The organism is Stygiolobus sp. CP859M (assembly GCF_037389975.1).
GTDB lineage: Archaea > Thermoproteota > Thermoprotei_A > Sulfolobales > Sulfolobaceae > Stygiolobus.
The window spans coordinates 57,672-144,211 of record NZ_JBBHKS010000019.1; the positions used below are offsets into that span (position 1 = coordinate 57,672).

The 86,540-nt window shown below is 39.9% G+C and carries 73 protein-coding genes, 11 pseudogenes and 4 CRISPR repeat arrays (1 of these 88 only partly in view); of the genes and pseudogenes, 48 read left to right on the forward strand and 36 right to left on the reverse strand.

All coding sequences use genetic code 11. The features are described from left to right. Nucleotides 1-1,944: direct repeats of the CRISPR family, unit length 24 nt; unit sequence GTCGAAATAAGGAAGAACTGAAAG; it begins 489 nt to the left of the window's first position. A 153-nt stretch (nt 1,945-2,097) separates the two neighbouring features. The 5 genes and pseudogenes from cas2 (WIW72_RS08950) (at nt 2,098) to WIW72_RS08970 (ending at nt 5,118) form a co-directional block, all read left to right on the forward strand. Continuing rightward, nucleotides 2,098-2,379 (forward strand): CRISPR-associated endonuclease Cas2, encoded by a 282-nt coding sequence (gene cas2 / locus WIW72_RS08950; RefSeq protein WP_337720616.1) that lies wholly within the window; start codon nt 2,098-2,100, stop codon nt 2,377-2,379. 40 nt (nt 2,380-2,419) lie between these two features. Next, on the forward strand, nt 2,420-3,019 hold the full coding sequence (locus WIW72_RS08955) for a hypothetical protein (protein WP_337721382.1): 600 nt from the start codon (nt 2,420-2,422) through the stop codon (nt 3,017-3,019). Nucleotides 3,020-3,125: 106 nt separating this feature from the next. Then, nucleotides 3,126-3,325, forward strand: a pseudogene (locus WIW72_RS08960) (MerR family transcriptional regulator); the annotation flags it as partial. Between the two features lie 3 nt (nt 3,326-3,328). Continuing rightward, entirely contained in the window at nt 3,329-3,550 is a 222-nt protein-coding gene (locus WIW72_RS08965; RefSeq protein WP_337720618.1) for an AbrB/MazE/SpoVT family DNA-binding domain-containing protein, read from the forward strand. 2 nt (nt 3,551-3,552) lie between these two features. Further along, nucleotides 3,553-5,118, forward strand: coding sequence for an Eco57I restriction-modification methylase domain-containing protein (locus tag WIW72_RS08970; protein WP_337721383.1), 1,566 nt, complete (start codon nt 3,553-3,555; stop codon nt 5,116-5,118). Here WIW72_RS08970 and WIW72_RS08975 read toward each other — a convergent pair. After that, on the reverse strand, nt 5,080-5,817 hold the full coding sequence (locus WIW72_RS08975) for a hypothetical protein (protein WP_337721384.1): 738 nt from the start codon (nt 5,815-5,817) through the stop codon (nt 5,080-5,082). The genes WIW72_RS08970 and WIW72_RS08975 overlap by 39 nt on opposite strands. Before the next feature lie 889 nt (nt 5,818-6,706). Between WIW72_RS08975 and WIW72_RS08980 the strand changes: the two are divergent. Beyond that, nucleotides 6,707-7,748 (forward strand): annotated as a pseudogene (locus tag WIW72_RS08980) (ISH3 family transposase). A gap of 17 nt (nt 7,749-7,765) precedes the next feature. Then, nucleotides 7,766-7,933, forward strand: a pseudogene (locus WIW72_RS08985) (IS701 family transposase); the annotation flags it as partial. Nucleotides 7,934-8,193: 260 nt separating this feature from the next. Here WIW72_RS08985 and WIW72_RS08990 read toward each other — a convergent pair. The 3 genes and pseudogenes from WIW72_RS08990 to WIW72_RS08995 all read right to left on the reverse strand — a co-directional run bounded on the left by WIW72_RS08990 (nt 8,194) and on the right by WIW72_RS08995 (nt 11,127). Further along, on the reverse strand, nt 8,194-9,213 hold the full coding sequence (locus WIW72_RS08990; RefSeq protein WP_337721385.1) for an ankyrin repeat domain-containing protein: 1,020 nt from the start codon (nt 9,211-9,213) through the stop codon (nt 8,194-8,196). 565 nt (nt 9,214-9,778) lie between these two features. Then, a pseudogene (locus WIW72_RS13265) lies at nt 9,779-10,033 on the reverse strand (hypothetical protein). Nucleotides 10,034-10,323: 290 nt separating this feature from the next. Continuing rightward, complete coding sequence (locus WIW72_RS08995; RefSeq protein ID WP_337721386.1) at nt 10,324-11,127, reverse strand: hypothetical protein; 804 nt, start codon at nt 11,125-11,127, stop codon at nt 10,324-10,326. Between the two features lie 116 nt (nt 11,128-11,243). Continuing rightward, nucleotides 11,244-13,732: a CRISPR direct-repeat array (repeat unit 24 nt; unit sequence CTTTCAGTTCTTTCTTATTTCGAC). A gap of 790 nt (nt 13,733-14,522) precedes the next feature. Between WIW72_RS08995 and cas1 (WIW72_RS09000) the strand changes: the two genes are divergently transcribed. From cas1 (WIW72_RS09000) to WIW72_RS09055, 12 genes and pseudogenes are all read left to right on the forward strand, one after another. Further along, on the forward strand, nt 14,523-15,419 hold the full coding sequence (gene cas1, locus WIW72_RS09000; RefSeq protein ID WP_337721387.1) for a CRISPR-associated endonuclease Cas1: 897 nt from the start codon (nt 14,523-14,525) through the stop codon (nt 15,417-15,419). A gap of 2,482 nt (nt 15,420-17,901) precedes the next feature. Next, nucleotides 17,902-18,500: pseudogene (locus tag WIW72_RS09005) on the forward strand (IS200/IS605 family accessory protein TnpB-related protein); the annotation flags it as partial. Between the two features lie 629 nt (nt 18,501-19,129). Continuing rightward, nucleotides 19,130-19,740: pseudogene (locus tag WIW72_RS09010) on the forward strand (zinc ribbon domain-containing protein); the annotation flags it as partial. A gap of 260 nt (nt 19,741-20,000) precedes the next feature. Continuing rightward, nucleotides 20,001-20,417, forward strand: coding sequence for a hypothetical protein (locus WIW72_RS09015; protein ID WP_337721388.1), 417 nt, complete (start codon nt 20,001-20,003; stop codon nt 20,415-20,417). Then, on the forward strand, nt 20,418-21,146 hold the full coding sequence (gene csx7, locus WIW72_RS09020) for a type III CRISPR-associated RAMP protein Csx7 (RefSeq protein WP_337721389.1): 729 nt from the start codon (nt 20,418-20,420) through the stop codon (nt 21,144-21,146). It abuts the gene before it with no gap. After that, nucleotides 21,140-21,976 carry a type III CRISPR-associated RAMP protein Csx7 gene (gene csx7 / locus WIW72_RS09025; protein WP_337721390.1) on the forward strand — a complete coding sequence of 279 codons (837 nt, stop codon included), beginning with the start codon at nt 21,140-21,142 and terminating at the stop codon, nt 21,974-21,976. The genes csx7 (WIW72_RS09020) and csx7 (WIW72_RS09025) overlap by 7 nt, the downstream gene beginning before the upstream one ends. Continuing rightward, on the forward strand, nt 21,948-22,742 hold the full coding sequence (locus tag WIW72_RS09030; RefSeq protein ID WP_337721391.1) for an RAMP superfamily CRISPR-associated protein: 795 nt from the start codon (nt 21,948-21,950) through the stop codon (nt 22,740-22,742). Before csx7 (WIW72_RS09025) ends, WIW72_RS09030 begins: the two co-directional genes overlap by 29 nt. Before the next feature lie 2 nt (nt 22,743-22,744). Continuing rightward, on the forward strand, nt 22,745-22,921 hold the full coding sequence (locus WIW72_RS09035) for a hypothetical protein (protein WP_337721392.1): 177 nt from the start codon (nt 22,745-22,747) through the stop codon (nt 22,919-22,921). Beyond that, nucleotides 22,905-25,541 carry an HD domain-containing protein gene (locus WIW72_RS09040; protein WP_337721393.1) on the forward strand — a complete coding sequence of 879 codons (2,637 nt, stop codon included), beginning with the start codon at nt 22,905-22,907 and terminating at the stop codon, nt 25,539-25,541. Before WIW72_RS09035 ends, WIW72_RS09040 begins: the two co-directional genes overlap by 17 nt. After that, nucleotides 25,541-26,152, forward strand: a complete 612-nt coding sequence (locus WIW72_RS09045) for an RAMP superfamily CRISPR-associated protein (protein WP_337721394.1) — start codon at nt 25,541-25,543, stop codon at nt 26,150-26,152. Before WIW72_RS09040 ends, WIW72_RS09045 begins: the two co-directional genes overlap by 1 nt. A 1-nt stretch (nt 26,153) precedes the next feature. After that, the gene (locus tag WIW72_RS09050; RefSeq protein WP_337721395.1) at nt 26,154-27,095 is read left to right on the forward strand and encodes a hypothetical protein; all 942 of its coding nucleotides are present in this window, start codon (nt 26,154-26,156) and stop codon (nt 27,093-27,095) included. Beyond that, a complete protein-coding gene (locus WIW72_RS09055; protein WP_337721396.1) occupies nt 27,092-27,775 on the forward strand; it encodes an RAMP superfamily CRISPR-associated protein in 684 nt (227 codons plus the stop codon). The genes WIW72_RS09050 and WIW72_RS09055 overlap by 4 nt, the downstream gene beginning before the upstream one ends. A gap of 299 nt (nt 27,776-28,074) precedes the next feature. Here WIW72_RS09055 and WIW72_RS09060 read toward each other — a convergent pair. Next, nucleotides 28,075-29,179: pseudogene (locus WIW72_RS09060) on the reverse strand (transposase). A 995-nt stretch (nt 29,180-30,174) separates the two neighbouring features. On the opposite strand from WIW72_RS09060, the gene WIW72_RS09065 reads away from it, so the two are divergent. After that, complete coding sequence (locus tag WIW72_RS09065) at nt 30,175-30,363, forward strand: hypothetical protein (protein WP_337702603.1); 189 nt, start codon at nt 30,175-30,177, stop codon at nt 30,361-30,363. Between the two features lie 34 nt (nt 30,364-30,397). After that, the gene (locus tag WIW72_RS09070) at nt 30,398-34,165 is read left to right on the forward strand and encodes an ankyrin repeat domain-containing protein (protein WP_337721397.1); all 3,768 of its coding nucleotides are present in this window, start codon (nt 30,398-30,400) and stop codon (nt 34,163-34,165) included. 134 nt (nt 34,166-34,299) lie between these two features. On the opposite strand, the gene WIW72_RS09075 is transcribed toward WIW72_RS09070, so the two are convergent. Beyond that, nucleotides 34,300-36,141 carry a hypothetical protein gene (locus WIW72_RS09075; RefSeq protein ID WP_337721398.1) on the reverse strand — a complete coding sequence of 614 codons (1,842 nt, stop codon included), beginning with the start codon at nt 36,139-36,141 and terminating at the stop codon, nt 34,300-34,302. Continuing rightward, nucleotides 36,138-36,638, reverse strand: coding sequence for a hypothetical protein (locus tag WIW72_RS09080; protein WP_337702597.1), 501 nt, complete (start codon nt 36,636-36,638; stop codon nt 36,138-36,140). The genes WIW72_RS09075 and WIW72_RS09080 overlap by 4 nt, the downstream gene beginning before the upstream one ends. Nucleotides 36,639-36,776: 138 nt before the next feature. Between WIW72_RS09080 and WIW72_RS09085 the strand changes: the two genes are divergently transcribed. The 5 genes from WIW72_RS09085 to WIW72_RS09105 all read left to right on the forward strand — a co-directional run bounded on the left by WIW72_RS09085 (nt 36,777) and on the right by WIW72_RS09105 (nt 41,320). After that, nucleotides 36,777-37,382, forward strand: coding sequence for a hypothetical protein (locus WIW72_RS09085; protein WP_337702595.1), 606 nt, complete (start codon nt 36,777-36,779; stop codon nt 37,380-37,382). Nucleotides 37,383-37,391: 9 nt separating this feature from the next. Beyond that, a complete protein-coding gene (locus WIW72_RS09090; protein ID WP_337702594.1) occupies nt 37,392-38,498 on the forward strand; it encodes an ATP-binding protein in 1,107 nt (368 codons plus the stop codon). 5 nt (nt 38,499-38,503) lie between these two features. Then, nucleotides 38,504-39,106: a hypothetical protein gene (locus WIW72_RS09095; protein ID WP_337721399.1), complete on the forward strand. Its 603-nt coding sequence runs from the start codon at nt 38,504-38,506 to the stop codon at nt 39,104-39,106. A gap of 120 nt (nt 39,107-39,226) precedes the next feature. Next, entirely contained in the window at nt 39,227-40,579 is a 1,353-nt protein-coding gene (locus WIW72_RS09100) for a hypothetical protein (protein WP_337721400.1), read from the forward strand. A gap of 9 nt (nt 40,580-40,588) precedes the next feature. Then, nucleotides 40,589-41,320: a protein kinase domain-containing protein gene (locus WIW72_RS09105; RefSeq protein WP_337721401.1), complete on the forward strand. Its 732-nt coding sequence runs from the start codon at nt 40,589-40,591 to the stop codon at nt 41,318-41,320. 389 nt (nt 41,321-41,709) lie between these two features. On the opposite strand, the gene WIW72_RS09110 is transcribed toward WIW72_RS09105, so the two are convergent. The 6 genes from WIW72_RS09110 to WIW72_RS09135 all read right to left on the reverse strand — a co-directional run bounded on the left by WIW72_RS09110 (nt 41,710) and on the right by WIW72_RS09135 (nt 46,198). Continuing rightward, nucleotides 41,710-42,849 (reverse strand): vWA domain-containing protein, encoded by a 1,140-nt coding sequence (locus WIW72_RS09110; protein ID WP_337721402.1) that lies wholly within the window; start codon nt 42,847-42,849, stop codon nt 41,710-41,712. 827 nt (nt 42,850-43,676) lie between these two features. After that, nucleotides 43,677-43,811 carry a hypothetical protein gene (locus tag WIW72_RS09115; RefSeq protein ID WP_337702582.1) on the reverse strand — a complete coding sequence of 45 codons (135 nt, stop codon included), beginning with the start codon at nt 43,809-43,811 and terminating at the stop codon, nt 43,677-43,679. A gap of 361 nt (nt 43,812-44,172) precedes the next feature. After that, entirely contained in the window at nt 44,173-44,406 is a 234-nt protein-coding gene (locus tag WIW72_RS09120) for a hypothetical protein (RefSeq protein ID WP_337702581.1), read from the reverse strand. A gap of 140 nt (nt 44,407-44,546) precedes the next feature. Beyond that, nucleotides 44,547-45,365, reverse strand: a complete 819-nt coding sequence (locus WIW72_RS09125; protein ID WP_337721403.1) for a DUF973 family protein — start codon at nt 45,363-45,365, stop codon at nt 44,547-44,549. Between the two features lie 255 nt (nt 45,366-45,620). Continuing rightward, on the reverse strand, nt 45,621-45,974 hold the full coding sequence (locus WIW72_RS09130) for a type II toxin-antitoxin system VapC family toxin (RefSeq protein ID WP_337721404.1): 354 nt from the start codon (nt 45,972-45,974) through the stop codon (nt 45,621-45,623). Beyond that, nucleotides 45,971-46,198: an antitoxin VapB family protein gene (locus tag WIW72_RS09135; RefSeq protein ID WP_337721405.1), complete on the reverse strand. Its 228-nt coding sequence runs from the start codon at nt 46,196-46,198 to the stop codon at nt 45,971-45,973. Before WIW72_RS09135 ends, WIW72_RS09130 begins: the two co-directional genes overlap by 4 nt. A 511-nt stretch (nt 46,199-46,709) precedes the next feature. Here WIW72_RS09135 and WIW72_RS09140 point away from each other — a divergent pair. Further along, nucleotides 46,710-46,895, forward strand: coding sequence for a hypothetical protein (locus WIW72_RS09140; protein WP_337721406.1), 186 nt, complete (start codon nt 46,710-46,712; stop codon nt 46,893-46,895). A gap of 139 nt (nt 46,896-47,034) precedes the next feature. After that, a complete protein-coding gene (locus tag WIW72_RS09145) occupies nt 47,035-47,196 on the forward strand; it encodes a hypothetical protein (protein WP_337721407.1) in 162 nt (53 codons plus the stop codon). Nucleotides 47,197-47,390: 194 nt separating this feature from the next. On the opposite strand, the pseudogene WIW72_RS09150 reads toward WIW72_RS09145, so the two are convergent. The 7 genes and pseudogenes from WIW72_RS09150 to cas4a all read right to left on the reverse strand — a co-directional run bounded on the left by WIW72_RS09150 (nt 47,391) and on the right by cas4a (nt 57,709). After that, a pseudogene (locus tag WIW72_RS09150) lies at nt 47,391-47,574 on the reverse strand (hypothetical protein). 1,045 nt (nt 47,575-48,619) lie between these two features. Continuing rightward, nucleotides 48,620-53,292: a CRISPR direct-repeat array (repeat unit 24 nt; unit sequence GTTAATCCTCAATGGAATTGAAAG). Nucleotides 53,293-54,204: 912 nt separating this feature from the next. Beyond that, on the reverse strand, nt 54,205-54,735 hold the full coding sequence (gene cas4, locus WIW72_RS09155) for a CRISPR-associated protein Cas4 (protein WP_337721408.1): 531 nt from the start codon (nt 54,733-54,735) through the stop codon (nt 54,205-54,207). Next, complete coding sequence (gene cas2, locus WIW72_RS09160; RefSeq protein WP_337721409.1) at nt 54,698-54,973, reverse strand: CRISPR-associated endonuclease Cas2; 276 nt, start codon at nt 54,971-54,973, stop codon at nt 54,698-54,700. The genes cas4 and cas2 (WIW72_RS09160) overlap by 38 nt, the downstream gene beginning before the upstream one ends. Nucleotides 54,974-55,249: 276 nt before the next feature. Further along, nucleotides 55,250-55,438 (reverse strand): hypothetical protein, encoded by a 189-nt coding sequence (locus tag WIW72_RS09165; protein WP_337721410.1) that lies wholly within the window; start codon nt 55,436-55,438, stop codon nt 55,250-55,252. Nucleotides 55,439-55,442: 4 nt separating this feature from the next. Next, on the reverse strand, nt 55,443-56,360 hold the full coding sequence (gene cas1 / locus WIW72_RS09170) for a CRISPR-associated endonuclease Cas1 (RefSeq protein WP_337721411.1): 918 nt from the start codon (nt 56,358-56,360) through the stop codon (nt 55,443-55,445). Between the two features lie 3 nt (nt 56,361-56,363). Next, the gene (locus WIW72_RS09175; protein WP_337721412.1) at nt 56,364-56,873 is read right to left on the reverse strand and encodes a hypothetical protein; all 510 of its coding nucleotides are present in this window, start codon (nt 56,871-56,873) and stop codon (nt 56,364-56,366) included. Then, nucleotides 56,870-57,709, reverse strand: a complete 840-nt coding sequence (gene cas4a / locus WIW72_RS09180; protein WP_337721413.1) for a type I-A CRISPR-associated protein Cas4/Csa1 — start codon at nt 57,707-57,709, stop codon at nt 56,870-56,872. Before cas4a ends, WIW72_RS09175 begins: the two co-directional genes overlap by 4 nt. Before the next feature lie 408 nt (nt 57,710-58,117). Here cas4a and csa3 (WIW72_RS09185) point away from each other — a divergent pair, with 408 nt between their 5' ends. From csa3 (WIW72_RS09185) to WIW72_RS09230, 10 genes are all read left to right on the forward strand, one after another. Beyond that, nucleotides 58,118-58,780, forward strand: a complete 663-nt coding sequence (gene csa3 / locus WIW72_RS09185) for a CRISPR-associated CARF protein Csa3 (RefSeq protein ID WP_337721414.1) — start codon at nt 58,118-58,120, stop codon at nt 58,778-58,780. 1,043 nt (nt 58,781-59,823) lie between these two features. Beyond that, a CRISPR array of direct repeats spans nt 59,824-60,837; the repeat unit is 24 nt; unit sequence GTTAATCCTCCATGGAATTGAAAG. Between the two features lie 289 nt (nt 60,838-61,126). Beyond that, nucleotides 61,127-61,744, forward strand: a complete 618-nt coding sequence (gene csa3 / locus WIW72_RS09190) for a CRISPR-associated CARF protein Csa3 (RefSeq protein ID WP_337721415.1) — start codon at nt 61,127-61,129, stop codon at nt 61,742-61,744. A 54-nt stretch (nt 61,745-61,798) separates the two neighbouring features. Continuing rightward, nucleotides 61,799-62,236 carry a type I-A CRISPR-associated protein Csa5 gene (gene csa5 / locus WIW72_RS09195; protein ID WP_337721416.1) on the forward strand — a complete coding sequence of 146 codons (438 nt, stop codon included), beginning with the start codon at nt 61,799-61,801 and terminating at the stop codon, nt 62,234-62,236. Next, the gene (cas7a, locus tag WIW72_RS09200; RefSeq protein WP_337721417.1) at nt 62,233-63,183 is read left to right on the forward strand and encodes a type I-A CRISPR-associated protein Cas7/Csa2; all 951 of its coding nucleotides are present in this window, start codon (nt 62,233-62,235) and stop codon (nt 63,181-63,183) included. The genes csa5 and cas7a overlap by 4 nt, the downstream gene beginning before the upstream one ends. Before the next feature lie 11 nt (nt 63,184-63,194). Next, a complete protein-coding gene (cas5a, locus tag WIW72_RS09205; RefSeq protein ID WP_337721418.1) occupies nt 63,195-63,911 on the forward strand; it encodes a type I-A CRISPR-associated protein Cas5a in 717 nt (238 codons plus the stop codon). Beyond that, complete coding sequence (gene cas3, locus WIW72_RS09210; RefSeq protein ID WP_337721419.1) at nt 63,877-65,382, forward strand: CRISPR-associated helicase Cas3'; 1,506 nt, start codon at nt 63,877-63,879, stop codon at nt 65,380-65,382. The genes cas5a and cas3 overlap by 35 nt, the downstream gene beginning before the upstream one ends. Then, nucleotides 65,379-66,050, forward strand: a complete 672-nt coding sequence (locus tag WIW72_RS09215) for a CRISPR-associated endonuclease Cas3'' (protein WP_337702539.1) — start codon at nt 65,379-65,381, stop codon at nt 66,048-66,050. Before cas3 ends, WIW72_RS09215 begins: the two co-directional genes overlap by 4 nt. A gap of 3 nt (nt 66,051-66,053) precedes the next feature. Then, nucleotides 66,054-67,049, forward strand: a complete 996-nt coding sequence (csaX, locus tag WIW72_RS09220; protein ID WP_337721420.1) for a type I-A CRISPR-associated protein CsaX — start codon at nt 66,054-66,056, stop codon at nt 67,047-67,049. Continuing rightward, nucleotides 67,046-67,912, forward strand: coding sequence for a CRISPR system precrRNA processing endoribonuclease RAMP protein Cas6 (gene cas6 / locus WIW72_RS09225; RefSeq protein WP_337702535.1), 867 nt, complete (start codon nt 67,046-67,048; stop codon nt 67,910-67,912). Before csaX ends, cas6 begins: the two co-directional genes overlap by 4 nt. A gap of 477 nt (nt 67,913-68,389) precedes the next feature. Beyond that, nucleotides 68,390-68,908 (forward strand): hypothetical protein, encoded by a 519-nt coding sequence (locus tag WIW72_RS09230; protein WP_337702533.1) that lies wholly within the window; start codon nt 68,390-68,392, stop codon nt 68,906-68,908. Between the two features lie 1,246 nt (nt 68,909-70,154). Here the strand turns inward: WIW72_RS09230 and csx1 are convergent. From csx1 to WIW72_RS09255, 5 genes are all read right to left on the reverse strand, one after another. Beyond that, the gene (gene csx1 / locus WIW72_RS09235) at nt 70,155-71,402 is read right to left on the reverse strand and encodes a CRISPR-associated CARF protein Csx1 (RefSeq protein ID WP_337721421.1); all 1,248 of its coding nucleotides are present in this window, start codon (nt 71,400-71,402) and stop codon (nt 70,155-70,157) included. A 405-nt stretch (nt 71,403-71,807) separates the two neighbouring features. Next, nucleotides 71,808-72,206 carry a type II toxin-antitoxin system VapC family toxin gene (locus WIW72_RS09240; protein WP_337721422.1) on the reverse strand — a complete coding sequence of 133 codons (399 nt, stop codon included), beginning with the start codon at nt 72,204-72,206 and terminating at the stop codon, nt 71,808-71,810. 60 nt (nt 72,207-72,266) lie between these two features. Then, nucleotides 72,267-72,497 (reverse strand): CopG family transcriptional regulator, encoded by a 231-nt coding sequence (locus WIW72_RS09245; RefSeq protein WP_337702527.1) that lies wholly within the window; start codon nt 72,495-72,497, stop codon nt 72,267-72,269. Nucleotides 72,498-72,751: 254 nt separating this feature from the next. After that, nucleotides 72,752-72,892, reverse strand: coding sequence for a hypothetical protein (locus WIW72_RS09250; protein ID WP_337702525.1), 141 nt, complete (start codon nt 72,890-72,892; stop codon nt 72,752-72,754). Nucleotides 72,893-72,897: 5 nt separating this feature from the next. Continuing rightward, nucleotides 72,898-73,167 (reverse strand): hypothetical protein, encoded by a 270-nt coding sequence (locus WIW72_RS09255; protein ID WP_337702523.1) that lies wholly within the window; start codon nt 73,165-73,167, stop codon nt 72,898-72,900. 71 nt (nt 73,168-73,238) lie between these two features. Between WIW72_RS09255 and WIW72_RS09260 the strand changes: the two genes are divergently transcribed. Then, the gene (locus WIW72_RS09260; RefSeq protein ID WP_337702521.1) at nt 73,239-73,415 is read left to right on the forward strand and encodes a hypothetical protein; all 177 of its coding nucleotides are present in this window, start codon (nt 73,239-73,241) and stop codon (nt 73,413-73,415) included. 380 nt (nt 73,416-73,795) lie between these two features. Here the strand turns inward: WIW72_RS09260 and WIW72_RS09265 are convergent, their stop codons facing one another. The 5 genes and pseudogenes from WIW72_RS09265 to WIW72_RS09285 all read right to left on the reverse strand — a co-directional run bounded on the left by WIW72_RS09265 (nt 73,796) and on the right by WIW72_RS09285 (nt 77,149). Then, nucleotides 73,796-74,410: a conjugative plasmid protein (pARN3) gene (locus tag WIW72_RS09265; protein ID WP_337702519.1), complete on the reverse strand. Its 615-nt coding sequence runs from the start codon at nt 74,408-74,410 to the stop codon at nt 73,796-73,798. Nucleotides 74,411-74,668: 258 nt separating this feature from the next. Continuing rightward, entirely contained in the window at nt 74,669-75,376 is a 708-nt protein-coding gene (locus WIW72_RS09270; protein ID WP_337702517.1) for an AAA family ATPase, read from the reverse strand. A 106-nt stretch (nt 75,377-75,482) separates the two neighbouring features. Next, complete coding sequence (locus WIW72_RS09275) at nt 75,483-75,731, reverse strand: hypothetical protein (protein WP_337702515.1); 249 nt, start codon at nt 75,729-75,731, stop codon at nt 75,483-75,485. Between the two features lie 128 nt (nt 75,732-75,859). Then, a pseudogene (locus WIW72_RS09280) lies at nt 75,860-76,051 on the reverse strand (ATP-binding protein); the annotation flags it as partial. 291 nt (nt 76,052-76,342) lie between these two features. Next, entirely contained in the window at nt 76,343-77,149 is an 807-nt protein-coding gene (locus WIW72_RS09285; protein WP_337702513.1) for a hypothetical protein, read from the reverse strand. 140 nt (nt 77,150-77,289) lie between these two features. Between WIW72_RS09285 and WIW72_RS09290 the strand changes: the two genes are divergently transcribed. Continuing rightward, nucleotides 77,290-77,445, forward strand: a complete 156-nt coding sequence (locus WIW72_RS09290) for a hypothetical protein (RefSeq protein ID WP_337702511.1) — start codon at nt 77,290-77,292, stop codon at nt 77,443-77,445. 621 nt (nt 77,446-78,066) lie between these two features. Next, the gene (locus WIW72_RS09295; RefSeq protein ID WP_337702509.1) at nt 78,067-79,257 is read left to right on the forward strand and encodes a hypothetical protein; all 1,191 of its coding nucleotides are present in this window, start codon (nt 78,067-78,069) and stop codon (nt 79,255-79,257) included. A gap of 185 nt (nt 79,258-79,442) precedes the next feature. Here WIW72_RS09295 and WIW72_RS09300 read toward each other — a convergent pair whose 3' ends face one another. Then, on the reverse strand, nt 79,443-81,299 hold the full coding sequence (locus WIW72_RS09300) for an AAA family ATPase (RefSeq protein WP_337702507.1): 1,857 nt from the start codon (nt 81,297-81,299) through the stop codon (nt 79,443-79,445). A gap of 260 nt (nt 81,300-81,559) precedes the next feature. On the opposite strand from WIW72_RS09300, the gene WIW72_RS09305 reads away from it, so the two are divergent. Further along, nucleotides 81,560-81,748 (forward strand): VapB-type antitoxin, encoded by a 189-nt coding sequence (locus tag WIW72_RS09305; RefSeq protein WP_337702505.1) that lies wholly within the window; start codon nt 81,560-81,562, stop codon nt 81,746-81,748. Next, complete coding sequence (locus tag WIW72_RS09310; RefSeq protein ID WP_337702503.1) at nt 81,745-82,119, forward strand: type II toxin-antitoxin system VapC family toxin; 375 nt, start codon at nt 81,745-81,747, stop codon at nt 82,117-82,119. Before WIW72_RS09305 ends, WIW72_RS09310 begins: the two co-directional genes overlap by 4 nt. On the opposite strand, the gene WIW72_RS09315 is transcribed toward WIW72_RS09310, so the two are convergent. From WIW72_RS09315 to WIW72_RS09325, 3 genes are all read right to left on the reverse strand, one after another. Beyond that, the gene (locus WIW72_RS09315; RefSeq protein ID WP_337702501.1) at nt 82,042-82,383 is read right to left on the reverse strand and encodes a nucleotidyltransferase domain-containing protein; all 342 of its coding nucleotides are present in this window, start codon (nt 82,381-82,383) and stop codon (nt 82,042-82,044) included. The genes WIW72_RS09310 and WIW72_RS09315 overlap by 78 nt on opposite strands. Continuing rightward, nucleotides 82,364-82,735, reverse strand: coding sequence for a HEPN domain-containing protein (locus tag WIW72_RS09320; RefSeq protein ID WP_337702499.1), 372 nt, complete (start codon nt 82,733-82,735; stop codon nt 82,364-82,366). The genes WIW72_RS09315 and WIW72_RS09320 overlap by 20 nt, the downstream gene beginning before the upstream one ends. Before the next feature lie 298 nt (nt 82,736-83,033). After that, nucleotides 83,034-83,165: a hypothetical protein gene (locus WIW72_RS09325; protein ID WP_337702498.1), complete on the reverse strand. Its 132-nt coding sequence runs from the start codon at nt 83,163-83,165 to the stop codon at nt 83,034-83,036. A gap of 166 nt (nt 83,166-83,331) precedes the next feature. Between WIW72_RS09325 and WIW72_RS09330 the strand changes: the two genes are divergently transcribed. The 3 genes from WIW72_RS09330 to WIW72_RS09340 are packed head-to-tail and all read left to right on the forward strand — an operon-like array spanning nt 83,332 to nt 84,130. Next, nucleotides 83,332-83,733, forward strand: a complete 402-nt coding sequence (locus WIW72_RS09330) for a nucleotidyltransferase family protein (protein WP_337702496.1) — start codon at nt 83,332-83,334, stop codon at nt 83,731-83,733. Continuing rightward, nucleotides 83,721-83,948 carry a hypothetical protein gene (locus WIW72_RS09335; RefSeq protein ID WP_337702494.1) on the forward strand — a complete coding sequence of 76 codons (228 nt, stop codon included), beginning with the start codon at nt 83,721-83,723 and terminating at the stop codon, nt 83,946-83,948. The genes WIW72_RS09330 and WIW72_RS09335 overlap by 13 nt, the downstream gene beginning before the upstream one ends. Further along, nucleotides 83,888-84,130 (forward strand): HepT-like ribonuclease domain-containing protein, encoded by a 243-nt coding sequence (locus tag WIW72_RS09340; protein ID WP_337702492.1) that lies wholly within the window; start codon nt 83,888-83,890, stop codon nt 84,128-84,130. The genes WIW72_RS09335 and WIW72_RS09340 overlap by 61 nt, the downstream gene beginning before the upstream one ends. Here the strand turns inward: WIW72_RS09340 and WIW72_RS09345 are convergent. Next, nucleotides 84,127-84,825, reverse strand: a complete 699-nt coding sequence (locus WIW72_RS09345; protein WP_337702490.1) for a protein-L-isoaspartate O-methyltransferase family protein — start codon at nt 84,823-84,825, stop codon at nt 84,127-84,129. The two genes, WIW72_RS09340 and WIW72_RS09345, sit on opposite strands and share 4 nt — an antisense overlap. A gap of 469 nt (nt 84,826-85,294) precedes the next feature. Between WIW72_RS09345 and WIW72_RS09350 the strand changes: the two are divergent. After that, nucleotides 85,295-85,465, forward strand: a pseudogene (locus WIW72_RS09350) (type II toxin-antitoxin system RelE family toxin); the annotation flags it as partial. Here the strand turns inward: WIW72_RS09350 and WIW72_RS09355 are convergent. Continuing rightward, nucleotides 85,422-85,565 carry a hypothetical protein gene (locus WIW72_RS09355; RefSeq protein WP_337702488.1) on the reverse strand — a complete coding sequence of 48 codons (144 nt, stop codon included), beginning with the start codon at nt 85,563-85,565 and terminating at the stop codon, nt 85,422-85,424. The pseudogene WIW72_RS09350 and the gene WIW72_RS09355 sit on opposite strands and share 44 nt — an antisense overlap. 305 nt (nt 85,566-85,870) lie before the next feature. Between WIW72_RS09355 and WIW72_RS09360 the strand changes: the two are divergent. Then, nucleotides 85,871-86,147: pseudogene (locus WIW72_RS09360) on the forward strand (type II toxin-antitoxin system RelE family toxin). The last annotated feature ends 393 nt before the right edge of the window (nt 86,148-86,540 follow it).

Consider the following 86,540-nt stretch of genomic DNA (forward strand, 5'->3'; position numbering starts at 1 on the left):
TGAAAGCTTTCGGCTCAAAGCGAAAGTCAGAGGGGTTTTAAGTCGAAATAAGGAAGAACTGAAAGTATTTCAATGTATCTGGAGATTATACAGTGTATGGTCGAAATAAGGAAGAACTGAAAGAATTGTGGGCAAACTTGAGGGTTTGTCCCGTTAAGTCGAAATAAGGAAGAACTGAAAGAGAAGTCGAACGGTTCTCTTTCTGCATACACAATTGTCGAAATAAGGAAGAACTGAAAGAAGTTTGTATTATACTTAATATCTGTGACGAATAGTCGAAATAAGGAAGAACTGAAAGACAGGATTTCAGTGAAGAATGATGAAGTCGTTAAAACGTCGAAATAAGGAAGAACTGAAAGAATATTTCTTGTAATGAATTCCAGAACCACTCTAGTCGAAATAAGGAAGAACTGAAAGACACCACTTTTTCAAAGCACCTTGATGTTTGATCGCGTGTCGAAATAAGGAAGAACTGAAAGATGTGTTACTCCCGCTCCCTGTTTGCGTAGATGAGTCGAAATAAGGAAGAACTGAAAGAGGGGATTGGTTTACTTTCACTTTTTTCACCCAGTCGAAATAAGGAAGAACTGAAAGATGACCTGAAAGACGCTTTACAACAACGTAAGATCAGTCGAAATAAGGAAGAACTGAAAGATCAGATAGATTTCATTCCTGGTTGACGGTTGATGTCGAAATAAGGAAGAACTGAAAGTCATAGGCTCATTGATAGCATCGTATCTCGATTTTGTCGAAATAAGGAAGAACTGAAAGCCCCCTCTTTTTCTTGTGATATATTACGATTATGAGTCGAAATAAGGAAGAACTGAAAGTTGACGTTAATATCTCTTCTTCAACGGCAACTAAAGTCGAAATAAGGAAGAACTGAAAGGAGGTTTTGATTCATGTGTAAGCGGTATATCAAAAGTCGAAATAAGGAAGAACTGAAAGGTGAACGGAGCATTACCTACATCTGGGAGATAACGTCGAAATAAGGAAGAACTGAAAGTTAAACGGAGGGAGTTCCCTAACCGCAGAATCGATGTCGAAATAAGGAAGAACTGAAAGTTCGTGAATCGAGTACTAGTATTGGTTTGTCTAATAGTCGAAATAAGGAAGAACTGAAAGTCACAATTACCGAAAACTTCTGCTTTTAGACAACGTGTCGAAATAAGGAAGAACTGAAAGAATAAACGGCGGTACAAGTGGTGCTACTATCTCATGTCGAAATAAGGAAGAACTGAAAGTCTTGTTTGTTTGTGGTTTGAGGGGTAGTCATATTTGTCGAAATAAGGAAGAACTGAAAGTTTTGTCTATCGTGCAATAGTATCTCCTGAATTTGTCGAAATAAGGAAGAACTGAAAGTGTTTTAATACTAATGTTCCAGTCTGGGTAACTGGTCGAAATAAGGAAGAACTGAAAGATAAAAAGAGAGGAGTGAGGAATAAAATAAAGAGGTCGAAATAAGGAAGAACTGAAAGACATTTGAAAATTTTTACTCAACTATGAAAAAATGTCGAAATAAGGAAGAACTGAAAGCGGTTACTTGACCAAACCCTGAGGAGTTTGTGTATGTCGAAATAAGGAAGAACTGAAAGTTACCTCAAATTTGATGAAGGTTTAGGCAAAGTAGTCGAAATAAGGAAGAACTGAAAGTCTGCAAAAACATGTCTAACCTTGTCTCTCTCTGAAGTCGAAATAAGGAAGAACTGAAAGATTACACGAAGTATGAGCCAATGGGGTTTGATCTCGTCGAAATAAGGAAGAACTGAAAGCAACTATAACTACAACGTCGGTTATTACGATTCATGTCGAAATAAGGAAGAACTGAAAGTCAAAGCCCCTACGAATAGCAGTAATCCCAGTCGAAATAAGGAAGAACTGAAAGGACGATGGAAGATTTTCCCATTCAGTGACTATTGCGTCGAAATAAGAAAGAACTGAAAGATGCTGTTTACCACCAGTTTGCCGAGTACTGAAAGGGGGTATAGGGTCAGCTAATGCTGCCAGGCTCTAGTGTCAAAATAAGAAAGATCTTGAACTCCGGAAGTCCTCCGGGTTAACCTCAAGGTTAATATTCGTGAAAGCTTAAAGTAAGATATGTACGTGGTGGTCGCTTTTGACATCTCGTCAGAAAAAGTCAGGGGTAAAATCAGGAGATACCTCAGGGGTCTGGGTCTTTCCATGGTCAACAGATCAGTCTACGCAGGTGTTGGCGGATATAAAACAGCGCAACTTGTCTCCTCCATGGCTGAAAAAATCCTTGAAGAACACGATAACTTGTATATTATCGTTGTACGAGACGACGAATATCAAGCTTCCATCGACTGTTCCAAGTCGGGTTGCAGGAAAGTCTCAGACAGAAAATTCGAAGTATTGTAAACTCACCGCTACCCAGCTCTCATGGTCAGCCCTTTGCCCGATGAGGAGGTACCAAATCCTTACCCAGTGCGGACAAGTGGAGTATACTACACCACTCTACGTCGAGAAAATGAAAGGGGACCACGACAAGGTGACGAATTTAGTGGTCAAGTCTCTAAACGAGGTCTTGTGTGATAGGATAATAACTTACGCTAGGGAAAAGGAGTTCCAGTTGACTTACTACGGGAACAAAGTAGTCTACCTAATAAGGGGTAGACCAGACTATTTCGCCCTACTAAGTACGAAGAAGGGCCCCGTAGCACTCGTAGCGGAAGTCACACTCCTTGACACGGTGAGGCACTTAAAAGGGGAGATGAGCTTTTACATGGCCTCTGCTGTCTACTATACGAGTGCCCCGGTTATCGGGCTGGTAATATACAACAAGGGCATTAGGTGGCTGAGCGGGACAAGTGTTACGGAGTTAAAATGTGAGGGGAAGGTAGCTAGGGACAAGTTCGACTTAGAAAGGACGTTCAATTGGGTGATGAGCGAACCGGAGGAACCGGAGGAGAGGGCAGAACAAGTGTTCAAGAAAATAAAGTGGGCCTGCAGTAACTGTGACATGATGAACACATGCCCAGTCTACTCAGTCAACATGTAATACATATTCCCGTCCCTTACCATGTGGTCATGTGTCACGGGGAGGGGTGAACCCTGTCTCACGTTAACAGAGATCTTTTTGTATTCATTTATTATCAACTAATTTCGTGGAGAGACTACTGAGGCCTAAGGAAGATGCCAACTGCTCAGCATTTCATACTCAACTCTCCTACGGTGGATTAGAGAAGGGAGGATAAGGGTGGTAACGACTGAAGGAGGGAAGTATAAGATACCTTACAGCGAGATTAAGAAGTACTTAGAACTATTTACGCATGTTAGTCGAATTTTTCTTAGCAAACTGGGGAGTTAAGTGGTATTACCATCTACGCTCGCGTTAGGTTTATATGATATTACCAGTAAGTTTACTAGTAGAGTTACTAGTATGGCTAGGGTGTTAGGTAAGAGCAAGTTGTGGGGTAAGGGCTACACTACGGTACCAGTTTCGGTCAGGAGGCTCTTAGATATAAGCGAGGGTAGTGAAATAGAATGGATACTTAATGATAACAATGAGATAGTGGTTAAAAAGGTGTGATTATGTATATAGACGAAAGGCAATATAAAGTACAAGACCTTGTAGATAGGAAAAGAACATCTTCATATTATACTAATTATGATGGAATTTCTGTCATAAGATCTTTTGCAAAGGAAATTCCTAATAGAGAAGGAATAGTATTAATGGATCCCTTTATGGGTTCTGGTGTTCTACTTTCCTCAGTTAATGATCTGATTAAACCAAGTAAGGTTATTGGTATTGAAATAAATAAAGAACCTTGTGAGTTAGGGCGTAAAGTACTTTCCTCAATTTATGATAACGTAGAAGTTATGTGTGGTGATGCGTTCAAGATAGCATGGAAGTATAAGGCTGATATAATAATTTCTAATCCTCCTTTCGTTAGATGGCATTTGATAAGTAATAGGAATGAGATACTGGGATCCATGATTTCTCATGGCTACGGAAAATTTATTTCAAGAAAGGATCCGGGACTTCACATACTTTCAATATTCCTTATCGATTACATACTTAAAGAGGGCGGTTACGCTTTGCTCGTCATCCCAGCTTCCACATTTTATACTAGTCAGGGGAGGGGATTAAAGGAATTTCTGAAGTATAGGTACGATATCCTCACTCTGGTAGAAAACGTTAAGGAGCCTTCGTTTAGTACTGGCAGCGGTTTCAAGGAGCTTATAATTTTCCTTAGAAAGAGAAAATTGTTTGAGCTTCACGAAACACAGACCACTATTTACCAATATGATGGTAATTTGAGGAGTTTGTACACCGTTAACGTCAAAAAAGTTCCTAAATTTCTAGATAGAAACTGGCTAAGCTTATTTGACTACGATAATGCAAGAAAGGTGGTTAAGATAATAGAAAGGGCATTAGAGAAGGGTCTATTACGTTATCTAAGCAAAGGTGAAATATTAAGAGGGGTTGAGATGTACGGACCAGAGTTCTTTTTCATTCCCAATAAGTATTGGAGTGTGTTAAGGGAAGAAGAAGACTCCGTACTAATTAAGAACCAAGCACAAATTCTAAGTATTCCTAAGAGGTATTTAGTTAAATGTCTTAGAAAGCCAGAGTATTACAATAAGGAAATAGTAGTATCAAACCCTAAATTCTACGCACTCGCAATTAATGAGGAACCGGAAGGCGATTTGAAGAAATACATTGAGTGGGGAGAGAAGCAAAACCTACCAGCTCTAAAATTCGGGGATAAATGGTATCAACATATTTGGAAGCAATTGCAAACTAAGACCCCATATGGCCACATCTTTATTCATGATAAGCTAGATTTAACTAAGCATAAGATTTTAGCCAATTATAGTGAAAAGCCTTTGTGTGCATCAAAAAATTTCTACATATTAAAAGAAAACAATCCGTTAATTGCAGCGTGGTTTAACTCAAGTATTATGAGATATATACTAAAAATTTTCAGCAAGAGAATATCAGATAACTGGACGAGGTTATTAGAGGAGGATTATCTAGAAATCCCAGTACCTTCAAAATCAATGAGTGTTGATTTAAGTGATATTCAGCATGCTGAAGAAAGTATAAGAGAGTATTTAGGTTTGAGTGATATGGAGACAACAATTGTTCATTAATTTTCTAGCATCATTCATGAATTCTAAAGGCTTAAATTTAAACTGCAGTTGGTTGCCTGGATGAGTGGGGTCTATTTTAGGTTTTTTAATACGGCTTCCGTTACCACCTTTTCTTTGTATAGTGATATATTTACCTATTTTAATAATGCCTTCATCAGAAAATGAAATTGGTTGTTTAATAAAAAATGATATCACGTCCTGAATATTAAACATGCAGAGAATATCATCTCTTTTATCCCAAATTGCAAGGATTCTCAAATCCTCCTCATCTCTTATAAAAATTTCCTTTAATATTATGCTTAGATTGTCCTTGATAAATTTACTTATCTTATCCCTATCTTCAGGAAGAATGAATACCGCTCTAGGATCTTTAGCCTTCCTTAGAATACTGTCTAAAAGAATTTTGTATATATCTTCAGGCATATTTAACACTGTCTTCCAGACATCCAGCCCTCTTCTGTCAAGTTGGTGAAAACTAGCATCTGTAACAGTCTTTACTGAGATACTTATGGTAAACTCACCTTTTATCATTAGGTCACATTTTGTTCTGTTAACGGGCTTTATAACAACAAATGAATTAGGTATTTTAATACTTAATTTCTGAGCACAAGACACCAGTACATCCTTACTATTACTAAAACACTCAATTAATTCCCTTTCAGCTTCAATCCCTTGTTTAGCCTCTTTAGAGCCGCCCAAGAACTTTTCTAATATATTGATCTTCCAAATCGTTAAAAAGTTGAACTAATTCTTTGAATAAACTTTCAAGTTAAATAAGAAAAATTCTAACTTCTCTTAATGAGATATAGTATACATAACTACTACTAAAAATTGAAAAATTTTTAGCAAACAATCTTTACACTTTCTCCCTTCTCTTTCAATTTTACGTATTTTTTATGAAGACTAACTTACACTTTTTTGAGACTTATAGAATTTTCATTTTCATTTTTAGAAAATTTTATGAAAAGAAAGAAGGCTTTACGCGCTTCTTTTTACTGGACCTACACTTTCACTCTTCTGTTTTTCATTCTCAGAAATCTTAGTAGTAGTTATACACACTAGTTGAATTTTTCTTAGCAACTGGGGAGTTTATACAATTATTCTCACGTCGTAGATTTAACGTTAGAATTCAACCTCATTCTTTGCTTAATTTTTCAAAATTGGATGAGAAGAAAAGCTTAATAGTTGAAAAGATAAGTAATGAATCAGGGATGAGGGGGTCAGGTCAGACCGGCTGTGTCCTTTCATAGTTCAACTCGTGTCGTGTTCATCATCCCCTCATCCCCCCTTCTACTTCTGTTTAAACATATTTAAAAATTTTTTGTTTTTATCTTCACACTTTTATTATCACAATATGAATATTATAACAGTTCTTTTATTTTATTATTTTCTTTTTCTTTACAAAGAAAGGGAGTTAAGGAGGCGGAAAGCCTCACCTCTCTCGGTAGACCCAAAATCATATTAGAAAAAATATTTCTGATAGGATAATATCTAATCCATAAAAAATAAAGAAATTTATACGAGTGTAAAGAATTGAAGATAGGGTTTAAGGTGAGGGAGGTGTAGTATTACCGCGTGACATAGGAAGATGGTATCACCAATTCTCCCTCACCAAACATTCAACAAATAGGATATAAATTACATTCCATGTTGATCTTCCAAGGGGAAAAGGTAGATGAGGTAGCAAAAACTCTTATCTCTGCTTGTCTGTGGAACGATTTAATAGAGGACAAGTCCAGAGCGTATAACGTATCCCCACAGACCGTGAGGAACTACGTAGAAAAACAAGGGATAGAAGTAATTGAAAAACTATTGGAAAATGTTAGGAAAATATCCTTAGAAGTACTGAAGGGGGTAAAGGAGTAGACCTTTCAATTGACTGGACAACAAAGACGTGGTATGGGAGACCAGTGAAAGGACTCGGAAGTTCAGAGAAGGGAAACTCGTGGAACTACGCAACTGCAACAACCAAGTATAAGGGGAGAATACTTTTACTTGCCTTTATTCAACAAGTGAACGGTATGACTAAGGAAGAGATAGTGAAGGCTCTAGTGGAGCAAGTTGTTGTAATGGGATTCAAGATAAGGTTGATAACTCTTGACGCCGGTTTCTACACTGTGGATGTGCTCAACTTTATTTCACAGTTTAATTACATAATTGCTGTCCCAGTTGGTTACGTTAAGGTTTATGAGGAGTTTGACGGGGATTACATGACTAATAGTAAGAGGCATAGGAGGAATGAGCAAGTTAAGTTCAGGCTCCTCGTGTACAGCAAGGAAAAAGCGAGGAGGAAGAAGAAGAGGCTTGTTTATTTTGATAGGGCTACTAACCTCGAGATACCAAAGAGGGAAGTGTTGGATTTGTACAATAAGGTGAGAGGTCCTATAGAGACCTCTTATGGGAACATTAAGGCTTTTCTTCCATTTACTAGTTCTACTAAGTTTGTTTTCCGCACGTTGATCTTCGTGCTGGCAATCATACTCTACTACTTATTCAAGGGGGAGATGGGGAGAGAGGAGTTTAGATTATTATTAATTCTTTTATTTCCAGATTTATTCAATCCGGAGAATTTTACAATTAATCTAGTAGAGACACTTATTTACACTATAGATTTATTTTTAAGGAGGTGATTTTGGGTCTACCGTGGAGGAGAGAGAGGCTCCAAGGTTACCTCACGATCTTCACCATCATGACCAACGTTGTCAGGGAGCTGGTGGGGGCTCTTAACCTGAGGAGTGTGGAGGCGTTCCTCAGGTTCGTAGAACGCCATTTAGGCGGACCACCTGGGCTGATGAAAATCTTTAAGTTACGTTAAAGTCCCATAACTGCTGCTTTTATAGTTACAAGCAATGAATCTTTTTCCCTCCTTGCTTCATAAATTATAGCGGAACCGCCTACACCTATAGTTTCCAAGATCTCGTAGTTGGGGACTTACATTACGCCTTGGTTTCTTATTATTGATTGTTGTTCTACCATAGGTAATGTTTCATTTTCGTCTGATTTTCTTTCAATACCACCATTATCTACCCGTGTTGCTTCGTTCCCTTGTATCCTAGGTCCTCTAGGTACTTCAGACTAGCTATTTCTCATGGCACTCTCAAGTAAACTACGAATTGCTCTATCTTCAGCATAGTCTAAGGGAATATGCCCCTCATTGTCGGCAATCCGCGGATCAGTACCACGCTCAAGTAAAACCCTAACAACGTCAACATGACCATTTTCTGCTGCTAAATGCAATGGCGTTTGACCGTCATCATCTTTAGCGTTTGGGTTTGCCCCGTGCTCTAGCAGTAGTTTGACAATCTCAACATGACCATTTTCTGCTGCTAAATGCAATGGTGTACTACCGGCATTCCAGCCGTCATTAATTTTAGCGTCTGGGTCAGCTCCACGCTCTAGCAGTAGTTTGACAATCTCAACATGACCATTAGATGCTGCTAAATGCAATGGTGTACTACCGGGATTCCAGCCGTCATCATCTTTAGCGTTTGGGTTTGCCCCGTGCTCTAGCAGTAGTTTGACAATCTCAACATGACCATTTTCTGCTGCTAAATGCAATGGTGTACTACCGGCTTTCCAGAGGTCATTAGTTTTAGCGTCTGGGTCAGCTCCACGCTCTAGCAGTAGTTTGACAATCTCAACATGACCATTTTCTGCTGCTAAATGCAATGGTGTACTACCGAAATCATCTTTAGCGTCTGGGTCAGCTCCACGCTCTAGCAGTAGTTTGACAATCTCAACATGACCATTTTCTGCTGCCAAATGTAGTGGCGTAAAGTCGTCATCATCTTTAGCGTCTGGGTCAGCTCCACGCTCTAGCAGTAGTTTGACAATCTCAACATGACCATTTAATGCCGCGCTGTGCAATGGTGTCCAGCCGTATTTATTTTCAGCGTTTGGGTTTGCCCCGTGCTCAAGCAAGACCTTAACAATCTCAACATGACCATTAGATGCTGCTATATACAACGCCGTCGCGCCGTCAATATCTACAGCGTTTGGGTCTGCCCCATTTTCGAGTGCTTTTTGTACTTTAATCAAGTCACCATTCTCAGCCGCCTCGAGGAGTTCATTGTCCCAGTCCGTGGTTCTCACCATTTCTTTAACAATTTTTACTCAGCGAGTAATAAGGATTACGGAAACAAGACTAGATGTGATTAGTGCTGATAAGAATAGGACTGTTATTTTTGTTTGTGACAAACATAATCCCTCACACCAAAATGGTGGGGATATAAATCCGTGTCCTTTTTTTTATGCTAGCCCTTTTACTTTTTCCACAAAAAGGTTCCCCTTATTCCTGTTCCTTACATTTACTTTAAGGTTGACGAAAACACTCCAAGAATAGAAAAGTTAACATAAAGGGTTACTCCCCATATTTTATGGGGGGGGTAATTTCAATGTCGGAAATGTTTAATGCTTACTTATCAATTTTTAGCATTTACCCCGGATTTTGCAGAGTGCTTTGCCCATTTTTCAACTTATTACGTCGGGCTACTGATGGCAAATAGCAGACGGAGTACAAGGGACTTCATAATTCTCGGTAAATTATCCTACCGCCTAATTGTTTAATATATGTAGGTATCGCTTTCATGATATTCGGCCTTTTTAGCAGTGCCGTTAGTACATGCTATGGTCTCTTTGCCCATAATGAGCGCAGGAGTGTTTACCCGTGGCGTAACTTTTCCTTACTTTTAATTACTTCTAATCCCACCATGGACACCCTCTTAAGGGGTCATACACAGTCACCCTTAACTCGTTGGGGCTAGTCGAGGGAAACACCTATATAGGCAATGTTAGCTAATACTATGCTTGAAGTTTGAGCGAAAGATTTATTACTGAACGCCACTACCCTCCCATCCACACTATTATCACTCCCCAAACCTCGTGAGCAGTGCCCGTCATCAGTTAAGGGGATCATGAATAAAAACTACTACTACTTCGGTAATACTATATAAACACAACTTGTCAAAACGATATTTAGAAGTGATTAAGAATAACGAGTAGTTACGTAGAAGCGTTACAGTCTTACGGGAGTCTTATTGAACCTCTTTCCCTTACATTATGGTCTGTACCACTAGTTGCTTAGCATTGCTACTATTCCTAAAACTAAGACTTACATTACGGTCTGTACCACTAGGGAAGCTTTGACAGTGAAGTGGTTCTCCCTGCCGACATGGGGTCACGTTTGGCTTTCTCCCTCGACCGTTACTACGATGGGTTTTCTTGATCGTCTTCGTCGATCACTGCCCTCTCCTTGTCGCATAACTCCACATGACCGAAACCGCTCGCTCTAGACGCACCTACGCCCATGACCAGTGCCGTCTCAACTACCTTCATCAAGTCCTCTTTCAGAACTATGTACTCTACCTTCCCTATGAGCACTGGCTCCTTATTCCCGTCGTAAGGTATCCAAATTGTCTTAAGTCTGTTTTTCCAAGTCTCTACTATCCCTTCCTCCAGTGATAACACTTCCTCTTTACTCACGTTAGTGTCGCCTCTTAGGAGTGAATAGGGTACCCAGAAGACGGCTGAAGGTGTAGGGAGGAACTTCCTTATATCCCTGTTCACTAACAAGGGGTGGATGAGGAGTGAGGGCGAGAAACAGAGTTTGAACCTTTTTGGGAGAGTGTATCGGTCTTCCTTCACGTCGACTATCACGAACTCCAAGAGCTCGTTTTCGAACTTAGTCCTATTCCTGACCCCCACGTCTTCCTTAAATTTCTCGAAGAGTACTTCAGCCAACTCATGGGGCACACCGACCTTAAACTTGAAAGTCCCGTTTATGTCCGTCCCTTTTAACGACCCCTTGTGATAGTAAGGGAAGACTGGGCTCCCGTGTTCATCTATCAACGGGGACACGTGTATGGGTTTTAAGAAGCCCTTGTGGGGCTGGAACATGGGTTGGAGGTCGGGCATTTCAAATAGGAGGACGGTCTTACTTATTTTGCCCGTGAAATTTGAATAGGTTCTTGAATATTTCGTCCTTATGGTTACGGTGAAAGACTTGAACATTTCAAGAGATATGTGGTGACGAGTTTAATAACTATTTTGGAGTAACTAAGTGAGATCAATTCTGTTCTTCCCTATTTCGACATGAGACCCTTTGCGTTAAGCTGAATGTAAAGCCCCTTTCAGTTCTCTCTTATTTCGACAAGTTGATGCGAATAAATGATTACATAAAACTAAACTTTCAGTTCTTTCTTATTTCGACATCTTCTCAAAAAGTCGAAGAGCAGAAAAAAGAGGCTTTCAGTTCTTTCTTATTTCGACATTTTTCAATCACATTTGTAATAATATTTGGAAAACTTTCAGTTCTTTCTTATTTCGACTAAAATAGAGAAAATGAAGCTCAGGTGAGTAGAACTTTCAGTTCTTTCTTATTTCGACTGTATTCCAATAATTTACGCGGGAAATCCTTACTCTACTTTCAGTTCTTTCTTATTTCGACGCCAGACCAACGATCATTATGAACGCTGTAATATCTTTCAGTTCTTTCTTATTTCGACATAACGGTGGGTAAATATAGACTGACGGCATAATCTTTCAGTTCTTTCTTATTTCGACGGGGCTTCTTAAAGTCAAAGAAATAAAAGTCGAAGACTTTCAGTTCTTTCTTATTTCGACTGCAGGGAAGTCTAGCATATCGAAGTCCCATTGGACCTTTCAGTTCTTTCTTATTTCGACCGTTCTCATGTACTTGCCCGACCCTTCTATATGCCCTTTCAGTTCTTTCTTATTTCGACAAAAATCGTTCCGTTTTCTATAAAACCGCCGTATCTTTCAGTTCTTTCTTATTTCGACAAAAATAGAAATTACAGTTTTATCAGTTGTTAATATCTTTCAGTTCTTTCTTATTTCGACGAGACTATCTCCCACCACACTTCTTGAACAATATCTTTCAGTTCTTTCTTATTTCGACACTTTAAAATAACATCACCGGACCATATGAGTGACTTTCAGTTCTTTCTTATTTCGACAAAAGTTTTCAGAGCTTCAGAGTTTGATAGCAAGCTTTCAGTTCTTTCTTATTTCGACAAATTGCTCTCGGAACTTGGTATATTCCAGGACTCTTTCAGTTCTTTCTTATTTCGACCGTTTGGAATTGCTGATGTTGTTCCTTTTGGAGGCTTTCAGTTCTTTCTTATTTCGACCTTTCGCCCTAGCCTTTTGAATCATTCGGTATAGCTTTCAGTTCTTTCTTATTTCGACAAATTAAACAAACTATTCCCGTTAGCAATCAAAAACTTTCAGTTCTTTCTTATTTCGACAGTAGTAACCTAGCTTACTTAGTTTACGAAGCTACTTTCAGTTCTTTCTTATTTCGACGCCGACATCCTACACATGATAGTTAATTATAACAGCTTTCAGTTCTTTCTTATTTCGACCTTTAGAAAAAAGACCTGGGCTTCTGTCTCCAGGTACTTTCAGTTCTTTCTTATTTCGACTGGTCTTCATGCGGGCCCGCCCAGGTGAGACTTTCAGTTCTTTCTTATTTCGACAATTACAATTTATAATAGGACCAGCTTTTATTTTTCTTTCAGTTCTTTCTTATTTCGACCCCCAACTACCCGTTCACTTTCAGCGTCATCCTGACCTTTCAGTTCTTTCTTATTTCGACTCATCTTCTATCGTTACGTGCAACATCTTATTTTCTCTTTCAGTTCTTTCTTATTTCGACTAGACAGCAGAAAAGACTACAATACGAGGCGATGACTTTCAGTTCTTTCTTATTTCGACGCTGAGCATTGCAATTTTAATATAGATTGTGCTAACTTTCAGTTCTTTCTTATTTCGACGAACTTAGGGAAAGGGCCCAAAAACTAGCGTTTCTCTTTCAGTTCTTTCTTATTTCGACTAAGCCCGCAAACACTTCCTACCTTACTGGTCGCCTTTCAGTTCTTTCTTATTTCGACCCTTTCTAACAGCTTCAGATCTATTCATTCCGTTTCTTTCAGTTCTTTCTTATTTCGACGGACTTCTGACGGGGTTTCCTACATTGCTTATCGGCTTTCAGTTCTTTCTTATTTCGACAGAAAAATTGAAAGAAACTGGGGAGTTTAAGGGGCTTTCAGTTCTTTCTTATTTCGACCACCTTTCCTCGTGTTTGTCATAGTAACAAGTCTTCTTTCAGTTCTTTCTTATTTCGACAGAACATTATCTCCCGATAACCACAGAAGAATTAAGCTTTCAGTTCTTTCTTATTTCGACTGAATGGGAATCACAACAGATTATAACAGAGATTTTCTTTCAGTTCTTTCTTATTTCGACTCTATAGCGGTATATGGTACGATATTCCCAGTAACTTTCAGTTCTTTCTTATTTCGACACTCCAGTCTTCTATTTGAAAAGGCAAAAGTTATCTTTCAGTTCTTTCTTATTTCGACTTGGTGAAGTTGAAGACAAACAAAAGAAAATTGGCTTTCAGTTCTTTCTTATTTCGACAAATACCCCAATAACAATATAACAATTGGGGAAAACTTTCAGTTCTTTCTTATTTCGACTTAACGGAGTCAGCTCAATACCGTTTACTCCGGCCTTTCAGTTCTTTCTTATTTCGACAAAGTCATAGTAAAACTTTGACTTGAAGGAATAACTTTCAGTTCTTTCTTATTTCGACCGTGCATCGCCTTCACGCTGCGTCTTTCGTTGTTTTTACACTGTTCTCTTGTTATAGTGTAGAAATTGTTACTAAAAAAGGTTGTTTTTCAACTTAAAATGAGGGGTGGACTGTAGAAGTCGCTCTTTTCTCCCTTAAGTTTTCATTGGTGTTTCAACAGTAAAATTAATAACCCCTATTTAAAGGTGATAAGAGGTGTGGGTGTTGTTGCCTGAATTTCAACTGAATAAAAGATGATGATGGAATAGAAGATTTTTGCCTGCGAAAGATTGAGGAGGGAAAAACGGTTATAAAAGAAGAAAAAGAAGGTGTGAAAGTCTAAGAGTAAACTCGCGCTACAATTTAAAGTATTTTTTGTACAATTAATAATATACTCTTATAAACTTAACTGTTGAGGGGAGAAAATTCGGAGATAAACTAGACTTACAATCGGTTAAGTAAGTATAGGAAGTGTAAAGACACACTAAGTTAATATAGGGAAAAAACTAGATTTTCAATCATATTCGTAATACCGGTGCAGGAATATTAATCAAAGCAAGCTGGGTGTAAGAGAAACCGGTCATCTGCACGACGTCGTGACTGACGTAGCGGAGGTATTGTTGACCTCACCCGTGTAGCAGCCGTGTATAAGGTTCCTCTGAGTAGGGCTGGCGTCAAATTCGTGGAAGCTAGTAGCAGTCGTGCATAAAGTTCCTCCGTAATAATCGGAGGGTCTACGCAAGGGGAACACGTTACATTATATACTATATATTTTTTACCGATGTAAGATCAATATTATTACTGTGCATCAATGCTCTTGATACTCATTAACCCGACAAAAATCGACCGTAAGTCCGCGTCGGAGATCATAGTCACGTATGATAAGGGGACTAAGGATTACAACCTACGTGACATCAGTGGTATAGTCGTGTTGGGCAGTAAAGCGTATATTTCCACCGCTCTGATATCGCTACTGTCAAGTAATAATATCCCACTAGTAATCTCGACTAAGAGGGGCGTTTCGGTACTTTCAGCTAACGGTATAACACTGCTTTCCGAGGTCAGGGAGAAACAGTTCAGGATGAGTGAACAAGAGAAAGAGGAGGTAGCTAGGGAGTTCATAACTGCGAAGTTCAAAGGTCTTTCTAACTTGTTAAAGTACTATAAAGTCGACCCTCCGGATCTCGTGGAGGGTAACGACTTACTCACGTGGGAGGCGAATAACAGCAGGCGTTTCTGGGAGAGGGTTTTCACCCTTTTCCCGCCTGAAGTAGCTAAGGTGGGGAGAAAGCCGACGAGCCCGGACCCTTTCAATAAGGCTTTATCCCTAGCCTATTCGTTGTTGTACGCGGTGTGTAATAGGGCCCTCTTGTCTTTCGGCTTCGACCCGACTTACGGTGTGATGCATAAGACGAGGTTTTCTACTCCCCTGACTTTCGACTTTTCCGAGATGTTCAAGCCTGTAGCAGTACACGCTGTTATAAGGGCGTATAAGAAAGGGCTTAAGGTCGTGGACGGAGAGCTGGATAAGGACAGCGTTAGGAAAGTGAGTGAGGAGTTCTTCAGTATAATGACCAAGAAACAGAGGGACGAGAGCATCTACAAAGCGGTGTTTACACGGGCGAGGAAGCTAGCGATGTACCTAAGGAAGGGAGATAAGACGATAAGGTATACCTTTATATATGACCCGAGGTCGTTAGTGAGCTAGCTTGGGAAAGCGTTTATATGAGGTGAAGAGGGTTTTTCCCTCTTGCCCGAGACAGTAATGTCCGTTACCATATCGAGCTATCATAGCAGGGATATTAACTTGCTATCACATGAGGAAAATAATAATGACACTTTTAGCATCGAGCAGGGATATTAACTTGCTATCACTGATCAAGGTAATTACTGATAGAGAGGTGAATCCGTAAAAACTGACTTCCTCTCTGCCTTGGAAGGGGCGAGGGTTCCCATCTCATCGTTCCCACCATCGATTCGGGTTTACATCTGGCGGGCAGTCGAGTGGCTCAGAGAACCAATCCCATTTGAAGATGGGACTTTCATTACCAAGCTCTGGTCCCTTCAAGGAAGGAGATAACGGTTGCTCCTCCCACAGTCCCATTAAGCTAGGGAGGAGCATCATTAGCGTCACTAAGAGAAATTTTTGCAAAGAAATGTTTAAACACGGGGCTATCCATCTGGCGAGGCTTTCAGCCCCTTTAATCCCTTTCTTTGTAAAGTAAAAGAAAATAATGAAATAAAAGAACTGTTATAATATTCATATTGTGATAACAAAAGGGCTGAGATAAAAACAAAAAAGTTTTTAAAAGTGTCTTTGCAGAAGTAGAAATGGGGATGAGGGGATGATGTACACAACACGAGTTGACCTGTCATAGGAGTACCTCCGTCTGACCTGACCCCCCATCCCTAATTTATTAATTACCTTTTCAACTATTAAGCTTTTCTTCTCATCCAATTTTGAAAGATTGAGCAGAGTATGAGGTTGGATCCTAACGTTAAATCTACGACGTGAGAATAATTGTATAAGCTCTCCAGTTGCTAAGAAAAATTCAATCCCATATATAATAACAAAAAAAAAGGAGCATAAATCCAGGTTAGCAAGCTGTACGGTACTGTGCTGTTAAGGTCTGCGTGATTTTCAGTAACTCATCTTAGTAGCTCCTTATATTACACTTTATCAGATTATTTTAGATATAGTTACTCTTACAGTATACTATGTACGTACAACGGCCACCTTATTTCTGTTCACGTCCTTGTTTTTGTAAAACCTCTCGTTAAGTTACATACCTCAACTTAACGATATGAACAAGGCAATGACATCCTTGGGACACCTGACTCCTGAAGGGGACCCCTTAACCCCTATTTTTGTAAAGTGGTTAAACGAGTCAATAGAGGAGACCAGAGTCCGCTACTTAGGTACGAAGGGAGCAAGGGGTCTCTCATAAGTTCGACGAACTGTCCGAGAGGATAACCGATGGTCAGATTAAAGATAAGAAGAGGTATAGGTCTGAGGGGAGATGCCCAAACTATGAAAAGGGTGAAAAGTCATCGTCTAGTTTCACGATACCATCAAACTCGTCAAAACTATGAAAAGAGTGAAAAGAGAGGAGGGAGATATATCCACTCCAAATTTGTAAAAGGAGAGTTTTAAAAATGGCTTTAGGTATACTGTTACCTCTATTTTTGATTATCTCTACCTTTTTGGAAAAAATACCGCTCTGTTCTTCATCGTCTTCGCCCGTCGAAAAGCATTTTTTCAATTAGTGCTTGTGCTAGTCCTCTCTCCTCTTATGGCAACCAACTTAAGCCCCTAAGTAGAAGTAGGTATAGAAAGTGGGAGTCGTCTTTCTTCGTCATGAAGTGCTTTATGTCATTCTTGATCGGCTTATTGCAGAACCCACAGTAATTCTGCCTGCGTATTAACTGTTATAAAGAGAGTTTAAGAGCTTTGGCTGATGAAATAAACCGAATCCATACTTATTGTTCCACTCTGAAACTATAGAGGCTCAGAGTTTACGATAATTAGTTGTTTTCAATATTTACCATTTTGTCAAACGAAATATTACGTTGGATTCTTTTAGGACAAGAAGACGCACTGTATAATCGGAAATGTAAGCTACCTATCTCAGTCTTTTAATATCCCCCCAAGGCAAAGTCTACTCCACTTATACTGAGTGTTTTAAAAAGAGGGTTAAAAAAGAAGTCATTAAGGGAATTTATTAGAAAAAATGATCTACTGGTCTAACATAATAATATTTTTTCTATCAATTCAATTTGGGTTAAATATTTTCCTACTTACTCGATATTAAGATTTACTTTCGCATAATATTGTTGTCATTGAACGAGGTCATTTAAATGTGATTAACAATGTCTGTGTGGAAAAATAGCGTAGTATTATGAGGTTAGGGGACTGCATAGTCCTTGTGTTTTTAAAGATGTAAAGGGGATCACAAAGCTAATACCTTAGTCTTCAAAGGAGTTTGGGTAAAATCCAGCGAGTCGAGAGTGGTACTATGATATTAAAAAAGCTTAATGGTTTTGCTACCCCTACCCTCATTTCACATTAACGTCATTTAACATCAAATTTTGCGAAACGAAAATTTAAGGCTTCATGCGTGGATTATAAGGCTAAGTCCTTCCATGAATACAACTTACACAATTTTAGTTAAGGAATATGAGATGCTTAAGAAGTTAATATGAATGATATAGTTGTAGGGAAGGACGATGAACACTACGTTAGGATTTCAACTCGCCTTGAGGAAGTTCACCATTGGAAGTCTTTAACTGAGAATTTGCAGAGGAAGTACCCTAGGAGGTGGAGGGAGGATAAGAGGATCTAGTATAGAGTCCGTTCTTTCCGTTAAAGGGCTAAGAAGGTCATGGAGGACTTTGCTAGGAAGGTCGGGAAGTAGGTTGTTGAAATCTCTGAAGGTTTCGGTGCCAATATTATTAAGTTAGAGGACATAAGGAACCTCAATAAGAATGTTCATAAACTACCGAGTGAGTTTAGGGATAAGTTGTATCTGATGCAGTACCGTTGTTTGCAGTATTGGATTGAGTAACAAGCTAAGAAGCACGGTATTCTAGTTCAGTATGTTAGTCCTAGTTATTCTTCAGTATCTTACCCTAAGTGCGGTGAAAGTATAGTTAAGATTTCCCATAGTTGGTTTAAGTGTTCTAGTGGTTATGAGAATGATCGTGATGTTATTGCAATAGTTAATCTAAATGGGGGTCTCTGCCCCTCTCAGCTGCCCCTCAGATGAGGGATGTAAGCCCATACCGATGATGGAAACCCTCGCTGGCGGGTAGGAAGTCAGTCTCATGTCGTAGATTTAACGTTAGGATCCAACCTCATTCTCTGCTCAACTTTTCAAAATTGGATGAGAAGAAAAGCTTAATAGTTGAAAAGATAAGTAATGAATTAGGGATGAGGGGGTCAGGTCAGCTTCCGTGCAACCTATCATAGGTCAATTCTGACCCTGCTCATCATCCCCTCATCCCCGATTTCTACTTCTGCAAAAACAAATTTAAAAACTTTTTTGTTTTTATCTTTGCCCTTTTATTATCACAATGTGAATATTATAACAGTTTATTTATTTCATTATTTTCTTTATCTCCATATTAACTAACTATCTTTTATAAATTTAAGGGTGGCTTATGATAAGAAAGTTTAAAACTACAGAATCAGATATATTTATCAGCGGGTTTAGTGGGCCACAATTTTATCACCGCTTAAAGTCACCCTCGGGCGAGGAACACTCACCCCGCTTCGTCACCCCATACTAAAAGAGATAACCTACCTCTCATTTGACTATTTTTTGCATATAAAACTAAATATTGCAATATATTATTTCTTTGTGGAGAGACTATTATATTAATGCCCTTTTTTAGACAACAGTCATTCATTATTATATCATAAAGGAGTTGTATAGCCTTAAGTTCGGTATGGAGTTGAAGAGGGGTAGAATACAGTCCTTCGCCTCTAAGCACGGTAGAAAGGGGAAATTGCTGACGAGAAAGTACTCCCACCATGAAAGATATCATGTGCTAGATTATGTTCACAAGTTCATGAACAAACTGTTGGGAATGTCCTCTCACTATGTTTGTTATCGAGAAGTTGAATAAAAAAGAGATGTTCCAAGATGCTAGCAATAGATCGTCTAAGAAGTTTCAAGGACTGTATGGAGGATTATACACCGTGTGCTTAAGTACAAGGCTCTCCTTTACGGTTCCTTCTTGAAGAAGGTTAACCCTTACCACACTTCTAAGTCCTGCCCTAGATGTGGATGGGTTTCCCTAAAGGTCGGCGGGACTTTTCACTGCGAGAGGTGTGGGTTCGCTTTAGATAGGCAATTGAACGCATATCTCAATATTTACCTCAGGATGTGCGGGTTTCCCCACATCCGTATAGGGTGTGGGTCGGGGTTATTCCGCTAAAGGGGCTGAGGGGTATGAATGGGTTTTCCCGTGACTATGGTGAATCCCAAAGCTTGAGAATTAAATACAAATTTATGAAAATTCAATGAAGCCCAAACCCCTTGGGGAATGTTTCCAAAAGACGGTTTGTCAACTCATAGTGCCTCTGAAATTGAAGAGATGCGTAAGCTTTGAGCGGAGCCCGGTTCAAAACGTATTCTAGTATATATATTTTTCGTGTGTATTACATCTTTGTACCTTCCTTAATGTTACAAAGTGTTAGGAAAATTCTTTCATGTCTAACACGCTTAACACTACATTAGTTAAATAAACCTAAAGTTTATTAATGTATAATTAGATAGAATTCTTCATGGCTCAAGTTGCTAAGACAAGCACGGACTTGTTGGACATAGCCACTAAGATAGCGATTTCTGCATATACACCTTCTCCGGAATCAAGGGGTGGAAAGCCTAAACCATCTGTAGAGGTCACGACGATTAATAACCTCTTAACGTACATGCAGAGCAGGAAAAGTATACCGGACCTTTTGGCATATATCTTACGACAAACCGGGAGAGGGGAGATAGATAAGAACACGAGCAGGCTTTTGCTCAGTGCTTTAAAAGACTTGAAAAACACGGACGAGGACATAAAGAAAGCCTTGGAACTTCTCGGTTACGTGAAGTGGATTTACGAGACACTCCACGGTCTCCACGTAGACGGGAATCAACTAAAAGGTGTAGACTCTTTCCAGAAGTTAGTAAACGAGTTAGTGAGGAGGATGTAAGTGGAGAACGAAAAGTGCTATGACTTGGACGAGCTGAAAACTATAGTGAAAATAACGGGGAAGTTAAAAAACGAGACCCCATTAAGGATAGGTTACGGTAAGTCACAGAGCTTTATAGACCAAACCGATAACCCAATCCTGAGAGTAGGAGACAAGCCGGTAATACCCGGGTCGAGCTTGAAAGGGGCACTGAGGAGCTTAGCTGAGGCTTATGTCAAATCTTGGGGGGACTCAAGGTACATAGTTTGTGACTTGGACGATAAAGATTGCAAGAGTTGTAGTGCCGAGGCTAACACTTTCTGCATACCTTGTATCCTTTTTGGTTTCAAAGACCTCTCCTCGAGGGTCTATATACTCGACGCGTTGGCGGAAGATTATTCAGTATCCCAAAGGACCATGGTCACCATTAACAGAGTGTTTGGAGGTCAGCTACCCGGTCACCTCTACACGTTGGACTACGTAGAGCCGAACTCGACATTCAACTTCACCATGTTCATTTACAACCTGGACATAATAAACGGGGAAAGCGAGGACTGGAGGGCAAAGACCGTTGAAGTGATGAGGTACTTGTTAAAGACCCTAGCTACGGAGGGTATTTTCGTCGGAGCTAAGAAGAGTGCGGGTTTCGGTCTAATCAAACTCGTCTCAAGCAAAGCAGAAGTGAGGAAGGTAAGGGAATTCACGAAACCCCAAGAAGTCGACCTAATGGAGGCGATCAAGTCGTGGTAGACTACACTTTCGTCAGAAAGGACTTGACAAAAAGACAAACCGTAATTGAGGGGGTACTGGAACTCCAGTCCCCACTGAGGATAGGCACGGGCAAGTCAGGTGGCTTCGACCCGGCAAGCGTGGTCAGAGATACGGTTTTGAAAGACGTAGACGGTGTACCGGTGATCCCCGGATCATCTTGGAAAGGCGTGTTCAGGTCTGCAGGAGAGAGGATATTGAGGAACAAGAAGGTTACCGTCTGTAGCGGTGTGGGTAAGGACTACTGCCTCAACAATTTCAGGAAATTCAACGACTTCCAGAGAAGTATCTCTCATAACGTTGAAGAAGCCCTTAAGATCTTTTGGGATTACACGTGCCTAAACTGTAAACTCTTCGGTACGATGAGCGTCATAGCAGCTGTCAAGTTCTTGGACTCAAGGGCGTTAGAATTCAAGTTAGGCTCGAGGAGTATGGTCGCGATCAGCAGGACTGAGGGCGCAGCTGCTAGGGGTGCGTTAGTCCAAGTAGAGTTCGTAGAGCCTGGCTCTAAGTTCTCCTTTAAAATGATTGGGAATAACCTACCGAACTACGTGATAGGGTACCTACTGACTATAATGAAGTCGATTCACGACGGTTACGTCCAGATAGGGGGGCATAAGACTAGGGGGTTCGGTTTCATGAAGTTCTCCTCATTGAGGTTTATCGACAAGGGAGAGAAGAAGATAGGTGATGAAGACGTAAAAGTAGATATGGGGGAAGAGGTAAAAGGTGAAGGGGATAAGTTCTTCGAGCAGATGAAGCCTTTCATGGAGGCTTTCAACAATGCAAAGATACCGTACCCAGTACACTGAGAGGAACAAGCCCGGGCTGGAGGGGGCTATCGAAATAGAGATGGAAGTAGTGTCTGACTACCTCCACGTAGGGAGCGGGGTGTATGACATAGAGATCCTAAAGCCTTTGGACAACATCCAGCAACTGGTTGAGAGTGCGTTGAAGGGCTCTATACCGGACTTAAGCGGGTACTTCTCACCAGTGACACACGAGATGGCTAAATACGGGGAGAAACTTGTTATCCCCGGGTCTACCGTCAAGGGCCTTGTGAGGACGAGGTTAGAGCTCTCAATACCTAATTCGTGTTACGTAGTGTCTAGGAACTCGAATAGTAGTTCCGAGGTGTACAAGAGGATTTTCAGGAACCCCAGACATAAGTACAGTGACAAGTTCCCGGAACAAGTTTGCCCCGTGTGCGACTTGTTAGGCAACGCCGGATTGGCGAGCAGAGTCTCGTTCTCGGACTTAGTAATGACTCAGGGTAAAGCCGAGTTTGTAAACGTATACAACGAGTACTACGAGAGTGCCGTCAAGGGGTCTAAGTTCAGGGGAAAGGTATTGTACCACTCTTTTAACAACGTGGATCTGGGAATGCTACTCTACGGCATGGGCTTTAGGATAAAGGGCGGTAAACTTGAGGGGAAGATTATGCTCATGGGCAGGTTTAAGTACTCAGACAGACGCTTTGGGAGGGTCAGGTTCTCTTTAGTAAAAGGAGAATACGTTAACGCGTTAAACGAGTTCATAAAGAAGTACAATCCTTTAGACTTCAACGAGGAGTGGTAAAGATGAGTAAAAAGAAGTTGTGTGTTAAGGTAGACCTTTCGTTGGACTTCCTTGAAGACGGGGAGTGTTTGCAAGTGTTGGAAGTTGAAGAAGAGGACAAAAAGTTGAAGTGGTTTGACAAGGAGGGCAAAGTAAACGAGTATATCAGGATGGTGGTGAAGTATGACTCTGAGGGGTAAACTGAACTTACCCGAGTTCGTCGTAAAGTTCGACGGAGAAGGCGGTAGGTCTTATGAAGGTAATAGTGAATTAGAAGAGAAAGTCGTGGACTTGCTTTCTCACTTAGCAGAGGTATCGTGTGTGATTGCCAACAACAACGAGAAGAAAGCGATGGACGTTTACGCAGACCTAATCTCCATGTTGTATAAGTTACCCATGTTCGTCTCCTACGCACCTATAACGGAGGGGAAGTACCTACCCACGGCTTTCGAGTACTTCTTCGTATACGTCGTCGCACGACACGTAAAGGACATGAACATCACCGTGAAGGACACGTTACAACAAGTTTTGGAGAAAATCGAGGACTTTAATCACATAGACACTATACGTCAACTGATCAGGGACTACTTCTACTCTATCAGGGACGTTTACGAGGCGTTGCTGGAGACACCTGCGGACACGAGGCCGGGGTTTAACTTCACTTCATTAGTGTCCCACATCCAGTTGACGTCGTTAATGACGTGGTTGTTACAACCGGCATCTTATGACTTAAACTACCTAAGAGTAGCTGCGTTACTACACGATATAGGTAAGCTGTTTAACCCGAGGCATCACGTTCAAGAGGCTTTAGACATAATGAGGGAGTTAGAGAATAGGACAGCCAATTCTTGTATCAAACTGGGGAGGGTGAAAGGGCTAGTAGTCTCACACCACGGTGACTTTGAAAGCATAATAAGTAAGGCAGACAGACTAGCGGCAAGTGCGGACAGGCTATCAGACTTAGTTAATGAAGCCCTGAAGAATGTCGGGAAAGAGGCTATGGAGTGCTTCAGCAAACGACGTGAGGAGTCCTTTGACTGTTTCGACAAATTGGGAAGGGAAAAATACGAGAAGTTATCTAAAGAGTTGTACATTAAGATTTTAAGCTACTTGTTGCCCGAGGACATCATCGAAAATGACGAAGCTAAGGTGTTCCCGTTCATCCCTGAAAAAGTGGAGAGGGTACAAAGGGTTGAACCTAAAGGCAGGTTATTGGGTTACATAGCGTACATAGACTTCCCCGGGATACAGAAGTTTATCTTCAACTACCCTAAGATCAGGGACATGTCCTTTGCCAGCATGTTGGTGGACTTCCTAGTTAGCGTCTACCCATTCATCGTGTTGGACACTGAGTACTCAAAAAGGACCAAGTCGAGGTTACCGGCTGAGGCGTTATTAAGCGGTTACGGTGGCCACTCCTACATAGTCATAAGGAAGGACATGTGCGAGAAGGATTGTGTAAGTGAAATTAAAGAGTTATTCAAGGAACTCCCCGTTCTAAAAGACCTCGACCTGAAACTTAGTGTGAGTGTCAGTGATTTCGCTTATGAGGACTACATAGTGAAGTACAACGAAATGTGGGACAGCATAAAGGCCCAGTTTTACGAAAGGTACTTAGCTGACTTTGAAGAAGAGGTGTACTCGGTAGGGCTCCACAGGGTATGTGATAACTGCGGAGTTCGACCGGCTGTAGACAAGGACGAGGAAGAATATTTATGCAGACGTTGTTTGGAGATGAGGAAACTCTCAAAGACAAGGGGGTTCATGAGTAAAGCGAAGTCTACATACTCACTGAAACTTGACAGGGTAGAGAAGTTGACGCCGGAACTAACGGCAAAGGCGGTATTTGGTGACAATTACGGAGAATACGCGATGGAGTTCTTAGCAGGTTATACCAAGGTGGACGACTCTAAATACGTCTCATTAATAAAGGCGGACGGTAACAGGGGGTCAGTGATCTTCTCCTCAAGTGCAACCTTCTCTGATTTCTTGGACAGAAGCTTTAGGCTGGACTACGGTGTAAAGAAAGCTTTCTACGAGACCATCTCCGAGTTGGCTGACAAAGAGAAGTCAGCCAATAGCGGGAAGTTCCCTCTAACAAGTGCGGTGCTTTCGGGCGTCCTTTACTTAGGAGGAGACGACATATTCATCATAACCCCCGCCATAGTGTCCCTACCCTTCGCCGTTAAGTTGTTCGAGAGGGCTAAACAGTACACCGGGTTTACCTTCAAAGTGGGGATTGTGACGGTGAAACCTGATCACCCCATACAGTTCGCATTCCAGGCTGCTGAAGAGCTCATGGAGAACAGTAAGATAAGACCACCGGAGAACGTGACGAGAAAAGAAGCGGAGAAGTACAATAAGACCAGTATAGGATGTGTAGTCTTTTCATCAACCTTAGCCAGCAGGTCAGTCATGGTCTCAGAGCTGAAGAAGTACAAGAGAAATGACTACTCCTACATGGTGGTAGCCAACGATATAGAAGCTGTTAAGAGCCTACTTCAACTCGCGAAGCTGTATGACTTCAGCGACGTAGTGGGGTTGTACTTGAGTAAGGATAACAGACAGAAGGTGAGGGAGAGATTGAGGCAGTTGGAGGACATAGTAGGTTACGCTGAGCAGAGGCTCGATAAGCCCAACAACTTCCTAATGGTCATAGCTTATATACTTAGGAAAATAGCCAAGAGCGACGAAGGTTACGACAAGGAAGTCCTCAAGAAACTGGTAAGTAGGAAGGACGGTGTTTCAGACCCCACGAGGGAGATACCCCTCTATGATTATTACTTCATGATGAAAAACTTCAGGGTAGGTGTTGGTTGATGGAATTCAAAGTGGTGATCAAGAACTTAACCTCACTCACAGTAGGAGGAGGTAGCAGCATAGGGGCTGTGGACATACCCCTGAACCCGATGGTATTACCCAGCTCTACAGTCAAGGGTGTACTGAGGACGGCAGTGGTTAACTACTTACCTAACGGTTACTCCTCTTGCGGTAAAGTAGAGCCTGAAGAAATCAAGAAAGCCCACAAGGAAGGCGGTGTGTGTGATGTTTGCAAACTGTTCGGTTACCCTGATAGCAAGGACTCACCTTGTTTTACCCTAACCGTTAATGTCCCCAAGGTCAGCAGGTATGAGATAACGAGGGTGAAAATCGACGACAAGACACAAAAGAGCGAGGAAGGTTCTCTCTTCACTCAGGAAGTAATACCCCCTAACACCGAATTCCAAGTGACGGTCAGCTTCAGGGACTCATGCGGTGATAAGGCGCTTAAACTTCTCCTTTACTCGTTCCTCGCGTTGAGGTTCTGGAGGGTGGGTAGAAACGCGATGGTGGACGTCAAGTTAGGAGAAGACTTGTGTGGTAAGGTTAAGTGTGACCAAGAGATGAAGGAAATAGTCTCAAGCTTGTTACAGTATATGTGGGGTGAGTGAAGTGAAGTTCGTCCTCCTCAAACTAACCATAAACGGGTACGTGATGACTTTAGCTAGGAGAGTGAAAGGTTATTACTATTCCCTCACAGACTACATACCGTCAACGCAGCTAAGGGGTGCTCTGTTGTCAGAGTACTACTACCAAAAGGGGAAGATAGACCCGCAGTTCTTCGCCTCTCCAGCATATCCCGTAGAAGCAGTACCTTCGCATTACTTCAGCCCTGCCGAGGGGAGGAAAAGCAAAAAGTACTTAGAGGAGAAGGGGGTCCTGAAGAGGAAAAGCGAAGAGTTAGAAAAGGGTAAGCCCCTCAGAGAAGTATTGCAACTGGGGAGTGGAAAGAAGCCCAAGGTAGGGACCATAATAAGGAGGGAGGAGACTACACCATCTGAGTACAAGTACTCCAATTTCTCTGGTGAGTCTTTCGTCTCGATGCATGTAGCCATAGATAAGCGTTTAGGGTCTTCATATCACGGCATGTTATTCGCCTATGAGTACAAGAAGCTCGGTGTTTTGTGGGCTTTAGCGAAGCCCAGCGAGGTCATCGACGTGGCTAAGTCGAATACTTTAAAACTGGGGAGGGGCAAGAGCAGGAGTAACGCGGAAGTTAGAGTGGAAGCGGTGAGAGAAGTAGACCTACCAGAACCGCAAGGGCTCTCTTACTGCCTTTCGCAGTGTGTCCCGTCGCTGTTCGGGAAGACGTTCTTCTCAATAGGAAAAGTTGAGGGCAAGAGCGTGATTATAGGTGAAACCTCTGTGTACTCCGGTTGGTTTACGAACGACAGTATGTCGGGGCAGAAACCCTCGTTTAAGACGTTAAGTGAAGGCACGTTAGTTTACGTAAAGGAGAAGGGAGAGTACGACAAGTTACTCCCGGCAGGGCTCAACTTCATGGTAAGTGTTGGGGACTTAGGTTCGTTACTGGATCAGGTGAGGGTACAATGAACAAGAGAGTTTACTTGTTTAAGTTAAAACTTAACACCCCTTACGGGCTAAGGGTGGGGGGTCCCAAGGACGACATATACGTGCTGAAGCCCTTGGAGATAGAGGGTTACTACGTAATACCATCAAGTAGTTGGAAGGGAGTTTTCAGGAGGGTCACGGAAGTACTGTTTGCTGGTAAAGACCACTACGAGGGGCACAAAAACGGAGGGGTGGGGAATGTCGATAACTTAGGAGAGTTGATAAAGGCTAAAGGGCTGGAGTCATACGAGGAGGAAAAGAGGAGGTTCATCGCCATGTGGAACTGCCCAATTGAGAGGTTGTACGGTAGCGAGTACTTCGCCTCTGCCGTGACTTTCTCCGACACGTTAATAGATGCTAACATTAACGAGAGGACGCACACGGTGATCGACAGAAAGACTAGAAAAAGTAAGGAAAAGCACTTGTTCAGGGAACAGATAGTAGACGTAAAAAGCGTTAGCGTTAAGGTTATCGTTAGGGACGGGCTAGAAGAGTGGTTCAAGACGCTCGAATTTATGAGCGTGGTAGGCACCTTTATCGGCGGTGGTAAGTCCAGAGGGATAGGTTACGCTCAACTGGACTTAAAGGAGAGCGAGTACGCTGAAATGGACTCGTTGACTAGAAAACCCGTTTTCCGTCCGTTAAGTGAGGTTAAGTTGTGAATTTTTTTATGTGAGTTTTATAGCCGTTTACAGAGAGTTTAGAGGTCATAGTGTCGTTGTAATGATTAACGTGAACAAGTCTTACATTAGATCGCCGTTATAGACCGGGGTTTTTGGTATACCGTTTAAAGACACCGTCAGGTGTGACCACGCTCATTATCAATTACCTTTCAATTCCATTGAGGAATATCAAACGATATTTACAGCGGGTATACGGTCGTAAAGTATTCACACTTTCAATTCCATTGAGGATTAACGTTATGGACAAAAAGGAAATTGCTGACAGCAGTTATGGGACTTTAACGTAACTTAAAGATTTTCATCAGCCCCGGCGATCCGCCTAAATAACGTTCAACGAACCTGAGGTACGCCTCCACGCTCCTCAGGTTAAGAGCCCCCACCAGCTCCCTGACGACGTTGGTCATGATGGTGAAGATCGTGAGGTAACCCTGAAGCCTCTCTCTCCTCCAGAACGAGGAGTCCTCCAGTCCCAAGGCCTTGACGTCCCTGTGGAGCTCCTCGATCTCCCACCTCATCCTCCACGCCTCCTCGATCTCCTCCTCACTGAGCGAGAGATCGGTCGTGTAGAGATACCTGACGTGTGTCCCGGAGTCACCTTTATATTCCCGGACTAGCAATTTTACCGTAATCACTTGGGCTCCCAGGGTCAGGTCGGCGTAGTAGACTCCGGGGGGTAGGTCTCCCACTCGGAGGTGTCCCTCCACCTCCTCGAGGGTCCCCCGGGCCGACTCGACCCTGAGCTTGGTTGGACTTGAGCTCAGACACCACGTTGTCCTTCACGAGCTTCTCCGACCAGTACCACGAGTCGAAGACTACCTTGGACACGCGGAAGTACCCCTTGAGCACGTCCAACATCTCCCTGGCCAAGTCGATCTTGGTCTTGAACTCAGTAACCATCCCCAAGTCCAACATCTTCCTCACGGCGTAGGGGAAGGCCCCCACCATGAACGTCCTGCCCGTGGAGAGGTCCACTATGGCGACCGTGAGGAGCTGCACACCCCTCTCGAACCTCCCGTGGGCGTGGCAGTAGATCCGGTAGTTTCCGTGGGGGCTCACGTCCTTTCCTCTGGAGTACTCCTTGTGGTCCACGGTGTCGTCTATGATGACGACAACCTCACCCTTCACCAGCCCCGACAGGACCTTCAAGTAGTCCCTCCACGCGTCGTCGAGTTCTCCCAACGCCTCCAGCAGGTTTGCGTAGTCCGACCCGAACGTCTCAGCAGCATTCCTCACGCTGGTCCTCCCACCTAGCAGGGTCATGAGGACTAGCGCCAAACCGACCTTTCTGCTCCTCCCCTTCCTCCTGACCACGCCCAGGATCTGGTTGACCGCCTTGACCAACCTCTCCTTAGCGTACTCTACCTGTCCCTTCCGGTTTGACATCTTTTCAGCGGGACGACGTCTAAAATTAAAAACTTCTCGCTAATACCGACTTCCTGGTATTACCTCCCTAAGATTCCCATAACTGCTGTTGCTGATTACCTGGCTAAGACTTTCAATTCCATTGAGGATTAATGAAGCGTTTGGAGATACATTAAGAAATGCATTAAGAGATTTCTTTCAATTCCATTGAGGATTAACAAAAACAATCAAATATAAAAATAACGAACTTTCAATTCCCTTGAGGATTAACAACGTTAGAGTGATTTTTAAATATTTTATTATATTAGAGTGCTTTCAATTCCATGAAGCAGTAATTAATGACCTTGATTGGGTACTAACAAATAAATAAAAAGCAGCAGTTATTAGATTTTGCCTTGACTTCAAGGTTACACCTTAACGAGAAATCCCATAACTGCTGTAAATTAGATTTTCTTTAATCCATGCGTTAGCTTTAAGCATTGGGAAAGATAATATTTTAATGAAATCAACATGACTCCTAAAAAGTCCAAGACTAGCAACGTCTTGTCTTCCTAGTTTAAACTTCTCTCAGAATGTGAGGGTCCCTTCAAATCTCTCGCTGTATTAAGGACTTCAGAGGCTTCGATTATGCCTTGTTATGTTGATATTATAGTAACATTGGATGGCATGGTCTTCGTATAAAAGGAGATAGTTAAGCATAATTCACAGTGAAATGGAGAAAATAGGGGCATTTGGTTGATAGATCACTTCTTTCGTTGTGACGAATTTCAAGTGAGATATCCTTACTTAGTCTTGTCTAAGAGGAAACTTTAAGCATGATGCGGTAAATCCAACCATACCGACTCATTTTCTTACATCAGTGAGCTTTCCTAAAATTTACGAGAGTAACGTCGTTTTTAAAGTACCGAATAAGAAGAATAAAACGTCTAGTATGTAGAATAAAATTTTTATAAACTGATGAATATTTTATTAATAATGAGTGATGGGTGAGAGGTTTGGGTCGGGTGAAGTCGACTTTGATAAATAGGAAGACCGGGAATCAAGTGACTTTACAAAATGTTAACCCTACGCGGACGGAGCAATTGGTTGACGAGTTGAGAGGTCTTGTAGGCAGTGCGGAAACAGTGGCACTTTTTAAACGGGAAAGTGATAGAGAATTAGTACCCATAAATGTAGCTACCGTGAATAACCTAAATGCCGGGTGAAAGCCAATCGATACCACAAGGTGGGGTGCAAAAGATGGCAGTATTCTGGAACCATAGACTCTTAGATGCGGCTAGGAAGGGTAACTTGATTGAAGTACAAACAGCACTCGAAAAGGGGGCAAACCCAAACACTAAAGGTAGTTACGGCTATACGCCACTACATTATGCAGCACAAGAAGGTCATGTTGAGATTGTTAAGATCTTGCTTGAGCGTGGTGCTGACCCAAACGCTAAAATTGATAACGGTAGGACGCCACTACATTATGCAGCAGAAATGGGTCGTGTTGAGATTGCCAAACTGCTGCTTGAGCGTGGTGCTGACCCAAACGCTAAAGATAATGAAGGTAGTACGCCATTGCATATAGCAGCAAAAAAGGGTCGTGTTGAGATTGTTAGGGTTTTGCTTGAGCGTGGTGCTGACCCAAACGCTAAAAATAATGACAGCTGGACGCCATTGATAGCAGCATATCGTGGTCGTGTTGAGATTGTCAAACTGATGCTTAAGCGTGGGGCATACCCAAACGCTAAAATTAATGACGGCTGGACGCCACTACATTATGCGGCACAAGAAGGTAATGTTGAGATTGCCAAACTGCTGCTTGAGCGTGGTGCAAACCCAAACGCTAAAATTAATGACGGAAGTACGCCATTGCATATAGCATCATATAAAGGTCGTGTTGAGATTGTTAAGATATTGCTTGAGCATGGTGCTGATCCAAACGCTAAAATTAATGACGGCTGGACGCCATTGCATATAGCAGTAAAAGAAGGTCATGTTGACGTTGTTAAGATATTGCTTGAGCATGGTGCTGATCCGCGGATTGCCGACAATGAGGGACATATTCCCTTACATTATGCTGTAGGTAGTGCAATTCGTAGTTTACTTGAGAGTGCCTTGAGAAATAGCTACTCTAAAGTACCTAGAGAACCTAGGATGCAAGGTAACGAAGCAATACTGGTAGATAAGGGTGATATTGAAAGAAAATCAGACGAAAATGAAAAATTATCTGGTGGGGTGCAGAAGATGGTAGGAAACCGGGACTGGTTTCTGAAGAAGGCAGGAACCTGGGACAATTTACTCCTCGAGGGGGCTAAGGATGGTGACTTGATTGAAGTACAAACAGCACTCGAAAAGGGGGCAAACCCAAACGCTAAAAATAAAGACGGTCAAACGCCGTTGCATATAGCAGCAAAAGAAGGTTATGCTGAGATTGTCAAACTGCTGCTTGAGCATGGTGCTGACCCAAACACTGAAAATAAAGACGGCTGGACGCCATTGCATATAGCAGTAAAAGAAGGTCATGTTGACGTAGTTAGGGTTTTGCTTGAGCGTGGGGCATACCCAAACGCTAAAAATGATGACGATCAAACGCCGTTGCATATAGCAGCAGAAGAAGGTTATGCTGAGATTGTTAAACTGCTGCTTGAGCGTGGTGCAAACCCAAACGCAAAAAATAATGGCGGCTGGACGCCATTGTATGACGCAGCGCAAAAGGGTCATGTTGAGATTGTTAAACTGCTGCTTGAGCGTGGTGCAAACCCAAACGCTAAAGCTACTGGGTTTCTTTTTCACAGTCAAACGCCGTTGCATATAGCAGCAAAAGAAGGTTATGCTGAGATTGTTAAACTACTGCTTGAGCGTGGTGCAAACCCAAACGCTAAAAATGATGACGATCAAACGCCGTTGCATATAGCAGCAAAAGAAGGTTATGCTGAGATTGTTAAACTACTGCTTGAGCGTGGTGCTGATCCGCGGATTGCCGACAATGGGGGGCATATTCCCTTAGATTATGCTGAAGATAGTGCAATTCGTAGTTTACTTGAGAGTGCCTTGAGAAATAGCTACTCTAAAGTACCTAGAGAACCTAGGATGCAAGGTAACGAAGCAATACTGGTAGATAAGGGTGATATTGAAAGAAAATCAGACGAAAATGAAAAATTATCTGGTGGGGTGCAGAAGATGGTAGGAAACCGGGACTGGTTTCTGAAGAAGGCAGGAAACTGGGATAATGAACTCCTCGAGGCGGCTGAGAATGGTGACTTGATTGAAGTACAAACAGCACTCGAAAAGGGGGCAAACCCAAACACTAAAATTGATAACGGCTGGACGCCATTGCATGAAGCAGCATATCGTGGTCATGTTGAGATTGTTAAACTGCTGCTTGAGCGTGGTGCAAACCCAAACACTAAAATTGATAACGGCTGGACGCCATTGCATGAAGCAGCATATCGTGGTCATGTTGAGATTGTTAAACTGCTGCTTGAGCGTGGTGCAAACCCAAACGCTAAAATTGATAACGGCTGGACGCCATTGCATGAAGCAGCACAAGAAGGTCATGTTGAGATTGTTAAACTGCTGCTTGAGCGTGGTGCTGACCCAAACGCTAAAAATAATAACGGTCACACGCCATTGCATATAGCAGCATATCGTGGTCATGTTGACGTAGTTAGGGTTTTGCTTGAGCGTGGTGCTGACCCAAACGCTAAAGATAATAACGGTAGGACGCCATTGCATGAAGCAGCATATCGTGGTCATGTTGACGTTGTTAGGGTTTTACTTGAGCGTGGTGCTGATCCGCGGATTGCCGACAATGAGGGGCATATTCCCTTACATTATGCTGTAGGTAGTGCAATTCGTAGTTTACTTGAGAGTGCCATGAGAAATAGCTACTCTAAAGTACCTAGAGAACCTAGGATGCAAGGTAACGAAGCAATACTGGTAGATAAGGGTGATATTGAAAGAAAATCTAAGCAAAATGAAAAATTACCTATAGTAGAACAACAATCAGTAATAAAAAACCAAGGCGTAATGCAAATCCCCAACTACGAGATCTTGGAAACTATAGGTGAAGGCGGTTCCGCTATAGTTTACAAAGCAAGGAGGGAAAAAGATTCATTGCTTGTAGCCATAAAAGTTCCTAAAGTTCCTGATAAGGATTTCGTCAAAGAGTTGGCAATATGGCTACACTTAAACCATCCAAATATAGTAAAACTCTTAGATTTTGATGTAAATCCTAGACCTTACATGGTAATGGAACTAATGAACGGGACACTTCATGGAAAGACTTTTGATAAGGATACAGCTACAAGGATAATTTTAGATGTTCTTTCTGGATTAAAATATGCTCATGAAAAGGGAATAATTCATGGGGACATAAAACCGTCTAACATACTTTTAGACGCTAACGGTAGAGCAAAGATTAGTGATTGGGGAACAGCAAAATTTTCAGATATAACCACATCTAAAAACAACGAAGCATTTACCTTTATTTATGCGGCTCCAGAACAAATAGATACACACTTAGGTCCAATTGACGAAAAAACGGACGTATATCAAGTATGTGAAGTGTTTTATGAGATTCTTACTGCTAGGCCGGTTTTCCAAGGTAGTATAACAGAAGTATATGGTAAAAAACTTAAGATGCAAATCTCTCTACCGTCTAGCATTAATCCAGACCTAAAGGATTATGACAAAATATTTTTGAAGTGTTTATCTCCCAAGAAAGAAGACAGATATTCTACGGAAGAACTTATATCCATTTTATCTAATATGCAATATACTAGACTTACAACTAAAAATACTGCGTATGCCTTTGTAGAGTTAGCATATCATGTTGTTCAACAATCGGATGATTATGAGAAAGCGCTATTTTGGATAAAGAAAATCAACACTGTAGATACAAAGGATGTTATAAGCAGTTTAGAGAAAAAAATTAAATATAATATAGGCACAAAAGAAGATATTTTAAAGAGGATAGAGCTTTTAAGAAATCAAATTGGTTTATCAAAAAATATATATTGAAATAGTTTATTCTTTTTTATATATATAACTAATATGCTAGAGATTTTTTGGTAGATTAGGGAATTCTTACATACCCCTATATTTTAATCTACTACTGATAAATACCCCACTATATTACCAATGAGATGATCTATTTAGTCTCTCTTTAAAACTATTTCTCCGTTTACATCATAGATTTTTCCTATATTCTCTTTTTGTAGCTCATAAAATGCTTTTTTAGCTATTAATTCTGGTAAATTATATTCTTGTACTACTGATGATAATGTAACATGGCCTGATTTCATGAGTTCTCTTTTAGTTATATCTTTAGCTTTAAATATTTTTTCAGTTTCCAGCTCTTGTTCAAAAATATCGATATAACTATTTATTCTGTTATCTAGCTTATTATAGATTAATTCGCCAGATAATAGATCTATTAAACATACTGATAAATAATAGTCCGTAAAGTTCTTCTTAAAATCGTCAGAGGATATATATTCCTTTACTTTTTTATCGAAACCTGTTGGTGAAGCTATTCCTATAACATGTAATACCTTTCCTTGCCTAGCAGCATCAATTGATTTATCTAGATATTCTAAAATGTCTGCTAATGAAATTGTCTTATCGTCGGCTAGTTTCTTTACGTAATTTTCAATATGAGAAAGGAATTTAGCTTTAATTATTACAATCAAATCCTCTTTTAACAATCTCCGTTTCCTTATTATATATGTAACTTCAGTATTATGCGGATATAAATGTAGTTCTTTTGGATTAACATTTAACGAATTTATTTCGTCGCTTCTTTCTATTATATAGTCACTAGTTTTATCTACGTTTATTTCCCCTTTTCTTATAGGGTCGAAAAACTTTCTAGGAACTGTGTTCATTTTCATTTCAAACCTCCCAATAAAATTGACTTCCATTATTCTAGCTTCGGTATTACTTATAGCAATACTTGATTCTGAAATATTTTTATATTCGTTTATTTTTTCTTGAAGTTCCAAATTTTCGATCTGAAGCTTAGAAACCGCATTCTGATAGTTTTGGATTTTCTCGGTTAATTGTCTTATAGTATCCTCATATCTTTTTATTTCTGATTCTATAACAGTTTTACTCTCATTTTTTAATTTAATTACATAATTTTCAAGTTCAGCCTTTTGTGATTCAAGAATTTTTTTCTGCTCAATAAGTTCCTTAACTTGTCCTTGTAAAAAGGTTATCATTTTTTTTATTTTATCTTCTAAGGTTACACCTTTTACTCCATAATTATCTAGATATTTATCTATTTTTTCCTTTTCTTCTCTTAACTTCTCTATTTCCTTTTCAAGTTCGTCTATTTTCTCTTCTGCTATTTTCCTCATATTTTCCTCAATTTTTCTCCTTTCAATTTCTGCCTCGTATTGTTTTCTTATAACATATTCATATTCATTAAATAACTGTCTAGGAGCCCCTGGGTCTTTAGAAAAGTAAGCTATTATACCGGACTTTATTTTTTCGAACCTATTGATATATTCATGCCTTAAAGCTACTCCTAATGTTTGTCTAATTTTATATTCTCCTGGTTCTAGAAGTTTTTCGTACTCGTACATTTCCTCATCGTACCATTTCTTTATAACATCATAAATCTTCCCTGTTTTGTTAAATAAGGCTGTAGCTATTTCAGTATCTTTTATGTAATCTAAAAGGAGAAATTTATCTAATTTTAAAAAAGCTGTATACTCATCGTCTGTAAAGTCTTTGGATATGAGAGCTGCTATAGAGTCATTACAATCTTTCAAACTTGAAGCTACTCTAATTAAGGCTAAGTCAAAAAATCCTAACATCAAGTTCTTCTCGTTAAACGAAAGGCCTTTAGTACAATTGTTTTCATAATATGATCTGTTCTTTTTTATCTCGTTGTAAATTTGAATTCTAGATTCAAGGGGCTCGTTTTTTAAACTAATTAAATCCTTTCTAGCATAACTCATAACATAATCAAATATATCTTGGCAATTCATTTCACATCACCAAATATTTTTATCTCTTCTGTTAATTCTTCGAGAAGTTTTCTTACTGCTTCTTGGCTTCCTGTTAAAGATATGAATACCGAGGTCGAAGAATCTCCTTTAATGTTCATATACAATCGTACTATTCCTTTTCTAGTATAAATATCATATATCTCCATTTCTCCAGAATTTCCTAGGAAGACACCCTTCTTTTTTGATATTAAATATGACATGAAAGATTTAACTTCCTTTAGTTCTTTTTGTAACTTAAACGTTCTGCTTTCGCTATATTTTTCCTCATTTAAGTCTATTTTTGACATTTTATAGATGGAGATTATATCTATTGGAAACTTATTAACTATCTCGGAAATTACATCAGAATACATATCATCATCAACTTGAAGTAAATATCCCTCTGGTTTACTTATCTTATTACGCCATTTACTTACTAGGTAATCTAATCTTTTTCTTTCATTATCGTTTCTGTACTTCACTTCAATTAAATACATCATATAATTCTTCTTCTGAGATTATTTTAATTTTCCCATAAAGGAGTTTGTTATCGGTAGGTTATATGGAAAAAAATATCTTTCTCCAGTATGGAGAAAAATATATATAATAGTCATATGAATAAATACTAGATAAATATGGGATTATTTGACAAGTTAATTAAGAACAAAGGAGTTAAGGACGTTTTAAAGAACGTTGACATTAAAGAAATAAAGGAGGAAATAGGTTATTTGGAATTACAGGAAAGGAAGCTTGAAACACAGAGACAAGAACTAGAAAAGGAAGCAGAAAAACTTTTCCAAGATTCCATAGGGAAAAGTGAGGCTACTAAAAGACTAAATGCTACGAAAATAAAGAATTTGAAAGATAGAATAGCAGACATAGATAAGGACCTAAGGGAAATTAATTTAAGATTAGGAGTTCTGTACAAAGTTCAAAGGTTAAAGGAAAAGGCACAGAAAACATATAATTCGAAAGTGTGGGAAGACCTGGTAAATAAAGTTGATAGCGAAACCTTAGAGAAATGGTTAGTTGATAAAAAAATTAGTGACGATGAAATATTGAATAAGTTAAGACAACTATATAATGCTCAAGGTCCAGAGGAAGAGGCTGAGGAGATTTCGCCAGACGAAAGAGAAATACTTGAGGCCATGGAAGCAGTAGAAAAGGGTGAGAAAAGCCCTAAAGAGGCTACAAAGGAAGTTACTAAGGAAAAGTACGATGAAGAAAAGGAAACACAATAGGGGATCTTAGTGTCAATTGATTTTTTAATATTGAATCAAATAAAAAAGCTTGAAACTGAAGCAGAGTATTATGAAAAAAAAGGAGAGAAAGATAAGGCACATGAGGTTTATGAAAAAATAGCTAATCTTTATGAAAAAGCCGCTTCCAAGGCATTATTGCAGAGTACTAAGGAACTTTATCTAATGAAAGCAGAAGAATATAGAAGTAGAATAAATAAAACTAAAGAGAAAATTAATGGAGACGAACCCGACTATATTCAAATAGCTAAAAGCATGATAGAAAAAACTAATTTAACCTGGGATGATATTAGCGGATTGGAAAAAATAAAGTCTTTATTAAGACAGGCTGTAGGCATAGCAATTTCTAAACCAGAAAAACCAGTAAAATTGGATCCTCCTAGATCTATTCTTCTTTTCGGTCCGCCTGGAACGGGGAAAACATTGCTTGCCTCTGCAGCTTCAAACTCTATTAATGCGACTTTTTTTAACGCAGATATTGCAAAGATCCTCTCAAGGTATGTAGGTGATTCCCCAAAAACCATAGATGCAATATTCCTATTAGCAAGAGAGATGTCTCCTTCAATTATATTCTTTGACGAATTCGATGCTATCTCTTTAAGTAGAGAAGAAAAAGAGAATATAGGCACAGGATTAATTCAAAAAATTTTAACGGAAATGGATGGTTTTAGAAAATCAAGAGATTTCGTTATGGTTATAGCCAGTACTAATAGGCCATGGGCCTTGGATGAGGCAATATTAAATAGGTTTGATTACAGGATATATGTCCCTCTTCCAGATTTTGAGGCAAGAAAGGGAATATTTGAAATTGAATTAGGAAAAAAGAACTTTGAAATAGAAGCCGATTATGATGATTTAGCAAGGAGAACAGAAGGATATAGCGGAAGAGAAATTTCATATATATGCAGAAAAGCAATAATGTCAATGATAAAGAGAATGAATCCGGATATAGAAAACGCTAAACCCGGATATAAACTAAGGATAGGTAAAATCACTAAAGAAGAACTCTATAAAGCCATAGAAGAAACAAAACCGTCTGTAAGTAAAGAAATGATCAAAAAATATGAAGAATGGAATAAAGAATATGGTTCGGAGTGAAGAAATTGGAGGACATTATTCGAGATTTAAATGAGAAAATGGGAATTCCTAGTAGTGTAATCTCAATAGTAAGTTCAATAATTAATATACCACTAGTTTCGACAGCAGCAACTGCACTTGCATACTTTTCAATATTTGCGACATTATGGGGATATTATTACAAGAGAAAATCTATAGACTCTTTAAAAGAGGATGAACTGGAGAAAAACGAAGTTGAATTAATAGTCAATAATGATAAAATAGAGAGAGAGCTTAAATACCAATACGATAGAAAGAAAATCCTAGAGGAAGAAATAAGAAAAGCAGAAGGAATACTCAAAGACAAATATTCCAAGGAGCTGGAATACGTTAATAATAAGATAAAAGTTCTTGAGTCAGAGTATGAGGATAATTTAATTAGATTAGCCTTCGTAAGAAACTTAAAAATAATAATATCTCATAAGAAATTTCTAAAAGAGAAAGGAATATGGGAAAAATTTGAAGAATTATCTAGAAAGATCGAAAAGGAAAAAATAAACATAGACAAATCACTTTTGAAACGTAGAGAAATAAGAGAATTCCTTTCCTCATTAAATAATGAATACGAATTAATGAGGATCTTTGAATAAAGAGAAATAAATGAATTTTAATGGGAAGTTCTTAAAATAATGAATTATTATATTCCTTCACTAGGGAGATTGAAGGAAATGTAAAGCCCCCTATGGCGACGTTACCTAAGGTGAGGTAAAATGACAAGGGGGCAGCAGCATCTCGACATACAACACCTCAATGTCAGCAACACACATCTAGTCATCCCCCCGTTATTTTTATTAAATAGAGCCGACAATCTCTTGAGGAAAATGATACCTAAATACCCGTTCATAATCTCTCCGCTTTTCCTAGTGACTTCGTTTTACTTTTACCAAATAAAAATGGTCACGGTATCCGAGATTTACGTTTTTCTTTACATTTCCTTCTTACTCTCTTACATATTCGTGAGGCATTGGGCAGTCCCTCTAGCCTTGAACTTATTACCCGGTCTAATACCGGCGTTCATGGCAAACCAGTTGGCGGTGTTAATAAACCAGTCTCCTCAAGCTATCCTCGGTGAGTTCATCTTATTTGCAATCTTTGGAATAATAGCTGGTTTCTCTTTGAGAGGCGTCTTTACGAGTGATGACAATGAGGGAGGGGTCGGCACCTTTCTGGTTATTGTAGGGGTAATAGTTAACACGTCTTATGTCTTAGGTGCTGGGTTTACCCCTACTACTTGGGGAAACGCGATAATAATGGTTTCACCTTTTTACTTCACCACTTCGTTAATCACACAAATCCTCCACTTCCAATACAAGGACCCTTCAAAGTTTACACAAACTTATATGACACCCCCGGTGCACTTCACATTTAAAGGGCTACCGCCGGGGGTAGATGTGACGATAACCGTTAACAAGGTGACTTACACGACGAACTCAGATTACTTGAGAGTCCAGCAATTAGGTGTTAATGACTACCACTGGGTCGCTTACGACGTAATCACACCCAACAACGAGATCTACACCCCGGACGTGAGGGAAGGTTTCGCCTCGCCCGGGCAGGGAGTAGTCATAAATTACATCCTGGCCACCCCGCAACAGTCTAGCCAACAGAGCTACCAATACGTTACTTTCATAATACGCAATCTACCGCCCTCACATGAGGCGACGATAACAATAGGGGGAGTGACCTACAAGACCAGTTCCAGGCTTGAGGCGACTGTCGAAGGTAGTTGGGTGGCAGACGACGTCATAGTCGGCAATAAAGTCTACAAACCTTACCCAAACAGTGGGTACGCTAGGTTCGGTGACGTAATAATAATAGACTACCGCATGGTGAGTTTTCGCACGCCGTCGAGGAAACTCTCGCCCGGTAACCTCCAGAGTTGGGACCCCAAAGTATGGGTCGGTAGGACACTTTACGTATACGAGATAAAGGACGTAATAGGTGAGGGCGGTAACGGTTACGTCTTAAGGGGAGAATACAACGGGAAGGAGGTGGCCGTAAAAGTACTGAAACTGGATCATGGTAACGCCGAACAGTTCTTCAAAGAGCTGATTAAAGAGTAGTCTAACTTAGTGGCGATATCCTCGAAACCGAATGTCGTGAAGATATACGGTGTATACGTAGACGAACAAGTGCTCGAGGACATACTTAGGGGGGACTTGGAGTTGTATAAGATGCAACCGCCCATGATAGTCATGGAGTTAATGAAGGGAGGTTCGATGTCCGACCTGTTAAATGACGACACGTTCTTTTATTCCAGCAAGTGGGAGAAGACTGTTTATAGGGCTATTAAGGACATGGCTGAGGCTTTGAATTTCCTTCACTCCCAAGGTTACGTGCACATGGACGTAAAGCCCCAGAACATCTTCCTGACCGAGAGGCCTAAACAGCCTTACGAGTTGGATAACGTAAAGTTTAAACTAGGTGATTTAGGGAGTGCCGTGAAGGTGAACGGTAAAATAAACCAAGTTACTCCCCTCTATTCACCTCCCGAGGTATACCTTGGAGTAGCAAAGCCCTCAATTGACGTGTTTTCGCTGGGTATGACGATGTACGTTTTGCTCACTAGACGGGAGGACAGGCCGGACTTAAACGATATGGAAGATGCCTTCAACTGTTATGTTAAAGGCGATATGAACTGCGTGAAATTGAAGGTCGAGTCGTCTAAAGCTAAGTTAGCTACGTGGGATCCCAACGTACCGGACGTGGTGAAGCCACTGTTAAAGGGGATGTTGTCGCCAGACCCCTCAAAGAGGGTTACTACTAAGGAAGTGGTGCAGTATTTAAGCCGTTTAATCACGTAGGGGCTGACTACTTTTTTACGTTGATAGAAATCTTTTTGTCTGTTTATGACGAATTTCCGTTGATAAATGATGATCTCTCACACCGATGTGGGCAAAAGGGTGGGAGTGATTGCAGAGATGTGAGTCCCGTGCCGCTGGGCTCGAAGGAGTCCCTTGACCCGCCTATGGTTGAGGGCTAAGTCCCTACACTCGATCATGAATGAACATAAAATGATTGAAATGAAAGTGTGGGGACAAACGGGTGAGGGTAGTATGAGGTGACACAAAACGGTTTCTTCCGCTTATAATCAAGGAGAGGTTTGTCCCGCCTTTACTGATTCCTGTTTTAATTCGGTGAGTAGTCGTAGTAGAGCTTATGAGGACTATCATTGCTAGCCCATAAGGAAAATTCATTTCCTCAACCTTTTCGTAACTTCGCTGTTCAGCCTTTTAGTATCACCCTTACTATCGGCCAATTTCCTAGTGTATTCTAAAAGGTCTAACCTCTTAGTGCTCTCTGCTATGTTCTTCAGCACGTTAATAGTCTGGTTTAAATTGTGCTCGTTCAAACTTCTTAGGTTGTAATACCACATCCCCTCGGCGACTATGTCTTGGTCTATACTTTGCACGAAATCCTCCTTACTACTTGCAGTTGTAATATACAGTTCCTTCTTTATTTCTTGTTCTTCTTCCTCTAACACATTGTATTTCACTCTGACTTCTAGTAATTTTCCGCTAAAGTTAGGAGGAAGGTCTATGTACCCGTAGATCCTAACCGGACCTTCCAAAGTGCCTAAATTGATCGGGTTACCGCTATAATTGATTAAATTGACCGGGAATTCCGAGGTAAGAAAAACTTTAACCTTTTGTGCACCAATGTATTCTTTGACGGATTCAGTAAATATTTTAAATAACTCGTCTAGGTTGTCCACGTGATATAAAAGACCGTTAGTCTGGTCTGCCAAAGCCTTGAGAACGCTTTCATTATAATACTTTCCAACTCCTACAAATATCACTTTACCGCTGAACTCCTTCACTCGTGAGGGGGGATCTGTGGGGGACCCGTCAGTTATTACGATGATTTCGTCCGCGTCTTTAACTAGGTTTAGAGCCGTGTACAATCGCGTCTCTTGTGACCCTTTCTGGACATTACTTAGCTGAGAATATGCATACGTCGGAGGGGACATTGTGACTATAGGTATGACCTCGTCAGAAAACGTGTATATACTGACAAAGTTATCTGCCGGGATATACGCTAAAATTTCCTTCAACGCCTCTAATGCTTGTTGAATCCTAGAGGGATATTTAGGAACCCATTCCGGAAATTCACACACCTCTACACCGTCAACAACTCTACAATTAGTCCCGTAGTTAGCGTATTCCGGTAATATGTCGGGGCGCCACATTGAGTCACTGGTATCTAACAAAATTTCAATATGAGTGCCTTGTCTTTTATACAACTTTTCAGGGTTTATTATTATTCTGAAGAAGTATCTGAATGGAAAATTGTAAGACTTTCTATGACTCCCGCTTACTATTACATTTAACATTGCGTAAACAAAGTAACTTCACAATAAAATCTTTTTGGCCACGTAACTTGTCTTTACGCGATCTTCAACTTCGCTAATTAGTCCAGCATTAGCCATGCTATGATCACGTCAGTCTCGTTCAGTCTGATACTTCAACTTCGTTCATTAGTGATACCTTTTAACTTTATTACGCCCGTGACAATTTATGGGTTCAATAAAAGTCGTCTACACACCACGTAACTACAATTATTAGACAACCTACCGTTTGAGGCCCCTTATGAGCCCTGCTCATAAATTGTTTTAATTTGTGAAAATTATCCTTAGCGCACCCGAAGTTCATCTTTAACGCAGGGCTAAACCAATAGAACCCGTGGAACACTACAGAGACCAAGTGTTTACCCGTGGCGTAACTTTTCCTTACTTTTAATTACTTCTAATTCCACCCCGGACCCCCTCTCAAGGACTCATACACAGTCACCCATCGGGGCTGGTCGAGGAAAACACCACTACCCTCCAATCCACACTTTTATCACTCCCACTCTCGTGGGCAGTGCTCGTCATCAGTTAGGGGGGAATCATCAGTAAAAGCACATTGTAATACTGTATAAACACGACTTGTCAAAACGATATTTAGATTAAAAATAACGGGTAGTTACGTAGAAGCGTTAAAGTCTCGAATAAACGGCGGGAATAATGAGGAGGAAACCCCTGAGGTTGGGGCTTTTGAACCGTGGTATAGACAACTGTCTTTATAGTACCTTGGCAGAGGCTTAAAAAGTTGTTTTACAATTATCACGTGGAAAACCATGAGGGAATTGGATTTAGATGAATACTTAACTTTAATGGCTTTAGGAGTTTACTAAGCTACCGAATCTACTGTCGTTTGTAGAGATAAGCATTTTTGCCTTACAAATCTTAATCCAACAAACTACTTCACTAACCTCTTTTTCACTCAGAGGTGCTTCTGGATCTTCAATTATCAAGAAATCCCCCTCGGTAGCCGTGGTAATATAATACCTATAAGCTTAAGATGTTTGAAGGGGCGTTATGGAGCGGGAGCGTATCAACGTATACCGTGCTCTCCTCATTATTAACCCATATCTTATGTCCGTTAATTACGTCAGAAAATCCTTGAGGCGAAATCATCCCGTTGATAAAATCAGTAGCTATTCCGAAAGCCTTAGGTATACCCGGTGCACCCTCGTACTGAAATACTAGGAACTTATAAAAAACGTAAATCAGCCAGGCCCTAGAAGAGGGGATTATTTTAGGCTTAAGCTTTTCAAGAGAGGAGAAGCAAAAAGAGTCGACGTCGAAGTTAGCTTGAATACAAGAACTCTTAATTTAGGGTTTCTCTTTTAGCTTAACCTTTGCCTCTATACTAGAAGGTTGAATGCTCCCCTTAACGAGTAAGCTCTTCCTCTCTATTTCGAAACTAGCAATAAACCAATTTTTTACCAGTTCTAGTTCATTAACTGTAAGAGGGACGTTAGAGGTTATATTAAATCCAATATACTGCCCGTTGAATACCGTGACTTTACAGTATTCATAATAATAATGGTAAGGGAGTGTTATCATGAAATTAATCGTATAAACCATGAAATGTACAAGTGAGGTGAAGGAGAGGATGATAAAAAATAATTGGCATAACCAGGCCCTCATCATTGACTTAAAAGGTTCTGACTTTAATGTAACATACTGAGAATAGGAAAAGAGAGCTAGCACTGGCCGACGTATTTGACGGCAACTTGAATAGTAGTTCCGTCACTAAGACCGAGACTCAATTGATATACAGAGCCTGGCTGGAACGTGTTACCAGAAGTGTTCGGGAAGTATATTGTCACAGTATTTATCCCCGGTGTAAGAGGTATCTCGCTGCTATAAGCCTGTAATTCAGTACCCACAATTGCACCACTAACAATTTGAACATTTGCGTTAGAATGCAAAGTAAATACCGCTTTTACTGTACCATTAGGTAAAGTGCACATAGTTCCAGTCCCTACTTGGTTCACTGTCGGCAAGCCGTAATATTCCTCCATGTTAGCTACAACGCTTATTTGTTCGCCATTACTTAACGTAAGTATAATATTATAGCTCTGCATATTACCCAACTCCTGTTGCGTCACGGAATTAAATGTGATGACTACACTATTTTCGCCTGGGAGTAAAGTATTAGGAGTTATGTTAGTACTGGATATTGAAGTACCACGAATACTGGCGGAAGTTATAGTTATCTTTCCCGTAGAGTTCAGGGTGATATTAGCTATTAGTTCATTGTTGAAAGGATTATAACATAAGGTCCCCCCTTGCGGGGTTATAGCAACTCCACCGGTTATAGCAACTCCACCACTGTGGTACATAACGAGGAAAACTGCTAGTACTGCAACTACTACAGCTATAATACCGCCTACAGCACCTACTATAATTTTGCTTGACGACTTTTTAGGAGGATAAGGTGTAAATTGGTAGCCACACCTTTGGCAAAACAATGCATCGTCCGGATTGGGATAACCACATCGTGGGCAGATCTTAGTCATGGTTCAACCCTAGTTGTAGTTTTAATGTAGATTTTAATAAAGATTTCTCAAGCTACTACAATCAACCTAAATATACTACTGAAAAATTACCGCTTAGAGGTCCACACGCAATTTTATCGATTTCCATTATTCGTCAAAAGTTTAAGCAATTACTTGGTTTAGACGTTCACTATCAGTAGTAGCTAGGTGAAAGAAGGCACTTTATAAACTCTCCCTCAGACTGGGAATGTTAAGTTATTAATATCCACGCTGAACTTAATGAATTAGCTTGACGTCTACGTAGTCCTTCACTGCCAAGAAGTCCTTGTCCTTCGTCACTAGCTTCTCGTTATAAGCCTTAGCTGTTGATGCTATTATCAAATCTAAATCAGCTATCAACTTACCTTTGCCCTTCAGCTCATAATACAACTCAGCATATTCTACCGCTACCCTCTCGTCGATCGGGTAAATATTGTAAATCTCCTCCAACTCCTTAAGGGCTTCAGACCTCTTCTCCTTATCTAAAACTCTTAACACTTCCATTAAGGAAATAACTGAAATGGAATCCCCCGGATTAGCAATTCTTCCCCTTAGGAAATCTATTAAAACTGAAGTGTCTATTAACGTCATAACTTAAACTCCTCGTGCATTTCCTCATGGCTCTCCTCTATTCTTTTAATATCATCCTCGCTCAGTATCTCCCTTAACCTCGTTAAACCCCTCTCCGCCCTCTTTTTCTTGTATTCATTAACTAATAAGAGCAAAAATTCGTCCCAACTTAGGTCTCCCTTCTCCCTTTCCAACTTCTCTTTGACCTCTTCGGAAACGGAAATGGTAGTTATCCTCTTACTCATAATTATTAATTAATAATTGTTCCTAAAAAAGGCTACTCGTAAATAGAATACGTCTGCGTTGACTCAACAGTCTTCTTTATTGACGTAGCAGAATAAAGCTTTAGGTTTCACAAAAGACGGGTTTAGGTTGGAGAGCGAATACGTGGTAAATGAGATAAGATGAATATCCCTCTCCAAATTTTGTGGGAAAAGTGAAGGGCTAGAGATGCATGAAAATGAATAGCTTTATATCACTTATTGGTGCGAGGGATTATGTTTGCCACGGATAAGAGTAACATAAGTCCTATTCTTATCAGCACAATTCACATCTAGTCTTGTTTCCGTAATCCTTACTGAAAAACTGATAAAAATAAACTAAGGAAAACGTCACTTAAATATGCGTTCTCCTTATTTCCGCTTTTCCTCTCGACTTCTTTTTTCTTTTACAGAATGATGTTGTATTATCTGTAATATACATCATTCTCTAATACTCTTCCTACTCTCTTACAATTAGCGAGGCAATTCCCTCGGCTTGAACTTACTATCGGGCTTAATACCCGCGTTCCTAGTGAACCAATTAGCGATAATAGCTGACCAGTCCCCTTTAACGATCCTCTTGGGTTTCATCTTTTTGGCGATCACTGAAACAGCAGCTGGGGTCATTTTGAGAAACATGTTAGCCGGAGGGGAAATATTACCTTATTTCTCGTCCTTGTGATAATAATTATTAATAGTGTATCTTACATACTAGGTACAAAATTAACCACAGCTAGTGGGTAAACGCAATACTTATAGCCTCACCATTTTATTTCACTACCTCATTAACCACGCAAGTACTCCGCTCTAAGTATAAACCTATGCAAACTTCCACAACACCCCCAGTACACTTCTTAATAAAGGGACCACCGAAAGGCGTACAAGTAATGATCACCGTTAACGGAAAGAAATACATAGCAAAAACTAATACCTTACGTTTCGTGATATCAGAGAAGAATGCTGTTAATTTTGACTCACAATGAATTCACTTTTTAATACTCAAAACCTTATATCGTTGTATTTCAGTTATTTCCAACATAGAGAAAAAACGTAAAAAGTACACGATTTAACAGCGTGAAAGGTTTCACATCCTTCTGGGGGTAAGTTATCAACACTAGTAGTAATTTCATACTGTGATACTGGTACAAATAAAGGTAGGTTGGGTGATTAGATGTGTTTACTCGTGGCGTAACTTTTCCTTACTCTCAATTCCTTCTAATTCCACCACGGGCACCCCTCTTAAGGGATCACACACACATTCACCCATTGGGGCTGGTCGAGGGGAACATCACTGCCCTCCCATCCACACTTTTATCACTCCCCAAACCTCGTGAGCAGTGCCCGTCATCAGTTAGGGGGATTGTAAATAAAAACTACTACTTCGGTAATACTGTATATAAACACAACTTGTCAAAACGATATTTAGATTAAAAATAACGAGTAGTTACGTAGAAGCGTTACAGTCTATCTATATACTCATTATGCACTTATTCCTACCATTACCGTTATTGTCTGAACCTTGCCTATCAAATGTAATTTTCCTGAAACTGTCGTTAATCTCTTACGATAAAGTGACTTTACGGATAGTCTGTTGATTACCGGTTATTGAAGGATAGGGTAGTTGTAGATAAGTTACACGAGTTCACCCATGGGTTACCTAAGTTATGATGAGAAGAAAGAGTTTTGAAATGGGTTAACGAGTTGTACAACATCATTACTTCCACTCTAAAAAAAAAAAACAAAGTAAAAAAAGTCAGTTGAAGAAGGTTGTACAACATCACTACTTCCACTTTTGGTTAAAAAACGCTTTAGAGATTACCTAGAGACCATACTCTTTTTTTCTTAATTTCACATAGATATACCTACAAGTTTGCTCCCTACCCTCCTTTCAGCATATTTAATCAAATAATCGTATTGATACGTCTGTAAAGGATAGTCAACGCAGGTCTATTTAACTCGTTCTCTGGAGAACGATCACACCAACATTAAAATGCATACAATGAACCGTACTGAGGAGTCGCTAATTAAGACTTATTTTTAGCTTACTAACCTCATGTCTCTTTAGAACAGTATTTGAATCGACAACCTAAACGCCGATACGTCTGTAAAACTGGCCCAGGTTAATCTTCTCTCCCGATGAAATTTCTATATTGTAGTTCCATAGTGTTAGTTAGTTAAATAGTTATATCCCCCTTTTTATTCCCAATTTTTGTTGGGAGTTTCTTTCAATTAATCAGTGAACAAATAAATTCTCTTTCTAGGTAACGTCAAACGCAATTCTATTCATCAAAATCCTAAAATGACACGGGAGTAAGCAAAATTCAGTAATGACAAAAACATTAAGGACAATAAAACTTATATAAGAGAAGAGTAGAGATAAGTTATGAAATAGTATAAAAACCTTCAGTTAATCCTAAATGGAATTGAAAGTCATACCGATGACGAAGTATAGCATTATCCTTCCCATTGGTTAATCCTAAATGGAATTGAAAGTTTCATCACCAAACGTTTGTGCTAGTGTTTTAATGATTTCGTGTGTTAATCCTAAATGGAATTGAAAGTTCAACTACATGATGCTCTTGTAGAACCTGTTGCAACTCCGTTAATCCTAAATGGAATTGAAAGTTTTTCCTGTTAACGTCAAAAGCTAGCCTTATCCAGGAAGTTAATCCTAAATGGAATTGAAAGACCTTTTTAACGGTTCTGTTTTCGCGTCTTCCGAAACGATGTTAATCCTAAATGGAATTGAAAGAACGTTATTCCGGCGTATATATAACCAACGTTTATCCCCTCCTCGTTAATCCTAAATGGAATTGAAAGGCCGAAAAGTCGTAAGGAACTCCTCAACGGAAGTACTCGTTAATCCTAAATGGAATTGAAAGGATATGTTACGTTGTCACCACTTTGGTAGGTGAAATCTAGTTAATCCTAAATGGAATTGAAAGTATCCATATATTATACGCATCTCCGGTTCCCCTCAGCTTGTTAATCCTAAATGGAATTGAAAGTTGACACTCTGAAAATCTAGCTGAAGTATCCATGAGTGTGTTAATCCTAAATGGAATTGAAAGTTGACTTCCAGCTGGGTAGCCATTTCGGCCCCCCGACTTGTTAATCCTAAATGGAATTGAAAGATAAGAACATCTAATGTATATGCTTCCGCATCATATTCTGTTAATCCTAAATGGAATTGAAAGTGTAAAGGTGTCCTTAAGCATCTTTATCCTCATCCTTAATTGTTAATCCTAAATGGAATTGAAAGATGCCACGCCAAAAGGTGAGTAGTATCTTTCACCGCCTGCAGTTAATCCTAAATGGAATTGAAAGTGCTATCGCCAAATACTTCGTTACGGGGTCATACTCGAAGTTAATCCTAAATGGAATTGAAAGCCGCCCCCCATGGAGTATTCCCCTCAGCCAGAGGAATACTCGTTAATCCTAAATGGAATTGAAAGTATATTTCGGAAGTTACGTTACTTTACCTGGATACTTCCAAGTTAATCCTAAATGGAATTGAAAGCGACCCATCCCTTCAGAATATATCTCTTTAACCTCGGCAAGTTAATCCTAAATGGAATTGAAAGGCCAAACAAGACCAGAGCTTGACGTCTAGACCTGATATAGGTTAATCCTAAATGGAATTGAAAGTAGTTAATGTTCCTATCCAGGCAGGAGGGTCCTCAGGGTCCCCAGTTAATCCTAAATGGAATTGAAAGCGCATACGAGGTGTATGGAGTCCCCTTCGTATATCCTCTCCGTTAATCCTAAATGGAATTGAAAGTATCGTGAGAGTTAGGTCTTTTTACTAAAAAAGTAGGGATGTTAATCGTAAATGGAATTGAAAGATCACATAATCAACAAGTACTCCGTGACGACAAACGTGAAGGTTAATCCTCAATGGAATTGAAAGTTTTATCTTTGTACTTGTAAAAATCTCAATTTCTTGACAAGTTAATCCTCAATGGAATTGAAAGATCAAATATAGCCTCACAATTTATAAATGATGCCTACGGAGTTAATCCTCAATGGAATTGAAAGAAGGAATGCCTATGGGGGGCGGAGCTGGCAAAAATTCTGTTAATCCTCAATGGAATTGAAAGTCCATTATTATCTACAAATTTAACTTCTATTTTATTGTCTGGTTAATCCTCAATGGAATTGAAAGTTATAGCTTTCATATGTAAAGCCCAGAGTGTCCTTAAGTTAATCCTCAATGGAATTGAAAGTTTTTTATCACCTCATGATGATTATTCCAATTACGATTAATATGTTAATCCTCAATGGAATTGAAAGCAATATTTTTCCATCTGCAGTGCAATAATACTTTCTTACCGTTAATCCTCCATGGAATTGAAAGAGCATACCAGACCCACACTTTCCCATTGGTAATGTTCGCAGTTAATCCTCAATGGAATTGAAAGAACTAGCGCTAACCTAACTAGTTTACCCTCCTTACCTCACCAAGTTAATCCTCAATGGAATTGAAAGGTCACATAATTAAGCGTGGCATCGGGAGTAACTTGAACTAGTTAATCCTCAATGGAATTGAAAGAGCGGAGGTAGCCTGGGGTATGGGAGACACAGTAGAATTAGGTTAATCCTCAATGGAATTGAAAGGAGAACATGTCACACACACTAATAATCAAAATTTCTAAAGTTAATCCTCAATGGAATTGAAAGTTATCACCTTCAGCATGAAAAGCCTGGGCATTGTGAAGAGTTAATCCTCAATGGAATTGAAAGATAAATGCCCGTGGAAGGGTCAGGACTATGTTACATGCTATGTTAATCCTCAATGGAATTGAAAGCATTAATGTAAATTGTTGATCTTCTGTTCAAGTCTATCTAGTTAATCCTCAATGGAATTGAAAGTGATGCTGTAGCGGAGAGGGTTATTAGTTCTGATGTTTCCTGGTTAATCCTCAATGGAATTGAAAGGACCAGAAGCAACACCAGAAGTCGATGCTACCACATCACGTTAATCCTCAATGGAATTGAAAGCATTTTTGCGGTCAAAACAAGATGACTAAATACCGTTATCATGTTAATCCTCAATGGAATTGAAAGTTTTTACTTTTCAATAACCATGTGTGATGCTTGACTGTACTTGTTAATCCTCAATGGAATTGAAAGGAAGGGATGAACTCCGTACGAGTTCGGAAGATGATGATACGTTAATCCTCAATGGAATTGAAAGTCGAACATCAGCTTAAATATGCTCATATAGGATCCAGGGACGTTAATCCTCAATGGAATTGAAAGTTATTTTTTCGATACGACTTTCATAACTGTTTATCTTGTTGTTAATCCTCAATGGAATTGAAAGTCATAAAACTTCATCAAGTATAACCTCTTCCCCACCTTATAGTTAATCCTCAATGGAATTGAAAGTTATATACTACCTTAATGATAACAGTTACGGGTTGGACATGTTAATCCTCAATGGAATTGAAAGCCTTAATGTGGTAGAGCTCGTGCCCGTTCACGAACTCCTTAAGTTAATCCTCAATGGAATTGAAAGTTTGAAGAAAATCCTAGCGGAACTCCAGTCAGACGGTGTGAGTTAATCCTCAATGGAATTGAAAGGAATTTTCAATAAACCTTATATTCGACTGTATCGTTGTAGTTAATCCTCAATGGAATTGAAAGCCTAGTTTGGTTTATCAGTAACGCTGCGAAACCGAAGGACTGTTAATCCTCAATGGAATTGAAAGCAACATAGACACGTTCGACAACAAGGTAGTCTCCCTGGAACAGGTTAATCCTCAATGGAATTGAAAGACGTACGGGGTCGCGGACTACCTCAAACCCGAACGCTTTTATTGTTAATCCTCAATGGAATTGAAAGAATTCCTTAGCTATCTTCAGCCTGGTGTATCCGTTAATTAACTGTTAATCCTCAATGGAATTGAAAGTAGTTAAACGGCATTGAAAACTGAGGACAAACCTGGGGACTGTTAATCCTCAATGGAATTGAAAGATCAGCAAAGAGTAATGCTAGCATTGCCGTTTACTCACCTGTTAATCCTCAATGGAATTGAAAGAGCATGTCAGACCTACCTGTTCCCACTCATAGTGGGAGCAAGTTAATCCTCAATGGAATTGAAAGGTTGCACAGCTACTGCGTTTGTTAGTACACTTGATACGTTAATCCTCAATGGAATTGAAAGTTGTTGTCCTATCAATATAACACTGTGCATATCGAACACAATTCGTTAATCCTCAATGGAATTGAAAGCAAAAGGTAGACCTTAAGGGACTTCTCAGGTTTTTTGAGGAGTTAATCCTCAATGGAATTGAAAGCTTCTTATAGTCATTACCCCTCAGCTTAGCGAAGTCCCAGTGTTAATCCTCAATGGAATTGAAAGGCAGATTTGAAAAAGACAAAAAGCGTGGTATAATATTGTAGTTAATCCTCAATGGAATTGAAAGGAGTTAAGAAGAAGGCTTCTTCTAGTCTCTTACTATCTAAATTGTTAATCCTCAATGGAATTGAAAGCACATTAACACTTGTTGTTTTGTCCTAGTATCGTATACTACGTTAATCCTCAATGGAATTGAAAGAAAACAAATAGGTATAACAGCTAACGATGCCGAAGATTTCAGTTAATCCTCAATGGAATTGAAAGACTTTTACGGAAAATCTCACTCTCGATCTCGGAAAGCTCTGTTAATCCTCAATGGAATTGAAAGATAAAATAGGCTTTCACATTCCTCCTCAGTTCCATTACTTTCGTTAATCCTCAACGGAATTGAAAGAACCCCTGTCCGCTCACTGAATATAACGTCTTTGAGCCTTCGGTTAATCCTCCGTGGAATTGAAAGGGTACGTTAGGGACTGTGAACCAGCCTCAAAATGCTGACTAGTTAATCCTCCGTGGAATTGAAAGAATTCATTTCCAGTTCGTAAAGGTGAAGAAATCGTTCTAAGTTAATCCTCCATATAATTGAAAGTGCCAACCCCGGTACCCATCGAGGAACCCCGAGAGTAAGGTTAATCCTCCATGGAATTGAAAGGCCCTTCAATTGAGTTGTAGCTGAAAGTTTATATACATGTTAATCCTCAACGGAATTGAAAGATAATATAGCTAATACGAAAAACCTCATATCGTAAGATTCGTCAACAAAAACGTGATATTCATTCACTGGATAATAACACTTGGAAAGATTTTAAAAGCCTTTCATCCCCCTCGGGCTAACCCCGACGGGTCAAGTAGGCTTTTCATCGGAAAGCCCTCAATTAATTATTATCTTAAAGGAATAAAAAGGGTATCGGACTATGGGTATTTCCTTAAGTCGAATTTACACCAGATCGGAAACCTCTTAAGAGGGGTGTGCCCGTTCTGAACTAAAAGTAAGGAAAAGTTACGCCACGGGTAAACACTTTTTACACATCAAAAGAACCTTGGGCCTTAAGCTTTCACTCTTCTGTTTTTCATTATCAAAACTTCTAGTAGTAATTACACGTACTGATTGAATTTTTTCTTAGCAGCTGAGGAGTTTATACAATTATTCTCACGTCGTAGATTTAATGTTAGGATCTAGCCTCATTCTTTGCTCAATTTTTTAAAATTGGATGAGAAGAAAAGCTTAATAGTTGAAAAGATAAGTAATGAATTAGGGATGAGGGGGTCAGGTCAGCTTCCGGGCATCCTATCATAGGTCAACTCGTGTTGTGTACATCATCCCCTCATCCCCATTTCTACTTCTGCAAAGACACTTTTAAAAACTTTTTTGTTTTTATCTTAGCCCTTTTATTATCACAATACGAATATTATAACAGTTCCTTTGTTTCATTATTTTCTTTTACTTTACAAAGAAAGGGGTTAAGGGGGTGCCCGTTCGGAACTAAAAGTAAGGAAAAGTTACGCCACGGGTAAAAAACACTACAACTATAAATTTTACTGCCTTTCTTTCTTTAATAACCTACTATTTTGGAAATGACTAATAGCTTAATATTCTCACGAGAGGACTTAATGACGCACGGATCTCTAAAAGCTATAAGTTGTTACGGGGCAAACTCTCCTATACTGACAGAAGTCGCACTTATCCTTGTTAACTATCGGCGGTCTATCACTCTTTATAACTTCCTCAATCTTTTTCACTACGTGATCCACATACGTGTAGTGCTCTTCTGTAGGCTCTAATTCTAACGCGACTTTACCGTTCATGAAAAGTATAGCCTTTTCAACTACTCCTAAACTGTGTCTGACCAAGTAGGCGTAGGCCATTAACTGATATCTGAAGTGCGAGAAGTTTATCCTCCTATACGCTTTGTTTTCCACTACCGTGAAACTCTTCTCCCCCGCTAAGATGTCTACACAACCGTGAAGTGATCTGTACTTAAGGCACACCTCATACTTAATAGGCTGAGGTAAGTTCAGAGACTTCGCTGCCTCCTCATGAGATACCTTTTTACCCTCTTCCATCGAAAAGGTCTGAGGTTCTCTGAAACCCATTACGTAGTTAATCCAAGGTATTGCCTTACAGAAGTGGTACTGCTTCACGTCCGACACTGTCACCACTTATTACCACCCTCCTCTCCCAGTCCCTAAGACCTAAAGGGATTATATGTAGTATGTCTTCCTTACCGTTTACGAGTTTCTCACATATCCTCACCAAGTCCTTATAACGCTGTGGATCTAAGTCACCTACGAACGCACTCCTTTGTATCCTACTCAGACCTAACCTCTGTAATTCCTTAGCTACTTTATTCCTCTTATCGTTTTCAGAAATATCGTAGACTACTAACACCCACACATACCCCACCCTGAAAACTGATTAAACCACATAAAGTAATCCTACCTACAATAACAGCGTTCAAAGTCTGAAAGCCAATTACATTTATATAGCTTTTACCCTCATAGGCACCATGGATAGGTAAGCTGTAAATAACAACCTCACTAAAACGTGGATTTTTTCCCACGTGGAGATCTTGATAATGCCCGAACTCAGCTAAATTTGTACTATACACTTTAGAACTACTTAAAGGATTGACCCTAGAATCGAGTTCAAAATGGAATAGGGCACTCATTACTACCGCCTCGCGTCCAACCCTTTATGAACAAGTAAAACAACTTTAACTACATTGGACGAATGGTGGTCATGCAACAACAACCACCCCCACCACCAACTGTACCACAAAAAGACATTAGACGAACGGTGGTCATGCCTTCCTCTTTGCCTGCTACTAACTCTGTCCACCACTATTGAAATTTGGCTCATCGTTTCACCACACCTTTACGAAGCCCTTAAACTTCTCTTCTCCCCTAACTGCTGACGCTAACTTTAGGGCGTAAGCCCTTATAGCTTGGTTACACGTCCTCACTTCACCTAACTCGTCCTTCACTCTAGAGTTCAACGCATTAATTACAGCGTCAGCTATCTTCTTCCTGCTCTCCAAATCAAGTATCCCTTCAACAACTTTAGGTTTAAACCCTTGTTCAACGACTAATGACACGAGAGGAAAGTCCACAGTTACCGGTTTAAACATTTCAGAAAAGTCATATACAAGACTAAGCTTACCGCTCCTATCCTTATGTATAAACCCCGCATAGGGATCCAATCCGACTAACTGTAATGCCCTTTGTACGTTAGAGTAAAGTATGGCATAAGCGTAATTAAATGATACGTTATACTCATCACTACTCTCAGGGTCTCTACCTTTCATAGGTATAATCCTGCCTATTGCATGCCAATAAAACCTTGCTGCAGTAGGCTCATCGTCAACCTTAGCTTCTATTTCCTTGTAATCATTACCTTCTATACCTAGCCTCTTAAACCAATATTTTATGTGACTAGCTTGGTTTTTCACCTTAGCCCTTATTATCTCCTTCGGTATATCTGTCTCGCCTTTTAGTATAGTTAGGTACTGTCCTTTTCTCGTGTCCACAGTCTTTACGGGGTCTGAGTGAAACAACCTACCGAAAGGTAGTCCCCTTGAATCCAAGAACACTATATCTATTCCGTGGTCTAAAGCCAACCTTATCGCCTTAGAGGTTATGCTTACGCCTGAGGTCATAATTAAGATCTGGTCTACTTCAGCTGGGGAGATATTCTTTGTTTTAGTGCCTTTCTTACTCAACACAAAAGTCCTACCTTTCGCTGAAAGCCTTATCCCGTAATCGGTTATTTCCAAAGCCTTCATGATTTAACGCCTCCATAACTGATAAGGTGAGTATAACAGTTTCCTATTAACTAACGATATCAGCTCTTTATTTAAATCGTCTATTTCAGGTATTGATATAACGTGATTTTTCTGGAAAGATTTTAGTGTCTCACTGACACAGCTCACTAAATTAGAGGCCTTTTTTAACAACACCCTTTTACCTATTCTGGATTTACTGATAATCACTGTCAGTAGATAACAATCAGACCTTGTATTGTAAACACTGGGTTTGTTATTTAATTGATTTTCTTTTGTCTTTTTATCTCCCACTTTTTCTGCAAGGTACATGGAGATGGGGAGCTGTTCATCTGGACTGCTAATAGTCGTTCTTTCATCTGAATTATCCCTCACCCCATACAATTTGGCCCTATGTCCCAAACGAAGTCTTTTACCCCCAGTCTTACTTTTCAGCCCTCCTTTCCTTACCTTGCCTTTTATCTCCAACGCAAATAGGATTTCAGTGGAGTTAAAGGTGGAGTCTCTATTACTCATCTCCAACACACTCCGTAGAACGGACAGTTTTCAGGACACTTCACGGGTTTACCCGGGTCTCTTCCGTTCTGTATCAGGTCTATTACCTCGTCCCTCTTATCTAGGAAGACTCTTCTCAAGTCGGGTGATATATAATGACCTTCAAACCTTATCTCCACATCGTTAGGATAACCGTTAATATACACGAGGAGACCGTAATCCATAGGAGTCTCTGTTACAGATTCTATTGCTAGGGCATATCCTGCTAAGGCTAACTTGTGGAAGTCCTCTCTTTTTCCGGTTTTAACTTCAATAAGTGTAAATTCCCCTAGAGCATCTATTACCAGCCTATCTGACATACCAATAGCAGAACCGTCTACCCTCACTTCAGTAGACCATGGGAGAAAACCCACCGAGTCTCCACCGTAAAAAGCCTTAGCTTCTGCTAATTGTGACGACCAGATCAAGATCAAGTTACCATAAACTTTCTTACAGTAGTCGTAAATCTCTTGAGGACAGAACTCTTGTTCGAGATAACTCTCCTTAACTATGTCGAATGGGTCCTTACCCATAACATACATCCTCCTCACGTCATTCAACGCCTTCGAGAACACTCTGTGTATCGCTTGGCCGTAAACTAATTGTGACTTTTCACTCCCTCTCTCGTTTAGAACTCTCCTCAAGTAAACGTCTCTCTTCGTAGGACAATAGTCGTATGCAATCTCCCCCATGGTAAGCCCCATATAGCTCTTTGGCTTTACCGGTGGAGAATAATAATGCCAACCTCTTAGCTCGTCGGGTACGGGGTCATATTCCCTTACTCTATGTAGTCTCTTAAGATGTTGCCTCCAGATCATTAAAGCATTATACAAAAGAAGTTAAGATAAGTATTACCAAAACTGGGTATTACTAAATCCCAAGTTCTAAAGGGAATTAAGATAGTATGAGTTTAGAAATATAGAAGAGTTATGATTAAGAGTCAGAATACCACGGTTAATAACCTTGCTGATGGCGTGAATCAAGTAAACACACCTTCTATTACGACATCCCGATGATAGATTTAAGGTATGTTATTTTTATCATTCGTGAAGTTTAAGCATCCCTCAAGTGTACATTCTGAAATAGAAAAGAACTTAAAGTATCTTAGCCTTTTTACCATTTACTCTGCAGAATTTACGGAAGGTTATTGTATTTTAGGAATTTTGAACAATTCCCAACAAATGCGTAATAAATATAAAAGTGATAATACCACATTATTGCTAAGTATGAAAACTTATCTTTTCACGCTAGGTTTACATGAAGATTTCGCGATTAGAAGGCTAGTCTCTACTAACGCCAGTAAAGACGATGATATTGTGCTCCTGATAAAGTCCCCAATCTCTGCAGGTATTAAGAGAGCATTAAACGCACTTAATGCTGTAACGCTAAAAATGGGTTTGAAGGACCCTATCGTAAGAGAAGTCGAGATAAGCGAAAGTATATTTCAAGTGGTAAGAAAGATAGGTGAAATCTTAAACGGGCTAAAAGACCCGTTAGTAGTAGACGTCTCAGGAGGAGAAAGTAGAGCGTTAATGTTAGGGGTAATACTCTCCTTAGTCATATACAAAAGGATCGGGAGGATATATGTGGAGGAAGATGAAGATTTTTACTTTTCCGTTGAAGAGTTCCGAACAGCCGTAGAAGGGATAGGAAGTGAGACAGAAGTGGTTTTGAATAATGTAGTAGAAGCACCGGGGATTAAGTTGGAAGAGCTAGCCGAAAAAACGGGCAAGAAATTAAAAACGGTTATGAACGAAGTAGGTTTGCTGAAAAAGAAAAGGTTAGTCTATCAGAAGGGAAGAGGAGAAGGAGTTTACCCAACCACTCTAGGAATAGTAGTCAATGATAGCTCGAGGAACTACCGTGGGAAAAAGCTAAGAAAGAGATAAGAAGAGGATAAGGATAACTCATCGGTGATGAGAGTCTGAGTTCAGTTAAAGGGCACTGGGCTGTGATGGTTAAAGAAGTGATTAGTGCCGAGGTAAAGGCCGAGTCGACATTAGGAACAGCAGCCCGTTATGAGAGTGCTGTTATTGTTGCTTAGTGAACAAGGTCTAGTGTCTTAATAATTCATATCGTCGTCGTTAAAGTGTCTTTATTTCGATGTTGAAATAAGTTACACAATAATTTCATTCTAATTCTTCTCGTGACGGAGGAAAACTCTAACGGTAATTTCCGATTTGACGGTGTCACCCTCTAAAAAATCTCTGAGGGTAATCACATTTCTTCTTAATTACATAATCAAACCATTATGACGGTCGAACTGACAGTCGTATATACAGGTATTACATCTATCCTACCTATATAGTAAAGGTTAGTAAAGCCCCCTTTATACGCATAACTTATATACACGTAACTTAACTAACTACACACTTAGTACGGTGATGATAACCTTTCGTAATTGTAGACCTTACTATTCCTACTATCTTGAAAAAGGATGACCTACAAGTGAATGATTAACGCGGTTCACTTCTACTCATTCTCTAAGAACGGTCACCGACATTAAACGTCATATCATGAACCGTGCTTAGGAGACGTGAATTAGCCCTTATTTTCAGCTTGGCTGCTCGTATTTCTTCAGACACGGCACTAGAATGGTCTACCCAAACACTACTACGTTTATAAGTCATGACCTTGGTTAAACTGCTCCTGAAATGAGTATGACAGAATTTCTATTTTTGAATCAATAGAGTTAGATAGTGAAATGATTATATCTCCCTTTTTATTCCCAATTTTTGTTGGGAGTTTCTTTCAATTAGTCAGTGAGCAAATAAATTCTCTACCTAAGTAACGTCGAACGCTATTCTATTCATCAAAATCCTAAAATAACACGGGAGTAAGCAAAATTCAGTAATGACAAAAACGCTAAGCACAGTAAAACTTATATAAGAGAAGAGTAAAGATAAGATATGAAATAATATAAAAACCTTCAGTTAATCCTCCATGGAATTGAAAGTTACTAACAAGAGTATTATATATTTGTAGTAGCTGGGATGTTAATCCTCCATGGAATTGAAAGGACTCATATAAACCTCTGATTGGAAACAGCCCCAAAACTCCTTGTTAATCCTCCATGGAATTGAAAGTTTATTTATAGAAAAGATTAACCACTTTGGGGTTTTTCCTTGTTAATCCTCCATGGAATTGAAAGTCTCATAACCTATCGTTGTAGACAGTCCGTGATCATGAGTTAATCCTCCATGGAATTGAAAGTTGAAAATATACCATGTCCCGTCCTCAACATATACTGTTACCAGTTAATCCTCCATGGAATTGAAAGGACTAACGGGTTGCTGAAAATCGATCCACCTCCACTTGCTCCTGTTAATCCTCCATGGAATTGAAAGTCCTCGATATTGTCATCTATAACAATGTACGCACTATCTGGTTAATCCTCCATGGAATTGAAAGCTACAGCTTGCGGTTTTCCCATGTTGTTTGGACATAGAGAGCGGGTTAATCCTCCATGGAATTGAAAGAAATAACAAAATAATGGTTTTGTAGTATCTGGAATTGGGCTGGGTTAATCCTCCATGGAATTGAAAGGTTAGATAAACAATCTACGGAGAAATTACAGTGGGCTAAAGTTAATCCTCCATGGAATTGAAAGTCTCACTTGGGAATAAAATCGCATTATAAGCAATAGAGGAATTAGTTAATCCTCCATGGAATTGAAAGGACAGTCCTATTATTACACCGACTATTAGCAGGGCTATTGCGAGTTAATCCTCCATGGAATTGAAAGAATACGTATTTTTTCACTTTTTCATTTTCTCCTTCTTCCTCCCTCGTTAATCCTCCATGGAATTGAAAGGGTAATCAGATATATATTGTAGTGAAAGGGAACAGTATAGTGTTAATCCTCCATGGAATTGAAAGCCGTAAATCGCCCCTACACCAAACGCTGCAACTGCTAAATCTAGTTAATCCTCAATGGAATTGAAAGATTTAAACCCGCCCTTCTGTTCTCCTGAGGAGTTCATAAGAAACGACTTAGTTAATGACGTATGCAAATCAATACAAAGGTGTAGGCGTTTCACGCTTAATGACCTGAGGATTATTGTACATATGGGAGAAGGGGTTTCTTTACTCAATTAATAGTAACGCATTTCCGCAGTCGGACACCGGGTGGACTGTGGGGGTTTTTCCCTCGTAAAGCCAGTCAGACAAAAAAAAAGGCGGTGTTTTTCCGACCAACGGAAAAGTCTTATAGTAGTCTTTCACAACTTTTAAATATGACCGTACTCCTGACAACTTTGGGTTTTGATGAGAAGTTCCAAGTTAGGGCTTTCATGAGGTGGTTTAGGGAGTTAGAAGGTGTAGTCATTTTCGGCTCGTTCGAGAACGATTTAGCGAAAAAAGCCCTGAACTCCCTCGTGGGCGTAATCAATTCGGCTAACGTAAAATACGAGGTAGTAGAAGTAAACCCGTACGATTTTAAAGAACTAGTCTTCAAAGTGGGGAGGAAGCTCGAGGACTATAAGGGGAAAAAGCTGGTCTTTAACTTATCAGGCGGTATGAGGGTACTGACTGTTGCACTGCTTTTGACCCTCCTTTTAAAGGACGTCGACGCTATTGTCGAACTGGAAACTGAGGACTTTAAAGGCTATTTCCAATTCTCGATAAGTGACTTTAAGCCCGTTTCGCTCAGTAAGGACCACTTGGAGGTCTTGAAGGCAATCAAGGAGGGGTATAATACAGTTAACTCTATTCACAAGAGGCTCAACATGCCTTTGTCGACGGTGTGGAGGAGGGTTAACGACCTGAAGGAGATGGGGCTTATCGACAATAGTATGAGACTGACTTTCAAGGGCGAGCTGGTACTTTCGACCACTTACTTTTCATCTGATTGAAAAGCTTTTTCGAACCGAAATACATTTAAATGTCCCTTTGTATATGTATTGTTGATGAGTGCAGAAGAAATAGAAGGTCTGTTAAAGAGGGTGGCTAACATGTTAGCTTCGGTAACTATCTACAGCGAGTCCCCTACCTATGTAGACAGGTTTTCGAACGCACTGTCAAAAGAGGCAGTAGCCAAGGTCGTGTACGAGTCGCAGAGGGTCTTACAAGTTGGGATCAGCAACGGTGACATAAAGTTGTCGAGCGTGAAGATCAAGAAAGGGAAGGACGAGGAGAGTAAAGAGGGTGAAGAGGAACAAAGTTACCCTGCAATTTCGATAAAGACTAAGGAGAAGGAGTATAATATCGTGGGGTATCTACCCACGGATAAGGATGTTGAGGACTTCTTGAGACTAGTCGAAAGAGACGTGTATTACGCTAGGAAAGCAGGTGCATTAGCTATGTCCATAGCTAATAAAACCCTATTGGCAGGTGGTAGTTCATGATAAGCGGTTCCTTCAGGTTTTTAATTAATACGGAAAGCCTTAACGGCGTAGAGACAGTAGGTAACTTGTCAAGGCATAGGACAGCCCCGGTAGTGTTGAAGACCTCCGTAGGTTACTTGGTGCGTTACGTACCGGCGATATCAGGTGAGTCCCTAGCCCACGCGTATCAAGTAGCGTTAGTGGATTTAGCGAAGAAGGAGAAGTTGCCTGTAGGCGTTTTCTCGTCGAGGTACGACTTCATAAAGTTCTCCACAGATGAAGTCTTGAAGGAGGAAAAAATTGAACAACCTAAAAAACCCGAAAACGCAAGGAAGTTCGAGGTAGATGTAATGCTTCACGACGTGGTCGCTGACGTCGGCGGTTTCATGTACGCAGGGAATCCCCCGGTCAGGAGGACGTCGAGGGTTAAGTTCGGTTATATGATCCCTGCACTTATCGGAGACGACATACCAGCACAGTTAGAAGCTCAATTCCACGTCAGGAGTAGCCAGAGCGGGCAAATGATTTACAATGTCGAAGTGTCCTCCGCCCTTTACGTGATGTCTTTCTCCTTAGACGAGGACCTAATTGCGGTACCGTCAACGGAGGGAGAGAAAGTAAAGGGAGAAGAGGAGTTAGAGAAGGAGAGACAGTTGAGGGTTAAAGTCGCGATCCAAGCGTTGTACAGCGTGTTAACTGGCAACTTCGGCGGTAAAAAGTCTAGGTTCCTACCGTCAATGAAGTTGATGTCGGGAGTAGTAACGGTCACAGACTTCCCGTTTGTACCGGAACCGGGGCACAGTAATGATTACGTCAAGACGACGATGCAGAGGTTAAGTAAGGCCCAAGGTATATTTAACGGGAAGGGTAAGGCTTACGTGATAAACAACGAGGGCGTAGAAGAGGGAGAAGGTGCTGTAAAGGTAAGTAACGTTGAGGAGTTAGTAGAGAAGTTAATGGGCAAGTAAGAGGGTTCCCAATGTTATATTCTAAAGTTTTTTTAAGACTCCACTGGGGTTTTTCAGTCTCAGTACCGTTTGCCTCTAAGGCTAAGCCCTCTTTTTACTTACCTCCCCCTACTACTCTTGTGGGTGCCTTAGCTTACGGTAAATTCAGGGGGGTAGACAATAGGGCAGAGAAGGGCAAGATGGTGAGCCCGGCGTTTGGTCTAAAGGTCAGGGCGGCAGCGTCATATGAGAGGGACTTCTTGGGCGGGTACATTGAGGACATCGTTAAGAACGTCATCATGTATTTCCAGAGGAAGGAAAGGAGGTTGGAAGAGAGGTACAGATACGGTGTAGTACCGACGGGAAAAGTGTACAGCCCTAACAAGGTCATCAAGGTCGTCTACGTTGCTGACATGGACAGAGGAGAGTTAGAGAAGTGGAGTTGGTCTATAACCAGGTTGGGCTGTAAGGAATGTCTGGTAAGTGTTGAAGACGTTGAAATAGGTGATGCTAAAAAAGTCAAAGGTAGACTCAAGACCAGTTACTATTTTCCTGCCGACGTTAAGGTGATTTCTGGTAGGGTCGAGTATGTGGACTTCTGGGACGAGAACGGTTACATTTGGGGGAGTAGCGGGAATACTTTAAGGTATGCGATCCCGGTCTTGGGGTACCCCTTGACTTGTAACGAAGTCGAGGTCGAAGCTAACGAGGCTTATGAGGTGGGAGGGGAATACGTTGTATTCGGGTAAACTAATCGAAGCCTACGATGAGTTTATTAAAAAGAACAACCTCCAAGATAGGAAGGCTATAAGGGAGACTATTGAAACTCTTGAGAAAGGTCACAACGTGATTCTGAAAGCCCCTACCGGTTATGGTAAAACTACTTTGACTAAGGTCTTAGCCAATGCTACGATCCACGGGCAGTACTTCGATAGGGTAATTCACGTACTGCCTTTAAGGGCGATAGTCCAGGATTTATATAACAAGTTGAAAAAGGACAGTGAGAGTGGGGTCATCAAGACGAAGAGTATTGCAGCACAAGACATGGACTACTCGGACTCACCGTTTTTTATGAAAAAAGTCACGGTCACTACTCTAGATACTTTTGTTTTGAACTTGTTTAAACTACCGGCTGTTGAGGTAAAGAACGTCTTCAAAAATTACGGCTCGCACTACGAGTTATCGAGGGGGATGATCTATTCGTCGATAGTGATCTTCGACGAGTTCCACCTACTCGGAGAGGAAGGGAGGCCTTTAACAGTAGGTCTGGCTTCTATTAAGTCCCTTACAGACGCTGGAGTACCGGTGGTAGTCATGTCGGCTACTATCGATAAAAACCTTGAGGACTTGATAAAGAAGTACGGTAGGGACTTTAAAGTGGTCGAAGACCCTAACTTTGCAATAAAAAGGGAGATCACGGTGAGGAAGATTTCAACGCAAGAAGTTTTAGATGACGCCGTGAACCAGTTCAAAAAAGGTAAGAGGGTCTTAGTAGTCTTTAACACGAGGGCTGAGGCTGTTGAGTTTTACAAAAAGGTAAAGGCTGAGGGGGTTAACCCCGTGCTAATACATAGCAAGTTTAACAAAAATGACAGGGTAGAGATCGTCAAAAGGATAGTCGAGGAGGGTGCGAGGTTCGTCATTTCTACCCAAGTTATTGAGGCAGGTGTCGATACGAGCTTTGACGTCCTTATCACCGAAGCCAGTCCGGCATCGAATTTAATTCAGAGGGCCGGTAGGGTAGCTAGGTACGGGGGAGTTGGTGAGGTTCACGTTTTTCCCTTCAGCGGGAAAGTGTACGACAAGAGAGAGGTTGAGAGTGTCTGGAATTCGATAAAGGACGGGGGTGATTTGCCTAAGTTAGCTGAAAGGGAATACGAGGTCGACTACGCCCTACTAGGGGATTTAACTACGATTGACTATTCCGTATTCGCTAACCACGATAAGACAAAGAATCTTTACGAGAAAGTTTGTAATTTAGTTAGGGACACGTCAATTATCTTAGGTTTTCCCGTCAATAACTTCAGTATAGATTATGCAGTCCCCCTAACTGAGCAAGAGGCTTTAAGGGAGTTAAAGCAGAACGGTGTCATAAAGAATGGGGAGGTAAGTAAAGACGTTGAAGTTAAGGGAGAGTGTCTTCAATTGATGTTCCTTAAGGAAGGAATAGACGGTGTAGTCATAAGGGGTTACGATAAGGAGATAGGTGGTATCTTGTGAAACCTTGTGCCTTTACTAACCAGACTCTGGTAGACCACTCTATAGGCTCGTTAAATTACGCAAAGATGGTGATGACCTCTTCGTATATCGACGTTGCGAAGAGGAGGCTAGAAAAGTTCGGTATCAAAGTAGACGATAGCCTTTTTGAATTATCAGTACTACTCCACGATATCGGTAAGGCGGGGGAATATTATCAGGAGCAATTTGACGACAATTGTGTCGGTAAATTACCGTCTTTCATCTATCATGAAATAGGTTCTGCAATTTTCTTCTATGACAACATAGATGATGAAAGAGTTAAGAAACTGATAGCTCTGGCTGAGTTGAATCACTTAAACGCGATCAGGGGTATTTCGTCCCTTTCAGAGAAGAAGTTACCCAAAGGTTGTGACACAAGAATGTTGAAACTCAAAAGGTACGGAAAGGTGTTATTGGATACTCTGAGGGACAAGGGTTTCAATATCCATTTCCACGTGAGGGACTATACTTTCGACGACTACAATAAAATGCTCCGTGACATAGCTAACAGTAACGAACCTTATTTGAAGTTATATGTGTTTTTTCTTACCCCCATTATTGTGGGTGATAATTTGGATAGTCATTTTGCGAGGGGGTTGGGTGAGAGGAGGAGGTTTATTGAAATTTTAAAAAAGGAGGTAGGTGTGTAGGAAATGTTAGTCCCTCTATATGATATATTCGGGGATAATTTAGTTAAACAAGTCGGAGTAAACAGCGGGAGGTATAAGTTCACTTCGGTAAAGGGGATGCCCTACATAGAAATAGATGATAAGGAGTTGAGGATCACTCTAGATATAGCGGGTCAAATAGCTGAGAGATTGGAGAAAAATAAGAAGAGAGTGATACCTCTGAGCGGAAACGACAAGAAACCTGTTGAAAAGGTGTTGACGTGCTTCAGGTTCTCTCCATCAGACTCTATTTCAACAGTGCTAAAGAAATTTGATTTGAACAGCGGACCGTGTGAGATAGACAGTTTACCGTCTTTTATAAAGCCCGAGTTCTATGAGTACGGCAGGGTACCGGGGAAACCCGGGGGAGAAAAGAGTAAGATGAGGGTTGACGGTAGGTATATCATCTTAGCAATTGCTGGTTGGTTGTTATCAAGGGTAGGTACAGCCAAAATGGGTAACGAGTGGGTAGGTGTTCACGTCTTTACTACTACTAGGTCGTTACTATATAACGCTTATGGTGACTTTGCCGGTGTCAAGCCGGAGACAGCCTTTATCATACTCTTAGCTAAGAGGGTCATAGAGTCTAATTCCAACATATCTTCGGCAAGAGTTTACTTAGTATCAGATGCAGGGGGTCAGAACCCTACGGTAATTTTAGGAGGGTTCACCGTGGACTTATCTAGGTTTCTTGAGAATAAGGAGTTGATAAACGACGACTTAATATACCTTGCTGAGGACGCACTGAAAAGTGATAACGAGAACCAAGGCTTCAATACTAAGGACTTCTCTACGAAGGTCGTTAACTTAGTTTACGAGATTATTAACGGTTCAAAAAAGTTGGAAGAATTGTTATACTTTACTAACAGGGAGGTCTCAATGGAAGTGGTATCGGGGAAGTTCAAAGAGTTCTGTAAGGACTGTAAGGCTTACTGTAAGGCTTACTATTACTCTCAGAAATTAATAAGGGATTTAGCGTGAATTTTTCCTCCGAGAAGGTCGTTAAAGTTTCTTTTACGGTTACCCCTACGACGGACGTTGTTTTACCTCCTTTGACTTCGAAAGTCGTCAAGAATTTGATCCTCTCCGGGAAATTGCTCTCTTCCCTATCACAGCTAGTTAACAGCAGTGCTAAGAATAAACCAATATTTATTTCTAACCTGGGATATAACGGCAAGAGGTTGTTCAGTACCGGTAAACCCTTGACTGCCAGAGCCGGTCAGAGGTTGGACTTCTTCATCTCTTTCCCCTACTACGATAACCTCCACGAGGAACTGAAAGAGGGTTGCTTTGATACTTCTTACGGCAGGTTCTGCATTCAACTCAGCGAAATTTACATTGCCGACTTGAACATGATAAAAGCGGTGAGCTCTAAAGGTAAAAACTTTTTAGTGACTTTTGTGACCCCCACGCTTCTCTCTTCCAAAGTCCTTTTGCCTTCATCACTTGACCGAAAGTTTAAGGGTATAAACCCTGGTTTTTCTCTGATCCCTTCTGTCGGACTGATCGTGAATTACGCATATAGGACTTACCACGCTTTACTTGGAAATACTAGTAATCAGGAGTATAACGTCAGGGCTTATAAGTTAGCCATTTTGAGCAACGCCTTGTCGAGGATAATAGGATATAATTTGAAACCGGTGACGGTCGTAATAGGTGAGGATGATAAGGGGAACTTGAGGACTACTAGGGGGTTTGTCGGATGGATGGAGTTTGATATTGTTTATGAGAAACTCAAGAGGGCTGTAACTAAGTACTTGCTGTTTACGTCAGTTTTAGGGATCGGGAGAAGTAGAGGGGTAGGATTCGGTGAGGTAAGAGTAGAGTTGAAGGACCAAAGTTAAAGGAGAGTGATTGATTAAATCGAAAAAAGAGAAAGAGACTTGTACTTAAAAAAATCCTTCATTAAAGTCTCAGCAATTGTGAATCTCATTTTCTTAAATCGCTCTTTAACTAGAACACTCCTTATTACAGCAACGTCCTCTATTCAAGCTATGGGAGGTAGAGCTTAACTGGGTGGATGGGGAAAAGGCCTCATGAGTTCGTACTAATATACATGGCTAATCGGTTTTGCAAAGAGGTACCAGCAAAGGTTAAATCTTGTGTTTTTTAAGCATTTTTGCAAAGTACTTACTATATCCACTTGCGTAGGGGAAATCATAAGTCGTATAGATTGCACGGAACTATTTCATTACCTTTCTTATATATTAAGTTTAGTATCTTTTTAAATTTCAACATAACACTACTTATCAGACGAGTGGTGGGAAGCTAGGGATGCACGTTCAACAAGGCTTATAAATTAGCTGTAAGATAAAATTATTATGGTGTTTAAAGACCCTGAGGGACACGATGAAATTGAAGAGATAATTGCAGAGGATGAGCAAGAAATACCGTATATTGGTGAGAACAAAATTGGAGAAATAGAATATTACATAGTTAAGGAATTACGAAATTACGGTTATTTCGCCACAAGTCATACGATATCCATGGGAGGATACACAGAAGCAATAGAGATAAGTGGTAGGAAGTCATATTACATTGGCATTTCTCGCAATGAGGTCGCCCATATTAATATCAAATACGAATTGTCCCCATACATAGATTTAAATGGTACTAATGTATTACACATAAGGCATACGGCGACGGTTTCTTTCTCTAGTGAGGAGCAAGAAATAGAAAGGTTACTAAGGGGAAGGTCGAGTATAAATATAATGGATACGTTTTCGCAGAGGAGGGCTATAAGAGATGTGACAGATAGAGGACTTATGTTCGCCCAAGAAGTCCAGAGAATTCATCGCTCAGTAATGAATTTAATAGTTTATATTCTGAGGAATCGGTAAAAAGGGAATAATACTTTCCGCAATATGCATAAATATATAACTCTTTTACATTTTATCAAATTAGGAAGATTTAAATAAAAATCAATTCTTATCTCTCTTTCATTATATCCTGACAAAAGACGCAATTAAGCTGTTAGCAGCGGTTTTCCAACATATATAGTAAGTGTATGTACTTTAATGGAAAAGACTCAACAACCGCCACATCGGACAAGGTTCTCCCGAAAGGCTTAATAATAGAGATGAAGATGAGCGGTTTCTTCGCGTCTTTTACGGGTGTGAGATGGGGATTATCGCACATAAAGGGAGCGGAGACCTGAATCCTTTTCCGCATCGTTTGTAGAAAAAAAGAATTGGTAGGAAATCTTTCTGCATAAAGAATTAATGTTCTCTCACCGGACGTAAGGTATGCCAAAGAGGTTGACTACGTAGATGTTGATCCAGTATTGTTGAAGTACACTACTAACGAGGGGGTATACGTCTTATCATTTGTAAGGAAAAATGACGGAATGGATAGTGATTTTCTGATCAACGAGGAGCTTTAATGACTCTGGTGAAACCTAAGGGCAAGGACAAATTACGATTCCATATAATACTATGAAGTCATTCCTCGTGGTTCCTCAATATTCAAATATATTCATAAATTCCCGGAAAACTTTGGAAGTGAGACTATAAATTAAAATAGTCGGGTACAGTTACAGTAGATGAAGAGGGAGGGTAGTGACACCAAATAGAAATCAGAAAAAAACTTGAAAGAGTGTATTAAGGTTGACATAAACTTGGGAAAAGATGGAAGAATACTAATAGCGTCAGACATTATCTGTTGAGGATATTTATGGTACTAATGGAGAGGAAAGCGCCAGAATCAAGGAGATAGAGGAGGCATTAGGTTTTGAAGAATGATTGATTCAAACGTACTTATTAATGTATTTTTCTCCGACCCTCCATACGGTGAAAAGGAAAAGAAGTTGTTGAAAATTGGGGAGGAAGATACGTACTTTTCTGCTTTGATTATCTCTCAACATCGGTGCACTCTGACGGAGAATTGGTCGAAGTGATTCCTTTATTTATCTTTGACCAAATGAAAAGGTTCCGGAATAGACGTAGCTATTTTAACAGCAAAGATTTTGATTGCTTTCTCATGAAGAGAATTTTAGTTCAATTAGAAGTAGAAGATTATTTTAATCGAGGGAATAAAAGGGTTGTACCTCCATTTAAGATTTTGTTTTGGGAATCGATGAAAATAGAATCAACCCAAATGCTTTTCCACATTTTCAATACAATCACCATAGCATACGCAGATATCGTCCCCGCATTTCCAAAGGAACGTCACGTTCTGCTCAAATCCGCCGTGAGCGATTAGATTCCTCTTATCCGCTGAGCATAGCTTAGGAGGCTTTTCAGAAAGAATTGTCGCGTAGAGCGTTTGAGAGTCAGGGATTTTACTCTTTGCTTTCTCTATTTTGCTAATTTCATTTAAAACAACGTATTTTACGGAGTCTGAAGTTGAGTAATTTTCAGCGATCTTACGAATTTCGCTTAATTTATTACTACCTTGTGCTATATGACTAGAAACCTTAAGTAATGAATGTAAATAACTCACCTCAATGGGAATATTCTCGCTGTAGATCACATTGCCGTTCTCAAAGTTTATCTGTAACGCGAAGTTGCTGAAGTCTAATTTCCTGAGGTTGTTCTCTACGACGTTCAAGCAGTTATTAATCTCGCTCTTCTTCGATATTAAATAGAGGAATATTCCTGAGGATAAGGCGTTTACGACGTGGTAAATGAAATCCGCATTGCACATGCTGGTGTTCGCATTCTCTGAACTCGCCTTAAGTGAATTGTATATCACTTTGAATACCTTATTTGTTATCACGTTTTTGCTTTCGCTTGACAAGAAAGGTAATAGGATTGAAGACAAAGCCTGTCTCACTGTAATTTTCTCAGAGTATATATCATCTATAGTGTAAGGACCTTGATTACCTCTGGTTACGGGTTCAGAGTCATATATTGTTAAATTAACTCCGTTCTTGTTATTTTCTACGACGTAAGTATATGTAGCAAGCTTTATCGCGTCTGTTGCCAACAAAGGCATGTAGTTAATCCCGTGGGTTATGTCTATGTAAATTTCGTCCGGTTTGCTCTCTTCAAGGATTTTTAAAGAATTGAAGTATATGAAATTAAAAAAGAGGGTGTTTTTCCTATCCTTTTGAATGAACCTCGTGCCGTAAATATTTGGAGCAATTAATAGGTCGAATTCATTGCCCAGCTTTTTAGTCACTTTTTGCGTTACTGAATTTTTGCAACAATTATAGTCATTACAGTTAGGGTCACATAAGCTTAGTCCGGCGTAAACTGCTATTTTATCGATGTTTAGTGCCTGGGATATTGCATAAAAGGAAGCGTAAGTATTGTACGGTCCTTTATCGTTTACTTTATACTCTACCTTATCGTAGTTCGAAGGGTCTCCTATAGGTGCAAAAAGAACCTTCATAGATTATAGTATAGTAAAAAACGATTCTTAAGAATTTCGGCTCGGCACACACTACGCGAAAGCCTCGATGATGATCTTGTAACTCCGTCAGAGCTAGAGACGTAGACCATTAGATAGCGTGGTGAAATGGTGAATCCGCTACTCCTAGAGTTATACTCATCTCCACGTGGGCTGTAGTAATTGTATAGGTCAGGATTGATGACTTTTGACCACACTAAATTGTTTAGAGGATTAATTTGTAAGTTTTCCTTTATCGACACCTCATGTCTTTCCGGTTTCCTTTAAGTTAATAGATTTAAACGATTTTTAGTTCTCAAGCTTTTCAAGGTGATTGAAAAGGCTAATATCTTAGATTTTATGGTAATTTCACTTTAACTAACTGAGAGTGATCTTTCTCTCCATGCGTTACGTCTCTCGCTTTATATCCTTAGCGGACAAAACTTTCAACTCCCTCTCTACTGCCTTCCTGAGCTTATTGTCCTCAGTGACCAAAGGCAAATCAAGCTTCCTTGCCAACCAAACGTAGGAAGCATCGTAAAAAGTTGTGCCATAATCCATTGCAATCTCCTCGGTCTCCATGCAGTTTACGTCCTCTAGGTTTATGGTATTCAGCACTTTGGAAATGAAAGAGAGTAATCTTAACCCTTCTTCTCTACTTATCCTCTTGAGAAGGAGTACCTCTTTCCAAACTATATTTCCCAGCTCGAACTTAGCCAGAAATACTGTATAATTTCCTCCAAGAAGTTCAATTTTACCCTTCATTAGCAGTGCATAAATTGATGAAGAATCAAAAACGTAACTCAAGCGTTATCTACCTAGGATTAAATAACGCGTGGCTCAAGTATTATCTCCATTAGTCTTTGTTTAACGCTCATCTCTGTCTTCTCTAATTTCTTTGATTACGTCCTCGACAGGTATTTTACGCAAAACTTCTTTAATTTCCTTCGCCTCCTTCTCTAGCTCTTTAGCTTTAGCCTTCTTTACTTCATTTACTAAAGCTCTCCTTATAACTTCTGCCTCGTCGATGTTATATTTTTCCAACTCCTCTTTCAGCTCTTCTGGGATCCTTACCGAGATTACTACACTCTTGCCCATAATTTAATATTGTCGTGTGAAGTTAAATAGTTTACTTTTTGTAAACACAGCTTCTTATATACAATGGCTCACTCAACGCATTCAACTCCAAACTGAAGGCAGTACTCTCTACTTCGAGTGCTACTTCACTGAATACGCTTAATGACAATTTTCCATCTAGCTCACAGTAAGATTTCACCCTTCTAACACAGTTGGTGATAAATGTGACGTTAATTACTCGTCAGTATTAGTTCAGGTAGGTTTTGAGTGACCTTTTATACAATGACAACCCTTGAGACCCCTAAGGCTAGTAGACCGGCAATAGGGCTTATCACCGCGTCCCCTGCCATATACGTTACAAACAAGTATAAAACCCTCTCTTGGTTATGTGTGAAGCAGAAAACTAAGGGTGCCATGAACCCTAGTTAGAGAACGGGTGGACGAAGGAGAAAGCAAAACCTAGCAGTAACCCCTCTACAATTGCACTTAGGTTCTGTTTATACTTATCGTCATATAAGACACCAAACAAGTTGCCCTTTGTGATGAATATAACGACATCCATGAATAAACCGTAGGTCAAAGCGTCCTCAATGAGCCATAAGGGTTCTTCCCTGAAGCCTAAGTGTAGGAAATCGCTTATCAAGTCGTAGACAGTGAACACAGCTATTCCGCTCCCTACTTTTCTTACCAAAGCGACTACGGTAAATGACGTAATTATCCTGAGAACCCCTCTCCACCTAGAATTTCAAAAATATGAAAATGATGCAAAAAAGAGTAGAGATAAACAACAACATCGGTGTGAGTATCCCTGAAGTTATTTATGAAAGGGATAAAGGCGTTATTTCAATCCTTCATCTCGTAAGAGAGAAAGCTGTAACGTCTTACTGCACGATAGAGTTCAGGGTTATTTATAGGGAGAGTGATCAGTCCCAGTCTTAACTCCATGTAATGCTAAGGGAGAACTTTGATGGAAATTCCACAAGCCCTCCATTAAGGCTAATGTACTTGCAATCCCAACAGAGAGCCTTTACGCTGTCAACATCACATCCTGATTTATCAGTCTAGCGGAAACCGGTTGGAAAGCTTTTCCGTCCTCAGTGACAATAATGAAGTGTTACCAGTAACAAAAAGTGAGAGCCCCAAATGTGTCAAGCAAGGTCGAATCGAAAGTGAGAGTTGAAAAACAGTTCTTAACTTTCAAGTCACAAGAGCTCCCTTTACTAGCGACTTTCAGGGTAATACTAAGCCGGTACCTCGAATTGCAATTCCTTATTTGCCCTCTTTCGAGGCTTTTTAAAAAAGAGGGAGAGATGACACAATTACTGTAAGATTAAGTTGTATTTAGTTTTTACGTAATTTAGCTTGTTGAAAGGGTCGTCTACGAACGGTATAGTTATTTCCCTACCGTCGGCAGTCATGACGCGCCAATCCCCTATCTCTTTGAATACTGGTCTAAGGACACTGTTAGCCACGTTTTCCTGCCTCACATTCGTTACAACTATAGTCTTTACAGAGTTCCACGGTACTATCAACTCTCCTTCAAGGGTGTTAGCGATCCTGCCGAACTTCCTTGCGGCTTTAACTAATTTTGCTATGGCATAGATACTTCCCGCTATTAAGCCGACACCGATCAGTACTAGTATCAAGTATGCACTTAAATACGGGGGCGAGACGTAGGGATATCTTAAACCAAACATTGTAAAACCAACTAGTAATATCCCAGCTACAGCTACAAAAGCGAAAAATATTATCCCTAACGTTATCCCCACTACGGCTGCAAAACCTCCTAACCTCTTCCTCCTATTCATCCTATAAATCCCGTCGTTTGTTGCCGCATAGAGAGGTACTAAAACCCTTCCGGGCATTAAGTCATACGTTGATTGTAAAGGGTTGAGGACTACTAACTCTCCGTAGTAGTTAAATTTTCTCCTCATTTATGATCATTTTCTCTCTCATTTTAAAATATATTTCTATTCGTTTCACACGTCCGGTTAAGTACTAGAAAATATTTTGTGTTATACCGTTCCCGGGTGGATAAGAACCCATGCTGACCAGTATAGACCCGTGTCTGCTCACCGATTATAACTATTCTACTCCAAAGAAAACGTCTTTTCCTTAAAAGGGTCCTTTACTACCGCCTTACTGTAATCTACGTATAGCTACTGTGCATACTTTTTTGGATAAGTGAGAGCTTACAGTTTATCATAGTCGATTTCTCTGAGAATCGGGTCGACTATTTCATAAACTCCTTCCTTTCTCTTTTCAATGAAGTTATTGTTTAGGAGGGACTCCAAGGCTAAGCTTAATTCTTTGTCATCTACGTTTCCTAACTTTATTTCCACCCCTCTCTTTATGTCTTTCCAAGTGTTTACTACCTTCAACACGCTCATTATTGTCGTGTATAACCGCTTGTTGCTTTTGCCCTCGAGGAAATGTTTGAACTCGTCGATCATTATCTTCTTACCTTCTTCGATTGTGGAAGACATCGAAGTTTCAAAGCTCATTTTTCTTACGGCGTAAAAGTTCCCAAATAGGGTCAACCATCCTACGACCCCATCTAACTTCTTGACGGCTTCGTCCTCTTTATCAAAACTGATATTCAACTCCTCCATACCTCTTCTGAGAAAATCCCTTGAAGTTTCTTCATCAAAAGGTCTCAGGTTTAATAAGACCGGTGGCCTACCGTGAAGCGGGGACGAAGACGAAGGGTTTGACAACGCTCTGACCACTCCGATATAGGAACCGGAGAATATGAACCTTATTTTAGGGTTAGAAGCGAAAACGTTTCCCAGCACTTCGAGGAATTGCCTACTTGCTTGAGAGACCTCTTGAATCTCATCGAGGCCCATCACTGCGTCCTCCTCGATCGAATTAAAAAGTTCTATTAAGCTATTGACCACTTTTGCACCCCTTTTTAGTTCTATCCCAGCAGAGCCTATAATGAAATTCAACTTAACAGCGACCTTGAAACTAGGCTTACTATTATTTATTTCCGATAGGATTACTTTAACTGACTTCCTCCCCGCCCTGGAAGGGTCGAGGGTTCCCTTCCAGAGGGCTCATCGTTCCCACCATCGATTCGGGATTACATCTCTCATCTGGTGAGCAGTCGAGTGGCTCAGAGAACCACTCCCATTTAAAAGGGGGACTTTCATTGCTAAGCTCTAGTCCCTTGAAGGAAGGAGATAACGGTTGCTCCTCCCACAGTCCCATTAAGCCCTCAATCGAGCTGGAGAGGAGCGTCATTAGCGTCACTAAAAGAAATTTTCACAAAGAAGTATTTAAATATAAGGGGCTATCCATCCCTTGACAAGGCTTTCCGCCCCCTTAACCCCCTTTCTTTGTAATGAACTAAAATTCCTGACTTCCCTCAGCTTGACTTAAATACCCTTGAACCCATAATTTTTCTTCATCTCGTTTATTATGACTTTCATCAAACTGGTCTTACCTATCTCTCTCTGTCCTCCAATTGTCAACCAATTCTTCGATAACAGTTGTGATATAGCGTAATCAATCTCTTTGTCCCTTCCGAATAACTCCTTTCTGTCCTCTTTCGGGTGGAGGTCGAACAACAACTGTACCCACTACAGTTACTGAAGTGAGTACAGTTAAAAACCTTATCCCGACAACAAGCTTGGGGCTTTATCCGCTCGAAATGTCAAATGAAGTGTTTCCGGAAAGAGGAAATGGGTGATCCCGGTTTAAGTTCTCCCCTTCGTGAAGTGTTAGGATAATGCGTAGTTCAACAGTCACGTATTAGATGTTATCGATCGGTCTAACCGAAAATCCGGTCTTAAAAATTGTTACTCGCTAACTAAAACCGAAGATAGTTAGTTAATAAGTGTGATTTTTCTATCCATTTCCAATTAAATTACTAGTACTCCTGATCCCTTAGCGTAACCCCTAACGGTCTTATTTATTTTTGAACCCGTTAATACGGGGTAAACTTCCCTCCCCAACTCTTCTTTTAGAACTTTAGTCTTATTGAGTAGGTCGTCTACGTCACTCACCTCAGCCCTAAGTTTTATCTCTACGGCGTAAACTTTAGCGGAAGTTTCGATTACAGCGTCTATTTCTCCCAATGACGTTTCGTAATGCCTGTAAACGCTTATTACCTTCTCGCCGTTACTTTGTAAATAGTCAACGAAGTTCTTAACGTAGACTTCCTCAGCCACTAAGCCCAAATCACTCCTAGTAGCCTCAACTTTCCTATCGACTTCCTTAATCTTGGTTTCGAGGTCTGTTTTTACTCTCTGGATCTCGTCCTTAAGCTCTTGTTTCACTTTCTCATCATTTGCTAACAGCTCTTGCTTGACCTTCTCAACATATGCTAGCAGTTCCTGCTTAATTTTTTCATCATTTGCTAACAGCTCTTGCTTGACCTTCTCAACATGTGCTAGCAGTTCCTGCTTAATTTTTTCATCATTTGCTAACAGCTCTTGCTTGACCTTCTCGTCATTAACCAATAGTTCCTCTCTGGTTTTCCTAATTTCATCCCTCAGGTTCCTCTCAAGGTCGCCTAACCTCCTTTCAAGATATTCGTAGAGCACTTGGTTAGAAGCGTAATTAGTGATCACTTGAGTTTCTAAAGCGTTAAGTTCCTTCCCAGCCCTTATCTTCTGAACAATGTTGTTAATGAAATCATCAAACCACTTTTTTACTTCCTCTGACATAAGATAAAGTTCGTGTGGGGGTTAAAAAATAATGCGTAAATCGTTACGATTTTGCGTGTTAAGAACGTGTTTAACCAGCGTGATAGGGAATCTAGGACGATATATTTTTGATCAAATCTACCGGAAACGGGGAGAAAGTCTTGAACGATTATAAGGCATTACGAAATACCTCGTTAACACCACCGAGTTATATTCATGCTCTTCACAAAGAGAAGTTACCCTCGATGATAGAAACCGGGGATGAGGGGATTGATGAGGGTCAGAGTCGACCTATGAAAGGTCTCCTGGCAATTTGACCCCCCCCCCCCAGCCTTCGTAATCGATGGGAGCCGGTGTTATTCCATAAAGGGTAGGAGATGAACAAGTTTTCTCCGACTCTGATGGAGTCTAAGAGTCAAATTCACGTAAGAACTTTCTATCTACAAGTAGTTTGGGCGGGATCATCTCTCTCCTCTTCATTTGATTCTTGTAGGTAGGCAATTGATTTTCATAAAATTTAGTTTAGGGAAGAAAAGCTTAATAGTTAGATAAGATAATAGTAAATTCGGATGAGGGGGTCGGGTCAGACCAAGGGGCTCCTATCATAGGTCAACTCGTGTTGTGTACATCATCCCCTCATCCACGATTTCCGCTTCTGTAAAAGCAGATTTAAAATCTTTTCCGTTTTTATCTTTATACTATTATTATCTCGTTAGGAATAACAGTTGTAGCGATGATAATTGTAGCAAAGATAATAGTTTCCTACGTGGTAGGAAGCATAATAATATTATAATTCCAAAGAAGGATTATCAACCCGTTTACAGCAAGGTTGTCATAAGAAAAGTGGGCTAATGTAAACATTTTCACCCGCTGTTAATCAACGCCCGAAGTGTGTCTCTCAATCAAAAATTAATAAAGCCTGAATGTAAAAAAGCTATGTGAACGAGAGGGACAGAGCGTTAATAGAAAAAGTCGGATATTATTACTTACAGTACAAGGGAGTTATAGATATTGAGAAACTATTACAGATTCTGGATCTCTCACAAGAACTCCAAGTAAATAATGAGCTTCTTAATTATATCCACTACTATATCCTCTATCTGGTAACAAGGGATAGCGTAAAATCGGCTAATGAAGCCTTAAGAGAGAGATTAACCTATAAGGAATTTTCGGTAGAATACTCTCAGGAACTGTACGGTCAATTGGACGTAGCTAGGACTATAATAGTTTATCCGCTACTCGTTTACTACGACTTCAAAGAGGGCTACAACGCCCCAGAATACGGGACATTAGGTTATCTTCTAAGGAGGATTTACGAAATAGTAAGTGAAAAGAGAGAAGGGATAAAAATAATTGAGCCTCACCCATATTTTAATTTCTTAAAGGATTTCGATAGGCTGTTTTCGGAGTTAAACTCGGTTAAGGACATCTTCCCGGAAGGCTATTACAGAGACCCGTCCTATACAGACCCTCTGTGGCTTATAAGGACGTACAAAGCCTACATCTTAGCTAAGAAGTTAGAGGACATAAGAATAGGGGAAGGAGGTGAAAAAGGTGATAGAGAATTAATAAAATTCCTAAAGTGGAAGCTCTATGAACTTTACGTTTTCTACCTTGTGGTAACATATCTGTGGAGGAATGGATTCGAGATCGTAAAAGAAGATGAAAAAAGGTATTATGCGGTAAAGAAAAACAATAAGGTTAAATTAGTTTTCAACGCCTCCTTATCCAACTCTACGTTGAGGAAAGTAGACGACCTGCAGAAGATAGACAAGTACAAGGGTAGACCGGACTTGTCGCTTGTTAACGAGAAGCCTATAATATTTGAATGTAAGTATTCTCAGAAAGTTGGTTATATAACGATGGGCAGGTTCAAAGTCATGGCATATACTTACGAGTACCAACCGTCGGCCTCTGTCCTCGTTTACCCCGGGTTAGATAAACGGGGAGTAGACTACGACGATGAGGACTCAGCTACGAGGGAACTTGATAGAAGAGCTAAAGAGAGAGGACTTATTGACTTCTGGTACAATTCCAATTTAATTTACATTGCTATAATTGACCCACTAAAAGACGACGATGAGTACAATTTAAGGATCATAGGTGAAATTTTGAAAAAGTTAGTTTGAAAAAGAGGGGTTAACACTTATAAGTCATTTTCGCTTACATCGGCAACTTCCTCCGGCTTTACGCCAGCCTCTTTTAAGACCCTTTTCATCACTTCTTCAGACGGGAATACTACTATCGTCTCTCTAACTTTTTTCACAATCATAATGCTAATTGTGAGGTAAAAGATAGGGTGAGCAGTGCAAAATTATTTCCTAAGTTCCTTTATGCACTCTTCTTTTATCTCTTCATATTCGCTTATTTTTTCTTTATTTAGAGTACCTAAGGTGAGCTTGACTATTTCGGCAAAGTCGTCAATACTACGTTTACTTAACTCTGAGTAAATAGCTAAAGAATTCTTAACACTAGCCGGAGATATGTTAAAGCTAGTTAACTCCATAAACGTTGACCTACTAGCCTTTCTCTTCTGGCTGAACTTTTCCCTTACACAACCCACAAACTTAATGATTTGTTCTCTCTCGTCATCCTGCAAATTAAAGTTAGGCAAGACCTTAACCAAGTCCTCAGTAGAAGTGGGATAGGGTAAATAAAACGAAACGAATCTCCTCACTAAGGCATCTCCTACGTAAAATAAGTTCCTCGCATCTACTAAGTTCATCGTAGCTATCATCCTTATCCTTCTTAAAGGTTCGTCCTCTCTACCCTTTTCCTTCAAGTCATTATAAATCAGCAAGAATTCCCTAGCATACTCATCAACTCTGTCACCGTAACTCTCGATCTCCTCAACCAAACTACTCGGTACAAACCATTCTTCAGGATTATTGCTTGAGAATATGGTAAATAACTCACCGAAAGCCTTGTCGACATCAGCGCGGTTGATCTCGTCTACAATAACGTAATAATTACCGTCAATAATCCTTGAAGCCCTCACATAGGCTTGGACTAACAAACCACTTTTCCAGTAAACGGAACCGCTAATAAAGCTCTCCCCGCCGACCAAGTTTCTTCTGAACCACAAAGAGTTGGCCGTAAAGACAGAAAAACACTCATCGTTGTTATCTGTCAAACCCTTGACCACTCTCAAGGCTAAACTGGTCTTACCTACACCGGGTGGGCCGATAAGTAAAACATTTCCTATCTTTAGTGCAGCCTTCAATGTTTCCACGTCTACACTTGTGTAAAAATCATGTAAATCCACTTCCCCTTTCCCGATACACTTCACTCCTTCAGTCTTTTGTACTAACAAGTCTTGAACTTTGGGTAGATTGACTTGTAAACCGTGTTTACCCAGTGCGGTAAGGTAATTCTGATATAAATCAAGGACGACCTCGTCCATTCGTACTCCTTTTAACTCTCTCCACAGTCTTTTCAGCCTGTAGAAAACGGAGTTAATGAAGCCTAGTGCTTCGCTATCACTTAACGTGTAACTGTATAGTGCTAACTTTTTGTAAAATTCGGTAGTTTGAAAGCTTATAGGAGCCCCGGATTTCAACTCCTTATCCTCCGGAAGCATATTTATGAATTGGGCCAAAGCGATTGGGTAAAGCATATTGTTAAAGAATGTGTATTTCCTGCTGTCACGTGACTCGTTCATAATTTCCTCTATGAACTGCTTATCCCTTGAATTGTCTTTCAGTTTCTCAAACGGGTCTATTCCCCTTTGAGAATATGAATAATAAAAGGGCAATAGACGGTAAACGTCGAGTAATGCCCGTGTCCCTCGTATATAGTCGGTTAAGTCCAAATCGTATTTCCATGCCAAGAAAAAACCTAAGGCTAAATTTTTAGTTACTTCAAACGGATCTTGAGTACTTAAAACTTCGTACGCTGATTCGAAGAAACTTTTAACATCGCTATTCGCGTTGTCTGGAATGAACAGTACGTAATTGTAACTTCGATGCAGTTCTTCGACAAATCCCTTTATGTCATTGCGCTTTTCCTTTAACGAGTAAGTAAAAGCTAAACCCAGAACTTTTATAGCATTGACCTTTATTTCGCACTCTTTAGGAACGTAACCACTAATGTTAAACACGTCTACTTTTGCGTAACCGTTAATATTGGAAGTAGAGAAATCACCGCATAATTTCTTTAGATCGATGGGCATCTAAGAAAATACTTAATCACACTTTAAAAATTATTTAGTGAACATTATCGGCCAGTAATGAGATAAATAGGATGTATAAAATACCACTCAATATCCTATCCCTTTCACTCCTTGACAAGGATGGGGAAAGTCTCGGTTTAAATGTCTTTTTGATCTCTTCATATCATACCAGAGTAAGGTATCTTGTTTCTTGAGTAATATTATGGTATGAGGATAGTAACACTTAAGGTAAAGGACGAGTACTAGATATAGCTGAAAAAATGGTAGAGATGGGTATCGCTAAGTCAAGAAATGAAGCATTTAATATTATTATTGCTTACGGAGTGAGTAGGGCTAAAGAAGAGTTAAAGAAGAAGGAAAAAATCAAAGAACTAACTGAAAAATGGTTAAAAGAAGGGATACCTTTCGAGCTACCGACTTCTGAAGACTTATTAAGGGAAAGGGAATGAAATATTATATCGATAGCAGTATTATAATAGCTCTAATTAACGAGAAAGATCCGAACCACGAAAAAGCTATTGCAAATTATCCCAAAGACGGAGAAAAGGTAATAAGCAAGCTTGTAGTTGCTGAACTTTATTCTGTCTTTTCGCGAACTCTTAAACTCTCAGAAGAAGAGCTTAATGCCCTCGTAGGTTATGCTCTAGAGAAATGTGGTTGTAAAGTAGAGGATGTAGAATTCAATAGAGTATTCGACCTTGCCTTGAGGATAAGTAACAGAGTGAAATTAAAGACATTCAGTTTAAAACTCCTCATAAACATCAATAAACTTCTTATACCACTCCTCATACTCCTTTCTGGTAACAACGTGAAGTTCTAATGGGTCTCCAAACCCTATTTTCTCCTTAATTTTAGAAGAAATTTGAGCCTTATCCCATATAGTCTTACCTTTTTCAGTTATTATCAGAACGTCTATGTCACTATCAACTCTATAATTCCCCCTTGCAACTGAGCCGAATAGAATTACCCTACACTCTTTGTCGATTTCCTCAACACAAATCCTCTTAATCTCCCTAACGTAATCTCTCGCGTGAGCCAAAATCTCCTTCCTTTTATTCCACCACTTATATAATTCCCAAAACATGTAAAATCCCCCTAACTACATTTAATGTTTTCTCAACGGTGTTTTTATCATATTTATAGGGTAAATACCTCGACGCAATGTACGATTGTTCTAGCACGTCAAGAACCACGTACTCCTCCCTCATTATCTTTTCCAATTCTTTATTTTTTGACAATTCAACTACTTGACTTAAGAGCTTCTTTATATCATGGGTTTTCTCAAAACCACCTGTTAGTTGATATAAAGTGTATTTCAACGAAAGTTGTAACGCTTGCTCAAGATTAAACATCGCTAAATTGTACTTACCCTTCCTCAAGTTTTCCTCAGCCTCTTCAAAGAAATCAACCGCGTTCTCTCTTAAATACTCAGCCATAATTATATTTCAGCTAAATCAAAAATAAAAACTGTAAGTGGTTTAGAGTTGAAACTTAGATTAACATTAATATGAGCGGTGAAGTATGAAAGGGATGCTGACGTGATATCGGTGATTTTGGCTGAAAAAACATAAGAGCGTTAAGGCGCTATAACTCACTACTCATATTAACCATTCGATATTACAATCAGCCGCCTTACTAAAAATTTTATAGAAAGATAGTTCGTCTCCTTGCCTTACTATTCTATAATGTCACGGAGCTATATAAGTCTTTTCTTGCTTTAGTCCTACTCACTTTTCATCCGTAATAGTCTGTCAAAGCCTTCCTTGCTTTCTTTTGTGTAAGCAATCGGTTAGTCGGCATCGCTAAAAGTACAATTGCAGTGTCTACTGCAGCCATTAAAGTTCCTAACGATGAAACAAGGGGCACAATTTTCTGGTTCGTAGTTAGCAATGTTAAAGAAGTTAATTCAAGGTCAACTTTTAATTCGGTTCATACTACCTACTATTATTCTACGTTAAGAAAGATAAGCCTTTGAAAGAGCATTAAAAACTTTCATAGAACCTCTTTTTAATTCCCCATACTATCATAATATGTGAACTTACAAGATTACTTAGATAAGCTGAAAGCTTTCAATTGGAAGGATTATAATATATATTACGCCGTGTTATTCGGCTCTCTAGCTAAGAAAGGGAAAGGTAATGACATTGATATTGCAGTAGAATTTAAAGAGTTAAGCTTTGATGATTACATGAAATTATGGAAGGATCTCTCAGATTACTTGGATACGGAAAAGATAGATCTTGTTTCAATAGATGATAATACCAGTTGTTACTTAATTCATGAGGTATTTAATTACGGTCTAATTCTTTATAAAGAAGACTGGTCGAGAGATCACAGGAGAGCAGTAGTTTGTGAGGATTTCTTAATAGATGCTAAAAAATTGGATTTAGTAGGAAGGGAAGTTAGAGCGGTGATGAGAGAATGGCAATCTTAGATAAACTACTTGAGGACCTTAAAGATTACACTAGCAAATTAGATGAAGTTAATAATGTAGATTTAGATAACTGGTTTAACTTATTTGCGATACTTCACTTGCTTCAAGTCCAAGCTCAGTCATTCATTTACTTAGTTCAAACACTCTTACGAATATGGGAATATCAAGCCAAGGATATAGAGATTCTAAAAGAAAGCTTTATGAGAAAAACTTGATAACTGCTGAAGAAAGGGATTTTTTAATTTCCGTGGTTGGATTTAGGAACATTATTGTTTACGAATATGCAACAGTTAATCCCATTTTCGTTAAGAAGATAATAAAAAATAAGGAATATAGAAGATTACTCGAAATAGCCTACAATTTGAGGGAGAAAGCTAAGAATTATTGGGATTGTTAAACTTTCTTTTCCAACCTACTTAGTATTGACTTCACTTGCCTTTCCAACCTACTGAGCCTGCTCTCCACGTCGTCCTCGTAATCGTCATAAAAGCCAAAAAGCCCTCTAATTCTTGAAAATACAACTTCTCCAAGATTTTCGAGAGCAGGACTGTGACCTTTCTTGACTACCTTGTAAAGTTTCTGTACCCTCCCTACACCTATAGGCAAAATCATTATTCCTCCTTCTCTAAGCTGTTCGTAAGGTTTACATAAGAGAGTAGGTGCAGAGGCCCAGGCTATCACTCTATCAAAGGGCTTCTCTTCTTCATGTCCTAACGTTCCGTCGCCTAATACTAACTTTATGTTTTGGTACTCGGTAAGTAATCTAGAAGAGTATTTATACATTTCATCGTTAATTTCTATACTAACAACCTTGTCAACAATTTCCGCAATTAATACAGTATAATAACCTATCCCTGTTCCTATTTCTAGGACCTTTTGGCCTTTGTGCAAGTCTAATTCATCAAGCATATAGATTCCTAAACTTAACGCAGTAGTATTTATTCCGGGTAAAATAGGTAAAGCTTCATCAACGTGAGTATAGGCATAACTCCTTAGATTCTCCGGCAAGAACTTTGCTCTATCAACCTTCTTGAACGCTTCGGCTAGCTCTGGGTTCTTAATCTTCCTAAGAATTTCCTCCTTTTCGGTCATAAGTACAATAAGATTTAGTAGAAATAAAGGTTTAGCCATTTCATGAAGGTATTAAATAAATTGACATTACTTTCAAACATGCAATTGGGTATTATTTCAAACCAAAGAACATAAACCATTATACATGGGACTTCGATAGTATGGTTTCCTGTGCCAAAATTTGATTCTCCATTTATCTTTACTAAATTACTAGATGAGAAAGGGGAAATTCTCTATACTTCCTGAGAAAAAGAGAGCACTAAACAGTATTATGAGCACCCACTAGTTTTAACTACTGAAGTAAAAACAGAAATAGGAGGTTCTTTAAAGATCATCGATTTACTACCTCTGGGAGAGACTGTAATAATAAGGAAAGTGGAAAGTGACGTACCCTTTACAGTAGTTTTCAAACCGGCTTTTAAATATGCACGTTATAGGCCAACAATATTAAGGGATAGATTCGTTAACTCTAAGGGAAGAGATTGCGTAGGATAACCCCTTCAAATATTCCAGGGAAAAGTTAGGAAAGGATAAGCATGGCAATTCAATGTTCTGCATAGAAGTAACTGGAGATATAAGGATACTTTATAGCGTTGATCCGAAAAATTGTATAGTTTTCATTTGGGAGATTGGGTCTCATAAGAAGGTTTACCGACGTTAGTTCTCTCCTTAGCTTTCTTTTCCGCAATCTCCTTAAGCTTAATTACTTCATCTTTACTTAACTCCACATAATAATATTCTCCGTCTTTTCCGCTCCTCATATGTACAAACTCTACAAAGAGGTTATTAAAACGATATGCTAATCGAATTCTCTTATCGAATTTTGAAAAATTGTTAAGTAAGCAGTATAAGTGCATATGTGGGATCCCGGCTTTCTATTCTCGTTAGAAAAATTGTATAAACTCTCCAGCCTACCACAAAAATTTCAACCTCAAGCTCTACACTCTCTGGTCTAGGGTTGCTTAGTATTTAGCTTATATTTAAGATAATATACGAAAAGAGAAAATTTTTAAATACGTTTCCTAAATCTTTTAATGTGGTTTGCGAGAAGTGGGAATTGAAATTCATGATGAAGAAAGTTAAGGAAGCTAGAGATTTGGCTAGATTTGTTGCCAGAGAATTCTCCAATTTGGAATATCTCATGTTAATTGTCGATAAACTTGAATTGATAAAAGAAAATCCTGTTAAATACTCCAGAGAGAAATTAGGAAAAGATGTGTACGGTAATCCAATGTTTTCCCTAGAAGTAACTGGAGATATAAGGATACTTTACAGTGTGGACTCAAAAAATAGCTTTCATTTGGGAGATCGGGTCTCACAAGGACGTTTACGGTCGGGATTAAGCTCATAATAAGCCTCAATCAACATCTTCCTAAACTCTTCTAAATCCTCCTTACTTTCAATTACTAAGTAACCTTCTCCCTTTTCATCCCTATCTTCAATTCTCATATATGTATATTTGCTACTAGGCATTAAAAAAGGATATGCTGATTACTCTCATTGAATTTTGAAAAAATTGAGCAAAGAATGAGGTTGGATCCTAACGTTAAACTTACGCCTTCCTCTAGGTCGGGGATGAATAGCCCTTATCATTTAGTCAGGGTAAGATTACTATGTAACAGCAGTTATGGGAATCTTAGGGAGGTAATACCAAGAAGTCGGTATTAGCGAGAAGTTTTTAATTTTAGACGTCTTCATACTGAAAAGATGTCAAACGGAAAAGGACAAATCGAGTT

Excerpts from the sequence above, each read along its gene's own strand:
- cas2 (WP_337720616.1), top strand. The coding sequence starts at position 2,098 with ATGTACGTGGTGGTCGCTTTTGACATCTCGTCAGAAAAAGTCAGGGGT.
- WIW72_RS08955 (WP_337721382.1), top strand. The coding sequence starts at position 2,420 with ATGAGGAGGTACCAAATCCTTACCCAGTGCGGACAAGTGGAGTATACT.
- WIW72_RS08970 (WP_337721383.1), top strand. The coding sequence starts at position 3,553 with ATGTATATAGACGAAAGGCAATATAAAGTACAAGACCTTGTAGATAGG.
- WIW72_RS08990 (WP_337721385.1), bottom strand. The coding sequence starts at position 9,213 with ATGGTGAGAACCACGGACTGGGACAATGAACTCCTCGAGGCGGCTGAG.
- WIW72_RS08995 (WP_337721386.1), bottom strand. The coding sequence starts at position 11,127 with ATGTTCAAGTCTTTCACCGTAACCATAAGGACGAAATATTCAAGAACC.
- cas1 (WP_337721387.1), top strand. The coding sequence starts at position 14,523 with ATGCTCTTGATACTCATTAACCCGACAAAAATCGACCGTAAGTCCGCG.
- WIW72_RS09015 (WP_337721388.1), top strand. The coding sequence starts at position 20,001 with ATGGCTCAAGTTGCTAAGACAAGCACGGACTTGTTGGACATAGCCACT.
- WIW72_RS09030 (WP_337721391.1), top strand. The coding sequence starts at position 21,948 with ATGCAAAGATACCGTACCCAGTACACTGAGAGGAACAAGCCCGGGCTG.
- WIW72_RS09035 (WP_337721392.1), top strand. The coding sequence starts at position 22,745 with ATGAGTAAAAAGAAGTTGTGTGTTAAGGTAGACCTTTCGTTGGACTTC.
- WIW72_RS09040 (WP_337721393.1), top strand. The coding sequence starts at position 22,905 with ATGACTCTGAGGGGTAAACTGAACTTACCCGAGTTCGTCGTAAAGTTC.
- WIW72_RS09045 (WP_337721394.1), top strand. The coding sequence starts at position 25,541 with ATGGAATTCAAAGTGGTGATCAAGAACTTAACCTCACTCACAGTAGGA.
- WIW72_RS09055 (WP_337721396.1), top strand. The coding sequence starts at position 27,092 with ATGAACAAGAGAGTTTACTTGTTTAAGTTAAAACTTAACACCCCTTAC.
- WIW72_RS09070 (WP_337721397.1), top strand. The coding sequence starts at position 30,398 with ATGGCAGTATTCTGGAACCATAGACTCTTAGATGCGGCTAGGAAGGGT.
- WIW72_RS09075 (WP_337721398.1), bottom strand. The coding sequence starts at position 36,141 with ATGAATTGCCAAGATATATTTGATTATGTTATGAGTTATGCTAGAAAG.
- WIW72_RS09080 (WP_337702597.1), bottom strand. The coding sequence starts at position 36,638 with ATGTATTTAATTGAAGTGAAGTACAGAAACGATAATGAAAGAAAAAGA.
- WIW72_RS09085 (WP_337702595.1), top strand. The coding sequence starts at position 36,777 with ATGGGATTATTTGACAAGTTAATTAAGAACAAAGGAGTTAAGGACGTT.
- WIW72_RS09100 (WP_337721400.1), top strand. The coding sequence starts at position 39,227 with ATGACAAGGGGGCAGCAGCATCTCGACATACAACACCTCAATGTCAGC.
- WIW72_RS09110 (WP_337721402.1), bottom strand. The coding sequence starts at position 42,849 with ATGTTAAATGTAATAGTAAGCGGGAGTCATAGAAAGTCTTACAATTTT.
- WIW72_RS09120 (WP_337702581.1), bottom strand. The coding sequence starts at position 44,406 with ATGATAACACTCCCTTACCATTATTATTATGAATACTGTAAAGTCACG.
- WIW72_RS09125 (WP_337721403.1), bottom strand. The coding sequence starts at position 45,365 with ATGACTAAGATCTGCCCACGATGTGGTTATCCCAATCCGGACGATGCA.
- WIW72_RS09130 (WP_337721404.1), bottom strand. The coding sequence starts at position 45,974 with ATGACGTTAATAGACACTTCAGTTTTAATAGATTTCCTAAGGGGAAGA.
- WIW72_RS09135 (WP_337721405.1), bottom strand. The coding sequence starts at position 46,198 with ATGAGTAAGAGGATAACTACCATTTCCGTTTCCGAAGAGGTCAAAGAG.
- WIW72_RS09145 (WP_337721407.1), top strand. The coding sequence starts at position 47,035 with ATGCAAACTTCCACAACACCCCCAGTACACTTCTTAATAAAGGGACCA.
- WIW72_RS09165 (WP_337721410.1), bottom strand. The coding sequence starts at position 55,438 with ATGAGCCAAATTTCAATAGTGGTGGACAGAGTTAGTAGCAGGCAAAGA.
- cas1 (WP_337721411.1), bottom strand. The coding sequence starts at position 56,360 with ATGAAGGCTTTGGAAATAACCGATTACGGGATAAGGCTTTCAGCGAAA.
- WIW72_RS09175 (WP_337721412.1), bottom strand. The coding sequence starts at position 56,873 with ATGAGTAATAGAGACTCCACCTTTAACTCCACTGAAATCCTATTTGCG.
- cas4a (WP_337721413.1), bottom strand. The coding sequence starts at position 57,709 with ATGATCTGGAGGCAACATCTTAAGAGACTACATAGAGTAAGGGAATAT.
- csa3 (WP_337721414.1), top strand. The coding sequence starts at position 58,118 with ATGAAAACTTATCTTTTCACGCTAGGTTTACATGAAGATTTCGCGATT.
- csa3 (WP_337721415.1), top strand. The coding sequence starts at position 61,127 with ATGACCGTACTCCTGACAACTTTGGGTTTTGATGAGAAGTTCCAAGTT.
- csa5 (WP_337721416.1), top strand. The coding sequence starts at position 61,799 with ATGAGTGCAGAAGAAATAGAAGGTCTGTTAAAGAGGGTGGCTAACATG.
- cas7a (WP_337721417.1), top strand. The coding sequence starts at position 62,233 with ATGATAAGCGGTTCCTTCAGGTTTTTAATTAATACGGAAAGCCTTAAC.
- cas5a (WP_337721418.1), top strand. The coding sequence starts at position 63,195 with ATGTTATATTCTAAAGTTTTTTTAAGACTCCACTGGGGTTTTTCAGTC.
- cas3 (WP_337721419.1), top strand. The coding sequence starts at position 63,877 with ATGAGGTGGGAGGGGAATACGTTGTATTCGGGTAAACTAATCGAAGCC.
- csaX (WP_337721420.1), top strand. The coding sequence starts at position 66,054 with ATGTTAGTCCCTCTATATGATATATTCGGGGATAATTTAGTTAAACAA.
- WIW72_RS09230 (WP_337702533.1), top strand. The coding sequence starts at position 68,390 with ATGGTGTTTAAAGACCCTGAGGGACACGATGAAATTGAAGAGATAATT.
- csx1 (WP_337721421.1), bottom strand. The coding sequence starts at position 71,402 with ATGAAGGTTCTTTTTGCACCTATAGGAGACCCTTCGAACTACGATAAG.
- WIW72_RS09245 (WP_337702527.1), bottom strand. The coding sequence starts at position 72,497 with ATGGGCAAGAGTGTAGTAATCTCGGTAAGGATCCCAGAAGAGCTGAAA.
- WIW72_RS09250 (WP_337702525.1), bottom strand. The coding sequence starts at position 72,892 with ATGGCACCCTTAGTTTTCTGCTTCACACATAACCAAGAGAGGGTTTTA.
- WIW72_RS09260 (WP_337702521.1), top strand. The coding sequence starts at position 73,239 with ATGCAAAAAAGAGTAGAGATAAACAACAACATCGGTGTGAGTATCCCT.
- WIW72_RS09265 (WP_337702519.1), bottom strand. The coding sequence starts at position 74,410 with ATGAGGAGAAAATTTAACTACTACGGAGAGTTAGTAGTCCTCAACCCT.
- WIW72_RS09285 (WP_337702513.1), bottom strand. The coding sequence starts at position 77,149 with ATGTCAGAGGAAGTAAAAAAGTGGTTTGATGATTTCATTAACAACATT.
- WIW72_RS09300 (WP_337702507.1), bottom strand. The coding sequence starts at position 81,299 with ATGCCCATCGATCTAAAGAAATTATGCGGTGATTTCTCTACTTCCAAT.
- WIW72_RS09305 (WP_337702505.1), top strand. The coding sequence starts at position 81,560 with ATGGTAGAGATGGGTATCGCTAAGTCAAGAAATGAAGCATTTAATATT.
- WIW72_RS09310 (WP_337702503.1), top strand. The coding sequence starts at position 81,745 with ATGAAATATTATATCGATAGCAGTATTATAATAGCTCTAATTAACGAG.
- WIW72_RS09315 (WP_337702501.1), bottom strand. The coding sequence starts at position 82,383 with ATGTTTTGGGAATTATATAAGTGGTGGAATAAAAGGAAGGAGATTTTG.
- WIW72_RS09320 (WP_337702499.1), bottom strand. The coding sequence starts at position 82,735 with ATGGCTGAGTATTTAAGAGAGAACGCGGTTGATTTCTTTGAAGAGGCT.
- WIW72_RS09335 (WP_337702494.1), top strand. The coding sequence starts at position 83,721 with ATGGCAATCTTAGATAAACTACTTGAGGACCTTAAAGATTACACTAGC.
- WIW72_RS09340 (WP_337702492.1), top strand. The coding sequence starts at position 83,888 with ATGGGAATATCAAGCCAAGGATATAGAGATTCTAAAAGAAAGCTTTAT.
- WIW72_RS09345 (WP_337702490.1), bottom strand. The coding sequence starts at position 84,825 with ATGACCGAAAAGGAGGAAATTCTTAGGAAGATTAAGAACCCAGAGCTA.
- WIW72_RS09355 (WP_337702488.1), bottom strand. The coding sequence starts at position 85,565 with ATGAGGAGCGGAAAAGACGGAGAATATTATTATGTGGAGTTAAGTAAA.